This window comes from Candidatus Harpocratesius sp., assembly GCF_054039255.1.
On sequence record NZ_JBPLBG010000071.1, the window covers coordinates 1 to 115,343 of the forward strand.

The 115,343-nt window shown below is 30.3% G+C and carries 86 protein-coding genes and 1 tRNA gene (1 of these 87 running past the window's edge); 46 read left to right on the top strand and 41 right to left on the bottom strand.

Going from position 1 to position 115,343, the window contains the following annotated elements:
* On the bottom strand, positions 1-3,277 hold a 3,277-nt coding region (locus ACXLDF_RS15295), incomplete at its 3' end, for a hypothetical protein (protein ID WP_457559417.1).
* A 176-nt stretch (positions 3,278-3,453) separates the two neighbouring features.
* On the opposite strand from ACXLDF_RS15295, the gene ACXLDF_RS15300 reads away from it, so the two are divergent.
* Together ACXLDF_RS15300 and ACXLDF_RS15305 are read left to right on the top strand one after the other, a co-directional pair.
* Entirely contained in the window at positions 3,454-4,674 is a 1,221-nt protein-coding gene (locus ACXLDF_RS15300; protein WP_457559418.1) for a hypothetical protein, read from the top strand.
* Between the two features lie 173 nt (positions 4,675-4,847).
* The gene (locus ACXLDF_RS15305; RefSeq protein WP_457559419.1) at positions 4,848-6,071 is read left to right on the top strand and encodes a peptidase U32 family protein; all 1,224 of its coding nucleotides are present in this window, start codon (positions 4,848-4,850) and stop codon (positions 6,069-6,071) included.
* A gap of 26 nt (positions 6,072-6,097) precedes the next feature.
* Here the strand turns inward: ACXLDF_RS15305 and ACXLDF_RS15310 are convergent, their stop codons facing one another.
* A complete protein-coding gene (locus ACXLDF_RS15310) occupies positions 6,098-8,359 on the bottom strand; it encodes a hypothetical protein (protein ID WP_457559420.1) in 2,262 nt (753 codons plus the stop codon).
* Positions 8,360-8,429: 70 nt separating this feature from the next.
* Entirely contained in the window at positions 8,430-9,578 is a 1,149-nt protein-coding gene (locus ACXLDF_RS15315) for a hypothetical protein (RefSeq protein WP_457559421.1), read from the bottom strand.
* Between the two features lie 285 nt (positions 9,579-9,863).
* Between ACXLDF_RS15315 and ACXLDF_RS15320 the strand changes: the two genes are divergently transcribed.
* The 4 genes from ACXLDF_RS15320 (at position 9,864) to ACXLDF_RS15335 (ending at position 13,480) form a co-directional block, all read left to right on the top strand.
* Positions 9,864-11,876, top strand: coding sequence for a hypothetical protein (locus ACXLDF_RS15320; protein WP_457559422.1), 2,013 nt, complete (start codon positions 9,864-9,866; stop codon positions 11,874-11,876).
* 115 nt (positions 11,877-11,991) lie between these two features.
* Entirely contained in the window at positions 11,992-12,225 is a 234-nt protein-coding gene (locus ACXLDF_RS15325; RefSeq protein WP_457559423.1) for a hypothetical protein, read from the top strand.
* Between the two features lie 526 nt (positions 12,226-12,751).
* Positions 12,752-13,000 (top strand): AbrB/MazE/SpoVT family DNA-binding domain-containing protein, encoded by a 249-nt coding sequence (locus tag ACXLDF_RS15330; RefSeq protein WP_457559424.1) that lies wholly within the window; start codon positions 12,752-12,754, stop codon positions 12,998-13,000.
* A 48-nt stretch (positions 13,001-13,048) separates the two neighbouring features.
* Positions 13,049-13,480, top strand: coding sequence for a PIN domain-containing protein (locus ACXLDF_RS15335; RefSeq protein WP_457559425.1), 432 nt, complete (start codon positions 13,049-13,051; stop codon positions 13,478-13,480).
* 337 nt (positions 13,481-13,817) lie between these two features.
* On the opposite strand, the gene ACXLDF_RS15340 is transcribed toward ACXLDF_RS15335, so the two are convergent.
* The 3 genes from ACXLDF_RS15340 to ACXLDF_RS15350 form a co-directional block, all read right to left on the bottom strand.
* On the bottom strand, positions 13,818-15,737 hold the full coding sequence (locus tag ACXLDF_RS15340) for an ABC transporter ATP-binding protein (RefSeq protein ID WP_457559426.1): 1,920 nt from the start codon (positions 15,735-15,737) through the stop codon (positions 13,818-13,820).
* Between the two features lie 87 nt (positions 15,738-15,824).
* Positions 15,825-17,594 carry an ABC transporter ATP-binding protein gene (locus ACXLDF_RS15345; protein ID WP_457559427.1) on the bottom strand — a complete coding sequence of 590 codons (1,770 nt, stop codon included), beginning with the start codon at positions 17,592-17,594 and terminating at the stop codon, positions 15,825-15,827.
* Between the two features lie 157 nt (positions 17,595-17,751).
* The gene (locus tag ACXLDF_RS15350; RefSeq protein WP_457559428.1) at positions 17,752-18,276 is read right to left on the bottom strand and encodes a deoxycytidylate deaminase; all 525 of its coding nucleotides are present in this window, start codon (positions 18,274-18,276) and stop codon (positions 17,752-17,754) included.
* Between the two features lie 172 nt (positions 18,277-18,448).
* On the opposite strand from ACXLDF_RS15350, the gene ACXLDF_RS15355 reads away from it, so the two are divergent.
* The 3 genes from ACXLDF_RS15355 to ACXLDF_RS15365 all read left to right on the top strand — a co-directional run bounded on the left by ACXLDF_RS15355 (position 18,449) and on the right by ACXLDF_RS15365 (position 21,119).
* Positions 18,449-19,174, top strand: a complete 726-nt coding sequence (locus ACXLDF_RS15355) for a hypothetical protein (RefSeq protein ID WP_457559429.1) — start codon at positions 18,449-18,451, stop codon at positions 19,172-19,174.
* Between the two features lie 72 nt (positions 19,175-19,246).
* A complete protein-coding gene (locus ACXLDF_RS15360; protein ID WP_457559430.1) occupies positions 19,247-19,975 on the top strand; it encodes a hypothetical protein in 729 nt (242 codons plus the stop codon).
* Between the two features lie 202 nt (positions 19,976-20,177).
* Entirely contained in the window at positions 20,178-21,119 is a 942-nt protein-coding gene (locus tag ACXLDF_RS15365; RefSeq protein ID WP_457559431.1) for a hypothetical protein, read from the top strand.
* Here ACXLDF_RS15365 and ACXLDF_RS15370 read toward each other — a convergent pair.
* The 4 genes from ACXLDF_RS15370 to ACXLDF_RS15385 form a co-directional block, all read right to left on the bottom strand.
* Positions 21,106-22,047 (bottom strand): DODA-type extradiol aromatic ring-opening family dioxygenase, encoded by a 942-nt coding sequence (locus ACXLDF_RS15370; RefSeq protein WP_457559432.1) that lies wholly within the window; start codon positions 22,045-22,047, stop codon positions 21,106-21,108. The genes ACXLDF_RS15365 and ACXLDF_RS15370 overlap by 14 nt on opposite strands.
* A 70-nt stretch (positions 22,048-22,117) precedes the next feature.
* Entirely contained in the window at positions 22,118-22,804 is a 687-nt protein-coding gene (locus ACXLDF_RS15375) for a hypothetical protein (RefSeq protein ID WP_457559433.1), read from the bottom strand.
* A gap of 125 nt (positions 22,805-22,929) precedes the next feature.
* Complete coding sequence (locus tag ACXLDF_RS15380; protein ID WP_457559434.1) at positions 22,930-24,621, bottom strand: alpha/beta hydrolase; 1,692 nt, start codon at positions 24,619-24,621, stop codon at positions 22,930-22,932.
* 62 nt (positions 24,622-24,683) lie between these two features.
* On the bottom strand, positions 24,684-25,226 hold the full coding sequence (locus tag ACXLDF_RS15385; RefSeq protein WP_457559435.1) for a hypothetical protein: 543 nt from the start codon (positions 25,224-25,226) through the stop codon (positions 24,684-24,686).
* A 201-nt stretch (positions 25,227-25,427) separates the two neighbouring features.
* Here ACXLDF_RS15385 and ACXLDF_RS15390 point away from each other — a divergent pair, with 201 nt between their 5' ends.
* The 4 genes from ACXLDF_RS15390 (at position 25,428) to ACXLDF_RS15405 (ending at position 32,437) form a co-directional block, all read left to right on the top strand.
* On the top strand, positions 25,428-25,775 hold the full coding sequence (locus ACXLDF_RS15390; RefSeq protein ID WP_457559436.1) for a cupin domain-containing protein: 348 nt from the start codon (positions 25,428-25,430) through the stop codon (positions 25,773-25,775).
* A 256-nt stretch (positions 25,776-26,031) separates the two neighbouring features.
* The gene (locus tag ACXLDF_RS15395; RefSeq protein ID WP_457559437.1) at positions 26,032-26,970 is read left to right on the top strand and encodes a polysaccharide deacetylase family protein; all 939 of its coding nucleotides are present in this window, start codon (positions 26,032-26,034) and stop codon (positions 26,968-26,970) included.
* A 354-nt stretch (positions 26,971-27,324) separates the two neighbouring features.
* Positions 27,325-29,787, top strand: coding sequence for an FG-GAP repeat domain-containing protein (locus ACXLDF_RS15400; RefSeq protein ID WP_457559438.1), 2,463 nt, complete (start codon positions 27,325-27,327; stop codon positions 29,785-29,787).
* Between the two features lies 1 nt (position 29,788).
* Positions 29,789-32,437, top strand: a complete 2,649-nt coding sequence (locus tag ACXLDF_RS15405; RefSeq protein WP_457559439.1) for a hypothetical protein — start codon at positions 29,789-29,791, stop codon at positions 32,435-32,437.
* Between the two features lie 239 nt (positions 32,438-32,676).
* On the opposite strand, the gene ACXLDF_RS15410 is transcribed toward ACXLDF_RS15405, so the two are convergent.
* A complete protein-coding gene (locus tag ACXLDF_RS15410; RefSeq protein WP_457559440.1) occupies positions 32,677-32,943 on the bottom strand; it encodes a hypothetical protein in 267 nt (88 codons plus the stop codon).
* 320 nt (positions 32,944-33,263) lie between these two features.
* Between ACXLDF_RS15410 and ACXLDF_RS15415 the strand changes: the two genes are divergently transcribed.
* Together ACXLDF_RS15415 and ACXLDF_RS15420 are read left to right on the top strand one after the other, a co-directional pair.
* A complete protein-coding gene (locus ACXLDF_RS15415) occupies positions 33,264-34,496 on the top strand; it encodes an acyl-CoA dehydrogenase family protein (protein WP_457559441.1) in 1,233 nt (410 codons plus the stop codon).
* Between the two features lie 317 nt (positions 34,497-34,813).
* Entirely contained in the window at positions 34,814-35,773 is a 960-nt protein-coding gene (locus ACXLDF_RS15420) for a Uma2 family endonuclease (protein WP_457559442.1), read from the top strand.
* Here ACXLDF_RS15420 and ACXLDF_RS15425 read toward each other — a convergent pair.
* Entirely contained in the window at positions 35,755-36,555 is an 801-nt protein-coding gene (locus ACXLDF_RS15425; RefSeq protein ID WP_457559443.1) for a hypothetical protein, read from the bottom strand. The two genes, ACXLDF_RS15420 and ACXLDF_RS15425, sit on opposite strands and share 19 nt — an antisense overlap.
* Positions 36,556-36,755: 200 nt before the next feature.
* Between ACXLDF_RS15425 and ACXLDF_RS15430 the strand changes: the two genes are divergently transcribed.
* Together ACXLDF_RS15430 and ACXLDF_RS15435 are read left to right on the top strand one after the other, a co-directional pair.
* Positions 36,756-38,399 (top strand): MBL fold metallo-hydrolase, encoded by a 1,644-nt coding sequence (locus tag ACXLDF_RS15430; protein WP_457559444.1) that lies wholly within the window; start codon positions 36,756-36,758, stop codon positions 38,397-38,399.
* A 144-nt stretch (positions 38,400-38,543) separates the two neighbouring features.
* A complete protein-coding gene (locus tag ACXLDF_RS15435) occupies positions 38,544-39,410 on the top strand; it encodes a hypothetical protein (protein WP_457559445.1) in 867 nt (288 codons plus the stop codon).
* Positions 39,411-39,523: 113 nt separating this feature from the next.
* Here ACXLDF_RS15435 and ACXLDF_RS15440 read toward each other — a convergent pair whose 3' ends face one another.
* From ACXLDF_RS15440 to ACXLDF_RS15450, 3 genes are all read right to left on the bottom strand, one after another.
* Positions 39,524-40,771, bottom strand: a complete 1,248-nt coding sequence (locus tag ACXLDF_RS15440) for an MDR family MFS transporter (RefSeq protein ID WP_457559446.1) — start codon at positions 40,769-40,771, stop codon at positions 39,524-39,526.
* 160 nt (positions 40,772-40,931) lie between these two features.
* A complete protein-coding gene (locus ACXLDF_RS15445) occupies positions 40,932-42,962 on the bottom strand; it encodes an AAA family ATPase (RefSeq protein WP_457559447.1) in 2,031 nt (676 codons plus the stop codon).
* A gap of 226 nt (positions 42,963-43,188) precedes the next feature.
* Positions 43,189-43,461, bottom strand: coding sequence for a hypothetical protein (locus ACXLDF_RS15450; protein WP_457559448.1), 273 nt, complete (start codon positions 43,459-43,461; stop codon positions 43,189-43,191).
* A 272-nt stretch (positions 43,462-43,733) separates the two neighbouring features.
* Between ACXLDF_RS15450 and ACXLDF_RS15455 the strand changes: the two genes are divergently transcribed.
* Entirely contained in the window at positions 43,734-44,927 is a 1,194-nt protein-coding gene (locus ACXLDF_RS15455) for a DUF438 domain-containing protein (protein ID WP_457559449.1), read from the top strand.
* 171 nt (positions 44,928-45,098) lie between these two features.
* Here the strand turns inward: ACXLDF_RS15455 and ACXLDF_RS15460 are convergent, their stop codons facing one another.
* Positions 45,099-47,168, bottom strand: a complete 2,070-nt coding sequence (locus ACXLDF_RS15460) for a COG1470 family protein (RefSeq protein ID WP_457559450.1) — start codon at positions 47,166-47,168, stop codon at positions 45,099-45,101.
* 344 nt (positions 47,169-47,512) lie between these two features.
* On the opposite strand from ACXLDF_RS15460, the gene ACXLDF_RS15465 reads away from it, so the two are divergent.
* From ACXLDF_RS15465 to ACXLDF_RS15490, 6 genes are all read left to right on the top strand, one after another.
* A complete protein-coding gene (locus ACXLDF_RS15465; RefSeq protein WP_457559451.1) occupies positions 47,513-48,880 on the top strand; it encodes a DNA methyltransferase in 1,368 nt (455 codons plus the stop codon).
* 687 nt (positions 48,881-49,567) lie between these two features.
* A complete protein-coding gene (locus ACXLDF_RS15470; RefSeq protein WP_457559452.1) occupies positions 49,568-50,599 on the top strand; it encodes an ABC transporter permease in 1,032 nt (343 codons plus the stop codon).
* Between the two features lie 12 nt (positions 50,600-50,611).
* Complete coding sequence (locus ACXLDF_RS15475) at positions 50,612-51,631, top strand: ABC transporter permease (RefSeq protein ID WP_457559453.1); 1,020 nt, start codon at positions 50,612-50,614, stop codon at positions 51,629-51,631.
* A 17-nt stretch (positions 51,632-51,648) separates the two neighbouring features.
* Positions 51,649-52,899, top strand: a complete 1,251-nt coding sequence (locus tag ACXLDF_RS15480; protein WP_457559454.1) for an ABC transporter ATP-binding protein — start codon at positions 51,649-51,651, stop codon at positions 52,897-52,899.
* Complete coding sequence (locus ACXLDF_RS15485) at positions 52,899-53,924, top strand: ABC transporter ATP-binding protein (protein ID WP_457559455.1); 1,026 nt, start codon at positions 52,899-52,901, stop codon at positions 53,922-53,924. Before ACXLDF_RS15480 ends, ACXLDF_RS15485 begins: the two co-directional genes overlap by 1 nt.
* Positions 53,925-54,000: 76 nt before the next feature.
* Positions 54,001-55,041 carry a hypothetical protein gene (locus tag ACXLDF_RS15490; protein WP_457559456.1) on the top strand — a complete coding sequence of 347 codons (1,041 nt, stop codon included), beginning with the start codon at positions 54,001-54,003 and terminating at the stop codon, positions 55,039-55,041.
* Positions 55,042-55,168: 127 nt separating this feature from the next.
* On the opposite strand, the gene ACXLDF_RS15495 is transcribed toward ACXLDF_RS15490, so the two are convergent.
* Positions 55,169-56,944 (bottom strand): ADP-ribosylation factor-like protein, encoded by a 1,776-nt coding sequence (locus ACXLDF_RS15495; RefSeq protein WP_457559457.1) that lies wholly within the window; start codon positions 56,942-56,944, stop codon positions 55,169-55,171.
* 145 nt (positions 56,945-57,089) lie between these two features.
* Positions 57,090-57,605, bottom strand: coding sequence for a hypothetical protein (locus tag ACXLDF_RS15500; protein ID WP_457559458.1), 516 nt, complete (start codon positions 57,603-57,605; stop codon positions 57,090-57,092).
* Positions 57,606-57,766: 161 nt separating this feature from the next.
* Between ACXLDF_RS15500 and ACXLDF_RS15505 the strand changes: the two genes are divergently transcribed.
* The gene (locus ACXLDF_RS15505; protein WP_457559459.1) at positions 57,767-59,122 is read left to right on the top strand and encodes a coiled-coil domain-containing protein; all 1,356 of its coding nucleotides are present in this window, start codon (positions 57,767-57,769) and stop codon (positions 59,120-59,122) included.
* Positions 59,123-59,267: 145 nt separating this feature from the next.
* Positions 59,268-59,645, top strand: a complete 378-nt coding sequence (locus ACXLDF_RS15510; RefSeq protein ID WP_457559460.1) for a chorismate mutase family protein — start codon at positions 59,268-59,270, stop codon at positions 59,643-59,645.
* Between the two features lie 42 nt (positions 59,646-59,687).
* Here the strand turns inward: ACXLDF_RS15510 and ACXLDF_RS15515 are convergent, their stop codons facing one another.
* Both ACXLDF_RS15515 and nadA read right to left on the bottom strand, forming a co-directional pair.
* The gene (locus ACXLDF_RS15515; protein ID WP_457559461.1) at positions 59,688-60,368 is read right to left on the bottom strand and encodes a hypothetical protein; all 681 of its coding nucleotides are present in this window, start codon (positions 60,366-60,368) and stop codon (positions 59,688-59,690) included.
* Positions 60,369-60,389: 21 nt separating this feature from the next.
* Positions 60,390-61,340, bottom strand: coding sequence for a quinolinate synthase NadA (gene nadA / locus ACXLDF_RS15520; RefSeq protein WP_457559462.1), 951 nt, complete (start codon positions 61,338-61,340; stop codon positions 60,390-60,392).
* Between the two features lie 177 nt (positions 61,341-61,517).
* On the opposite strand from nadA, the gene ACXLDF_RS15525 reads away from it, so the two are divergent.
* Positions 61,518-62,447: an NAD(P)/FAD-dependent oxidoreductase gene (locus ACXLDF_RS15525; RefSeq protein ID WP_457559463.1), complete on the top strand. Its 930-nt coding sequence runs from the start codon at positions 61,518-61,520 to the stop codon at positions 62,445-62,447.
* A 37-nt stretch (positions 62,448-62,484) separates the two neighbouring features.
* Here ACXLDF_RS15525 and ACXLDF_RS15530 read toward each other — a convergent pair whose 3' ends face one another.
* The 3 genes from ACXLDF_RS15530 to ACXLDF_RS15540 all read right to left on the bottom strand — a co-directional run bounded on the left by ACXLDF_RS15530 (position 62,485) and on the right by ACXLDF_RS15540 (position 64,891).
* Positions 62,485-62,982, bottom strand: coding sequence for an SCP2 sterol-binding domain-containing protein (locus ACXLDF_RS15530; RefSeq protein ID WP_457559464.1), 498 nt, complete (start codon positions 62,980-62,982; stop codon positions 62,485-62,487).
* 75 nt (positions 62,983-63,057) lie between these two features.
* Positions 63,058-64,575, bottom strand: a complete 1,518-nt coding sequence (locus tag ACXLDF_RS15535; RefSeq protein WP_457559465.1) for a glycoside hydrolase family 20 zincin-like fold domain-containing protein — start codon at positions 64,573-64,575, stop codon at positions 63,058-63,060.
* A 97-nt stretch (positions 64,576-64,672) separates the two neighbouring features.
* On the bottom strand, positions 64,673-64,891 hold the full coding sequence (locus tag ACXLDF_RS15540; RefSeq protein ID WP_457559466.1) for a hypothetical protein: 219 nt from the start codon (positions 64,889-64,891) through the stop codon (positions 64,673-64,675).
* A 132-nt stretch (positions 64,892-65,023) separates the two neighbouring features.
* On the opposite strand from ACXLDF_RS15540, the gene ACXLDF_RS15545 reads away from it, so the two are divergent.
* The gene (locus tag ACXLDF_RS15545; protein WP_457559467.1) at positions 65,024-65,233 is read left to right on the top strand and encodes a hypothetical protein; all 210 of its coding nucleotides are present in this window, start codon (positions 65,024-65,026) and stop codon (positions 65,231-65,233) included.
* Between the two features lie 47 nt (positions 65,234-65,280).
* On the opposite strand, the gene ACXLDF_RS15550 is transcribed toward ACXLDF_RS15545, so the two are convergent.
* The gene (locus ACXLDF_RS15550) at positions 65,281-65,883 is read right to left on the bottom strand and encodes a hypothetical protein (protein ID WP_457559468.1); all 603 of its coding nucleotides are present in this window, start codon (positions 65,881-65,883) and stop codon (positions 65,281-65,283) included.
* A 159-nt stretch (positions 65,884-66,042) separates the two neighbouring features.
* On the opposite strand from ACXLDF_RS15550, the gene ACXLDF_RS15555 reads away from it, so the two are divergent.
* Positions 66,043-67,068: a hypothetical protein gene (locus ACXLDF_RS15555; RefSeq protein ID WP_457559469.1), complete on the top strand. Its 1,026-nt coding sequence runs from the start codon at positions 66,043-66,045 to the stop codon at positions 67,066-67,068.
* Between the two features lie 40 nt (positions 67,069-67,108).
* Here ACXLDF_RS15555 and ACXLDF_RS15560 read toward each other — a convergent pair whose 3' ends face one another.
* Together ACXLDF_RS15560 and ACXLDF_RS15565 are read right to left on the bottom strand one after the other, a co-directional pair.
* Positions 67,109-70,966: a DEAD/DEAH box helicase gene (locus tag ACXLDF_RS15560; protein ID WP_457559470.1), complete on the bottom strand. Its 3,858-nt coding sequence runs from the start codon at positions 70,964-70,966 to the stop codon at positions 67,109-67,111.
* Between the two features lie 112 nt (positions 70,967-71,078).
* On the bottom strand, positions 71,079-73,262 hold the full coding sequence (locus ACXLDF_RS15565; RefSeq protein ID WP_457559471.1) for an MFS transporter: 2,184 nt from the start codon (positions 73,260-73,262) through the stop codon (positions 71,079-71,081).
* A gap of 172 nt (positions 73,263-73,434) precedes the next feature.
* On the opposite strand from ACXLDF_RS15565, the gene ACXLDF_RS15570 reads away from it, so the two are divergent.
* Positions 73,435-74,319 carry a glutamate cyclase domain-containing protein gene (locus ACXLDF_RS15570; protein WP_457559472.1) on the top strand — a complete coding sequence of 295 codons (885 nt, stop codon included), beginning with the start codon at positions 73,435-73,437 and terminating at the stop codon, positions 74,317-74,319.
* 74 nt (positions 74,320-74,393) lie between these two features.
* On the opposite strand, the gene ACXLDF_RS15575 is transcribed toward ACXLDF_RS15570, so the two are convergent.
* The gene (locus ACXLDF_RS15575) at positions 74,394-75,026 is read right to left on the bottom strand and encodes a PadR family transcriptional regulator (RefSeq protein WP_457559473.1); all 633 of its coding nucleotides are present in this window, start codon (positions 75,024-75,026) and stop codon (positions 74,394-74,396) included.
* A gap of 13 nt (positions 75,027-75,039) precedes the next feature.
* On the bottom strand, positions 75,040-75,591 hold the full coding sequence (locus tag ACXLDF_RS15580) for a 2TM domain-containing protein (protein WP_457559474.1): 552 nt from the start codon (positions 75,589-75,591) through the stop codon (positions 75,040-75,042).
* 205 nt (positions 75,592-75,796) lie between these two features.
* Between ACXLDF_RS15580 and ACXLDF_RS15585 the strand changes: the two genes are divergently transcribed.
* The 3 genes from ACXLDF_RS15585 to ACXLDF_RS15595 are packed head-to-tail and all read left to right on the top strand — an operon-like array spanning position 75,797 to position 79,252.
* The gene (locus ACXLDF_RS15585; protein ID WP_457559475.1) at positions 75,797-76,609 is read left to right on the top strand and encodes an Fpg/Nei family DNA glycosylase; all 813 of its coding nucleotides are present in this window, start codon (positions 75,797-75,799) and stop codon (positions 76,607-76,609) included.
* Between the two features lie 46 nt (positions 76,610-76,655).
* Positions 76,656-77,087 carry a hypothetical protein gene (locus tag ACXLDF_RS15590; RefSeq protein WP_457559476.1) on the top strand — a complete coding sequence of 144 codons (432 nt, stop codon included), beginning with the start codon at positions 76,656-76,658 and terminating at the stop codon, positions 77,085-77,087.
* Positions 77,088-77,098: 11 nt separating this feature from the next.
* Complete coding sequence (locus tag ACXLDF_RS15595) at positions 77,099-79,252, top strand: tetratricopeptide repeat protein (RefSeq protein WP_457559477.1); 2,154 nt, start codon at positions 77,099-77,101, stop codon at positions 79,250-79,252.
* 35 nt (positions 79,253-79,287) lie between these two features.
* On the opposite strand, the gene ACXLDF_RS15600 is transcribed toward ACXLDF_RS15595, so the two are convergent.
* Positions 79,288-79,767, bottom strand: coding sequence for a helix-turn-helix transcriptional regulator (locus ACXLDF_RS15600; protein WP_457559478.1), 480 nt, complete (start codon positions 79,765-79,767; stop codon positions 79,288-79,290).
* Positions 79,768-79,893: 126 nt separating this feature from the next.
* Here ACXLDF_RS15600 and ACXLDF_RS15605 point away from each other — a divergent pair, with 126 nt between their 5' ends.
* From ACXLDF_RS15605 to ACXLDF_RS15635, 7 genes are all read left to right on the top strand, one after another.
* On the top strand, positions 79,894-82,485 hold the full coding sequence (locus ACXLDF_RS15605) for a heavy metal translocating P-type ATPase (RefSeq protein ID WP_457559479.1): 2,592 nt from the start codon (positions 79,894-79,896) through the stop codon (positions 82,483-82,485).
* Between the two features lie 138 nt (positions 82,486-82,623).
* On the top strand, positions 82,624-82,785 hold the full coding sequence (locus ACXLDF_RS15610) for a hypothetical protein (protein ID WP_457559480.1): 162 nt from the start codon (positions 82,624-82,626) through the stop codon (positions 82,783-82,785).
* Between the two features lie 198 nt (positions 82,786-82,983).
* Positions 82,984-83,391: a zinc ribbon domain-containing protein gene (locus tag ACXLDF_RS15615; RefSeq protein WP_457559481.1), complete on the top strand. Its 408-nt coding sequence runs from the start codon at positions 82,984-82,986 to the stop codon at positions 83,389-83,391.
* A gap of 77 nt (positions 83,392-83,468) precedes the next feature.
* Positions 83,469-83,849, top strand: a complete 381-nt coding sequence (locus ACXLDF_RS15620; protein WP_457559482.1) for a hypothetical protein — start codon at positions 83,469-83,471, stop codon at positions 83,847-83,849.
* 149 nt (positions 83,850-83,998) lie between these two features.
* Positions 83,999-84,100 (top strand) — tRNA-Ala (locus ACXLDF_RS15625).
* 301 nt (positions 84,101-84,401) lie between these two features.
* Positions 84,402-86,567, top strand: coding sequence for a hypothetical protein (locus ACXLDF_RS15630; RefSeq protein WP_457559483.1), 2,166 nt, complete (start codon positions 84,402-84,404; stop codon positions 86,565-86,567).
* 154 nt (positions 86,568-86,721) lie between these two features.
* A complete protein-coding gene (locus ACXLDF_RS15635; protein WP_457559484.1) occupies positions 86,722-87,843 on the top strand; it encodes a tRNA dihydrouridine synthase in 1,122 nt (373 codons plus the stop codon).
* A 220-nt stretch (positions 87,844-88,063) separates the two neighbouring features.
* Here the strand turns inward: ACXLDF_RS15635 and ACXLDF_RS15640 are convergent, their stop codons facing one another.
* Complete coding sequence (locus ACXLDF_RS15640) at positions 88,064-89,407, bottom strand: GTPase domain-containing protein (protein WP_457559485.1); 1,344 nt, start codon at positions 89,405-89,407, stop codon at positions 88,064-88,066.
* Between the two features lie 442 nt (positions 89,408-89,849).
* Complete coding sequence (locus tag ACXLDF_RS15645; protein ID WP_457559486.1) at positions 89,850-90,092, bottom strand: hypothetical protein; 243 nt, start codon at positions 90,090-90,092, stop codon at positions 89,850-89,852.
* Between the two features lie 465 nt (positions 90,093-90,557).
* Here ACXLDF_RS15645 and uvrB point away from each other — a divergent pair, with 465 nt between their 5' ends.
* Together uvrB and uvrA are read left to right on the top strand one after the other, a co-directional pair.
* Positions 90,558-92,807 carry an excinuclease ABC subunit UvrB gene (uvrB, locus tag ACXLDF_RS15650; RefSeq protein ID WP_457559487.1) on the top strand — a complete coding sequence of 750 codons (2,250 nt, stop codon included), beginning with the start codon at positions 90,558-90,560 and terminating at the stop codon, positions 92,805-92,807.
* Positions 92,808-92,864: 57 nt separating this feature from the next.
* Complete coding sequence (uvrA, locus tag ACXLDF_RS15655) at positions 92,865-95,927, top strand: excinuclease ABC subunit UvrA (protein WP_457559488.1); 3,063 nt, start codon at positions 92,865-92,867, stop codon at positions 95,925-95,927.
* A gap of 98 nt (positions 95,928-96,025) precedes the next feature.
* On the opposite strand, the gene ACXLDF_RS15660 is transcribed toward uvrA, so the two are convergent.
* From ACXLDF_RS15660 to ACXLDF_RS15670, 3 genes are all read right to left on the bottom strand, one after another.
* The gene (locus ACXLDF_RS15660; RefSeq protein ID WP_457559489.1) at positions 96,026-96,310 is read right to left on the bottom strand and encodes a MoaD/ThiS family protein; all 285 of its coding nucleotides are present in this window, start codon (positions 96,308-96,310) and stop codon (positions 96,026-96,028) included.
* A 71-nt stretch (positions 96,311-96,381) separates the two neighbouring features.
* Positions 96,382-98,847, bottom strand: coding sequence for a 3-hexulose-6-phosphate synthase (hxlA, locus tag ACXLDF_RS15665; RefSeq protein ID WP_457559490.1), 2,466 nt, complete (start codon positions 98,845-98,847; stop codon positions 96,382-96,384).
* A 34-nt stretch (positions 98,848-98,881) separates the two neighbouring features.
* Positions 98,882-99,475 (bottom strand): YkgJ family cysteine cluster protein, encoded by a 594-nt coding sequence (locus ACXLDF_RS15670; protein ID WP_457559491.1) that lies wholly within the window; start codon positions 99,473-99,475, stop codon positions 98,882-98,884.
* A 103-nt stretch (positions 99,476-99,578) separates the two neighbouring features.
* Here ACXLDF_RS15670 and ACXLDF_RS15675 point away from each other — a divergent pair, with 103 nt between their 5' ends.
* On the top strand, positions 99,579-100,478 hold the full coding sequence (locus tag ACXLDF_RS15675) for a hypothetical protein (RefSeq protein WP_457559492.1): 900 nt from the start codon (positions 99,579-99,581) through the stop codon (positions 100,476-100,478).
* Between the two features lie 6 nt (positions 100,479-100,484).
* Positions 100,485-102,032, top strand: coding sequence for a hypothetical protein (locus ACXLDF_RS15680; RefSeq protein ID WP_457559493.1), 1,548 nt, complete (start codon positions 100,485-100,487; stop codon positions 102,030-102,032).
* Between the two features lie 3 nt (positions 102,033-102,035).
* On the opposite strand, the gene ACXLDF_RS15685 is transcribed toward ACXLDF_RS15680, so the two are convergent.
* The 6 genes from ACXLDF_RS15685 to ACXLDF_RS15710 all read right to left on the bottom strand — a co-directional run bounded on the left by ACXLDF_RS15685 (position 102,036) and on the right by ACXLDF_RS15710 (position 112,831).
* Positions 102,036-105,020, bottom strand: coding sequence for a hypothetical protein (locus ACXLDF_RS15685; protein WP_457559494.1), 2,985 nt, complete (start codon positions 105,018-105,020; stop codon positions 102,036-102,038).
* Between the two features lie 653 nt (positions 105,021-105,673).
* Entirely contained in the window at positions 105,674-106,249 is a 576-nt protein-coding gene (locus ACXLDF_RS15690; protein ID WP_457559495.1) for a GNAT family N-acetyltransferase, read from the bottom strand.
* A gap of 251 nt (positions 106,250-106,500) precedes the next feature.
* A complete protein-coding gene (locus tag ACXLDF_RS15695; protein ID WP_457559496.1) occupies positions 106,501-107,202 on the bottom strand; it encodes a hypothetical protein in 702 nt (233 codons plus the stop codon).
* A gap of 9 nt (positions 107,203-107,211) precedes the next feature.
* Positions 107,212-108,486 (bottom strand): hypothetical protein, encoded by a 1,275-nt coding sequence (locus ACXLDF_RS15700; protein ID WP_457559497.1) that lies wholly within the window; start codon positions 108,484-108,486, stop codon positions 107,212-107,214.
* A 353-nt stretch (positions 108,487-108,839) separates the two neighbouring features.
* Positions 108,840-111,089, bottom strand: a complete 2,250-nt coding sequence (locus tag ACXLDF_RS15705; RefSeq protein WP_457559498.1) for a GTP-binding protein — start codon at positions 111,087-111,089, stop codon at positions 108,840-108,842.
* Between the two features lie 386 nt (positions 111,090-111,475).
* Positions 111,476-112,831 carry a hypothetical protein gene (locus tag ACXLDF_RS15710; protein WP_457559499.1) on the bottom strand — a complete coding sequence of 452 codons (1,356 nt, stop codon included), beginning with the start codon at positions 112,829-112,831 and terminating at the stop codon, positions 111,476-111,478.
* A 219-nt stretch (positions 112,832-113,050) separates the two neighbouring features.
* On the opposite strand from ACXLDF_RS15710, the gene ACXLDF_RS15715 reads away from it, so the two are divergent.
* The gene (locus ACXLDF_RS15715; RefSeq protein WP_457559500.1) at positions 113,051-113,872 is read left to right on the top strand and encodes a winged helix-turn-helix transcriptional regulator; all 822 of its coding nucleotides are present in this window, start codon (positions 113,051-113,053) and stop codon (positions 113,870-113,872) included.
* Positions 113,873-113,979: 107 nt separating this feature from the next.
* Positions 113,980-114,621 (top strand): class I SAM-dependent methyltransferase, encoded by a 642-nt coding sequence (locus ACXLDF_RS15720; RefSeq protein ID WP_457559501.1) that lies wholly within the window; start codon positions 113,980-113,982, stop codon positions 114,619-114,621.
* A gap of 20 nt (positions 114,622-114,641) precedes the next feature.
* Here ACXLDF_RS15720 and ACXLDF_RS15725 read toward each other — a convergent pair whose 3' ends face one another.
* Positions 114,642-115,343, bottom strand: the 3' portion of a protein-coding gene (locus tag ACXLDF_RS15725) for an archaeosine biosynthesis radical SAM protein RaSEA (protein WP_457559502.1). Its footprint extends 417 nt past the window's final position; the window shows 702 of its 1,119 coding nt (coding positions 418-1,119); its start codon lies off the right edge, out of view; its stop codon occupies positions 114,642-114,644.

The window sequence follows — 115,343 nt, forward strand, 5'->3', positions numbered from 1 at the left end:
GTTTATAGGATGGAATTTTATATCCTATTCCTAAAAATTTCGTTCCTTCATGACCTGCCAATTTTTCAGCCCTTAACCATTTCGCCATCTTTGTAATCGATTCTTTTATACTTAAACCCTTCATTTCTGGCTGATTTCGCAGTAAAAAGAAACTGCGGGCATCGTCTATCACAATCCGAACCAACATTTCGGGAATTGCAAGAGGTTCATTCTCATTATTTTTGTCCAATTTGAATTTTCTTAACTTTTTATCGAATTCATCTTTTTGATTTTTATCCCTAAAAATATTAATAATAGACAGCCCATTCATAAAAGCAGTCCACACTTTTCGAGGTTTATCTTTCCAATATTTTTCATTTTTAATATCAACACCGTGCACACCGATCCCGTAAATGCCTGGAAATCGCCAAGTCGATGTTTGGTCTGGAGAATTATGCAACCAAGCCAAGTTTTCCATTACCAGAAAATCCATTAGATAGCCTTCAATTTGCTCAGTTTTTTCCGTTTTGAAATATTCACTGGTGGCAGGATTCCAAAGTTTCATCAAAAACTGCGGCAAAATCAGAGAATAAGGCGAACTATAAAAACCTTCAGTCCCAATTTTATTAAAATCAAAAGTGTTATCGGCTGTTAGCACAGCTAATAAGGATTGAACCACTAATTTTTCTAATCCTGAATCCAAAACAGAAATTAGAGACATACCAAATTGTATGAAACTCACAATATTAGTTATTTTTTTAGCACCAATGATTATTTCGGGGTCTGGAAGCATATTTACAAGCTGATAATAATAAGAATCGCCGATCTTATAATTTTTATATTTATTTTTTATATTTATTTGGGTTTCTGAAATTGATTGTTTATGATCAATAAGAAAATCTATTTCTGCATGGAATTCATCAAGATTTGGATATAATGAAGCCAGTGAAAGCCAAATCATATGAGATAGTTCCCATTCATAGATATAAGGAATTGCACTGTCTTCATATAAAATAGTATCTATTCGTGTATCTTCTATAAAATGGTTTAAAATTCCAAGATTATTTTGTATATAATTGTTAAAATATTTTAGGAATTTTTTTGACTGCATTGTTATTTCACAACCTCTTGAATAACCGCCAATTTTATTTTGTATTTCGATTATATTTTCAATATAGACTTTAATTTGGGAAATAACTTCTTTATTCCATGATAATTTTTTGTTTTTATTGCTGGGGGTAGTAATGTGTTTCCAGTAATTGAATTCGGATTCAGCATCTTTTTTAAAATAATCTTCAACAAGTTTATCCAATTTTCCTATTTTATTTCCTTCATCATCGAAAATATATATTTTACTCCATGATTTTACATTTTCAAAGAAATTTTCTTTCAGAACGGTTCCAAGATTCGGCACATCGCGATTAATCGCTTCAAAATCGATATACATATTAATAATATTTTTTGCTAAACCAGGAGTCCAAAAATTAAAATTTATTAAATTATCTCTTACTGTTCTTAATCCAGAATAACCTCCTTTTATCTGTTTTATATCTTTTAAATTATTAAAAGATGTAACTTTAATTTTCCCAATAGATGAAACTATTAAAGAGCTTTCATACATCATTTTTCTAAAATTTTCCTTTGTATCTTGATTATCTTTAGTCTTTTCTGCATCATCAACAGATTCTTCTTCACTGTTAATCAATATTTTGACACCTGCTGATTTTGGAAAAGACAATAATTGATGGGATTCACCGTCGATCTCTACCGGTAAAAACAATTTGTATACATTGGGGTCGGTAATATATTTAAAGGGTATTTTTTTACCTTTAACCCCATCCGCATATTCGCTTTTTACATTTTTTAACACCTCTTGAAGGGTCATGCCTATAGAATCATCAACGTGGACTTCGATCAAAGTATCTTTATTGATACCTCTTTTTTTATAATAAAATCCTTCACTGTGCCCTATCATATTAAGAGTTCTGAAAAGAAAAGTGAAGAATGATTTTACATTACCTGATTGTTTCCAATATTCCGCAAACGGAGAATCTTTTAAGACTTGATCTGAAAATTCTTCAAATGTTCCTATTTGATTAGATATAACTTTTATTAAAGCTTGATAGCTAATTGGATCGAAAATTTCAATCTTTCTAGCGTCTTTAAGCCATTCGGTTACAGATACTGATTCGGTAGATCGGCTTTTATGCCAATTTCTATCGATGAATTCATACTCAAAACCATCCCTATTACTCTTAAATTTCTCACCAGAATCGGTTTCTTTTATTAGAAATCGTTCCTTGCTTTCTGAGACACCCCATAATTCATTTAAAATTTTATTATTTGCAAACGATTCAAGCGATAAATCCTTAAACATGTATAAAGCAGCAATTACGTCGTATTGACGACTCTTTCTCATACTTTCAGGATTGGCAAAATCTCGAATGATAAATTCAATAGATTCACCAGGATGAGTTTTCTGCAACCAATCTTCGATTTGATTCTGCATGTGGGTGGTGGTAAACAACAAGAGATCTTGCAACATAATTTTGTTATTTATGTAGTGCTCTGTGATGCTTGAGATAGTATGCTCGGCGATAACAGAACGAATGAATTTAACGCTGGTGAAAAAATGAACAATGCGTTTAGATTTGAAAATAGAGGAGACAGCACCACAGAATCTATTGACGAGAGAAGAGGAAGAAGATTGAGAAGAAACAGTGGATTTATAATCTTCTCTAAGAGTATCTGCCAGGGACTGGAAATTACCACCTTGAACAACTTTAAAGGCGGTTCGACCCTTTTCACCTGCAAAACTGATCAGTTCGCCCAACTGCTCCGCCAGCTGTGGATTCACACCTAATATCTGGGCAGTTCTAGAAATGATATTTTCAACAATCAGTTCATCCTTAAATTCGTCTAAAAAGGTGCCGATTACATGCTTGGTGATAGACCAAGTGGAAATGCCTGATTTTTCACCTGCTTCAGCCAAGAAGTTCTGCACATAGGTCTGAGGTACGGCTAAATATGATCCCAAGTTGGAAGATAATACAGAAACCACGATGGAAATGACTTGTAAATACCAGTGCTGGTTTTGAGCCGCGAGATAATTGCTCAAATCTTCGTATTTTTGATAATACATGGAGCTGAAACAGAACTCATATAAATGGATCAAATCTTGCAGCTCACTATTAGGATTTTCAACTTTAGGAACAGCTGAAAAGTGAGGTGATCCATCGGGGCCGATACAGAAATCAATATCACGCAGTGAAATCGTTCCCTTTAATTCGTTGCGCAAATGACCTATTTGTATGAAGCTGAATAATTGGAAAACAAAGTGAAAATCGAAAGAACACAGATCTCCTAAAAGTTTAAATCACTTTGTTACTTTGTTCAAATATACTAGGTCGTAAGAAAAAGCCACGTATCAAAATATATTCTAGAATTACCGTTGAATCAGAAAACAGGAGCAAAATGCAACTTCAAAATATTCCGATACAATGTCCCATATGCAAATCATATGAAATTGGATATAACGGTACTCAAAAGCGAGAAAATTCAAGAATTCAAAGCTATCGGTGCTATAATTCTAAATGTTCGTTTCGGAAATCATCAAAAGGTGGAAAACAGTTTACGATTTTTTCCTCTTTATTTCTAACTTTTATTTTACAATCTTATCTCGACCAGATTTTATCAAAACTGTTTAATGCACAAGGAAAAATGGTCGAAATTGCGCATGATCATGAGATATCTCCAAGTTTAATGAATTACCTCTATGGTAAACTCCAAATAACACTTGATCGACATCATGGATTGCATAATTTGGTTGATCACTCTCAAAAAGATCAGGCTATTGCAATAGATGAGACTTTTTTAACCATTAATGGAAAGTCATTTTACATAATTATGGCTACAGGCTATGCAAGTCATAAGATTTTGGGATTAAAAGTCTCCCGAACTCGAAAAATGGACGATCTACGTCAAGTTTTTGAAGAAGCTGATCGAAATACTATAAAACCAATCACAATTATAACCGCAGATGCTTGGAACGGGACACAGGCTTTAGCGAGATATTTAGATCGACCAATAACGATTATAATTCATAAGCATAAAAAGCCATATGAAAAGGTGGTGATAAAGAGATATGAGTATGACCTTGATTATCGATATATTTCAGTGGTTGGAATGAAATCAGATTTCTGTAAAAAACGGACAAAAAAGGAATATTTTTATATGGAATCTAAAGAAAATCGGTACATTTTACCAAAAAAGAAGCGAGGAAGGCCCAAAGGAGTTAAAAACTGTCGAAGAAAGAAGAAAACATCCAGGAGTAAGAAAAACAAACGTGGAAGAAAAGAACTTTTTGAAGTGTTTGATCATGGGAAGAAGGGGTATGCAAAGGTTGACCCGCACCGCAAAACGATGCGAATTGGGAAGAATATCTCCAAAGCGGTAGCCGCCACTATAAAAGACACATTTAAACTATTTTCAAAAAGCTTCATTCAGAATAATTTAGCAGAGCATAAAAATAGTTTGCTTTCGAATTATCTCGTGCTTTCTGGTCCAAAAACTGCTGAAAGCATCGAAAAGCGCCTGAGAATGTTTATAATTTGCAAAAATAATCCTCAATTGTTCGAAAATTTGGCTATAAACCATAACTTTCAAAAAAAAAATCTTGATTACCCAGATCATTAATTCTTCATTTCGATATCTATGGATAGAGGGAAATTTAGACTGATATTCAAAAAAAGAGAAAGGAATGAATTCTTCCTTCGTTTTTAATATTTATCGAATTTTTCTTAATTTTTGAAAACGCAAAGTTTTTGGTTTTTTGTATATTTTCATCTAGTATTGGGTGATTAAGACCTATGAAAAAAGTAGAACTTCTTGCACCAGCCCAAAACAAGAAATCTATCCAAGCAGTTGCACCATTTGCCAATGCAGTTTACTTTGGAAGTGAGGCTTTAAATATGAGGATGAATGCAGATAATTTTTCTTTAAAGGATCTTAAGCCCATTGTTGCTTTCTGCCATGATTTAAATCTCCGCGCTTATTTAACAACTAATGTAATAATTTATGAAAACGAACTTAATTATTTAGAAAATTTATTTCAAACAGCAAAAACTGCTGAAATCGATGCAGTTATTGTACATGATCTTGCTGCTGTTGAAGTAGCGCGAGAAATGGGCATACCTTTTCATATTTCTACACAAGCAAGTGTTTCAAATTCTCGTGCTGCAAAATTTTATGAAAAACTTGGTGCAAAAAGAATTATTCTGGCACGAGAATGTTCTCTTGCTCAAATAAAAGAAATTGGGCAGAAATTGACAAAAGCTGAAATCGAAACTTTTGTTCATGGTGCCCAATGCACTTCAGTTTCAGGGAGATGTTATTTTTCAGCATATGTTTATAACGATCCTGTATGTTCAGCAAATCGGGGAAGATGTCTACAACCTTGTAGACACAAATGGACTTTGAAGCATTATTCCGGAGTAGAAATCGATTATGGTGAAGGTTTTTTCTTAAATTCTAAAGATCTTTGCATGATTGCTCACATACCCAAACTTATTGATGCAAACATTGCTTCATTCAAAATCGAAGGAAGAATGCGAGATCCTCATTATATCGAAACTGTTTCCCAATGTTATCGAGAAGCCATTGATGCCACGTATTCAAAGAATTTCTCTAAAGAAATGGTTAATTCATGGATGGAAAGATTAGAGAAAGTTTATAATCGTGGATTTTCAACTGGATTTTATTTTCAACGGCCTGGTCCTGAAGATATTTCCGTAGATCAATCGGGAAATCAAGCAAAAACAAAAAAGGTCCAAATTGGAAAGGTGATTGCATATTATCGGGATGTTAAAGTTGCAAAAATTGCACTTCACACAGGTAGATTACATTTAGGTGATGAAATAGTTTTTGAAGGATCGAAATTGGGTACTTATTTAAGGCAAAACATACAATCAATGCAGTTTAAAACTAAATCTATAACCGAAACACCCCAAATCCCTCCTCAAGGAAGTGTAATTATTACAACTAAGGTGGATAAACCTGTAAAAAAAGGAGATTGGGTCTACCAATATAATTAGTAATCATAAGAACTAAAAAATAATTTCTATTTTTGATTGTTTTTTTTTCGTTTTTGCTTTACATAAAGATCAGCTACTTTTTCAATATCAGCATCAGTTATAGTGCGTTTTAGTTTAATACGGAGTTGTGAAATAAATTTCTCACATAAATCTAATGCTAAAGTCTCACCTTTTATTAAAATAGTCTGTTCTAATTTTTCAGCTGGTGTTAGAATTTTTTTTGGTGTGAGTGGTGATTTTTCGAGAGTAAATTGCTGAAGTGGATTTCGTTCTATAAATGGAGTGGTTTTTCTTGTTTTTTGAATATTTGCTTTAGGTTTCTTTTGTTCTGAAGAAACTAATGGCGATGCTTCAAAGGTAAGTGTTTTACGTCTTGTATATCCCTTTTTTTGTTTTGAAAGATTTGATAAAAATGGATTCTTTTTTTCTTCTGCTTTTTCATGATTTTCTGGTATTGGGGAACCCGAAAGATCAATTGGATTAACAGAATAATTACGAATTTTAAAATTATCTATGGGTTCTCCTGATTCGATATTTGGAATTGCTTCTTTTTTCTCTTCCTGAAGCGAAGAGTTAGTATTATTTGGTTGATATATAATTCCTTCTGGTTTATTCTGCCAATTTTGTTTTTCTTTTTCATGATCTGCTTGTAATTCTTCAAAAAAATCTAAATCATTGCTTATGTCTTTAATCTTATCATGCTCTTTCAATAATTTCTCAATTTCATTTTCAAATAATAAATCAGGATTTTCATCTGAATGATCTATTGAATCTTTCTTAGATTCATGGGAAGATTTGTTTATGGATTTTTTTGATAACATTTCACCAGGATCAACATTTGGGATTCCAGCAAAGAATGGATTTGATGTTTGATTTGATGTTTGATTTGATGTTTGATTTGCTTTTTCATCTTTTTTTTCTTGAGAAGTTTTTATTGATTTTGATGAACTTAATCCACTAAAAAATGGATTTGCTGAATCAATATCTTGTAATATACCTTCATTTCCAGACGATTTCGGTAGAGATTGACTTAAATTCTTATCAGTAGATGAATATGAAGAAGAAATATGCGATAATGAATTTGAAACAGGTTGTTTATCTTTGGATTTTGCGCTGACTTTCTTTAATTTGCTGAGATCAGGAATAATTTTCCCTTTTAAATCTGTTGGGAGTGTTTTTGCACCTTTAAATTTTCCAAAAGATATTTTCTTTGGTGCTTTTATTTTTTTCCTTTCAATTTCTTCTTGAAGTTGTTTTTCTTTCTGTTTTTCTTGTAATTCTATGATTTTATTTTGAAATACATCAATATAATTAAATTCCTGATATTTTTCACATATTTGAATTAAATCTCTTAATAAATTCAAAGCATCTTGATATTTTTGCAGACTTACATACTCATTTGCTTGTTTTAATTTAATTTTAAATTCTGGAGGTAATGGTTGCTTTAAACCGATAGAAATACTCATGGCATTGATTAATTGATCTTTCCCATCTACATCATCCAAATCAATTTCAAATATTGGATATTTTTCTAAAAAAGGAAAATTTGAAATTAGTTTTTCTTTACCAATGAAAGAAGGTTGATGCGCGTGTGTTAGGAAAATTGCTGATTTACTGTACTTTCCCTCTCTTAAGCGTAAAGAGTGAAAAAATTTCAAAACTCGTTCATTTAATTCTTGACTTGTTCCATCTAGAATAAATAAAATCATATCAGAACCACGAACGTAATTATTCCATAATGGTGAAAGAGTATCTTTTTCGATAAAGTTCCATAGATCCAAAAAGAGAGTTCCAATTTGAATTTGGTGATATACCGCAAAATTCATTATTCTTTTATCAGGTTCTGGGCTTAATTTTAAATAATCTACTATTTGTTGTCGATCATTTAAATTTGGACCCATTAAACATATTTTAGGATGTAGAAAATAATGAGTTTCGTTTATAAATTTAATAAATTCTTCTTTTTGCACTGATGGATTTTTAATTTCAAGTGGATCTGGAAAATATTTTTGAAACATGCGAGCCGCACGTTGTATTTCTTTTGCGATGACTTTTGGACGATCACTCATATCTGTAATATACAGAAAAAATACATTACCAAACATTCCAAAATGAGCCTGAAAATCAAAAAGAGGTTTATTAAAGCTCTGTCCTCGTGATGGTTTTTCAATATATCCAATTAATTTTTTAGTTAAAACCAATTCAAGCGTCTCTTTTGAATAGGCTTGTGCAAAAATATGAGTAAAAATTATTTCGTTTTGAAAATATATAATTACTTGCCTGAGCATTTGATGTTACTCCTTTTCCTTCATTATATATATGATTCACGCGCTAATTAAAATTGTCGAATGAATATTCCTATCGAGAATGTTTTCTTAATGAATTGACTTTCGCCCTCACTTCTTCGATATGAAAATCTTCTGGCGGAATATGTTCTAAAAGGTTTTGTGCCGCTTCCATTGCAGCATCTATCATTTGAAAATTCTGCATTAATTCAATTATTTCTAAACAGTTATCAGTAGATAAAATAAATTGTTCATTGCTTGTAGATTCTTGGTTTTCGTTGAAATTATCTTTATTTTTTCCTAAAATAAATTTGCTTAAATTTCTCTGAATTGTTAATTGAAAGTCTTCTGAAAGGGGTACATCAATTGATTGAAGTTTCTTCATTATTGATTTAATACCTTGCATAATTGCAAATTCTTGGTCGTAAGAATCAATTCCAGAAAATATTTGTTTGAGCAAGGACAAAGCAAGTTCAGGAAGTTGTGCTTTCAAGGTTGTACCGCATAAAGTTATTAGACTTTGTTCTCGTAAAAAGGTACTATCTATATTTGGGATTATTTTTAATGATAGATATTCAAGAATTGCTGAAAAATCTTGTTCAGGGACTTTTTCAATTACATCATCAATAAACAAAATTATTGTATGTTTTAAGCGCGAATCGTTTGTTGTTTTCCCAATTCCATAATTAATAATTATATATTTGATCCGTTCTATGACTTCTTCAATTTTTGGGGGTGTTTCAATAAGTTTATAAAAGCTTGCTTCAATAGCATTTTGAATTTTTTCTTGATTTTCTAAAGGAAATGGGAAATATTTTGTTAATTCTGGCTGCGGTCCTGTGGGCAATTTTTGTTTTGCAGTTCGTTTTTTACGTGTTTTTTTTGCTTTAGTATCAGAATCATCTACTTTATTTGATTTCTTTTTTGATTCTACTAATTTTAAATCAGGAATTTCATATTCCTTTACTGGCATTAATATATAGCTATCATCTTCTTTCCAAAACGCAAACAATTGCTTTTCTTCTAATTGTGATCGAATTAATTTTGGTAATGTAATCCCCCCACTTTTGGTTAATTTAAGAATTTCTACAGGATTTTGTGGTAGTTGCCTTTTTTCTTTGATAGTCGATGATTCGTTTTCGTTAAAAGATTGGTTTTTGGGGGCTTCATCTGATTGTTTTTCTTTTATTATTCCTGATAAAGTGGATTGTTTATCTGACATTTAAATTCCCTACAATAAATTTGATTTCATGAATTAAAAGCATTACTTGAGTTAATGAAGATCTCCAAATTCTGTTTTAGCAATAAAGATCTACTCATTTGTAAAAAAAGAAAATAATAAGTTAATCCTTATTCAGCTTAAAATAAGATCTAATTTTTTACCTATTTTTTATTTTTTCTCATTAATTTTACAAATTTTTTACATTTGATCTTTATATTTTACTAATTTTTTACCTATTTTTTACCAATATCTTTAAATAAATAAAACCGCTACTTTATATATTAAATGTCAGGTCAGATGGTCAAACTTAATTCCAACATGAATAATTTCCTTCAAAAAGCTACACAAGAATTAAAAATTCTCTTCATTCTTTACCATCACGACAAAATTCGACATTCTGAAATCCAGCATTTTAATGAGAAATATCCAGGAATAAATCGTAAAAGTAGTCGCACTTACTATAAAATTTATCAACGTCTAATCTCGTTTGGTTTAATTCAAAAGATTAAAGATTTAGTTTCTAATAGGCAATATTATGCTTATACAATAACACAGCAAGGTCGAGAATACTTAGATTTTCTTTTTAAACTACCTAAAAATCAAAAAATAATTAGTTATCAAGATTATCTGAATTCATTAAATATCCACAAGCTAAAAAATAAAAAGAATTTGAATTCAATTTTGCAAATTAACCAAATTAATTTGGATAAAGCCCAAAATAATATAGGAAACACTTCAAATAGTCAAAATGATCATATTATAAGTTATTTAATCGAGGAAATCAAATCGCTTAAATCACAACTAAAAAATATTAATCATTTTCAAACAATACCTTCCCAAATTTCCCATGAATTATCAAAATCAAATTTATATAATGAACATGGAGAGTATGGAGACTATGATGATTCTGGAGATTCTAGAGATTATGAAACATATAATAATGCTAATTCAGTAGAAAGTAGTATACTTGAGAACCCGCAGGGAAAAATATCACGTAATAATAATAATAATATTGGAAATAATCAAGAAACAACCTTAAAATCTTCATTTGTTTCACATCTTCGATCGGATATTGACTCAGATTCAGTACATATTCCTAATAAAGATATCTATGAAAATAAAAACAATGAATTAAATTCAAGTCAGCAGCGAAATTCAGTCATGCTAGAATCTCCTAAGAAGGAACTTGTTCCAGAGATTCCAAAAGAACCCCCATTTTTAACCCATCTAAAATCTATTACCCAAGAAGAAATTTTAGAAGAAATTGTATCAATTTTTGAAGATTCCACCAAATGGGGGTTATTTCTACAGTATTTTCAAGAATTAGAATATAAAAGTGAATTCAATTTGGCAATATTTAACCGTCTTTATAATCATTTTAAAGAAAAACCAGATCTTAATAGAGTAAAGACAAATCTTATACAAATAATAGATGAATTAGATTTTACTTTTAACGAGCTTAATGAAATCTTTATTAAATACCCTAGTCCAGTAATTGTGCAAATTTTCACTGAACATTTATTGACCTACTATTCTGTTGCTGAATGGGAAAATATCAATGTTAGTTATGGCAAAGGAAAAACATCAATTATTAATTTTCTTCATTATATAACTCGTTATTATTTCATTCAGAAACGATATCAAGCTTGCTGGGATTTGATACAAGAAATTCGCAGAAAATACAGCCGTATTGGTGAAATTGCTTTCCAGTATGAAATTTCAATTTTAATCCGTCAATTAGAATTTGATCAAGCTATTCAATTGATAAAAACTGAACTTTTTGATAGAGAAAGGCAGGTGGCAGAAAAAAAAACATGGTATTATATCTTTCGCGCGTTTTATGATGCTAAAAGACTTCCTGAATTCCTTAATCTTCGGTATAATAGAGATAAACGCGAAATTTATTATCAATGGGCGAAACTAGTTGAATTAATATTTCAAATTAAAAAAGGTCCTGAATTCATGCCTAATTTTTTTATAATAAAAAAAACATTAGAAACATTTCTTCCAATTTTTGAAAAAACTGATATTATGAATTTAATTCCCCAATATTTAATTGAAATGAAAAAATATCAAAAAACAAAAGAAACAAATCATAAATACTATTATTATTTCCATCTTGCTCCAATCGTCTATCTTATTTTTCAAAACCCTCTCATATTAGGTCTTTCTGAAGATTCGGATTATAAAATCGAAGAAATCCTTAATAATTGTCTCCAGAATGATATCATGGATATTTTTGATGATTTTCCATCTGTTTTACAAGAAATTAAGGAACTTTTAGGAATAATCCATTAATTATTCCAGTAGATAACAATTATTTCAAAAATATATGAATTTTAGTGATTGAAATTTTAGTATACTTTATTTTAATTTGAAATAAATTTTAATTGGATTTACTGTTATTAAAATTATGAATGATGATCAAATTGCTGAAAAATCAAATCGATTAGCATGGCTTGCTAGAGATAAATCTTATCTTTCGGTTACGATTATTTTTATTACATTATTATCCGCTGTAGTATTAGTAGTAGTTGGATTAATGCTAAAAGTCGCAGAAGTTAATATTTGGGTTTGGCGTGGCTTTTTAATTGGAGCAGGTGTATTAGCATTAGCGACTGTCGTGGAATACGAATTTCTCTCATAATACAGCTTTTAAGGAAATAACATTGCATTAAAGCGAAAAATAAAAAAAAAATCTTAAGTTTACAAGTTAACGATCCGACAAAAATATTTTCTCAAAAATAGTTGAAAATTCATCGATGAATGCCACTTACAATAAAAAAGTTAGGGGGCATGTTTTATTATACTTTTAGCAAAGTAAGACCTAAGTGCGAATAAGTTTTTTGATAATCGCACTTATGTGTTATAATCGAATCATTTAAATCTCCTCGAATCTTTGCTTTCTTATGTGGATATGGGGCATTCTTATTCTCATTTTACTCATTGGAGGAATGCTTGCATATTTTCTAAGGAGAAAAAGCGTCCTAATATTTCTGTATAAAAATCATTTACAGGAAGAATTTCTAAAATAAAAATCGATCAAAAAACTTATTCGCAGTGAAAAAATTTAAAAAACATTAAAATAAGTAATGAAATTCAGATTATTACAACATTTTTTTAATTTTGCTTACCATAATTTAAATATCATCAGTATTCTAATATATATGAAAATGAGTAATCGAGTAAAAGTTACAAATAGAGGAATGATAACTATCCCTTCTAAAATTAGAAAAAAACTAAATATAGTGGATGGAAAGGAGTATTTTATTGTTGAAGATTTCGATGGCACGCTATTGCTAATTCCATTTATAGATATTGAAAATGAAGATAATAGAATTGAAAATTCAATTGTTGATAATATTCTAAACAAAATGGAAAATGAACGACAACAGGATATCGATGTTGAATTCAGAGAGTAAATGGGAAAAGTTAAGAAAAAAGATTGGAAAACAAGGAGCAAGATTTCAATGACAATTCATGCGATTTTAGATACTGGAGTAATTATGCAAATTTTGAAGATGAAAAGACACCCTAAAATCGAAACACTTAGTAGAAATCTATTGAATAAAACAACCAGAGGTTATGTTACAAAAGCAATAGTTTTAGAAGTAGCCAGACATCTCACAGAAGGAAAAGGAAAGGAATTCGCATTCCCTCAAATTCTCTCCTTTCTTGAAAAATATAATATTGAAATTTATGAAACCACAATAACCGATAATATCAAGGCAGGAATTGTGCAGTATCAAGCTAAACCGATACTATCTGCTTGTGATTCATTAATTATTATAATCGCGGCAAAAGAAAGATGGAATGTATTTACAACAGATAAGAAATTAATTGATAACACACCATTTCATCTGAAAAATAAGATTGCATTCATGAAATTTGCTTATTCATAATGGCAATTTTAATATTCCAGAAATAATATCATTAAAAAGCCATAATGCTGATGATGATTTTCAATATTAATGGGTATCCAGGATGATTTCTTCATCCACCAGCACCACTTCATATTCTTATAGATAACGATTTTTAAACTTATTCGCATCAATTGAATTGGAATTCATCTTCAAAGATGACCAAGTTTCCCGAATCTAGGGAATTCAGCAAGATAAACCTATAAATCTGCCATTAGATTGAGTAATCATATAATCTAAGAATAAAACTTATTCGCACAAGAGTCAAAATAAAATTTGAAGAAGTTTCTCTGGAAAAATATCATATTGCAAGCGCTAATTAACTTTTCTTTATTTTTTCTAAATATTTTGCAGATTGGGTCTCAAAATACAATTGATACATCTTTTTATAAGGCCCAGATTGTTCCATTAATTCTTCATGAGTTCCTTGTTGTAATAATTTTCCTTGATCAATAACTAAAATTAGATCACTTTTTAAAATCGTTGTTAATCGATGTGCTATAACTAAACTTGTGCGGCCTTCGAGCATAATATCAATAGCATCTTGTATTTTTGACTCAGTATAAAGATCCACTGCTGAAGTGGCTTCGTCTAAAATAATTAATTTCGGATTAGCTAATAAGACGCGAGCGAATGAAAGCATTTGTCGCTGTCCCGCGGAAAGATTTTTTCCTTTTTCATTAACATAAGAATCTAATCCATTAGGAAGCATCTCTATAAATTCTCGCGCTTGTACCATATCTAAGGCATTCCATATTTCTTCATCTGTTGCTTGTTCATTTCCCAATAAAAGATTATCCCGAATTGTTCCTTTTATTAATAAAACTCGCTGACTAACCAAACCAATCGATTTTCTTAAAGCACTTAATGGATAATCTAAAATATTTTTACCATCGATATAGATTTCTCCTGATTTAATCTTATAGAAACGCATTAGAATTGAAGCAATTGTTGTTTTTCCTGCCCCTGTTGGACCAACTAAAGCAATTCTTTGGCCAGGTTTAGCTTTAAAGGAAATATCCTTTAATATTGGATTATTCTCTTGGTATTCAAAATTTACATGTCTTAATTCTAATTCCCCACAGATATCTAAAGCATCTATCTCGTAATCTGCTGGTTCTTTTAATCCTAATTGTTCACTACTTTCTAATAATCGTTCTAAGATTCCAAATAACGATTGAAAACGATTATAATGGCGCGCTAAAGCTAGAATTGGATAGAAATAATAATCAAACATAAAAATAAACAAAGAAAATGCAGCAAGTGTAATATGAGAATTATTATATTCCAAGGTTCCAATCCATAATATAATGATAAGCAGTACATGTCGGAGAAAATCGCTGATTGGTCCCATAATGAAAATTCCCAATCCTCTCTTTACAGATGATTTGTAGGTTAATTCATTTAATCTATGGAACCGTCGAATATTTTCTTCTTCTCGTTCAAATGCTTTTGAAATATTGATAGATCTCATTGATTCTGAAAAACTTTGGTTTACTTTTCCAAAATTTTTCCGCCAAATTCGTGCAACTCTTCTTTGAAATTTCCTTAGTGCCATTGAAATGAAGAAAAATATTGGAAGAAATGCCATTGAAATGGCTGTTATACGTGGTGAAAAGCTGAAAAGAATTGAAACTGTTACAATTAGCCGAATCAAACTCGTAAAAACAACAACAAACCGCTCTCCAGTTTCATATAATTCTTGAATATCATTAGTAATATTACTAGTCAAAACTCCAGTTTCTGAATGATCGAAAAAAAAAACAGAGTTTTGCAAAATTTCATTAAAAACTTGCGTTCGCATTGCATTTGTAGTAAAGCTGTTTAACTGAATTGTAAAAACACGCTGAATTACATTTGTAAACCACAATATCATAACAATAAAAAAATAAGCTAAAAGAAAAGGAATAATACGAGAAAGATTCGGATTGATGATTGCCTCTTCTATTAAAGCTAATGCTTTTTGATATAGGAGAGGGCTTAGAATTCCTAACCCAACATTAATCATCATTAAAATACTAACAATATAGAATTTTTGCTTATGAGGTACAACAAAATTCCATAAATATTTTAGTAATTCTTTATCTGAGTGTTTTCTTTTTTTATATGATTTTTGCTGTTTATTTTTTTTTTCTCTCTTTTTCGAATCTAAGATTTTATTTTTGTTAGAATCGATTGGAACTTGTTTTTTCTTTTCATTAGGTGATTGAAGAGAAGAATCAAAAAAGATACCGAACAATTTGCTAAATTCTCCTCGTTTTTTATTTAATGAATTGACTTTTTCAATTTCAGGGATTTTAATATCTTCAAGTTCTGAACTAATTTTTTATTCGCCTCCAACTTTAGTATTTACTAAAACTTCCTCAATAGGAGGAAGTTCATAGTGTCGCTCAAAAAGTCGTCTGTAAAAGGAATTCGAACGGATTAATTGTTCATGTGTTCCTAATCCAACAATTTCTCCTCGTTCCAATATAATAACCAAATCAACTTGACTTATAATCGAAAGTCTGTGAGTAGTAATAATAGTTGTATGTGTTTTCAATATATTTGAAATTGCATTTTGAATTTGAATTTCTGTTTGAGCATCAAGAGCTGATGCACCATCATCCATCAATAGAATCGAAGGTTTTACCAATAATGCTCTAGCTATCGATAAACGTTGAGCCTGTCCCCCCGATAATCTAATACCTCCTTCTCCAATAAGATTATCATATTTTTGTGGTAATTCCATAATGAAATTATGTGCTTTAGCAAGTTTTGCTGCTTGTATTACTTCTTCGTCTGTAGCAGATGGCTTTCCGAACCGAATATTTTCCTTTATAGTCGTATTGAAAAGAAAAATATCTTGTTCTACTGTGGCTATGTTTTTTCGAAGGGATTTATTAGAATAATATTGAATTGGTCGCCCTCCTAAGAGAATTTCACCTTCATTTGGAAGATATAAGCGTTGAATTAGTTTAGCAATTGTTGATTTTCCAGATCCTGGGGAACCCACAATTGCAATTGTTTGATTTTTATTTACTTTAAAGGAAACATTTCTTAAAGCCCAGGGAAGATCTGATCGGTATTTGAATGATACATTGCGGAATTCGATATCAGATTGGCTTGAATTAAACTGCTCTTTTCCATCAGAAAAAGAACCAGGATCATTTTCATGAATAATGTTATAAATTCTATTTGCTGATGTATTTCCTCTAATTAAGAATTCTGTAGACCATCCCATCTCTTCGGACATTCCAGTAAGAAGGGTTATCATGCTTGATAATCTAATTACATCACCAAAAGTGACACCAAATAAACCCTTAAATGCAAAAAAGAGCGTTAATACAATAATTGATGCAGAAAAGAAGGTAACTACCAACATTGGGTAAAACCATGCCCCACGTTTTCCTGAAGCTAATTCAATAGAGCGATATTGCATTACTTTTTTACAATATTTTCGTTTTGCCCAAGATTGGGAAACAAATGATTTAATTTCGCGTATACCTGTGAAATATGTATTAGTAATTTCTGATAATTCACCAAATTTCTCTCTAAGATTAACTGTATATGGCACAAGTTTTTTTGCATAAAAAAATGTAGTAATTGTAAATAAAATAAAAACAATAATCGCCCAGAGTAATAGAACCCAATGAACAAAAGCAGTAAGTATGAAAATTACAGACCAAAGCGTCAAAATTTCCAAAAATATTCGGACTGCAGGTGAAATTGCAATATTTACAGTTCTTGTATCTCCAGTGGCTCGCGCCATAATTTCACCAACATCTTTACCATCATGATAAGTTAAACTACGATATTGAAGTGATTCAAATAATTCTTGAGTCATATCAGTGGTAACCCTGTGTGCAATAACTTCATTTAAAAATGAAATAGAAAAGAAAATCAAAGCTTGGAAAAGAGCCAAACCAAGAAGAAAAAATAGATCTGATTGAACATCTTTCATGGTTGCACCATTCAATAAAGCTTCAATCAATTGCGCAGTGATTGATATTGGAAAGATGAACAGTAAAACCTCGATAATTGAAACAATAATTATATAGATTGTGGTTATTGGATAATGAAATGCTAATTTTGCAACCCATTTACTTCCTTTCATCCCTTTCATCAAACAGTTAAAAAATACTTACTATATATTCTTTAAGGTCGAACAATTGAAATTCTTCAGCCAAAAGTGAACTTTCCATTGAAGAAATAGTGAAGTGCAAATAAGTGTCGATTAGTTTATAATTTTGATTATTAATGAATATTTTCAATTAAAGATCAAGTGGATTTTTATTCCAATCTTTAAATACATTGAATTCAACAACAGATCCATCTTCTTTCAGATGCACGACTCGAGATATATAGGCATTTGCAATAATTCCTCGGCATACATTACAAATATAATTGTGTCCGAATAAATACAGAGTCGCTCCAGTCGTGGCATGCCCATTTTTTGCAGCTAAAGCAATTGCATTGGATTCTGCATGCGATCCTGAAGCTCGACATTTTTCAAGTTCTGTACCACTTGCTATATTATGTACATCTCGATAACATTCGCCTAATTCTAAACAATTGATTTGAGGTGCTGGAGCACCATTGTATCCTGTTGAAATTACGGCTTTGTCTTTTACTATCACCGCACCTACTTTTTTCCTCCAACAAGAACTCCTTCTACTGGCGATAAACGCTAATAATAAAAAATATTCATCCCAATTAGGACGTCGGTTATCTTGATAGGGGAAATTCTCACACCAATTAAATAATTCATTAGAAAATGCCATTGAATTTGTATTCATTCTATATTCACATTTTATTTAAGTTATTTTAAATTTAAAGCTAACACTCTTAAAATTTGCAACATTTCAAAATATATTCAAACTCATTCAAACTTTATTAAACTTATTCGCACTCACAAATTTGCATGTCCCGATATATTTAATATAATATAAATAATTTTTATTCATTTATATGAAAAGAGTAGAGAAGAAAACTATGGCACAGTTTGGAAGAAATCTCCGAATCATTATCACTATTTTAGTCATTTTAATAATTATTCTCACCGATAATTTTATGAAAATCCCAATTTTTCATCCAAAATGGTTGTATGTTTTGTTTATTCCTATTTCTTATATAGGCGCCTATATTTCTTCAAAATTAAGCGTTTATCCCCATAGTTTTAAAAAGCATCCTATATGCTATTTAGGTCAAACTTATGCATTTAATCGACCTAATACACGAGCTATGTATATTGTTCAGATTTTTTTTTTGGGATTTGCGTCTATGTTTTTTTTTCTCGCAACAATTCTTCGAAACTTTTATTCTTTTAATCCATATTTGCAATTAGTTGCATTTGTTCTCTATATTTGTGTAGTTTTGGTCATTCTTATGGGCATTATTCCAATAAATGAATCGCGTTTGCAACATTTAATGGTTACTTTTACTCTTTTTGGATTTCATTATACTATTACTATAATAATTACTGCCTTTTTTTTATACATGCAAAGATATTACGTGTTTGTTCCAATTATTGTATATATTGGGGGATTTATTCATCTTGTCGGTGCTTCACTTTACTTAATTGCATATGTCATCCAAAAAAAAGCATCTTTATTCCAGAATTTTTGGTTTTTAGGAAGTTTTATCGGATTATTTGCTCAAATTGAGGGGTTAGTTCAAATCATACCTTATCTATAAATAAATTAAGAGAGCAAGATTAAATGAATGAATAAAAAATTGAAGAATAAAATTTGAGCAGAAGATTAAACTATGAATGAGAAAAAAGAACTAACTCTAAAAAAGAATTTAATCGGAAAATATTTAACTACAATTATTATTTATGTGATTTTTTTTGTAATTTGCGATAAATATATTCGATTTTCGAAAACAACGTTTCAAATTCTCTTTTATCTTCACTTTTCCTTTAGCTTCATCAGTATTTTTATAGCCCGAAAGGTAACATCTTATAATCATAGATTTTTTCTCCATCCTGTTAGTTATATTGGACAAATGCAAGTACATGGCGTTTCCAATATGCGTGCCTATTGGTTTTATTTAATCTTTTGTGTTCTAATGGCAAATATCTCATTGATGTTCGGACTTATCCTTCATCTCTATTATAACTACTTAAAACACGTAAATCTATTAGTTTTTTTTCTGTATTTTACTGCTTTTAGCACTGTTATACAAGGTACCATTCAGATTGACCAATTTAAATTGATACATATTATTGCAACAGCTTGTGTTTTTGCTGGAATAACTGCTGTAAATATCTCATTGTTAATTTTTTATAAGAATGTAGGTGTTTTTATCGAAATATCTCTATTTTATCGAATTTTTGCCTTTGTTTTTCTTGGATTATCGATTCTTTATCTCCTTAGTTATATCGCTCAAATTCGTCCTGGATTCTTTCAAAAATTTTGGATCTTCGCGCTTTCAATCATTTTATTGACAAATGGATTATTATTCTGTCAAATTGATCATATTGATTTTGGTTGATTGTATAACCCACAATTTTTTATAAGTAGTATGATATAGATCCTTTATTATAATTAAACTAATTTACACACTAAACATGATTATATCTAAAACGATAAACAATCATAGTGATTTCGGAACTAATGTGATTGTCTAATATCACCAGAATAGATCGTATATTCTATTAATTTTAAAAGAAGAGGGAGCAGATATAGTGCATATAATGGAATCAAACAAATCACCAAATTCAGATGAACCTATTTCATATGAATTACTAACATTTGTTGCTGTATTTTTTCTGTTTTCTCTGTTTAGTATTGTGATTTTACTTGTAGAGCTCGATTCTAGCACAACATTCTTAGATCGATCTATTTTGGAGCAATTTCTTTTAGTCGCTATTGTATCAACTGTATTGTCTTTAATTCAACTTGTTAGGTTTTTTTATAAAATAAACCTATTAAGCCAACCTGATGAAAAAGATTATTCTCCAACTCGGGCTTATCAGTTGCGCGGAGGAAATGTAATTGATTTTTATCATCTCCATCAGAAGTTTGTATTAAAGGATGATCCTACTTTTCAAGCTTTACAAGAAAAGTATCATCGAAATTCTGCATATTTTTCATTTTTATGTATCATAGCAGGAGTTTTTATAATAATTTTCTTAAATCGAACAAAAAATCATGATCCCCGCCCTCATTTTCTAATCGAAATTATTATTAGTGCATCTATTTTCCTTGCTTTATTAATTTTCATTATCGCTCGATTGGTTAGACTTAGTAATCAAAAGCGATTTACTCTGCAAATTCATTCTTTAGAATTTAATAAATATTTAGATAAAATAGGAATCAATATTCATTCTAATCCTATAACTCGTAGACAATTAGAAATACGTGAGTTTTTAGAATTGGCCAATTTTTTACAAAAATTCTATCAAGATCATTTTCAAAGTTATCTAAAAATGCTCTTTTATTTACTTTTAATCTGTATAATCGGAATAATTATGCGGTTTAGCGGGCAATCCCCCCGATTGTTTCAGAGAATTGGGTTTGCTCTTATTATTTTTTCCGCTCTCGGTTTTGCTATTAACCACTCTCGATTTATGATGAAACGTGAATTATTCTTGATGACGCGTTATACTTTAAGCAGTTACTTCATGATGATTTAAGTGAATTTAAGCTGATATGAATTAAAGCCATTCCAAAATAAGTGGGATGAATATATTGAAGAATCGTAGAATTTAATAACAAATCAATATGTTCATTTTCATAGGTTTTTTCTTTTTCTTCTTTCATCACATTAATAACCCCTTCCATTATAGAAAGTGTTGATAATCCACATGCTAATGCAGTTTTTTCAAGATTAAAAATGTCTCGAGGAATAGTGATAATTCTTCCTCTAATTTTTTTTTTTGAAAAATTTTGAATCCATGAGAGTAGAGATTCATCATATTTCTTGCTTGATGAATGAAATGTAAAATTTTCTGAATCTTGATGAGTATGAGCTAAATCTCCACTAAAGAAAATACTTGTCCTTTTAGTTGTATTCAAAGCAAATTTTCCAAAGAATTCACCGCATTTTGTCAGAGTTGTATGAAATTTACTAACATTAAACCTCGCTCGAGGTAGTGAAACAACGACAATTTTTGGGCGAAAATCATGTTGATAGCAATAATAAAGCGGAACACTGGCACCCCATCCAAGAGGAATAGGATAATATCGTGATCCTAATGTAATTTTATTCAATTTAAATGCTGGATTCTTTAAGGAATTGAATTTTACCCAAATATCATCCAATAATTCGGTATCACTTGAGAATTCAATAGTAGAGTGAATTTGGGTTCCATCAATATTAGATCTATTCAATACAGGGTAATATGCGCGAAGAGAATTTGCATAGTATAGACAAAAATCTTGTTCAAGCTGATACCCATGAGGTGTAAATAAGATGATCGTATCAGGTTTTTCTTTTCGAAGAATTTTAATCAATTCTAACATTGATTGATGCATTTTGGAAAATTCTGGAGGTGCTTTAGGATCTAATCCTGGAATTATCTGCATCCCATGAGGAACAATATTTAAAGAAGTTATTACCATAATTTTTCACTTTTTCAATTTTATTTTAAAATAATTATCCTAATATCTCCAATAGTAAAATATTAATAATTCAGAAACCTTCATACATTTCTGGTGTTGGAGTATCATAAATTCTGTTTAGTTCTTCTCCTCCAAATTCTATAATCAGAGCTTTACCAAATTTCCAAAAACCAAAAACACTTATAAGAGCAGAAAAAAAGCCTATTACGATAAGAATATTTTCAAATTGAGGAATAAAATTTAGAATTGCGCCTAAAAACAAAAGATTGATACCTTTTTTCATTGCCTCAAACAATTCAGGTTCTACATCTTCTTCAAATAACTTCTTTTGCCATTTAGATAAAAAAAACACCGATATTAAGGAGAGAATAAAAATCGGTAAAGAAATGGTGTAATGAATTATCCAAGAACTATAAGTATTTAAGAAGAATTCTACAAAATTGACTAATGTGGCACCAATTAATGTGATAATTTCAATCAGAAAGAAATTCTTTAAATTAGGATCATTTGATAATCTAATAATTTGCTTCAATGCAACTAAATATCGTATATATCGAACAAATAACCAAATTGAAAAAAGAAATAACATTAAATAAGTTATATCAATTAAATCTTGAATTTTAAAAATAATTGAGAGTTGTTCTGTAGTTGTTATGATTAATACAATAAATTGAATCTTTATAAGATTTATAATGGAATCTCCCCACATTGAAATGGAATCTCGAAAATGTTTATCACTATAAATTGAGTTGCTCATGAAATTTTCATTATCCTTATAAATATGTGATTAAATATTAGCTAAAAAATAAAAAAGCGCAGATTATTTGAAAATTTTGATTTTTGTTATTGTATGATGTGAAAAGAAAAAAAGATTTTTATAAATCACGTAATTGCTTTAATAAATCTTTCTGTATAATATAAAGCTATTTGAGATCCTGAATTGTATTCATTCCAAGCAAACGCGTGCGGATAATATTTTAACCAGATTATCGCACAATCATCATTTCCCGCATTTTCATATTTTAATTTAATCTCTTGAGAAACATCTGGATTTATCAATTGATCTCGAGTACCTGTAAAAATTAGGCAAGGGGGGGAATTTGCTTTAATTAACACTTCTGGCGTCAATAAGTCGGGAGTTCCTATTACATCGCGGTTTTTTTGATATCCACTGGCAGGATAAAACAAATATAATCCCACAAAATTGATTTTCTGTGAAATCCATTCAGAAAATCGTGAATCTTTTTGACCATATACTATTGCCATTGCTAAAGTTGTACCAGCAGATGCACCAAAAACAACAGTTCGATTAAGATCTGCGCCATATTCATCAGCATGTGTTTCAAGATAATGAGTAAAATTTCCAACTTGACGAACCATATCATCATGTGTGAAATTACCTTTTATATTCGTAGGAGTATTTGATGTCGAATTATGCAATCCATATTGAATATCGAATACAATATATCCTTGAGCTGCAAAGTAACGACATTGTTGCACCATCATTTTTGTATCACCTTGTACCCAATAGCCTCCATGGATCCGGATAATGGTTGCATTGTGTCCTGGGAGATTTTTTAATGATTTTAGGGGAGAATAAACATCAAAATGAAGTAAAAGATTGTGATCTTGGGGAAAAGAACTCTGAGAGCCATTGAAAAAGAGAATATCTTCTTGAACTTTACATTCTGGAACAGTTCGACCAAAAATTTGAGAAGAGAAAGAATAAGGCTTCTCCAAAAAGGAAGGATCTTCAGTATTCCATCGATTTGGAAATGTTTCCTTAGCTAATTTAAGATTAAATGGGATAAAAAGAATTGGTGTAAACATAAGAAGAATGATTAGGATGGAAATGGGAATATAAATTTTTTTACGCTTTGAGATTAAATAATTTCTCTTTTTTTGATTAAAAATAGTTTTTTCTTGAATTAGTGAGAAAGTTAGAAGAATACCAAGCAAAATAATAATTGGTATTACAGTTGGAAAATTTAAAACCATAATTCCTAAATAACCCCAAAAATCTCCGTTGATATAAATCCACAACAAGACAGTAAAGAGTATCCCCGCGAGAAAAAGCAAAATTCCAGTGAATTGAGCGATAAAAAAAGCAGCTAATCGAATATAATTAAATAATGTTGAATGAGATTCTTTTATTTCCAAAGATTCGTTCTTTTTCCAGTAAAAAGTAATAATGATGGGTAGAATAAGAACAATAATTTGGAAAATTCTCCATTTGATAAGACTTGGTGCAATTTCGCCCCAATTATTCTCATATTTTGCAGATAATTTGTATTTCTGCAAATATACACCAAATTGAAGCATCAATGAAACAAATAGCCATCCAACTAATAATCCATGATTAAATCGTGATTGTTGAATAAGTTTTGATCGATAACTAATAATACTTATGAAAATATAACTTCCAATTTGAACAATCCAAACAATCCATGCACAAAACATAGAAATCGCTGAAAATACTGGAGTTATGACCCCTATTATCAAGCTTATTATAGCAAGCCCATTTAGTAAAAGTGTGGGTAACCATAACTTTTGAATTAATTCTGATTCGTTCATCGCAATTCATCAAGGAGCAATATTAAAAAAATCATTGCTAAAAATTAAAAAATGCAAATAGACTATTCAATTTTTGAATGAAGTAGATGAATGGCTTCTTCTCGCGCTTTTAATAATGTAATTTCTTTGATGTTTATCATTTCATGGGATCCAAGAATTTTTTCCTTTAATACTCTTTTAAATAACAGATATTCGTTTTTACGGGTAATAAATGGTTCGACTTCTTCAATATGAATGAAATTTTCAATGGATTTATTTTTCCCATTACGATTGCCTTCAGTCAAATCAAAACGATAATCTTTATATATCAAAAAACAATGAATCATTGGAATGTACGGTATACGATATTTATCCAAGATTCTTTGAGTTCCTGTGCAGATTTCTTCTGTAAATCGGTATATGCCTACATTTTTTTTAACAGGAAGATTAAGTTCTTGAGCAAGTGTTGCAATTATTCCGTGTTTTGTAGTGCATGAACCTTTATTTTCTTGAAATAAACTCCATTTATTATCCTTATCTGTATTATATCCATAGGGTAAGTCATGAACATACAAACAAGCTGCTTGAAATGTCATAATGTCGTGAGCTAAAAAATATCTGGTCATTTCGCCACAGTCTTTTATAGGTATATCTGGCAAAAGTAACAACGAATCCATATCCAATCAAGTATCAAAGGAATGCTACAATTAAAAATAAGCTTAAGCATTAAAATGGAAAATAATAATCAAAAAAATCTAAGGATATATTATTGAGAATAAGCACAATATTCATCAGTCTCAACTTCTTCTTAATAAATAGAATTTATTATGAAAAAAATAGTTGTAGCAGAACAAGATATTTCTTCCACACCACATAAAGTTGCAGTACGTAAACTCCTCGAATTTCCCCATGCAAGTTATATTCACATTACATTAAAACCAGGTGAAACTCTTAAAAAACACATAACTCCTGTAGATGCGTGTTTTTATGGTTTGGATGGAGTTGGAAAAGTGGAAATTGGGGATGAAATCGAAACATTATCCAAAGATGAAATTGTTTTTAGTCCTGCAGGAATAGTTCATCGTTTATTTAATGAAGAATCTAACACTAAAGATTTCAAATTTTTAGTGATAAAAACCCCAACACCTCAAAATCAACCAACAAAAATACTTTGATAATAATTATACAATTAAATAATTATAATGAAAAAAAAAGTATTATAAAAATAAATAATTTAAGAATTAGTTAAAAATCAATTATATCGGGTGGTTTTATATAGAAAAATATGCTTTTTTCTTAGAGAACTTCAAAATATTCCTTTTTTAAATAAAAATATCAAATTGAGAATATTTCTTCGATTTCAAAAGAAAAAAAATGACAATATGCTTATTAGCCCGAGTTTCTTATACAAACCTAAAAAAGGAGTAAATTATGCAGTCTATTATAGATAAACTGGGCTTTTCGCAAACAGATAAAGTTGTAATTTTGCATTTAGATGATTTAGGGATTTCCCACAGTGCAAACCAGGCAGTAATCGATATATTTAATCAAAATCGGATTCAATCCGGTTCAATTATTGCGAATTCGCCATGGATGCCAGAAATTGTTCAGTTAATTAAAAAAATAAACCAGAAGATTCCTCTTGATATTGGCGCTCATCTGACATTTACAAGTGAATATAAGAATTTTCGTTGGCGACCTATAACAACTAATAATCCAGAATCAGGATTAGTTGATGCTAGTGGTTTTTTATGGCAAAATCTAAAAGAAGCAATTGCAAATGTTAAACTTGAAAATGGAGAATTTGAAATGCGCGCTCAAATAGATGCAATTCAAAAATTGGGTATAAAATTGACACATATGGATACTCACATGTTCTCCGCTTGTCATCCGAAGTTTCTTCCTGTATTAATTAAATTAGCCAAAGACTATAAAATTCCAGCCATAATTCCTTATATGAGTAAACAGATGTTTGAATATATGGGATTAGATGGTGATATCGCGCAATATCATTCTCAACTTTCTATATTACAAGAACAAGGATATCCAATCATAGAGAGTTTTAAGTTTGCTTCCCTACAGTCAGTTAAAAATAAGTTACGCGCTTATAGAAGTCTATTAAAATCAATTCAACCTGGTTTGACACATATTTTCTTTCATCCTGCAATTTATAACGATGAAATGAACGGGATTACTTCCGATACTGCAGTTGGACGGTTTCAAGATTATGAAGTTTTGATGAATCACGAATTCTATAAGTTATTGGAGAAATATGGCATTCAAATTTATACATATCGGGAAATGGGTAAATATTTTAAAACAATAGTAAATAATTTGGAATGGGAAGCACTCGCAGAAATTTCTAAATAGAGAAGTAACACTGCTTATATTAAAAATTACGAAAATTTGATGATAGACAAGAATATATTAAATTTTTCAAAAATTATACATTTATCTAAGAGATTGTTCAATTTAATATTCTTTTCACTCTTTTTAACTAAATATTACTGTTCAAGAAAATAATTTTTATCAATAATTACTGTTTGCTAATTTTGAATTATAACGACAATATTTCAAAAGATTGTTTAAATAAACAATATTCATTAGTTATTCTTTCTGGAAGATATTATGATTTGATTTTAAATAATCGGGAATTTTTCCAATAAAAATTAATAAACTTTTCCAGAACTAAAATATAAAATCACATAGAAAAAAAATAACCTTATGAAAAAATCCAGAAATTCAATTCATAATCAACTTTTAGTGTTGATATTAGGAATTATTTTAATCCCAATGTTGGGAGCAATAATTCTAATTAATTCGCCAATCAATGAAAGTAAACTAACTAAAACAACTAATCTATCAAATCAACTTTCAGAAAAAGAGCAAAATGTTTTGGAAAAGCCTAAACCAATGGATTTTAGCGAAACCATTGTTTCTAATAAAAAACCATTTAAAGCGAACATTATAAATATGGTTCCTGAAGAAGAACTTTTAATCACCGGTAGGGGTAAATGGAATAGTCGAATTAGATTTATTATAGATGATCCAAAAAATTTTGATGAAATCTACAGTTCAGGTTGGAATTCAGCATATGATGAGTCTACATGTACAGCAGCTGATATTGATGGTGATGGAATTGATGAAATTATCTTAGCAACCCAAGATAATAGTGAGCAAATGCGGTTGTTGGTCTATGATGACGCCAAACATGGTTATGAGAGAATTTCACTTGTAATTTATTCAAGTTACAGTCCTTATCGGAGGATCAAAATAGACTCTGGATATATTAATGAGGATGGCTATGAAGACATAGCTATTGTTGGTGATTTTAATGGAAAAGCCACTTGTATGATCTTTTTAGGACAATCCAGTGGAGTTCCTCATAACGTATATACAACTTGGCTTAGAACCACTCAACATCCGTCAGTTGTTGTAGCAGATATTGATGGAGATTCAATTGATGAAGTTGTAATGCTTTCAGCCCTTAAAAGTTCCGATCACACCTTATATCTCAATTCTTATAATTATAACCCCAGTAGTTCTTCATTTAATCCTATATTACAAAAAGAATATTCATGTTCAGGAAGTTTTAATAATCCTTCTGCAGCAGGCGGTGATTTCGATAATGATGGCTTAGATGAAATAGTTGTTTTTGGTACAAATTATGATGGTGAAGATAGTAATGGCTGGGTCTTAGATGATGCTCTTCATAAATTTGCCAGTATGAAATCATGGGATAATAATGATGATGCAGAAAATCCATTTGTTTGTACAGGAAACTTTGATTATGATCCTGCTGATGAATTTGGATTAGTGTACAATAAGGGAAGTAAACTTTATATTAAAGTTGCGGGAGATGCAAATGAAAATTTTAAACAACAATTTTCAAAATCATTATCAAATTATCCTTATCCCGCCACTGCTGTTAGTTTAAATAGGGATGGAGATAAATGCGATGAATTGTTGATTTCAAGCATGTATAAAAGTGATTGGCGAAATCATCTGATTGAAATTGGATGGAATTCCAGGACGGATAAATATTATCTTTGTTCAAACGAAAAAATGTCGAATAATATTTTTAATCCGCCATTTTTGGCAGCAGGTGATTTTGATGGGGATGGAAGGATAATGCAATATCAAGGCTGGAAATCTGTCATTGAGCCTCCAGAAGTATTAGTTGTTGCAGCAGCTGCACCAAATATTGATGGAATGAGTCATAGTTTAGTACATTGTGGAACCACGGTTGGTTGGGAAAAAACAGATGAAAGTTCTACTACATCAGGGTTTTCTATTACAGACTCGGCTACAATTACAATGAGTACGGAGATGGATTTGTTATTTTTCGAAGTGGGTCTTGAAAGTTCTGTTTCTGCCAGCTGGACATCATCGCATAGTACAACCAATACTGTATCTATGACTTTTAGCCAAGCGATGGCACTTTCTTCAAATGAACATGGCGTATTTTACTCATATACATATATTCTTCAATATCAATATAAGGTTATTTCAGGAAAAAATGCTGGTACAATGGTTTATATTAATGTCCCAATCGAGAAGGTAATTACATGCGCGGAATTAAACGCTTTCATTTCAGCTTATCCAGAATATGCGTTTCTAAAATCATATATCCCTTATGACGCTAGAAATCCTTTTACTTATTATACTAAAGATGAATGGATAAACAGCCATGGGGTAAATACTTTTGCAAGTTCTGTAAAATCTCTTCCTGTTCAAACGCAGAATTCTGAAGGATTCACTGAAATTGGAATTGTAATTAGTGAGAGTACGGCTCAAAGTGACCAATGGGAATTTGGCTTTGAAAGTGCAACAAGTGTTAAAGTGGGAAGTATGAGTGTTGAATACTCACATGAACGAACTGATTTTACTGCAACTGAGAAGATTTCAGCCAAAGGAATGGCAATTACTGCAGCCATTGGTGGATTGACAGGCAATAGTTTTGATCAATATGCTTTTGCTGCCAAAATGTTATTATATGAAGCTACAATACGATTGGATGAAGGTGATTATACATTTAAAGTGGTAGATTATTACATTACACCATTATATACTGAAAAGTCAACATTAGTAGAATTAGTAGGAAATCAAATTGGATTACTAAGTATTGTTGTAATCCTTTGGCGAGGATCAATTGGAATCCCACTAAAATTCATCGGAGGTAATTAAGATGGAAAAAGTAAAGATATGGAAAAAAAGGACACAAAGAAATCAGCAAACCCATACAGTTATTAGATCACATACAGTCATTTTTTGGTGCTTAATCTTATTCACCATTGTGCTAAATGGTAAATTGCTATTTAACACAGCACCAAGCACATCAATCATTAAGGATGATTTCTCTCTCAATAATTTTGGAATTAATTCAGCACCTACAATTAATTTTGATAATTATGCGATTCAAACAAACCAATCATTTTTATATTATCGCACAGGGACATTTGGTCCAAGCTTTGAAAACTTGACAATCCAGAATATGGAATGCGATTCGATTCAATCCTTAATAAATTATACTATCCGAATAAATAGCACTTATGTTTACATGCCTACTATGACAACAGAACAAGTAAAGAATATAAATTTAACTGACGCATATTGGTTTGCGTGGGATTTGATAGAACCTCTCTACTTTATTATACCCAACCAACTGTTAACTGACAACATTACTGAAATTACAGACTATATTTTAAACGGGGGCTATTTTAGCCAAGATGCAAACCTTAATCTCAGCTTCACATCAGAATCAATTAATATTACAGGTACTGATGCAGGGTTAATTTATAATATATACATGGAATTCGATCTCGAGACAGGTGTAATGCTGGAATACTATTTTAATGACACCATGACCATGGATTCAATGGTTTTAATTGATTCGACTCTGAATATTCCATTTCTGGATTCTTCTTCGATATTTAACGTTGAACGGAATCAATCATTCACATTCTCTTCAAATTTGACAAATGCAGGAGATTTTGTTTCATATCGAATCCAGTATTGGGGAAAATATTATGCGGATAATAAAACAAATCATTTTGTTCTGGCAGAAGAACAATTCTTTCAAAATTTTACTCTCGTAACCACTCATTGGTATCAAATGGGTTTCTGGATTGAAAATTCATCCATTTCCTTAGATCAAACCATGTTTCTCCCAAATTATATGAATCTCACTTCTTTAGAAAATCAATTAGATGAAATTAGCGATCCAGCTAATTATGTTACGTTCAATCTTTCAGATTATGCAATAAATATTACTTATAGTCTGGGATTTGAAAGCTATTATTATTATAATTATTATCACTATATTGATTTAGCAGGAATTGTTATTCAAAATTTTATGGTTGGCACCGAAAATGCTTATGATTATTGGATATTAATTAATTCTTCTGAGTTTTTTGATGATCCTTTCTTTTCAGAAATTGGAATATACCCTGGAGATAAACTATATTATTTAGAACGTTATCAATCAGGAAATTTGAATACAACGGTTATCCAATTTAGGGCATTTGAAATCACTAATATCATAATCTTTAATAACAAGATGTTTTATTTTGGAAACGTATTAGTAGGGAGAAATTTAGAAAATTTAACTCAAATCGCAAATAATAGTGTGCTTGGAATTGTTTCGTATGATCCACTAAGAAATGAAGAACCAATTTACTTAAATCAGTTCAATTTAGAATATTTAGGAGAATTGGCAGTTGATGCTGAAATATATATATCTTCATACCCCATATTTGTTCCTCGATCTCGTAATTTCTCATTATACGAAAACTTGCTCGCTAATTCTTCTTTTAATCCAAATGTGCAAAGTTATGAATTCTTAGAAACTGAATCAAATACTATATTTACCCGCTATTTCACATCTCAATCTGAATACTGTGACCTTTTCACTAAATCCGCGGATGGCTTAGTGAACTATTGGTATATAATTAGCTATTCTTTATCAACACAAGGAAAACAAATCATTTCTTCTACATTTGAAGTATGCCTCTATGCAGTTAATGATCTGAATAATTCTTATAATTATCTCAACAACACAGAATGGGGAATATCAATAGGCGACAATTTAATCTGGTATTATTATAATTCGACTTTCCCAGAGGGAGAATTAGAATTGACGCAAATATATGACATTTTTCTAATGCCTTCAGGATATTATTTAATATTTGGCACCAAATACACATTACAAGCTGGATCAATAGAATGGATGCCCGCATTGCCGCTTTTTGATATCGGAAATAATGTCAGTATACCAGCTGATATTCTTGGAATTTATGGCAATGGATTACTACCATGCCTTCATTCACCTGAAGTCAGACCCTCTTACATGTTTCGTGACTGGTCTGAAGCATATTATGGTATGATTAAGGCATATCAAATATGGGAAGGCAGCTTTGATCTCAGTGAAGATTTTTATTATGATAATAACAAAATTGAAATTCTTTTTCGAGATTCATCCACACAAAATGTCAGTCGAGTCCTCAATATCCTATACAATGAAAATGGAATTCTTCAAGACTACATGGATATCCATTACGATTCAAATGGAAACATTTCTTCATGGGAACGAAAAGTTCTCATCAGTGGTCCTGGGTCTCTGGGAGAGTATTTTGGAAATACCACTGGGGGAATTCCTTTAAACTTAACCTATTTCCCTTTCATTAATAAATCATCTTCAGATAATTCAACAATTTCCGATAATACTACAAATACTGAAAATCCGTTCTTTGGAGATATTCCTCCTGCCGTATATGCAGGTGTAGGCTTTTTAGCTTTATTAGGAGCAGGAACAACGATAATTGTCAAGAAAAAATAATTTTTAAAATCTATTACTAACTTTTTTTCTTTTGATTTGAATTATTTACAATCTTTGGTTGTATCGCGTTATTTTTACCTAATTTTTAAAAAAATTGTAAAGAGATTGGAGAGAGAACAATTATTCTTGCTTTTTTGACTAAATTTTATAAAGTCAAAAAAATGAATTAAAAATAAAAAATATAAGATATCTTTTATTAATCTCTGCCTAACCTCTACTTAATCTCTACTTAATCTTTTCTATACATCATCTATATTGAATTCTGGAGTAACCTCAAATGTTTTTTCAATATAAATTAACAATTCCTTTTCAAACACTCTCAATTTCTTGATTTCATCATCTAATTCTTTAATTAGATACAAAAAGAATTGTTTATCGTGATCTTTTGCTTTTTGATTCTTGAAAATTAAATTTTTCTTTTGCTCTTCTAAATTTCGAATTCTATATTGAGCTCCTGCTTTAATATTAGTCATAAGATCCATATCATCTGGAATTGTGAACGGCATGATTATCCTCCGAAAATATTAATATGTTATGATAATAGAGAAAATTTACTGTATTAAAGGAGATTATTGTGTATTACAGAAATTTATAAAAGATACATATTCACATCTTTAAAAAATGAGAATAAAAGGGTTACTATTTTTTTAAATTATTAGATTAAATTTTCCGTAGATCATTTGAAATTAAAAACAAAGAAATTCTATTTTTCTTAAAATTTAGAGGAATGTAAAAAAAAGTTTTTAATAGGCAAAATCACAACATTAAGCAATTGCTATACTATACTTTTTGAGCAAAATTGATTAAAGGATTAATGTGAAGCAAAATGGTTGATTATAATTTACTTCCTTATCAACAGGAACTATTAGAGAAGGCTCAAACCTTCACCAAGAAGCATATTACCCCATATGCTGTCGAATTAGATAGAGCGGATGAAATTCCGATGGATTTACTCCAAAAAGCATACGAAGCTGGATTAATGAATCTTCATATACCAAAAGAAGCAGGTGGACCTGGATACTCATTACTAGATGAGACCCTTGTATCAGAATCAACAGGTTATGGAGATGCAGGATGTGCAACTGCAATTATGTGCAATAATTTAGCATTTGCACCTTTAGTTATTGGAGCTACAATAGAACAACTTCAAAAATACATAAAACCTTTGATTACTGGAGAAAAAGTCAAATTGGGCGCGTTTTGTCTAACTGAACGAGAAGCAGGCTCTGACGCAGCTGCCACAAAGACTATGGCAGTTAAAGAAGGTGATGAATGGGTGATTAATGGCCGTAAGTGTTGGATTACCAATTCTCCAAAAGCAGATATATTTACCGTTTTTGCTCAAACTGATCCAAGCAAAGGTTACAAAGGAATGGCAGTTTTTATGGTGCCAAAATCTGCAGGAGTAGAAATTGGACATATTGAAAATAAGATAGGCCAAAAAGCTTCAGCACAAGCAGAAGTTGTTTTTGAAAATGTGCATGTTCCAGAAGATTGTTTAGTTGGAGAAGTTGGAAAAGGATTCCATATTGCCATGAAAACATTGGATAAAACACGAGCAGGAATTGCAGCAATTGCTTCTGGAGTGGCTCAACGGTGTGTTGATGAAGCCTCAAAATTTGCAATTACACGTAAACAATTTGGAACTAAAATTGCAAAATTCCAAGGAATTGGATTTATGCTCGCTGATATGCAAGCACGTGCCTTATCTGCGCATCATTTGACCCGTTATGCTGCATGGTTAGCAGATAATAACATGAATAACTCCACAGAGTCTGCTATTGCCAAATTTGTGGCTTCTGATAATGCCATGCAAAATGCAATTGATGCAATTCAAATAATGGGTGGGTACGGATATGCAGAAGAGTATGGAATGGGTGTTGTTTTTCGTGGTGCTAAATTGCTACAAATTTATGAGGGAACAAATCAAGTTCAACGCTTAGTTGTAATGAGTAACTTAAAGAGGAGAGCAAAAACACTCGATACAGGCTTTAAATTGAAATATGATGGTGTAGATGCACCAGATCATACATGGCTTCCGGAAAAGAAAGAAAAATAATCTTTTTTAGATTCTTGAGGTTTCAATTAAAAATAATGTTAGTAGATTTGGTTGAGATTGATTGAAATTAATTGAGATTGATCAAAATTGAGTGAAATTAACTCTTTTTTATCTTTTTTTTTTGTGCTTGATCATTATTTTTAATTTTCAATATCTAAATTTTGTATTTCAACAAAAAATATGAATATAAATATCAATTATATAAAAATCGTATATTTCTATATTGCAGAGTAGAATAGTGTAGATTAGTTTTTCTTGTTTATTTTATAGTTATTATTAAATAAATACAATAGTTAAATATAGTAGGGAATGTGAATATGCAAGAAGAATCGATAAAGGATAAACAAAAATTCAAAAGTACAAGACATGCAATGGATGAACTTCCAAATTATTTATCAAATTATGTAGATGATGACAATCAAATGCTTAAACCAAGATTAGGTCGTAGAGAAAGTGAGCCACATTCAGCGAATATTTCATATATTTATGATGTATTAAATACAAATTTCCCAGAACACCGCGTTATTTGGGACTTACATCATTATTTTTATGTTGAAAATGAAAAAATTGACATTCAATTTGATATTTCCTTTTTTCTCAACCTAAAAATTGATTATCAACTTTCATCCTATAATGCTGAGAAATTTAATAAGAGAGTCCCTGATGTTGCAATTAATATTCTTTCAAAAAGTACATGGCATAACGATTTACTTGAGAATGTTGCCTTATGCGAAAGACTACATATTAAATATTATATTGTTTACTTTTCATATGAAGTTTCCACTAAATTTTATCCCCCACCCTTTTTGCGTGTTTATTATTTGGATGAAAATTCTCGATATAAATATAAAGATTTAACTAAAATAATGTTTGATAAAGGAAAATTACTAGATTCAACCGCAAAAATCCAATTAAGTCCAGATCTTCCATTTGACGTTGCATTAGAATGCATTACTAAAAAATATGATAACAAAAAGCCAATTTATAAAATAATTTTTCTGAAACCAAATACTGAAGATCAATTCTTAACAGAAAAAGAAATTGAAAAACAGAGAGCCGATGTAGAAAAGAAAAGAGCAGATGAAGAAAAACAAAGAGCTGATGAAGAAAAGAAAAGAGCCGATAAAGAAAAACAAAGAGCTGATGAAGAAAAGAAAAGAGCAGATAAAGAAAAACAAAGAGCTGATGAAGAAAAGAAAAGAGCAGAAATGGCAGAAGCACTGGTTAAAAAGTTGAAAGAAAAATTAGGAACACAAAATCAATCAAAGAACTCTTGAGCTTTTTGCTCTTCATATTTTGTTTTAATTTCCAAAAAACAAATGATTCCCCCTAAATCTGTCAATCGATTTCCTGCGTAAGATTCACTGGAAATAATTTTTAATCTTATTTTTCGATTTCGTACAATTTGTAATAATCGTTGAAGACGAGCTTTGTTGGGATGTTCTTCAAGATATTCATCTGTTAAAAGTATATATTCAGGAATAAGTGGTAATGACTTAAATTTCTTTTTCCGAGTGCCTCCTGCATAAATTAAACTTTCAATCTCTTTCAAAGAATGTAGGAAAAAACTATTTTCATGATTATTCAATCGTTTTTCTAGCAAAGCAATAATTGAATCTGCTTCTTTTTCAATAGTTTGACCGAGAGATTCTTTAAAAGATGAAGTTTGAATGAATGAAGCAACTTGCTCCATATCAGTGAGATTTCCAGTTAATACTGTTATTTGTGCCGAATTAGGATTATTTGCATTAAAAATCCATTTATGGTGTTTTTTTAAGTGATATAAAAAGTCAGATGCTTCAGTTTGCTTGATTCGAGAAATTAATAGAATGCTTTTCAATCCACTTTGGAGAACGGGTCTAATTTCTGTAAGAATCTCTTCAAAAAGATGATATTTTTGGTTTTTTTCCATATTGGTATATTTTCGTGCCAGTTTCTTAATTTTAAAAGATTTAATGCATTCGCTGTAAATTTTATAAAAAATTACTCGCATGGATACAAATGCAATCAAAAAAGCTACAGGATATCCCCGTTTAGCGCGCTGTTTTCTATTCCCCATAAAACTTATTCACATTATTCCTGTTTGATCAAATATCTATTCTTTCACAGATTTGACAAAATGATCATGATATTAATAACCCATTATATATATGTTAATCAAAAAATATTATTATCATAATAACAATTTTAAAAATAAAAATACTCCAAGATTATTAAAAGCATGAATCCTTATTTTTTTGATTAAATAATTTCTTTGGAATGAAACATATTGTGACCCCTCTTGAAGAAATACATGAGAGCAATTTCTCATCCACTACTACTACTGCTGTGTTTGTTTACGGAGGACTTGATGAAATTGGTGGAAATAAAATAGTTTTGCGAGCATCTGATGGTTCAGGGATTCTACTGGATTTTGGCTTTGAATTTCGATATTTATATGAATTTTTTGATGAATTTTTACCAATTCGACGAACACAAGTCTTAATAGATGGTTTTTTAATAGGATTTTTACCCTTTCCTTCTGATATTTTAACTGGTATTTACCGTCTTGATTTATGGAGACATAATCAAGCCCGAATTAAGGAATTATATGGAAACATCCCCACAGAACCACTAAAAATTACCCATGTGCTAATTTCACACTGTCACGGAGATCATATCGGTTCTATTCGCTATCTGAATTCTTCAATTAAAATAGTTTGTGGTCAAGTTAGTAAAGCGATTTTAGATTATTATGAAGAATTCTATAAAAGCAATTCCATGTTTAGAGAAATCTTAAAATTTGGAAAAGGATTTCAAATAAGCGAAAAAGGGACAAGAATGAATAATAGAAGCAAAAACTATCAAACAATTAATCGAAAAATTTATGAACTTCCTGATAATTATTGTGGAGATTTAGGTGGGAGTTCTGCATTTAATATTCAACTTTATCCAGTTGATCATTCCATTCCCGGCGCTTGTGCTTATTTATTAGAAGAAAAAATTTCAAAAAAGCGTATAATTTATACAGGTGATCTTAGGTTTCATGGTCCAATGGGGCAAAATACAAGAAGATTTGTAGAAGAAGCAGGCAAATTCAATGCAGATCTGCTTATAACTGAAGGAACGCGGCTGGGGCGTATTCAAGATAATCTTTCAAATTCTGATGATTTAGATTTTGTGGATTTTGATCAATTTTTATCTGAAAACGATGTTAAAAGTGAACTTAAAGAGATATTTCAAGATATAAACAGAGAACCAACACCTAAGATGATCTTTTTTACTTGTTCAATGCGCGATAGCAACCGTTTAGAATCATTTTATTTGGCGTGTCAAGATAATAATCGTAATTTAATTTTATTACCTAAATCATATCTTTTTCTTCAAAAAATGATTGAGCTTAACCAATCGCGCCTAACTCAAGATGATTTCCAAAAAATTAAGGTGTTTCTTCCCAGAAAGAATTGGGGAACTTATGAAATGAAAGATTATAAGAATTCACCAGCAATTAAAGCCATTATCGATAATCCAAATGTAATTAGAGCCGATGAAATTCATCAAAATCCTGGTAATTTCTGTTTACAAATGTCATTTTATAATATGAATGATCTTTTAGATGTCCGTCCTCCTCCAAATTCACATTGGATTAGGTCAGAAAGTGAACCTTTTACTGATGAAGCACAAATTAAAATGGAAAAACTATTGAATTGGTTAAAAATTTTTAATATCAGCACAAAAACCTTTCATAAAGTACATTGTTCAGGTCATTTATCAGCAAAAGATTTAGCTCAAATGATCACTAAAATACACCCAAAAGCAGTTCTAGTTATTCATTCAGAGCATTCAGAATTAATCTCCACTTTGGATATTCCTTCCGATATAAAAATTGTTTCTTTATCAAAAGCTCAAGAATATATAATATAATTTAGGCATTAATTCGAGAATTTCCAAATTTCCATTAATTATCTTAAAAAAATTAAAAAATCAGACTGTTCCAAAGTTATATTACTAATATTAATAAAATTCATCTTACATTATTATTTTGAATAAAAAAGTGTGAACTTCCTCATGACACAACATAGCGAAAGACCGGATTTTTTTTCTACAAGACATGCTCGTATGGATGCAGAATACGAACAAGAATTGAGAGAAGAAGCAGAAAAAGAACCACCAAGAATTGGTCGAAGAGAAAGTGAACCCCATTCTGCAGAAGTTTCATATTTATTTGATATATTAAGTTCAAATTTTCCAAACCACCGGGCGATTTGGGATTTACATCATTATTTTTCGATTGAAGGAGAGCGAATAGATATTCAATTTGATATCTCATTCTTTCTGAATTTTAAAATTCCCGAAGATCTTCCATCTTATAATGCTTCCGATTTTGGAAATCGAATACCTGATTTAGTAATTAATATTCTCTCTAAAAGCACATGGAGAAAAGATCTTTCAGAAATTCAAGAAGCTTGCAAAAAGCTTAAAATTCCAATATACATTCTCTTTCTTCCCTATCCAATAGCGACAAAAGTTCTCAATCATCCCTTTCTACGAGTATATGTCTTAAATGATCAAGGTGTTTATGTTTTGACTGAATTGAATAAATATATGATGATTGAAAACAAAATATTAGATGAAAATGCCCAAATAATACTACCAAAGGAAATTCCTTTCGATCTTGCTTTAAAAAAGCTTAGTCGAACATATTTAGGAATGAAACCACGCTCCCGTCTAGTCATGCTTAAAAAAGGAACAAAAGAATTGCTTTTATCTAAATTCGAAATAGAAAAACAGAGAGCAGATAAAGAAAAGCAAAGAGCAGATAAAGAAAAGCAAAGAGCAGACAAAGAAAAACAAAGAGCAGACAAAGAAAAGCAAAGAGCAGATAAATTAGAAATGGAATTGCAAAAATTTAAATCAATAAAAAATTCTTCTTGATTTTTTATGAAATTCTCTTTTTTTTAAATCAATCGCTATCTCAAATACTATTAATCTTTTTTCTATTTCTATTAAAAAGATGAATTTGCTAAAAAAAGTGGAGTAATAATTCTCTATTTTATTTCTTCAATATCAAGTTCTGTTTTTGATTGCGAAAAACGATGCTTTGATTTAGAATGTAAAAATAAAAACCCAAAGGTGGCAATGATTGCCAAGATACCCGCGAGAGACCAAACCCAATCAGGATTATAATGATCCATAATAATTCCAGCACCTAATGTACCAAACAGAGCAGGAATAATCCAAGAATAACTATAAATCGCCATATATCGACCCCGCTTGTCTTCAGGAGCAAAATGCGCTGCAACAGTCTGTCCAAATGGAGAAATTACCATCTCTCCGATAGTAATCACACCCATTGCAAAGAAGAACCAAAATGCAGTAGATACATAACTATACATACTAAATCCGATAGCATATAATCCAGCTCCAACAGCCATCATAATCATTGGAGGAAAGCGAGAAATTTTCCTGGTAATCCAAAATTGAAATAACACAACCATTAATGCATTCATACTTAACAACAATCCAAAATTCTTTTCCACGAAACCGTGTTCATCGAGTAAAAACACTGAAAGAGTGGAATTCATTTGCATATAAACTAATGCAATAATTGAAGAGATAAATAGAAATACCATATAAACCAAATCTCTGATCACTACTTTATAACCACGGAATGTCTCCATGAATGATTCATGTTTTATTTTTCCTTGATTTTCAGGTTTAGTTTCTGGTATTATTCTAAAAACAATAATCGCTGTAATACCACTGGTAAGGGCATCAGCAATAAATAAATAAACATAAGAATAAGCAGCTAAAAGGCCACCGATGGCTGGACCAATGGTTGCAGATAAATTAACTGCGACCCGGAGAGCTCCAAAGCCTTCTGCTTGTTTTTCAGGAGGAAGTAAATCAGCTACCATAGCTTGTTGGGCAGGACTGCCTGTATTACCCAAAATACCCATTAAAATGGCTAAAATATTAAACACAATAAAATTATTGATAAAAACCATTAAAATACTGAAACTACCGCTAATAATCAAGCCAACAAGCAACATTGTTTTTCGACCGTACTTATCAGTTAGTACTCCACCAATAGTTCCACCTAATAAGCTACCTATCGAAAACATTGTAAAAATTATTCCAACTTCAGTCATTCCTACTGAAAAATGATTCTTAATATAGATAGCAAAGTAAGGAAAGAGTAAAAACCCACCAAGTCGATCGATAAAAGTGCCTAATAATAAGACCCAAAAAGCTTTTGGGTAATCTTGATAAGTTTTACGTAGTTTTGTAAACATAAAATTTCTGTTCCTTGTTTTAAAATTATATCCCTTAAAACCATTAAAAATATAAAAACTTACAGAGAAAATCTTAGTGCGAATTAGTTTAGTTCATTAAATTGCGAAATAAAAAAATGGCATAGAAAAATTGAAAAAAGAAAAATGAAATAAGAAAAATTTAAATCTCTTTATTATAAATTGCTTTTACAATACTTTTCCACTTTGGGTGTTTTCGGATTTGTTCCAATGCTCTTTTTTTTGGTTGTCCTTCATCATCAAAAAAGGTTTTAAATGCAACGTATGGCTTAAACTTCTTTTTACCGTGACGATCATATTCATGTCCAGTAATGTTGAATTCTGCTTCAAAATCTACATCCAATTCAATATATGTGCCTGTGCCTTTTTCAGCAGTCTTCTTAATAAAGTAATTTTGGGATTTCATTGTAGGATCTTCAGATCCTTTATCATTATCAATAATTATTACATAAGGAATTTCAAAACCGTTTAGTAGCGTTTCATACAGTTGTGCATTAAATTTACCTCCCATATCAATATATGTGGTTGTAGCAAGAAGATCTGCCTCAGTTGGGAGAAAATACTCTGCCCATCGTTGAAACATAAGTTTTTCTGTTTCACCTTCCACCAATACAACTCGATCTGCAAAAAATAACTCGTTTCTATGTGGATCCATAAAATAATCGAGATTTAACGCATTAATTTCATGGAATTTTTCTTTTACTTTAGGGACTGAACCATGTGCATGAGTTAAATCCTTAAATCTAAGTTTTCCATCATGAGACTCAATTGGCTGAATAATTTCTGTGCATGATACCCCATCTCGAATAGGTTTAATAACTCGTGCTACTTTCTTATATTCCTTAAAATCAATAAAATTCGGAGAATGAGTATTTAATATTACTTGATTATCTGGTGCTTCTGCAATGTTTTTTAAGTAATATTTCATCAATCTTTGATATTGGGGATGAAGGAATAATTCTGGTTCCTCAATTGCAAAAAACAAGGAAGAAGAAGAAAGATTTTTTGATTTTTCATCTACTAATGTTTGAGTTGAATTAGAGTTATTCTTTTGAACAAGTCGTGATTGTTGAATAAGTTTATTCGCCCAAGCTTTAAATAAAATTACCATAAAATAACGTTGTAATCCATGGCCTTTATGTTCAACTTCAGTTTCAACTCCATCATTAATGAATATTTTCAATGAATCCCGTACTACTTTATTTATTGAGGGTAATTCTGTATCAAATCTTACTTGCGAACCATCAAAATCTTTTAAATAAGAATTTAATCCTTTCTGTAATTTGTTAATTTCAGAATCTTCTTTATTAATTCTGTAAATTTCTTGGATAATTTTTCGAATTTCTGCTTCATATTGCTTCTGTCGATCTTGATTTTGCATTTGAGCAAAAATATAGCGCATTAATTTGGAAATATTGGTATTTCCTTTTGCTGAAAATGTTGTTTCCTGTGTGATATCCTGTACAGCAGGAATGAAAAAATAATGTCCAAAATAGCGTTCAAAATCTGATTTTTTTATTGCTAATGGTTCCCAATGAATTTTTGAAGGAATTTTTTCTTTTTTGATTTTCTCAAAGATATATTCTCTTTTTGCGCGAATAATATGTTTTTTTGAAAATCTTTCATTCGAAGGGAGTGAATCTGAAATTTCTTTTATTTTTTCTTTAAAATCATCTGGAACAGTTGAATCCTTAATGATTTTAGTTTTTGTATTTAAATTTTCATTATCTAAAAATAGATACTTGTTTTTTTCATCTTCAGTTGCAGGGTTTAATGTTTTAAAAGCAAATGTATATTCTGAGTGAATATTATCTCCATCTCGTTTAGCATTAAACCGTATTATTGTTCTTTCAGAAGTAAAACCAGGATTATAAATAAAATCCTTGAATAATTCTTTTTCTTCAGAATTCAAATCTTTAAACGTCAAAATAATTGAAAAAGCTTTTACTCTTTTACCCTTTTCGATACGAAAATCTTCAATTGTGGCATTGTTGTGGAAAAAAACATTTATTGCCTTCATGAGATTCGATTTACCTGCATTATTTTTTCCTACAAATACCATATAAGGAAAAAGAAAGCATACACATTTTTTCATTGTTCGGAAATTTTGAATTTTTACTCGTTGAATTTGCATTTTCATCAAATCTATTTTGTTTATCTTTGTTTTTCCCATTTCGGGCTTTTTGGAATCTTTTCACAAGTTTTTCTGTGATTAGAACCGACATTTTAATATTTACTAATTAAATATAAAAAGATTTGGATAAGATTACACATTTAAATAATTCTTATCAATTTGATTTCTAAAAATTAAAGATTTCTATTTTCTATTTTGAAATATCTAAGATATTGGAATAATTAAAAAGAAGTGGAAAAAATGGTTCATTTGTCTATTAAATCTTTTATTTTTTTTTTACATGATTTGACTCTGGTTTCACCTTTTTCTCAAGAGATTTTATTTTTGCTTTAAGTTTTTTCTCTTTCTGAAGAATCCTCCGTTTTTCTAAGATAATGTGCTTTAGTTTTTTATCAATTTCTTCTGCTTCTTTTTTTCCGTGAACTGCACGACTTCTTACACGCTTATCTGTGGAAAGTTTCTTTTGTTCAATTTCGATCTGTGACATCTTCCGTTTTAATATTTCTAAATCCTGATGTAATTTTTCTAATTTTTTCATGATGAACATCTCTATTTCTTATAATTCTGTTAATCTGATCATAGTGCCCAGATCAACTGTTTTATTCTGAGAAGAGAAGATCAAGGCAATATAATACTCAACCTTCATTTAACTTTTATCCTCATTAATTCAAAAATTAAGATTTAATGATTAAGAAAGTTATTTTTTATCAGTATTCATGTCAAAAATCCCTTTATGATATAATGAAGAACTTTCAATTGTATTTTTCTTATAAAGAATATTTTTTAATTTTAAGCAGATACCTGTTACATATGAGCGAAAACTCACGAAAAAAACGATTAAAGGAAATAATTTTACAACTTCATGCAGGAAAGGATCCTAATAAATTAAAAGATTTATTTAGAAAGGACTTTGGAAGTATATCTTCTGATGAAATTGCCGCTATGGAACAAGAATTAATCAGTAATGGAGAATTAACTGCCGAACAAGTGACAAAATTGTGCGATTTGCATGTAGAGATTTTTAAAGAATCGATTGAAATTCCAGACCATCCAGAATTGAGTCCAGGCCATCCTATTCATACATATAGGATGGAAAATGTTAAAGCAAAAGATATTATTAAAGAACTACGTCAAAATTTCAATCCTTCTCTTTTCAAATCTTTAGAAAAGATCAAAATCCATTATACGCGCTTAGAAAATCAACTTTTTCCATTACTTGAAGAAGTTGGTTTTTCTGGTCCTTCCCAAGTAATGTGGGCAAAACATGATGAAGTAAGAGAAATGTTTCGCAACTCAGACACAATTGAAAAAGAAGTACTTTATCAAGCAATTGAAGAAATGGCTTTTAAAGAAGAAAACATTCTCTTTCCTGCAGCTTTGGAAAAATTATCAGAAGCACAATGGATAAAAGTAAAAAATGGAGAAGAACAAATAGGCTTTGCTTGGGTTACTCCAGGAAATCAATGGAAACCAATAACTACAGCTACTTTACACCAAACTTCAATAAAACCAACATTATTTAAGACAAAATCAGAAGATAAAGCGAAAAATCATAGTTCTTCATCAAATTTAACATCCAATTTGGGTGTTCATTTAGATCTTAATACAGGAACATTAAATTTAAACCAACTAGATCTCATGCTGCAACACTTACCACTTGATTTGACCTTCATTGATGCAAATGATAATGTATTATACTATTCTGATACCCCAGAGCGCATTTTTCCCCGCAGTCCCGGCATTATTGGAAGAAATGTTATGAACTGCCATCCTCCTAAAAGTCAACATATTGTAAAAAGGATTTTAGAATCATTTAAAAATGGCACAAAAGATGTCGCTGAATTCTGGATTCAAATGGGGGGAAAATTCATTTACATTCGATATTTCGCAGTGCGAGATGCAAATAAAAACTATGTAGGAACATTAGAAGTCTCACAAGAGATTTCACATCTTAAAACTCTAGAAGGAGAGCGTAGACTATTGAATTGGGAGCAAGAAAATTAATTTTTTTTTTTATTTCCCGAGAATTTCCAAATTCCCATACTTTTTTACTTTTCTTTCTTGCGACTCAATTACAATTATTGAAATACAAAATTAAGAAACAAATCTACACTGAATTTAAAAAGTAGATAATTAACTTAAAAGAAAAATAGAGAAAAAATAATAGAAACTTTTCTATTTCCATTCATAACCGCAATCTTTGCAGTAATATTTTTTACCATATATGGGTGAACCGCTAATATATGAAATTGGATGTTCGCGATCTTCTTTGGTTCCAATATTTTTTGAATTACAGTGAGCACAGATTAATCGACTGTCACTTTGCTCTGGTTTATTTTCCCGAATTACCGCTTTTACAGGTTCTTCTTCTGCAGGTGCTTCTTCAGATTCTTTTGGCTCACTTTCGACTTTTTGTTTTAATTCAGTTACTCCTCGATTCATATAATCTGCCTTAGCAACTCGCACAACAGGTTCAAAACGCTCAAAATTACCAGAACCTTCGGCATCATAAGAAAGTATGACTTGATCTCCTGGTTGCATAATATCTAACATCCAAATAACTTTAGAGGGATGATTTCCTTCAGATACATTATATTCTGGATTTAAATCACTTGGGCTGAAATTAGCTACTTTAAAACCTGCAGGGATTGTTTCTTCCACAGCTACATTCTTTAATTCAACTTCTCCTGCATTTTTAATTTTAATCTTGACACGAAATTCTCCTACGGAGCTTCCAGGTTGAATTGCTTTGGAAGTCTTAAGTTTTCGTTTTGCATATTGAATTTTAACTTCTGGATTCTCATCTGTGAATTCAAATGCATATCCTTCTGGTAATGTTTTAGCAAAAGTTGAAATTTTAAGATTATACTGTTCATTTGGTTGAGGATTTTGTGCCACAATCGGATAAGTAATCACAATTTTTGAACCAGGTAAATATTTCTTTGGTAATTCTGTTAATTTAAAGAAATTCATTTCTATGGTGTGTGGAGTTCCTACATTATGATCATTTGGGCTAATTGTATATTTCAAGTTCTCTTGTTCAATTTTTGCAATCGTATCTCCATTAGCATTAACTAAATGTGCATTAATTTCCATTATATCTGGAACATCAAAATCTACTGGAATTGTATCAATAACTTTCAATTCATTGATAGTTGCAGTTCCAATGTTAGTGATTGTATTGGTAATTCTAATGTCAGTCTTTGCATTAGCTTTAACTTGTGGAGGATTAATATCTTTTTCCACATTTGTTTCTAACACTTCAAATTCAGATGGGATCTTTACAATTTTACCATTAAGTATAGTTTCTACAATATAATTTACTGTAAAATCCACTTTGTGGGAGAATTTAGGCACATTTACCGATTCTAATGAAAATTCATGAACCCATGATTCATTAGGTGGTAGTACAACGTTTAAATCCAAATCAATAATTTTATCTTGAATTTCAGTATTATGAATTACTTCTGCTTTAGTAATGGTCAATTCAAAATCTGAATCATTATCGAATTCTAACTCACATTTCCACCAACCTGGTTTGGTGTCATCTTCTTCTGAAGAGATTCCAACCATGGTTTCTGTGATTGCCTTTACTTTAGCAGCAACTTTTGATTTCAAGGCATTTGGTGCTGAATAGGTAACTTGAAGTTCATTTCCATTTTTTATCTTAGAATCTGTAATAGTTGCTCGTCCTTCGATTTCAATTTCTGTGGATTCATGTGGAGCCAATGAATCGATAGTCCATTTTAATTGTTTTGTTTCACCCTCATATACAGCATTACCGCTGCTGAATCGGGAAATTTTCACTTCTTTCAAATAATCTGCCAGTGTTTTTGTAAGTTCAATATTTCTAATTGGAACATCAATAGTATTGGTTAATGTGATATAAATCGAACCAAAATTTTTGGCATTTAAAGTAAAATTTTGATTTAAATCATCAAAATCTTTAGAAGTATCAAATTTTTCTACAACTTCAAGTACAGGTTTTTTCATCTGTGGAATATCATATTCAAAAAGCCAGGTATTTTCTGGAGCGATAACATTTCGCTCATAATGGCTTTGAATATTCTTCAATAATTCAGTATCTTGAATATCCAACTCTACGTTCCATATTTTATGGGCTGAAGATGGATTAACGACTTCTAATTTTCCGTTACAAGTTATGGAATCAACCGAATTGTCGGCTTTCAAAATGGTTTCTTCCAATTCTTTAATATTTATATTAATTTTATCTTTACTTGGCATACAACAATCACTTTTAATCGTTTAATGGAATTAGAGAGAGGGGTAAAAGGTGCATATTTTACCTTCAAACCAACAACGGGAAAAATATGAGAGCATATCATGGGTTTTAGACATTTTTGTTTGTGTATTCTGCAAAGTTCTCAAGAATTCCCTATCAACATTAACATTTTCGAGTTTTTAAAGTTTTATCTAGAGAAAATTCTTAGAAGAAATTTCATAAATTAGGAGAAAAAATCCAATATTTTTTTTTATCATTATTAACGGAACAATATAGTAAATTATTGATTTTTAAATAATAATTATATTTAAAATGTTAGTGATTTCTTTTTTTGAGGAATGCAAAAATGATTAAACACGATTCAGAATTATTCAATTTTTTGGAGAATTTTATGCTAAATAAGCCGAATCATACAGAATGTAATAAATCATTAAATAATTCCTATCAATCTCAACAAATTCCTGTAAATAAGAAAATTCAAAAAAAAAAAAAAACAGAAATAAAAACTATATCAAAATCCAGTAAAGTAATAAAAACACAAATTGAATTATTTATTCATAATAATATCCAAATTCCAAAATATGTTAATGAATTTTGGACCTCAAAACAAAGACAAGCATCATCTATCCATGAAATATCTTATCGAGCATGTTTTAAACCACAATTACCGCGATTCTTCATTAAATTACTTTCAAACCCAAACGATATCGTATATGATCCATTTAGTGGTCGAGGAACAACCCTCATTGAAGCAGGACTTTTAAAAAGAAATATTATTCAAAATGATGTAAATCCTTTAAGCCAAATTTTATGTCGTCCGCGCTTTTTTTTACCTGAACTTGATGAAATTCAGAATCGTTTAAAGGAAATTCCAGTTAATTATTCAGAAAAAGCAGAAATTGATCTTTCAATGTTTTATCATAAAAAAACAGAAAGTGAGATAGTTTCTCTCAAAAAATATCTTCAAAAGCGAGAAGAAAATAAAGAAGAAGATAATATTGATAGATGGATAAGGATGGTTGCAACAAACAGGCTTACAGGACATTCAAAGGGTTTTTTTTCAATTTATACTTTACCACCAAATCAAGCAGTTTCTCCATTACAACAGAAAAAAATAAATAAAAAACGAAACCAAACTCCTGATTATAAAGAAGTTTTTCCCCGAATTATCAAAAAATCAAAATCATTAATGAGGAATATTTCCAAGATCCAGAAAGAAAATCTAGCCCAGATTGGTAAAAACGGAATATTTTTATCCAAAAACGCTAAGAACACAAATGAAATTGAAAATGACAGTGTTCAGCTTATTGTTACTTCTCCTCCTTTTTTAAAAGTTGTGGACTATTCAAGTGATAATTGGCTTCGATGTTGGTTTAATTCGATAGATACCGATTTAATATCTAGAAAAATTACGATAACGAGTTCAATTGATATATGGGTCAATGAAATGACCAAAATATTTTATGAATTTTATCGTATCTTAAAACCAAAAGGTTGGATCGCTTTTGAAGTGGGAGAATTGAATAATGGAAAAATCAATCTAGACGAATTTGTTGTTCCCATAGGCAAAAAGACAGGATTTTTACCAAAAGCTATTCTCGTTAATCAACAATCCTTTACAAAAACATCGAATATTTGGGGTATTGATAATAATAGACGTGGAACAAATACTAATAGAATTGTGTTATTTCAAAAAAACTCAAATTATTTTTGATAATTCATTCTACTTTATTATATTTCATTATATTATATAACATGAGAAATTATTTTCACTAAAAAGAAAAATTACAAATCTGATATAAATAATTTAATAAATTGAATTAAAAAGAATTATTTTATTTCTGAAAGAATTTAAAAGAAGTCAGGCTAAGATTCCATTATTATTTTTGTGAATTTTATTCAACTTTTAAAATATTCATCATTTTAACATTTAATTCCAAGTAAATTAAATTAATTGATCTTGTTTTCAATTAATTAAAATTTTATTCTATGATAGAAGAAAAAACAAATTAATGATTATTTAAATTAAAAAGAAAGAAAAATAAAGAAATTAGATTTAAATCTCTTTTAAGATGCAATCATCTTATTCATTTTATAGAAAATCAAGATATTGCACTATTTTCATTTAGTATATTATAAGCCAGTGATATTTTAAATGATCGAAATTAAAAAAAAAAATGAATTTCAAATTTTCATTTTTTTGAAAGATTTAAATAATCAAATTTCCTAATAGTTATACAATTAGTGCACTAATTATTTGTAATTGGCATTGAATCATAAGCTAATTATGTGAAAAGTAAAAAAAACAACTTCAGTGGGCTTTCTCCATCGTAGAAGCTTTTCAAAATCCAAAACGTCTCAAAAGCGATGTTATTTTTTTCTTATGAAAGGTGAAATTCAAATGAGCTTAATAAAATATACTATAAGAAGGATAATTGCACTAATCCCAATATTACTTGGAGTGATGTTTCTAACTTTTTGGTTATCGCGATTAATGCCTTCTGATCCATGGACATTAATGGTTGGAGAACATATGACTGATGCTCGACAAATATATGTTGAACAACAAAAACAAAAATGGGGATATTATGATCCAATAATAACCCAATTCTTAATATATATGAAAAATTTGTTTTCAGGTGATTGGGGAAATACTATTGCAGTTCTTCCAAAAGATACTCCTGTTTGGGATATAATCTCAGTAAAATTCCCAAAAACATTTGAAATAACAATTCTCTCAGTAAGTATTGCAGCAGTTGTCGGTATTTTTGCAGGAATTTTCTCTGCAGTTCATCGAAATGAATGGTCAGACACAATTATTCGATTTTTTGCATTAGTAGGTGTTGCAATTCCTGTATTCTGGTTAGGAATGATTCTACAATATATATTTGCAGTGAAATTAGGTTGGTTAGATGCAACTGGTTATCAAGGTATTCAATATATAACATATAAACCAGATATTACTGGATTACGACTGTTAGATTCGTTAATCAAAGGTGATATTGATGTATTTAAAGATACAGTTTTACACTTGATAATGCCGGTTTTTGCATTAAGTTTCATTTCAGTTGCAGGTATTACTCGGCAAACCCGCTCAAGTATGCTTGAAGTGTTAGAATTAGACTATATAAGAACTGCACGAGCAAAAGGATGTTCAGAACGGCAAGTAATCTACAAACATGCTTGGAGAAACGCACAAATTACCACAATTACAATCGTTACCTTAAGTTTCGCAGGATTACTTGGTGGAGCAGTATTAACAGAAACAACCTTCGCTTTAAATGGTATGGGAATGATGACAATTGATGCAATCAACAAACAAGATTATTTCTTAATCAACGCAAGCGTATTCCTAATGACCATCATTTTCGTGCTCGCAAACTTAATAACAGATATATTATATGGAGTCGTGGATCCACGAATCCGGTATTAAGGAGGATTTAGAATGAAAGATTTAAAAGTAACCAATATTGAAGCAAAATTATATAAACCAGAACCTTTTAGAAAACAAATATCCGAAATAACTCAAAAATATTTAGGATTTTTGCTCGTCCCTGGTATGAAAAGTAGAGAATTAGAAAAACGAAATGAAATGTTGACACGTTTTAAAAGCAAACGAAAATTTATTACTAAATTAAATAATCCTTTAACTATCTTTGGGTTATTTATTATATTTATTGTGATTACTTGGGCGATTTTTGCACCTTTGATCACAGTATTTGACTATGAAAAAGAGATTCAAGGGGTTGTTGAAGAAATAACACAATGGTCTGCGCCAAATTATTTACATCCTTTAGGAGCAGCAAAATTTGGTCATGATGTATTAGCCAGATTGATTTGGGGTGCAAGATCATCGCTTACTATGGGTTTATTCTCAATTATCATTAGTGTTACATTAGGAACTCTACTTGGCATATTTTCATCTTATCAAGGAGGTATAATCGATAATTTAATCATGCGAATGGTTGATATTATAATGGCTTTTCCAGGATTAATTATTGTTATCATTTTAATATCAATATTAAACCCGAGTATGCAAACGATCCTTCTGACTTATGGTATTTTAGGAATTCCTGGATATACTAGATTAATTCGAGGAACTGCATTGCAAGAAAAGAATAAAACCTATGTCGAAGCTGCTAAAGTTGCAGGAGCAAATAAGTTAAAAATTATGTTTAAGCATATTCTTCCAAATTGTTTAGCGCCAATAATCGTTGCATTCACATTTGATATTGGAGGAATTATATTAAGCTTGGCAGGTCTATCATTTCTTGGATTCTCTGATACAAAAAATCCCATGGTTGAGTGGGGAACAGATATTAACTATGCTCGAAATCATATTTATGATGCACCTTGGGCAGCATTTACTCCAGGATTTGGAATTCTGTTGACTGTATTAGCCTTTATGTTAGTAGGTGATGGATTAAGGGATGCTTTAGATCCTCGATTACAAGGGAGAAAATAAACAAATAGTGATGATATATGATAGAAATTCAAAAAAATACAACAAATTCAGATAACTCAAACAGCGAAGAAAAAGAACTTCTTTTAAAAGTAAAAGATTTAAAAACTTATTTTTTCACTGAAGAAGGAGTTGTAAAAGCTGTCGATGGTGTTTCATTTACTATTAATAAAAATGAAATTTTGGGTTTAGTAGGTGAAACAGGATGTGGAAAATCTGTAACTGCACTTTCATTATTGCGATTAGTTCGATCTCCTGGAAAAATAATATCCGGACAAATCGAATTTGAAGGTATCAATCTCATTGATTTACCAGAAAATCAAATGTTACACTATAGAGGGAATACAATAACTATGATTTTCCAGGATCCTATGAATTCATTGAATCCTGTAATGAAAGTAGGAGATCAACTAGCAGAAGTTTACTTACTTCACCAGAAAGAATATCTGAAAGAAGAATTAGCAAAAGCTCGCCAAGAAAACAGCATTTTAAAGGAAAAACTTAAACAAATGAAGTGGGATTTAAAAAATGCATCAGAAGAAGGTGCTGAAACCCTTAAAGTTCAGATAAATGCACTGAAACGAAAAGTTAAGGGCAGAATAACATTGAAAGATATTGCTTATCGAGAATCTTCACAGTTATTAGATCGAATTGGTCTTCCCAATGCAGATTCGTTGATTAATCGATACCCACATGAATTATCTGGAGGAATGAGACAACGAATAATGATTGCTATGGGTTTAGCATGCAATTCAAAATTGTTAATTTGTGATGAACCTACTACAGCATTAGATGTTACTATTCAGGCACAAATCTTAGACATGATTCGAGAATTAAAAAATCGACTTCATAATTCAGTTTTGTTTATCACTCATTCATTAGGGGTGATTTTTGAATTGTGTGATCGAGTTGCAGTTATGTACTCTGGAAATATTGTTGAATACGGAACTGTTGAAGATATATTTGAAAATCCACAACACCCATATACTAAAGGACTTCTTGCAGCAATTCCAAAAGTAACACCTGAATCACGGAAACATAAATTAGCTATCATAAAGGGAATGGTTCCAAACCTTATTTACCCCCCCAGTGGATGCCGATTTCATCCAAGATGTCCTCATGCAATGAAAATATGTCAAGAAATCAGACCAGATTTAATTCCATTGAATAATGCAGTTCAAGTTGCTTGTCATTTATATGATAAAGACAAATCTGATTCTGATCTCTATAGATCACTCACAGATGAAGAAAGATTGGAGGCAACAATATAATGACAGAATCAATATCAAATGTACAAATTGATGAAATAGAATCAAATGAACCTGTATTAACAGTTGAAAATTTAGAAGTTGAGTATCCTATAATTGGGGGCTTATTCATGCGAAAAATTGGAACAGTACGAGCTGTTCGTGGAGTAAGCTTTAAATTATATCCTAATGAAACATTAGGAATTGTAGGAGAAAGTGGATGTGGAAAAACCACTATTGCTAAAGCAATTCTAAATTTAGTTAAAACTAGTGGTGGAACAATCAGATATAAAAACGAAGAAATCCAAAATCAACTAAATAAAAAAAGGAAAATTCGACAAAAAATCCAAATGGTATTTCAAGATCCTGATGCATCATTAAATCCACGGATGAAAATTGTTGATATTATCGGAGAACCATTAAAAAATCTTTTAGGAATTACAGATAAGGTCGATTTACGTCAGAGAGTTCTTGAATTAATGACTCAAGTTTCCCTTAAGGCAGAACACTTGGATCGTTATCCACACGAATTCTCAGGTGGTCAAAAACAAAGAATTGTTATTGCAAAAGCACTGGCATGTAATCCAGATGTAATTGTATTGGATGAACCCACTTCTGCATTAGATGTCTCAGTTCAAGCCCAAATTTTAAATTTGTTGCAAGAATTGCAAAAGAATCTTAACTTGGCATATATATTTATAACACATGATCTTTCAGTAATTCACCATATTGGTCACAGAATTGGTGTAATGTATCTTGGTAAATTTGTAGAAACTGGTAATATTGAAGATATTTTCTACAATAATCAACATCCATATACCCAAGCACTTTTATCTGCCAGACCAGCAGTTAGCAAAAGTGAATTACAAGAAAAAATCATTTTAGAAGGTGAAATTCCTTCACCATCAAATCCTCCAAGTGGATGTTCATTCCATCCAAGATGTCAAGCTAAAATGTTACCAGAGTGCAATAAAAAAGAACCAGAAGAAACTGCTCTTTCAGAGACCCATCACATCTGGTGCTGGCAATTTGGTCGAGATGAAATTTAATATTAATAAATTTCTTCTTTTTTTTTATAATTCTTTTTCTTATTTTCAATTTTTTTAAGTATTGGAATGATTTTATATGTTGAATCGAAGTACAGCAAAACCAAAACTAATTCATAGAAAAAATGAAGCAGCTCCAATGATTTTTTTTATCGATCAAATTGAAAGTCCGAATTTTTCATCTCCAATTCTACCAATGCCTATTAGAATTGATCGAATTTTATCAAAACTACCTACTTTATTCATTTTTCCTCATAAAAAAAGCATAATTTCTTTTCAAAATAAATACTTTTCATATGATTATTCAAAGTTATATTCATTGTTAATTACAAACTTGCTTAAATATACAGAACAAAAATATAGAACACTATTTTTTAAGCAATTATCCTTCGATCTTATTGAAATTTGGTGGAAAGAATCTAAAAAGTTAGTATCCAAGATTCATTCTTATAGTGAAGATTTGTCTTTTATTCTTGATTCTTATTTAAATGCTTATATTCGATCTTTAGAAGAAAATGATTTTAAGCATGCATTAGTTGGTCATATTGATGAAATTATTGAATATTGTAATACAAAATTCACTGAAAATAAAATTTCATTTGATTACAAAAAAAAAACGAGATTAAAAAATCTCTATAAAAAAAAAGGAGATTATATATTTCCTGATATAATTCAAACAGATATTTTTGATTCAAAACGAATGAAAACAATACAAAAAGCATTTGTTCCAATGTTTTTATATGATGATCTCCTGGAATGTTATCTATATAACAAAAAATTAATAGATCCTGATGGATTTGAAAAATTAGAAGATGTTTCTAATCCAGATCAAAATGAAAAAAAAAATAAGAGAAAAAAGAGACTCTTATCAAACATTTTTAAGAAAAGATCCAATTTATTAAATTCAGACAATTCTCTAAATGGAGATAAAGAAATTTCAAATCAAGAACAGAAAGATGCTGATTCATCAAATAAATCTGATTTTAACATTATTAAATTTCAAAAATTAGTCGATTTAGGAGTAATCATACAAACACCAGATATTGATGAAAAAGAAATCAATCCAGAAAATATCTTTAAAAATATTAATATTAAAGAGATTTTTGAAGAAATAATTTAACATTTTGCTTAAAAGAAACTTATTCGTAATTTAAATAAAAGAAAGATTCTTTTCTTAATTTTTTTTAATTATAGAAAATAACAAAAGAAAACTACAAAAAAATATCAAAATATGGAAAAATAAATTCTTAAATTTCTTCTAATTCTTGAATTTGCTTTTCAAGTCGAGCTTTTACTGATTCAAGTCGTTTTGACTTGTTTGCAAATTCATCATCTGAAAGCTCTCCAGTAATATTCTGCATTTCCATATCAAGCAAAGTTTTATTTACATTTGCCACCTTAATCTTTAAATCTGTAATTAATGCTCGCATATCACTCTTTGTAGATGATTGATCATTTGAAGGAGGAGGTTGAGATACAATTTTGGGTGATGGGACACTGAGATTCGAAGACCTAGAAGTTGAATTAGGGGCAGATAATGGCGGAATTGGGCTTTTAATTGATTGATCCAATGCTTCTTTTTGAATTTCTTGGATGTGGTTTTGTGCTACTTGTTTTTTCAATTTTTTTGCTTTGGCTTGTTCTAATAATTGTTCTAACTTATCTTCTTTATTAGTTGAAGTCGATTTAGATTTTGGAATATTTACTCCTTTTGATATTTGAAGATCTGTCTGATCTACAGGAATTGCTTTTGGTTTTGGCGGAGGAGTAACTGATGTTTTAGGTGCCGGCGGAGGAGTAACTGATGTTTTAGGTGCCGGTGGAGGAGTAACTAATGTTTTAGGTGCCGGCGGAGGAGTAACTGATGTTTTAGGTGCCGGTGGAGGAGTAACTGATTCTTTTGGAATCGTTTTTTCTTCTTTTTGCTTTTGAGAAGTAACTGATTTAACTTCTAAACTCTCTTTTTTATCGCTTTTTGGTTCAAATTGCTGAAGAATTGCCTTAATTTTCATTGCTTTTTCATGAAAATCTTGACTTACCCTGTCATCACCTAATTCTAAACTAAGATCTGCTAATTCTTCAAATAAATGCAAAGCCTGCTGAAAATTCCCCTCTTCAAGTGCTTCTTCTGCTTGTTTCATTATTTTATCTCGCTGAATTAAAGGTTTTAATAATGGAGAAACTTCACCAGACATCTCTAAAACATCAGCAATGATTGTAATCATCTTATCCCGATTATCAGGATCAACTGCAATCATTGAATAAGCTTTCATTCCTAAAATTCGCTCGATATCTGCAATTGGCATCGCCTCGGGTAGATCTTGTTTGTTACCAATACAAGCAGTGTGTGCATAAGGTGCTTCTTTCTTAATAAGCTCGGTGAAATATCGGCTTTTTTCGCAGTTCTCCAAGGTAGAATCAGTAATTAACAAGACAGCATCAGATCCTTTGATAAAATTATTCCATAAAAATGAAAATTGCTCTTGGCCCGCAAAATCCCATAGATGAAAATGGAGTTTGCCAATTTTTATTGTTCCGATATCCCCAGTTATGGTAGGCACATGTTCCATCGGAATATCTTGAGCAGTGATTAAACGAGTGATTGTAGTTTTACCAACACCAGAAAAACCAACTAAAGAAATTTTTGGGCGTAAATTTTTATGAATTAGTTCAATAGTAGGATCAAAAATCTCAAATGTATCTTCATCGATTTGATCATCCAGGATAGGCCCAAACATATCGAGAAATTCTTTTCGACATCGTTCAAGTTCTTTTTGAATATTTGCAAATTTGTCAGAGAGATCTGAAACGAAAAAGAAGATGATATTTTTCTCTGGTTCTGTGAGATATCCAATACGATATTGAAAATAATCATGGTATTTAGTTTTATCTGCCCCAATTTTAGATGCTTCTTTTATAATTTGTTTATAAGCTTGATTAAAACCTTCTAAATCAAGTGCTTTTCCAAAATCACGCCTGAAGATAATTTCTCCATTTTTTGTGATGAAAACTTGTCGTAGCATTTATAATCCTCGTGTTAAATTTTATTTAAATAATTTTTATGTAATTTTTTTTAAACGAGTAAAACAGATATAATTCGATATAAGTTAATGAGAGTTCTCCTAAATTTATATGTATTCGATTGATAAAAAATACCAAAAGGATACATTATTTTTTTGCCAAATATTTAATAAGATGTTTAAAAATGGGAAATCGCTCTTTCCCAACTTGCTCTTCTGTGCTATTTTTCATTTCTTCAAATTCATCTTCTAATGAAAGTAATTTAAATGAAGTCTGATGAACATTGCTGGGTGCAGTTTTGTGAAGAGTGCGTAAAAAACTGGTAATACTTGGCATATATTTTGCCAAATCTACATTCTTTGGAATATTGCTCATCAAATTATAATTTTCACCAAATGTAAAGACAATATTCTCTTTGTCTCCTTCTAATACAATACACTCGATATTTTGAACTTGTAATTCTCGAATCAAATTCTGTTTTCGATCTATAAAATCTAAAATGGTTGGAGATATAAGACTTCCTTTCTCAAATTGAGAGATTTTTGAAGCTAAAATTATCCCATATTTGTTAAAAATAGCAGTATTAGAACCAATGATATCATGTATTTGGGTTACCACTCCATCCCAATCAAATTCGTTCCTTGTTTCAGTTTTACCTGGCATTTTTTTCAATCCATTTTCTAATGAATTAAGTTAAAGGAATAGATGAATATTATTATTTAGTAATCGACAGTTATATAATAGATATTCACACATTTATAAGCTATTAAATATTGTGATTCTTAAGACTTTAATTGAAGAAAAATACTAGTTGAGGAAAGAAAATGGGCGATAAGGATTTAGAGAACATAATTGATAGTATTGGGCAGGAAGAATTAGAAATTGCACAAAAACAAGCACAAATTGATCGGTTAAAGCAATTAATTGTAAAACAAAAAAATGAGATGGCAGAACAGCAAAAATTAATTGACGAATTACAAAGCCGAATCAGCAATATGTATGATTTACCTGCAGATGTTGAAGCTTTAAAACGTATGGTTGGCGAAATGCGGGCTGAGTTAAATGAAAAAGACAATCAACTAGAAATGGCCTATGCTACTATTGCACAACAAGAAGCTCAATTAAAAAATACTCAAATGCAAATTGATGGATTTAATCAACATTTAAACACATATATTACGCAAGTAGGTGAATTAAAGTCCAAATTGATTGAGCAACAAGGAATAATTAGTGCAAAAGATCGCGAAATTCAAGAATTAAAAATGGCTAATGATCGAACTCAAGAAAATTTACAAAAAATGGAAGAAGAATTTGCCCAAAGAGTACAAGCACGTTTACGACAATTTATGGAAACTGAAGATGAATACAAGGCGCGTATTGAAAAAATGGAGCGAGATTTTGAAGAAAGAACTAAAGAACTAAGGAGTCAAACACTTTCTACAAAAGATGAATATCAAGCGCGTATTGGAAAGATGGAATTAGAATTCAGAAAAGAAACAAAACAATTACAGGATGAAATTCATTCTCTAACAGAGAAAAACCATGAACTTGAAATGAAATTAACTAAGTATCAATCTGAATTTGCTGAAATCGACAATATGAAATCTAATTATGAAACTAAAATAAATAATTTACAAGAAGAAATTCAAGAAATTAAAAAACGCAATGAAGAACGTATTATGCAATTGAAAGAAGAACATTTTAAAGAAAAATCAGAACTTTTAGAAAAAACGGATAAATTAGAATCAGATATTATCGATTATAAACTTCAATTTCAAGATTTTGAAAAGAAAACTTCATTAGCTGAAAAACGTTTTTCAGACTTAAAAATAAAACAAGAAGAATTATTAAAAAAATATGAACAAGTAGTCTCTGAAAAAGAAAAATTAGAAGAAAAACTTTCTAAATACGAATCAGAGAATAAGGATATGATTGAATTCCGAGAAAAAAATTTGGGAAAAATTCAAAATATAGATGGATTATTAACACTTTTTGAACAAGAGCCTCTCTTTAAATGCTTTTTGTTAGTAAAAGATGTTGGAGAGATGAATGTAGAGTTATTAAAAGGTGCTTTAGGACTCCCTACTGTTACAGTGAAGAAATATATTGATCAATTTGTGAAAGTAGGTCTTTTTGAAGATTTAGGTAACGGAAAAGTTCGATTGGTTCATCCATTCTAAATACTTTTTTATTTTTCTATCTTATATTCAGAAATTGGTAAATGAAATTACATAAGGCTTTTATGTTTCAATAACTGATTTAGATCAATAGATATGATTTTTTGATTCATATCAAATACCACTATTAAAAAGGAGATAATTAAATTTGCCGTTAGGAATTCTTATCTTACGCTGGGATAATGAAGTTGGTCCAGTTTTACTTGCTAGTTATCCCGAAAACTTGAAAGTCACAAACAATTTACTCACTCAAATTTATTCTGCCCATCGATATTCTTCGCTAACACCAGGATTTTCGTCCTTAACCTTTAAAAATCATAAAGTTGTCTCATTTTTTTCTGGTTTAGGAGAAAAATATATTGAAGTTGAGAATTATGTTGTTGCACTTTTATTGCGCAGAGATGAGCAAGTATCTAAATACAGAAAAATACTAAATAAAATTGCAGCAAATATTTTGGGAAATATAGAAAATAACAAATATAAAGAAATTATCCCTAAACTCTATAAAGATCTTGCTCGTGTTTAATAAAAAATCTTAGTTTTTCTTTCTAATTTAAACAAATTTATTTTAATTTACAAATATATCATTTTTTATTCTCGTTTTTTCTAAAATACCCATATTAATTAAATTATAGATTGATTCTTGAATTTGTAATTTCAATAACGGAAAATTTTGCTCAAAAAATGAAATAATCTGGTGAAGATAAACAAATTTCTGCTCTTGAACTTTCTTTGCTGCAAATTTTAATACTTCATTCTCAATATTTGAAATTGGTTTTGTATTTTCATTTAAATTTACAGTATATGGATAAGTGAAATCAATATGAAAGATTTCATCTGTAATTTTTTTTAAATTAGGTCGTGTAGGTAAATCCTGTAAAAATATATCAATATTTCCTAAAAATGTGGAATAAAGACCTTGTAACTCTGATGAAAACCGGGATTCCAACCTAATACCATATGTATGTAGCATTTCTTTTTCCATAGGGCTAGAATTTTGATTTAATATCAACGCGATTAATGTAAACTTTCCTATCCAAAAAATCCCTTTTTTATCTTCAAGATCAAAAGGTTTTATTGCATTCAAAGGGGAATCTTTAAGTATTTGATTATCTTGAACCATTATCTGAACTTTTTCGAGCAATTTAGTATTTAAAGGGATTGATTCATTTTTTCGATAAAAAATTATTTGTTTACTTTGCATATGAATAACAAATACCATTTCAAAATTAATACTAAAAGATATCATCGAAATATACTCCTAATAATATTAAGAATATTGAAGCATACGTTCTAATGGAACTATGGCCATATCTGCACATTTTTCTAGAACTTTTATCTCATATTTTGATTGAGAAGGGGTTCCAATTGCATCCAAAGTCTCAAAGAGGTTTTTTAAGTTAATTTTTTTCATATTTTTACAAATAGCATATTTATTAAGAGGAAAATAAGATTGTTCTGGATTTTTCCATCGTAAGTGTTCAATCAATCCAATTTCGGTACCTATGATAAAACCATTTGAATTTGGATTATCTTTAGTATATTGAAGCATTTGTGAAGTTGAACCGATAAAGTCTGCTTCATTTTGGACTTCCAAAGGTGATTCTGGATGAACTAAGATGGAAGCTCCAGGATGATTTTTCCTTTCTCTTTCAATATCTTTTATTGATAAGAAATTATGGATCGGACAATTTCCCTTTTCAGGAACAGTAATTATATTTAAAGAAGTTCGATTTCGAACAAAATTTGCGAGATTTTTATCAGGCCCAAACAAAATGGTATCAGTTTTCCAATTTTTTGCTACATTTTCTATTACTTTAAGAGAATTAGATGAAGTACAACACACATCAGAATTTGCTTTAGTTTCTGCTGTGGTGTTTACATAGACAATTAGTGGAGATTTAGGATATTTCATCTTAAATTCATTTATTATTTTAGGATCAATAAAACTTGCTAAAGGGCAACCTGCTTCAAAATTAGGAGATAAGATAACTTTATTTCGATTCAAAATTGAAGCGGTTTCTGCCATAAAATGAACACCAGCTAAAATAATATACTTACTATCTTTTTGTTGCCGAGCAATTTTAGCCAATCCAAGGGAGTCACCAATAAAATCTGCCAATTTTTGAATTTCAATGGGTTGATAATAGTGAGCAAAGATTGAGACTTGTTTTTGACATTTTAAAGTTTTAATTTTATCAATCAGTGATTCCATTTCCATAGATTTAATAAATCATAAGAGCCGATAAAATTTTTGTTCTATCATCAACTAAAAAAATTTAAGTCTACAAGTAAGATCTCTTATTCAACAAGGGAAGAAGAAGAAGATAGTTGTGCATTATTTTTGCACAAATTTTATATTCCTTGAATTCTTCAATATCTTGAGTTGAAATCAATCATGTCAAAATCTTGTGATGTTTCTAAACCGAATAGTTATCACGTTATAATAATTGGTGGGGGTCCGGCAGCAGTTTCCGCTGCAATATACACCCACCGATTCGATTTTAAAACTTTAATCATTGGTCAAGAATATGGTGGTGCCATATCCAGGACTTACTTAATTGAGAATTATCCAGGCTTTTTCGATGTTTCTGGTTTTGATTTAATGGATGCCTTTCAAAAACATTATGAACATTTTAATATTCCATATATTTTCGAAACTGTAACTAAAATCGAAAAAGAAGCCGAAGGAAAATTTGTGGTTACAGCATCTGGAGGAGAAAAATACGAATCATGTGCCGTTATTGTGGCAACAGGTGGTAAATATCGCAAGCTTAATATTCCAGGTGAAGAAGAATTTCATGGAAGAGGAGTAAGCTATTGCGCAACTTGTGATGGCCCTTTCTTTAGAGATAAAACGATAATCGTTGTTGGAGGATCTGATAGCGCTGCTGTTGAAGCACTTTTTCTTTCAAAATTTGGAAAGAAAGTCTATATTGTTTATCGTAGAGATAAAATTCGCTCTGAACCCATTAACACACAGCGTGTTAATGAAAATGAAAAGATTGAGATTATTACTAATACAACCTTAAAGAGAATAATTGGAAAGGATAAAGTCGAAGCAGTTGAATTTCATGATGGTACTATTTTTCCAACGGACGCTGTCTTTATTGAAATCGGAGAAATTCCACAAAGCGATTTAGTAAAAGATTTAGGTGTTAACCTAAACGAAAAAGGAGAAATTCTTGTAGATAAATTTGCTCAAACGAATGTTCCTGGAATATTTGCAGCTGGGGATGTAACCGATATACGGGAAAAACAGGTAATTACCGCAGCAGCTCAAGCAGTAAGTGCAGCTTATTCAGTTCGTGATTATATCGAGAATTAATAAAATAAAATTTTTATAATCCTTTTTTATTTTTTAGTTATAAACCTACAAATTCATAAAATACAGAAAATAACTTTTCAAAGATGATTAAAGCTTCAATATCTCCAGAGAGTTTTACATCCCCGCTCATTATAGCTCTCCAAGGATCAATATTTCCATTAAAAGTTTCGATTAAATCTTCTTCTGAACTCTGGATTTCAATTTTTGGAGTGGAATACTTACTCTCGATCAAAAACAATTCAAATTGCTGAGATATTTCTCGAAATTTTAATTTTCCATAATTAATTTCGAAAACTAGCGTTCTACAGACATTATCTGATTTTTGAGAATTATTAGAATTATCAGATTCTAATTTATTGTATTTAATAATTACCGTTAATTCAACATCCTCGAATTCTTCAAAAAATTCTTCAGAAGAATTTGCCCATTGTTCGCAATGGGAAAAAAATTCCAATAACTCAACCATATTCATAGATTGGGTCTCAATTTTCCTCTGAAAATATAAAATCTTTTTTGAAGAATTTAATACTGTCATAATTAAATAATATAACATAATATTTCTAAAAGATATTATGCCTATAATAAAAAAAATGAAAAAAAACTTCACTCTTTATTTTAACAAATTACGAAATTCTTTTAAACTTTGGAATAATTTGGATTGATATTGAAGAAATCCTTGAATAGAAACGCTTAATTCTTTAATTTGTTCTTGAAATTGTTTCAATCCAAAGAGATTTTTATATATTTTACTTGAATTTGGAATGAGAAACCACTGGCTTTTATTTGATAATTGAGTTGTAAGATTCTTCAAGATTCGTAAAATATCGTCCGCAACAAAAGAAAAATCTGCAAATATTGATGATTGAAGATTATCATAATTATCAGATTGAAAAATCAAATGTAAAGTGGATTGATATTGCTGCTGAATATCCATCAATTCGATAATTTTCTCAATCACATCCAACATTAGAATATAAAATTCAAAATATTCAAAGTGATGGATTTTAGATTGTTTAAAGCTTATTAAGGATTCTCGTAATTGTTTAAAATCATCTTGATTTTTTTTCAAAACTGCTTTGAGAGAATCATATTGATTTACTAGAAAACTTGCAAAAGGAAGGGTATTTTCAGTAATTGGTATCTTTTCTAATATTGTGACTACATTTGAGAAACAAATGGGTAATTTGGAATCATTTAGGAATTTATATTGATCTTCATTTAGTTTATCAAAGAAAAGATTTCTCCAAAATCGGGGAATAAATGAAACCTCAGGAATTTTTCTCCCTTCCCATAAACATGCGGCTTTAAATAAGATATCATATGAAATAATCGGGAAAAAACCAATTTTTATCCAATTAAATATTCCTTTAAGATTTAAACTTTGAATATCAAAGGAACTGCGTTCAAATTCTTGAGCTGAAGCAATTTCACTCCCAAATGAAAGGTAATTATTTGTAAACTCTAGTTCAAATTGCTTACTAGGTATATTCTTTTCACTTGATATAATAATACTGTTAATTTTATGGAATCCTATAAGTTTGAGTATATATTTAATAAACGTTGGTTGAAGTTCTGGACCCATCCAATTTATTTCTATGGCTCTAACACCTATTTTGGGAACATCATGAATTGTTTGAAATGGAATTGCATTATTTGTAAACTTAATTAATTGATAGAGAGAGTTTAATCCATAAAATAAACCTCGTTCAGTACGACTACTAATTTGAATAAACTTTCCAATGATTAAATGATATTCATCTGTTGCTCGAAAATCATGAATGTTCCAAAAATGAAGCCATTTTATTTTTCCTATTATTAATTGAGGATTTATCGTAAGTGTCTCTGGATGAATTAATATATAAAGCGGATTTCTCGGTTGGAAATAACCAAGATCATTACGAAAATTTAATGTGGATTTTTCAGGAGTTGATTCTAAATTCCATTGATAGGTGAATTGTGAGCTTACTTGTAATAATACTGATTTTATATGTTCAACTAAATTTGGAGAACCTGAATTTGATTGTATCTTCCAAGTTCCCTCAAAACTACAATATTGATCTGAAGCTCCTTTCGTTCTTTTTAATACATTTGGAAGGAGTGGATTGGAAATTTCAAAGGTATTATTCATACATAACATCAAGCTCAGAAATATATTTATTATTTCCTTGGTTCAAGTATTAACAAAAATAAATATGATTAATAATTAGTTAGATATTCTAAATTGATTATTCAATAATTAGATGGTAATTAGGATCATATAACAATGGATAATCATGTTTTTCTTGCATTTTCTCCTTTTCTGACAATTGATCGTCATATATGTCCCAACTGATATAAATTAAAAGTAAAATCAGCAAAATAAAAAAAATAGGAGATACAAATAAGCTAAAAATAAATGAGAATATGAAAAGAGCAAAGATAATTAATATTTGATTTTTAGCCAATTAAATCCCCTCACACAACTTTATCGAGTACATACTAAAAAAAATATACATTTTCTTAAATCTTAAAAAATAATGATTTTGAAATTTCATTGAGATCGGATAATTTTAATGCTATTTTTTACTCTTTTAAGTATGAAGTGTAAGAATTGCAATAAAGAAACAACAGTAATTTGCCATATTTGTGGAGAACCGATATGTTCTAAGCATGCTTATCATATGCGTAAATATTTTTATTGTTTAGATTGCTTTTTAAAAGAACGTAAAAAAGGTCTTGTTAGAGCATGGAGTATAATAATAATCTTAGGTCTATTAGCAGTAATAATAATATCTATTTATCATTAGTATTATAAATAGCAAAAATTTAAGAAAAAAAATTGTCACTATCAATTTTATAGAAAATTTTGGTTGATAAAATGCTTTAATTTTTTCTCAATAATTTCTTCAATATTTCGGAATATTTTTTTCTTTTGGTATATTTCTGCTAAGAATTTAATAAAAATTAGATTGTATAATATGGACAAATCCGCATCACCTTCATCATCTAATTGAGATATTTTCTGAAGCCTTTTTGTAGACAATTTCTTTCCAACTTCTTTTTCATAAAAAGATTTTATTTTTTCTTTTCCGTACTGATTAAATACAATCTGGCGAATATGCTCTAAAGTTTTAGTGATAACCAAGTAATAGATCATTATTTCTTCGCTATCAGTTTCTTTCATCTCATTGATATTCTGAACAAGATTTGAGGCTAAAAATGAAAGATCTAACTGAAATTTTTTCTCAATTTGATGTAAATAGGCAGAAATATCATTTTTATAGATATATTCAAAAAATTTATCTAAATCAATGATGAAATTTCGTAAAAGTGTTTCCAATCCGGGAATTTCGATATAATCATGTACGTTTTTGCTCATAAGTAGATCTTGTCCTTCTCCACGAACTACTAGAGCATATACACCCAATTGAATCATCTCATTTTGAATTTCTTCCATAGATTAAGGTCAACACTCTTTTTTTATCCTATTTTTACATTGACGCTTGAGTATAATAAATTTTTTTAGATCTAACTTTACAAGATGATCATTAAAATTCCAAATACTTTTTGGTTTTTTGATCATTTGTATCCTATAGAATAAAAGAGGTATTTTTCTGTGCGAAAATTAATTTTAGTTCAATGGGATATTCGATTAGGGCCAAATGCTTTAGTACAATTTCCTCCTGAACCAAATTTCCCTCCAAATGAGCTTTTACTTAAAATTTGGGCAAAACATGAAACAACACCAAATTCAAATTTTATTTCCTTTATTAATACATCGAATAATAAAAAATATTGTTCTCTTCTAAAAAAAACACTATCAAAAAATGAAACCTTCTTCATTCTTTTAGAACTTGAAATTGAGAGTGATGAGCATATATATAGAGAAATTCTTGAAAATGTAGGGAATGAACTAATAATCAATTATAATAAGCCTCATTTTACTCATATTTTGTCAGATACATATCGAGCGATAAAAAATTATGCAGAAATGGATGAAAAACAATTGTACTTTCGATTATTCGAAGACAACATAAAAATTCATATTCTACAAACATTGAGAAATGGATGTATTAGTAAGCAAGCCTTACGTGAAAAATTAAGATCTCAATTTGGCTATATTCAATTAAATTTAGATCTGCTTTTAGCTCCATTTATTCGTCTTCGATTAATAAAAGTGATGCAAATTCCTGGTGAACAAGAATCTATTTTTCTTTTATCAGATTTTTTTGTTTATCGAAGACCACTTTCTTTCAAACCAGCGAATAAAGTAATTGAAAAGAAAATTCAAAGATTTTTTTTAAAGGATCAAATCCTTTCTGATAGAGAAGTTCATCAACTTGTTCCATTATTTGAGCATATAGAAACATTGCAATTAATTAACTTAATTACGTTACATAAGGATAAGGGAATTTCTTATTCAGCAGGATTAGAATTATTAAAAGATAAAAAAAACCTACTGATAGCGATAGAAGAAGCAGATATTATTGATTCAACACAAGATAACAAAATTTTTCTTATCAGCGATATTCAATTTCATTCATTCAAGCCTAAATATTTAATTCCTATTCTTCACAAACGATATCTTAACAAGGAAATCTCATTAGAACAACTTATAAAACAATTGGAGTTAATTACATAAGCATTTCTGAAGAAAAATAATTTTTTTGAAAAAAGTATCATTAAAGTAATAAACATCCAGCATAACCTTTTAATTCTGCGTTAATTCTTAATTTTTTATTATATTCGAGCTTTTTTAGTTTTGCTGGAATATCAAATTCTAATTCTTCAAGTTCCTTTTCCCAATGCTTTATTTCTTGCTCTAAATATTGAACTTCATTTTTTAACTGTTCAAATTGCTTCATTCGTCGATTTTTTTTTTCTAATTCCGAAATTTTTGCAACATTTTGTAGTTGTCGTTCTGTAGGTAATTTTACCTTTTTCACTCGGAGCATAGTTTGTAATTTATCTAGATGAAATTCAAGATACTTTCTTTTTAGCTTCGCAGTGGTAATAATTTTTACCTTTTCTCGAAGATATTTTGTTTTATTTACTTGTGTTAAATATTTTGTTCTCTCTTGTGCGATTTTTTTCAAACCTTGAAGTGCTATTTCATAAAGTTGGAGTATTTTTCTTTGCTCGAATAAATTCTTATCAAATGTTCTATTTTTAATTTCTCTTGAAAAATCAAGAACTTTAACAATAGTAGAAGGATGATATAATACTTTTGTAAAAGAAGAAAAAATTAATCCAGAATTGCTAACTAAAACTGGAAAAATGATTTTTTCAATGATAATTCCTACTGATTTAAGTTCTATAAAAAAAAGATGAAGTATTTCACTGTTTTTCAAAATTTTTTGAAGTTCTAAATTCTCTTCAGATGTAAGCTTTATCTTGTTTTTTAAACACAAATTGATCAACTTAGATGAATCAAAATGCAATTGTGTAGCATATCCTGAAAAATCATCACGAGCACAAAAATCTGCAAGATTCATTACAAGTTCATGACCTAAAGCGAAAAAATCAAATTCCTCAAATCTCTGAGCAATTTTCATCGAAAATGTTCCTTCATATTTGCGGGAGGTACATTTTACTTGTGAACGAAGACGATCTGATAAGCATATTTGCCAAAATTCTGTTGAATCATATTTTTTTGTTTTTATTAAATTAAACGCATTAGAAAATAGGGAAATGCTATAGTTAGTAGATTTTTTTGAATACATAGTAATAGAGAAATCATTTCCTGCAAGATCATTGATAGTTTGAAAGAATTGAAGGATATCTTCGTGAGAAACAATATTATCATCTTGGAGATTTTGAGATAACATTGATGTTTGAAATGATTTTTTATCTAAAATAAAATCATCCAACTTTGCGTATACTTCTTCAATTTTATCCGTAGTTTTTGAGATAACTTCTTCTAATCTGAATTTATATGGTATCTCATCTTCTCTTAAAACTAAGTCGGTTATTTGTTTTTCAATACTACCTAATATAGGCTCTAAAGATCCGATAGATTCTTCAAAAAGATGGATACGATCAATAATTGCAGTTACAATTGATGATTCAACTGTATCTGCAATATAAAAATTATAAATCAGAATATCTTTAGTTTGACCAATACGATCCAATCTTCCAATTCGTTGTTCTAGACGCATGGGATTCCATGGAAGATCATAATTAATGATAATATGGCAAAACTGAAAATTTCTACCTTCACCACCTATTTCGGTTGACAAAAGAATAGAATGAGTTGTTTTGAATTTTTGAACTTCTCGATTTTTTTGATTTTCATTGAGATCTCCATGGAAATGGGCGACATTTATTTTTTTGTCTTGAAATATCTTAGAAAGATAAAATAAGGTCGCTTTAAATTGAGTAAATATAATTATTTTTTCTTTTGGATTATTTGATAATATTTCTTTAATTATTTCTTGTAATTTTTCTGCTTTTGAGTCTATGGTCAAAGATTTCAAATCAACTACAAATTCCTTAAGAATTTTGATATGATCTTTAATATTAAGTTCATTTCCTTTTTTAGGTTTCATCTTTTGTTTACGTCGATAATAAATTAAACGATCTTCTAATTCAAATTCTTCAATTCCCAAATCTAAATCTAATTCTACTTCTTCTTCTTGAAATTCTTGATTAATTACAATTTCAGTTTGGAATTTTGTAAGCATTTCTTTATTTTCTTCTAAATAATTAATTCGCCTTTGTAAACTTTTAAGAATTGCAGGAACTGAGCTTGTTAAAAGCTTTTGAAGAATGACCATAATAAAACCCATTCCAGTATTTCTACCTTCAAAATTCTGGGAATAGATTTTAGCTAAATACAAATGAATTTTGTTGTATATCTCTAGTTCTTTTGGTGTTAATGTAACATCTATAATTTTTGGGATTCGTTTGATTTTATGATGAGGAAACACCCTTTTTCTTCTATTACGAATGACAAAATCACTTAAGAAATGTTTTTTTTCTAAAGTCTGAACTAAAGTTGTGCGAAATGATTTCTTTTTCAAATTTTCATCTAATGCTTTGACTTGAAAATTAGGAAGGAAATTTAAAATATTATATATCAAAGATCTGCGTTCAAATGCACTGATTCTGGAAAAATTAAGTAATTGAGAAATTACGAGATTTAACATAACCAAATTTTTTCGTTCTGATTCAAAGCTATCAAAAGTTGGAAATCGATATGGATTCAGTAAGCAGATTAGTGAATATAAATCAAATGAGTGAAGCTGGATAGGAGTAGCTGTTAAGAGTAAGAGATTGTGACTTTTTTGGGCAAGTTTTTCAGCTAAATCGTAGGCTAAGGTAGTCCGATAGAGTTCTGTCTTCACATTCGTTAAATATCTACGGAGATGGTGTGCTTCATCAAAGATAACGATATCCCATTCAACCTTAAGTAATTTTGAAGAACATTGGGACAATCGTGCAAATTGAAGTGTAACAGAGCATAAAGTGTATTCTTCTCCAGTTTTCTTATTTATAAAGTTCCCAGTTTGAAAATTTATTTCTGTCTGCTTTAATCTTTGAGAATCCAGCCGAATAAATGATAAATTGAATTTATTCTCCATTTCAAATTCCCATTGAGAAGAAAGGCTGGCTGGTGTTATGATTAAAATTCTTCTAGCTAGTCGGCGCGCTATCATTTCTTTAATATAAATTCCAGCTTCAATTGTTTTTCCCAATCCGACTTCATCTGCTAAGATCATACGCGCCTCGTTTTGTTGTAAAAGATGGTGGGCAACTGAAACTTGATGTGGAAGAAGAGACAATCTTGAGTTGGTTACTATTTTAATATAATTACTGCTGTATAAATCAAGAAATTGAAGACTCCAAATCCGGAGAAGGAATGTAAGCGAAAACGAAAGTTGTTTATCATAAAATTCTTCGATCGGATTTTTGACTGATTCTTTAATTGTTTGTTCCTTTATCCAAATATTTTCACCATTAGTTAATTGAACTTGATAACGAATGATTCCATCTGCATGGTGAAGATTTCTATTTTGAATTATACCAATTTTAATGTTTGAAGAATTTATTGGCCCATCAAAGGAGGTTTGTTCGTAAAATCGAATTTTTTGACCAATTGGCCATAAAAAATGAACAATCTCTTGGGGATATACAGATTGAGAAGAATAGGCCTTAAATTGGATGATAATTTTTTCGAAAAATTGGTCTTTTGAGAAGGATTTTGGTGAATTTGACTCGTGAATGTCCATTTCTGGTACTAAAATATAATCAGAAGTAGAAGATAGAGAAGGAATAAAATTCTTGTTAATTTTTTTTTTATATCTTAAGCTGAATTGATTATTTGAATCTTGATATATTTCATTCTTTTTTTTTTTTAAATAATAGAGAATTTCTGAAATAATTCCAATTCCCAAGTCTTGATTAAATCTGTGTTGAACACGATTACCAGGAATAAAAGTATAACTTCTACATTTCTTGTTACTACACTGTTTTGGTATATTTTGTAATGATTCTTCAAGTAAAGCATTACAAAACGGACATCTCTCAATTTTTAACATTCTAAATGAACTCAAAATACTTCTTCTAAAAATTTTATTTTATTCAAACAATTTCTTTAATTTAAGATAAAATTTGGATTTTTAGATGTGATTTAGTGATCATTTTTTTTAATTATTCACGTGTTTGCCATTCATCATAAGCACGGAAAAGATTATTTATTTGATTCATTGCTCTTTGGAATCTTCTTAAAATGCGTTTATCAAAACTTTCTTCAATTATATCTTGCAATTTTAGACCATATTCCGAAGTTAAAGCAATAACACTTTGTAATTGCTTCATAGTCAAATCTTCTCTTAGAAGCGAGTGAATAATAGAGTTTAATTTATCTTTTAATACTTCTGTGTTTGATTTTGATTTTTGAGCCAAAATAATCAAATTATGAATTCGTTGTTGCAATTCTTCTTCATCTTTTGTTAAGCGTTTAATACCTTCTTCTACGACTCTATCAGAAGCCAATCTAATTACTTTATCAAAAATATTAATTGCATCTTGTAAAATTTCGATGCATTCAATAGGATTGTAATATCTATTCAAACGCGCCTCAACGACTTTTAAATAACCACTCTCATATAATACTTCAATTTTTCCAAAATCACTTTTTTCCCAAGTTTCATCAATTAACTGATAAAGATATGGTAAATCTCCAAATTTTTGAAGCTCCAATAGTTCTTTGAGATTATCTCGAAAAAGTTTCGCACGATCAAGTAAATTTTGTGAATGGCTTTCTAAATCTGCAATTTTTTGTCTGGAGGCATTTTCAGCAATTTGTGTTAAATGCAATATTGCTTTATCTATCATCTTTAAGGCATTTTGAGGTTCTTTTACAATTTTATTTTTAGCATCATGAACTGTTTGTATGGCTCTATCAATTTCAATATTAATTTCAAAAATGTAATCAATTAGAGTCATCTGCTGTCTTTCTCTAAGTACTCTATTTTTTTCATCAATATCTTTTGTTATTGCTTTTACTGTCAATAACCATAATAGAGCAGAAGGAATCCAAAATATTAAACTTACATACAAAAGTCTCTGATAAGTAATTACAATACTTAGTAAAAAGCTTGTAAGCATTAATGTAACACTTTTTCCGACTTGTTCAGTTAATTGAAAGAAAGAAGAAGCCGTTCCTCTATGCTCAGGTAAATTCACATCCACCATTACAGCATTTTTATTTATCACCATTCCTGCACTGAAAAATGTTCCAAAGAATGAAAAAATCATATAAAAAATATAATTTGGATAATTTTGGAAGATAGCAGAAACTGTAAGTAAAACATATTTAATAATTTCTTCTGTAGGAATAGGATCAGGATAAAGAGGCAAATGATTAAGAGAAATAGGTTTTAATTCGAAAATCATTAATATACATAAAGGAATTGCAATAATGTTAGAAATAAAAGCTAATCTCGCACGATTTTTCTTATTTTTTTTATAAAGCACATCTCCATACCACGAGAGAACAATACTTCCAATAATATAACCAAAACTTGCAACCCCTGCCATTAGTGTAGAAACTTGCGTTCTTATATTTTCAGGAAGTACATACAGCATCTCTCGGGAAAATGTTGTAATAAGAGAAAAAATAATAATCGTTCCTGGAATTATAGAAAAAAAACCATTTAAAATTAAGAATTTATTACTTGGCTTTTGAATAAGTTTCACTAGTTGGCGCTGATTGATCTTATATTCATACCCTACTTCTTCGAATTCATGAATATTTGCTAAGCTTTCTTCTTTAGCACCTACATCAGGAAGATTGACAAATAAAAGTTGAAATACTGCAATAAGAGCAAGAAAAGACAAAATAAGTGGAGTAATTTGCCATCCAAAACCAAAAATATTTAATGGTCCTAAAAACGCGGATATGCCTTGACCAATACCATTGCTAATAGAAGAAAAAATTGCAAGAAATCCAAATAAACCAGAGCGTTCTTCAGGGAGAACAATATCACTTAAAACAGATATAGCGACAGGTATAGCAAATCCCATTCCTGCTCCTGTGATGATGCGGGCGATAAGTAATTGAAGAAAATTGGTACAAAGAGAGGTAAAAACAAACCCAAACACAGATAAAATTACCCCCCAATTAATTACTTTGTTTCTATCAATTTTATCTGTATAGTAACCCCATAATACCATTACAAATGCAGTTACTAACACAGACAAAGAATCTGGGAGATATATTAAAGATTCTGGAATGGTAAACTCGTCAATAATAGTTGAATATGAAGGAATTAGCATATTCAAGGAAGCAGTGCTGATTAAAAATAAGAGCAAGACAATATTCATGACCATGAGCTCTGATCTCGTGTATTTTTTCCATATTGGATTAACCAGTATCAATTTGCGCGGGATGCATCCTCACCTGTCAGATCAAAAATATTATTAAAATAAAATAAAGTTATATTAATGAGAAGGTTATTATTCTTTAATATTTTGCCCTCACTTAATGGAATTCTGAATTATCATGAACCATTTGATTGAATCGTTGCTCATCGGAAAACCATATCTTGAATTATTACCTGATGGAGCTAAAAGAGCATATACACTTGTCAAAACACCACCTATAATTATCCAATCAGTAAATGAAATTGCTGTGCACCTACAAAAACAAATAATAAAATCATCTTGGGTTGCAATTACAACAGGATTTCCAGTAAACAATACTTTTGAGACAGATGGACCAATTGGTACATTTATTCTTGGGAATTTATTGGCAGAACTAGGAATTAATGTAATAATTAGTACAGAATCCCCTTTACTTACAGTGTTAAAACAATTTCCTTGGTCATCACGAGCTAGAATAAAGATACACTTAATACCTATTTCTGAATTGAGACATTTACCACCAATCTTGATTAGTATTGAAAGACCAGGAAAGAATTACCATGGAATTTGTCATAATATGCGGGGAGAATCAATATCAGATCAAATTGATGATTTTGAATTTTTAATAGAAAGCGAACCACCAAAATATTGGCTGGGAATTGGTGATGGGGGAAATGAATTAGGATTAGGTATGCTAAATTCCAAGGTTGAGCATTTAATTCCATTTGGAAAAAAATGTGTATGCAGTTGTGGAGGTGGAATAGCTGTTGAAAAGATCGCAAATGATTTTTTAGTTGGAATCACCTCAAATTTAGCTGCTTTAACTTGTGCATGTGAATTGGCTAAATTAAATCATAAAAAAATATCCTATTCTTGGATTAATGAAGTGCAATTACTTGAAATCTTAAATGATAATGATACTATCGATGGAGTGTCATTTGGAAAAGGAACGGTGGATGGTATTCCGAAAAATCTATCAAAAAAAATAATTGAATCCATTCTCTCTTATTACCAAGAGAGTTAAGTAATTTTACAAAGATTAAAAGGAACGAGGAAAGAGATTTTTGTCAGAATAAATTGAATAATTGTTGAAATCATTTATTGATCATTTGATTTCTTGATTTCTTCTTCAATATTTTGCAAGCTTAACTTAAAGCTTTCCTGTAAAGCTTCCAATTTTTTTCGCCTTAAAGTTTGGTCTACCAATGTTTTCGGTTTCTCTAATCCAATATTTGCAACTCTTGCGGGGATTGTTGTCAATTTTGAAAACATCTCATCATTTTGGTCCTTTTTATCAATTTTTATCAAAAAAGGTGAAATCAAATTTAGATATTGCAAAATAAAATCCAAATCACCTTCAAAATTATGCAAAATTATCTCATCAATGGCTTTTCTTCCCCGTTCAAGTAGTATATATACTTTTTTAACAGGTCCTAAAGGTGATTTTTTTCGAGATCCCGCAATCATCTGTTTTTTTCCTTCTAATTTTGAAAGAATGGGATAAATAGTACCAGATTTGGCTTCCCAAGAACCAGCAAAAAGTTTATTTAGATCTTGAATCATTTCATATCCATATTGTCCCACTGGTTCTCCATTATTGCGTAATTCCCGAGATCGAAGCTGTGCTAAAATCAGCACTTCTAAAGGGCTTAAATTAATTTTTTCCCTTTTTTTATCACCTTTTCCACCTTCTGTAGGCACAACTTCCACAGATTTTCCTAGCCAAAACATTTTTTTTGAGATCCTATTTGTTCAAATTTTTTGATGATTCGATAATTTTGAGTTTTTTCAATTCTTGTTCTACTTTTCGTTCTATCCAAGTTTTTTCGGTAGATTCATCACGAGCAGGAGTAATATAGAAGTAAAGAACGGTATGAATAATTAAAATTGAGCCCCAACTTCCAAATGGAAACCAAAACCAAGGTTGAAAATTCCATCGAGATTGATTTGTAAAGAAGTTAATAAATAATAAAAATGAATTGAGAACTATAAATGCCCAAACATGGTAAAGAAGAGCGAGTGTAGCAATATGAACAATCCCCTTTTTGTAAAGAATATAATAAAAGATATGAGTAAAGAGTATGACTGCCCAACCAATAAGTGCCCAGAGAAACCAAGGATATTCCCAATTTGTTAAATAATTAATAATAAACAGCAAAAGGTTTACAAAGATATAAAGTAGTACATGTAAAATTAGAAAGAATCGATGAAGAACAATTTCTTTAGCAATTTTTCTTAACCCTTCTTCATTAAATTCATTCAGATGCATTTCATTGTTAATTGATAATTCACTCATTAAAACTTCATCTCCAAAATTGTAGAAAAAATCGTAATTGTTCATATTTATTAATTATAAGGAAAAAAATACACTCAGTAGAAATTAACTTGATTTATTTCATTAACTACTACTATCGTTCTATGTAACTTAAGTATTTTGTAACTTAATAAATATTGTTAAGAATACATAGTAAGATAATATCATAATTTAGGACCCTTCAAATATGCCAGAATTACCTGAAGTTGAAATTTACAGGCGTTATCTTGAAAAAACATCACTAAATCAACCAATTCACCACATAGAAATTAGGGATGCAAAAATTCTTAGAGTTCCAAATCCAGAAGTATTCGCCAAATCCTTAGTAAGAATTCAATTTAAAAAAGTATCTCGGCGGGGTAAATATCTCTTCATTCATTTAAGTTCAGGAGAAATTCTTCTATTTCATTTTGGTATGACAGGAAATCTTCGATACGATTCGATTACAAAGTTGCAAGAATTAGATGCAAAAATCACTCGATTTGATCGAATTCGCTTTCATTTCCAATCTAACAGGGTTCTTTCATTTATCTCTCAGCGTAAATTTGCGCGTATTGAATTGTGGGATTCGATTAATGATTTTATAAATAAAAGGAAAATTGGTCCAGATGCGCTAAATATTACATTTCCTCAATTTTCACGAGCAATTCAAAGTAGCAAGCGCCCAATAAAAGCAATTTTATTAGATCAACACCGTATTGCAGGAATTGGAAATCTTTATGCCGATGAAGCATTATTTCAAAGTAAAATTAATCCATTAATTTTAGGTTCTCAAATAAGTGAAGCTCAAATTAAAAAGCTACATGAAGTAATTCAGAATATTCTTCAAATTGCAATAGATCATAACGCACAATATGGCGAATTTCCATCAAATTTTTTTTTACATGCTCGTGTTATTAATGGAAAGTGTCCAATATGTGGTAAAGAACTAGAAAAACGAATCGTAGGGCAAAGAACAACAATTTTTTGTGCATGTTGCCAACCATTTTTATCATCTTAAAATCGAGAAGCAAATGCTTAAATGGAAATCGATGCTATTTTAAAATATGTTAACACAAATACCCGAAATTCTCATTACAATCGGATGGATCTTGTTATTAATTTTTATAATGATTGCCCTTGCAGTAATTTCCCTAAGCATTGGTATTAATGCTGTAAAAGGTGAACACACTGAATTTGGTGCTGTTTTTATAACTGGATTAATTGCTGTATTTTTAGCAGGAGTAATTTCTTATGTATTTCAACTTTTACTTCCAGGATGGGCTTTAATTGGTACTTTAATCTCCCTTTTAGTATCAATGTTTGTGATAATGAATCGTCATAATACTACCTTTTTTGGTGCATTAGGCGCAATTTTGATTTATGCAATAGTATTAACAATAATTTTAATTGTGTTGTTTTTATTCACCCCAAGTATAGTAACTTGGATTTCAATGATTCTAAATTACGATATTACTCAATTAATTCCAAGCATTTAAGGTGCTAAATCATGACCGATTATCCAAAAATATCCCAAAAGAATGAGAAAAAACAAAACGAAACGTCCCCTTCTTCAAATACGATAGAATCAAATAAAAAAAAATGGGATATTATGTATAATCGTCTTTCCCAACAAAGTGTAACTACACCAGCAGAAACTGAAAAAGAGATTGTAATAACTCTTCAATCTGAAAAGGATTCTGAAAAAAAATCAAAACTTAGATTATTATTAGCAAATATCCAATGGACATTGGGAAAAATCGATGAAGCAGAACATAATTATAAAATAGTATTTCTTGAAGCAACTCGTTTGGATAAAGATGAATTATTAGCTGATACATTGGTAGGATTAGGAATGGTTGAGAATTCGAGTGGACGATTTCAATCTGCATCAGACCGTTTTTTTGAAGCACTTCCAATTTATCAAAAGTTGGGAAAAAAAGCAAAAGAAGCACACGTTTATAACAGACTAGGAATTAATCGATCTTATATTGGTCTTCTTCAAGAAGGGGAAGAATATCTTCATAAAGCAATTTCTTTAGCTCAGAAAAATAACAATTCAAGAATAGAAATATCAGCAAGAAATAATTTAGCTCTTTTTCAGATGTTTACAGGTGATATTCAATATGCATCAGAACAATTTAAACAATGTGCTGAACTTGCTGAAAAATTACATCTCACTCGTGATCTTACAATAATGATGAGTAACTATGCTGAAACTCTTCAGTACTTAGGAGATTATTCTCTTGCTGAAAAAAAATATTTTAAAGCATTGCAAATAGCAGAACAAGCGCAGAATCATTCAAATGTTGCAGTTATAAAATCTGAAATAGGAGGATTTTACACTGAATTAGGCCAATTAACTAAGGCACGACAATTTTTAGATGAATCAATGGATTTATTCAAAGAAGTAAAGATGAAATTTAATTTCTTACAATTATTAAATAATTATGCAAAATATTGGTTAGTTGAAGGGAATTATCTAAAATCGATAGAGCTTCTGCAGAAAGCTCTACATATAGTTGAAAATACTCAGTTGAACTTTCAAAAAATCCAAATTCTTATTACATTAGTACAAACTCATTTTGCCCTACATAATGTAGATTCAGCATATACACTTTTAAAAGATATCGTTCAACTAGCATGGAAACAACAGAATAAAGTTGGAATTGGATTAGCTTTGATAGAACGTGCACGATTAAGTTTGACTTTTTCAAATTTCCATGAAGCAGAAATTCTTCTTCTTGAAGCAAATAGAATTGGTCAAACAACAAAATTTTTTGAAATTAAAATAAATTCACTTCTTCTTCTTGCTTTAACTTACTTAATAAAAACTCAGCAACACCGATATTCTAAAGAATTAAAAGAAATCTCTGATTTAATTCATAAAGTGCTTGGATTAACCAAGAATAAATCATTATGGCCTCGATATATAGATACTTTAGTTTTACAAGCAACACTATATGCTTTTAAAGGATATCTTCTTAAAGCGCGTAAAGTGTTATCTTTGGCTGAAGATTTAGTAGTCGCGCATGAAATAAAAAATAAACAGACTCAAATAGAACGAATTGAGAATTTAATTGATAGGCTCGATTCAAATCCTTTAGATCGAGAATTTATTTTATCTCAAATCTACAATCTACTTATGCAAGAAATTCAACAATTTACAACGCAAGGAATACAATGCACACTTTCTCAAGAGGATATTAATTCAATTTTCATGGTATGTTATAAAATTGATGAAAAGAAAGGAACTGTTCTTCATATTGTTGAGAACGTTGATGAAAATGATCGAGAATTGCAACAACCATTACAAATTGCAGGAAATATTTTTATGGTAAGTCTTGGGCAAGGTCATGGTTATCATCAAGGATTATATGGCCCTTTCCCATTTGGAAGGAGCAATTTTCGAGCTTTAGTATATTCTACTATGATTCATGATTCAAGTCAAAATGAAGGCAGAGGAAAGGGTTCTATCTTCTTTATTACATGTTTTATATATTCACAAAAGCTTAGTGCTCTTTTAAATCAAAGAGAGAAAATAGAGCAGATATTTACATTACAATTCCGTCCAATATTAGATATTAGTGATATAACTACAGATACCTTGCATGAAATACGGGAAAATATAATTGATTTCTTTTTAGAACCTTTCCTTATATGATCGATTCACCAAATTCCAATTGATTTTTGTCCTAATTAATGGTTGTGTTTATGTATCTCATTATTTTTAAAGGCAGCAGCACAATGTCGACAGCAAAATGAATATTTTTTTCCATTAATTATTTCTTGATAAGAGTTTTGATATAGTTTTATTCCACATCCAGCACAAATTTGGATATTAGGCTCAATTGCAGTGTCAATTATTCCTGAAAATCGTTGAAACATGTTCTCAGCGAATTTTTTTCCTGTATCGGTCAAATGATATATTTTTTTTTCCTTATGACCAATTAATTTACTCTCAATCGAAACAAATCCTTTGGCTTCAAGCTTACTTAAAAAAGGATAAATTAAAGAAAAACTAATGTTTTTGCCCAGTCTTTCTTCAAATTTTACCCGCAATCCATATCCATGATTTGGATTTTCATACAATAAAACAAGTAAATAAAAACGAGTAAAATCAGACAAAAGGGATTTTTCATTTATTGACATTAAATAATATATATCTGATTTCTCCAATAAGCTTAATGCAAATATATTTTTAAAAAATATACATATTTACTTTTTCTAAATTCAAATAGATGACTAATTTTTTATATTTAATAATAAGAATATATTTTAAAAAGATATATCTTATTTTATTTAATGTCATCTAATACTAATCCTAATCCGCAAAATCAAACTAAAAAAGCGGTTACTTTAGATATCGTAGGCATGCATTGTGCTTCATGTGCTCAAACAATTGATAAAGCCCTAAATAAAGAAGAAGGTATTTTGAAAGTCAATGTAAACATTGCTACAGATAAAGCTTATATTAAATTCGATCCAACAAAAATAGGATTGAATGACATAATAAAAACAATAGATAGTACTGGTTATAGCACTAAAATTGAAACAAAAAAAGAGATAATTCCAATTGAAGGAATGACATGTGCATCATGTGCACAAACCATTGAGCGTAGTTTATTAAAAACTACAGGGATTATCGAAAGCTCTGTAAACTTGGCTACAGAAAAAGCTACAGTAACTTTCAATCCTGAATTAATTACATATGATAAGATTATTCAAACGATAAATAATACAGGATACAAAGCAATTATTCAAAAATCTGAAAAGACAACATCCGAATCTTCAAAATATGATATGGAAATGAAGAAAGATTTAGAAAAATATGCAAAAGCACAAAAAAGACTCGCCATCTCTTGGGGGTTCACAATTCCAATAACAGTTTATATGCTTTTAGAAATGATCTGGGGTATTATATGGCCAAGTAGTTTAGTGTATAATATTACTATTATAGTTTTAGCAGCTTTTGTTATATTTTGGGCAGGATATGATACATATAAGACTGCTTGGAAAGCAATTTTACATAAAAGTGCTAATATGGACGTTCTGATATTTTTAGGAACATTCTTTGCATTTCTTTCAGGACCTTTAAGCTTTATTATTCCTGTTTTTAACTATTCTGGCGTTTCAGCCATGATTATGGCATTTCACCTAACAGGAAGATACATTGAAACTAAAGCCAAAGGAAGAGCATCACAAGCCATTAAAAAATTGCTACAATTGGGTGCAAAAACAGCAAAAATTATTGAAAATGGGATAGAAAGAGAAATTCCAATTGAAGAGATTTCCAAAGGAGATATCATGATAGTCCGACCAGGAGAAAAAATACCAACAGATGGAATTGTTGTTGAAGGAAGCAGTTCTGTCGATGAATCAATTGCAACAGGAGAATCTTTACCCGTAAAGAAGTCAAAAGACGACCAAGTAATTGGAGCAACTATAAACCAAACAGGGGTTCTTAAGATTCGCGCTGAAAAGGTAGGAAAAGAGACATTTTTAGCACAAGTAATAAAAATGGTGGAAGAAGTTCAAGGTTCAAAAGTACCAATTCAGAAATTTGCAGATAATGTAACAGCTGTATTCGTACCTATTGTTTTAGTTCTTGCCACTTTGGGTGCAATTATTTGGTTGGTTTTCCCAAATTTCATGGTAAGCATTCTTGCTATCGGAGAACCTATATTACCTTGGGTAAATATAGATTTGGGAATTCTTACATTAGCATTAGCCTCATTAATTTCGACTCTTGTTATTGCTTGTCCTTGTGCCCTAGGATTAGCCACACCAACAGCCTTAATGGTTGGTAGTGGTTTGGGGGCAGAAAATGGAGTTTTAATTCGTAACGGCGAAGCAATTCAAACATTAAAGAATATTGATACAATTATATTTGATAAAACTGGGACTATTACAAAAGGAAAGCCTGAAGTTATTGACATAATCACCGGACCTGGCTTTTCTGAGAAGGAAGTTATCCAATATGCTGCATCTATTGAATATAATTCAGAACATCCATTAGCTTTTGCAATTGTTTCTTTAGCAAAAGATAAAAAAATTCCTTTACTGACAGTAGAAAATTTCAAAGCAATCTCAGGAAAAGGTGTAATAGCCGATATTATATCCCATGATGCTAATAATGAGGAAACGGGTAATTCTTCTATATCACCTTCAATATCAATTAAACTGGGGAATATTGGATTAATGAAAGATTATCAAATTGATGTCACTAAATTTCAAGAAAGTGGTCAAATAATGCAACTTGAAAGTGAAGCAAAAACTGTCGTTTTACTAGCAATTGGAGACAAATTAGGGGGCATATTGGGAATTGCTGATAATCTTAAAGAAGATTCACCTCGCGCAATTCAAGAATTGAATAGTTTAGGGATTAAGACAGTAATGCTTACTGGAGATAATCAAAGAACAGCAGACGCTATTGCAAAAAAAGTAGGAATTTTAAAAGTTTATGCAGAATTGATGCCTCAGCAAAAATTGGAGATTATTCAACAACTTCAGAAAGAAGGAAACCTAGTTGCAATGGTCGGAGATGGAATCAATGATGCTCCTGCATTATCAGCTGCAAATGTTGGAATAGCCATTGGGACAGGAACTGATATTGCGATTGAAGCCGCAGATATTACCCTAGTTTCTGGAAATCTTGGAAAAGTAATCACTGCTGTTAAGTTGTCTCGAGCAACCTTTAAAAAAATTAAACAAAACCTATTCTGGGCATTCTTTTACAATCTATTTGCATTACCTTTTGCAATCTTAGGATTTGCTCATCCAATCATTGCAGAAATTGCCATGGCAACCAGCTCTATTACAGTGGTTTCTAATGCTAACTTATTACGAAGAGTAAATATTCAACCAAATTACAACAAATACAACAAATTGCAATAAAATCATAATCTCGCTGAATCTTCCTATATTCATTTCAATCAATCAACTTTTTTTTATTTTACATAATATTGCTTTTTTAACCTAAGCAAAATAAATAATACTAAAAAATATAGAATAAAATCTCTTGGAGGTGATAAGATGGAATTAAAATGTCAAACCTGCGGAACAACTCAACCAGTCCCAATGCATTGTGGAAAACCAATGCACATCGAAGGTGACCAATTAGTCTGCCATATGGGAACTCATTGTGGTGCACAAGCAATCCCAACCCACTGTGGAAAACCAATGCAAATGAATTAAGAAGATGATTTTATGAAAGAAATGAAAGTTAGCACTCTTAATGAAGAAATTCAAAGAGTAAATAACTCATTAGACTTATAGATTTGTGATTATAAAATTCCTTTTTTTTTTATTAAATATTTTTTTATATTCAATCAACCAAAAACAAACAAAAAAACACAAACAAAAAAATACAAACTCATGGAGTAAAAATAAAAAATGCTACTTAATATTAATAATCATGAAATGTGGGAAGAAGAAGGAAATATGATGAGTTGGAATGCTGATCTGGGGAACTTTTCTTGGATCATAGCTATTCTAATTGGCATATTCTGTATTCTATTCCTACTTTGGCTTGTTAGAAGTGTAGCGAATCCTAAAAGAACATCTCGCTCATCATGCTGCCATTCTTCGTCAAATTCTTATAATGAAGATGTTGGAGAAACAAAATCGACTCAAAAAATCATCATTCAGGATGATGAAAAGAACAATAATAGAGAAAATAGATTTTCTACAATGAATAATGCCAAAAAAACACCATCAATTTTATTTTGTACAAATTGTGGAAATAGGATAGAAAGCCAAAATATCCGATTTTGCCCAAATTGTGGAACAGAATTGAACTAATTTTTTTATTTTTTTTTAATAAAGTTCAAATAATTAAACAGTATTAAGATTATTGTCAATTAGAGGTGAGAAATTGAATGCTTAATAAATTGAATAAAAAAGCAAAAGAAATTGAAAACAAAGCAAAAGAAAGTCTGCAATCAATAAAACCCAAAATTGAAAATGTAAAAGAAAATACTATTGATTTGGGAGAAAAAGTCAAAGAATCAGCCCAAATAAAAACACAGAAAATAACGAATACTGTGAAAGAAAGAATTGAAACTGCAAAACCACAGTTTCAAAAAAATAAAGAGATTGCTTTAAAAAAAGCCAGAGAAATGGCTGAAAGTGAAGTTACAAAAATGGTTCTAAATACAGCTAAAGAAATCGCACTAGAAGAAGCAAAGAAAATGATTATTAGGAAAGCTAAAGAAAAAATAAGTAAAATTGGAGATGAAAGTAAAAAGGAAAAACAATAATCGAAAAAAGAATTATTTCCTGTTTATACAAATCTAATTACTATAGTGATTATTTCATCTTTTAATTATTCAAAAATGTAAAGCGAATTGTTTCATAAAATTTTTAATTATTCTAATACATTCTTCCTCATACGAATACTATATTTCATGGGCTCGTGGATTAGCGGTATATCGCTTGCTTGGCATGCTTCGTATCAGATTTCTTGATGTGAATGCAAAAGAAATCGAGGGTTCGATTCCCTCCGAGTCCACTATTTTACTTCTTTATTTTATTAATTTTGAATCTATTAGAAATAAAATTATTTAGAATAATTATTTTGAGAAAAAATAAGCGTTTTTTTGAATATCTGATAATTTTTTTGATTTGAACAATAAAAAAACAGATTAGATCTTTTAAAAAATGTATTTCAAGGCAATATTAAATATTTAGTTTGAAAAAACAGCAATACACAATAATGTCAATTAATTAGATAAAATCGCAGTTTATGTCGGAGAAATGTAAAGGACGAAGTTTTTTAAGGTTCTCAACCAATGGAATAAACGTGCATAACTATGCCAAATTACAATCTAGATAAATACGGAACTGTCGAAATAAATAAAAAGAAGATCAAATGCAGCATAAGCGTTTCTGCAGATGAATTTTTCGACCGTTTTAAGATGTTAGGAAATATGTTGTCCGAACGAGCAAAATCAACGATTAGGGACGCAATTAAATCGGGTCGCGATGAGAAAACTAAAGATCAAGATGAATTAGAATCTTATTTTGCAAGAGTGCAAGAAGAAGCAAAAAAAGTTGAACCTGCAAAAACATATGAATCAAAAGAATCAGCTATGAAAGGATCACAAGGAACAGGAGTCGGAAGCTCTGCAGAAGAAGTCGAAGGCGAACGGATAGCAATAAATGTTCAAGAAAAAATAATTGCAAAATATGAATATAATTTTCTATCAGATGAAAAGGAGAATAAGGGTGAAACAGGGGATGAAGATGTTGATGAAGAAGAACCAAAATCTAAAGAGCCCGGTGAAGGATATGGTATTTTAACCAGGGATGGGCAAATTATTTTCAAGAATATCGCAAGCGATCAACGAATTTGGGATATTACGGGTCAATTCAAGCATAATGGAGCCATCGAAAATCTGGATGAAGAATTTTTAATTCAAGAATTGAATGGTGCAGAGGAGTATCCAATTGAGTATAAAATCAAAGCGGATAAAGAACCTTCTCTCAAATTGAAAGAAAAGATCTCAACTATTAATGATCCCAATACTATTACATATTCTTTGAATATGGATCAGGATAACATAGTTTACTTCAACCTAGAACTTACTAATACAGAAGAATATCCTATTGAGAATATTGTTGTAAAGAAAGAATTGTTTGATGGATCCAGTAATGTGGATGTTAAAAGTGTATCAATCGGAGACCATCGAAGCGAAGATAATCATTTAATATGGGAAATCGAGAAACTTGAACCGAATGCTCATGCATCTCTAGAATTTACTTTGACAGTGCATATTGCTGATAAAGAGGAAAAAGTACGTTCTGGAATGGTAGAGGTTGTATATAATGCAGCAACTTCCTTATCAGAATTGACTGTGGAAAATTTTGAAGCGACAGGAGAAAACATGGTATCAACCACAGAAGAACAGATAGAAGATCGGCCAGATATATTCCAAGGCTTTTTAGAATATGAGAATCTCAGCCCATATATTGCAAAACTAAAGAAAGTAAGCGTCAAAGAAATGGAAAAAGACGATGCACCTGAATTAATTGAATTATCTGAAGATAGCGAAATTTTCCTATCTGCTGGTGGAATCTGGCAGTCAAATTTATGGGAGATTGATACAAAAGGTGAAATTCCAAAATATCAAAAAACAGCCCAATTCATTCTTCTTCATGAATTGAAAGCAATTACTTCAACAACTGTCCAAATAGAGGATATCGACTTAGCAGTAGCAATATTCAATGCTGAAGTTGCATATGATATCGAAACGATTGAATCATATAGAGAAGTTCCATTTACAGCTACACACACCTTAACCAACGGTGGTGCAACACCATTTGATTATCTTTCCATTGAACAAAATGTTCCTGAACATTTCAAGCTGCCAGAAAAAGAAGAAATTAAATTAACTGTAGATGGTAAAGAATATGAATTAGATCCTGATTGGATTAAAATAGAAGATCGAAGATTGTTTATTGAAATGGATGGATTGAAAGATACAGATATTGGAAAGTTTGAACCAAATCAAGAATTACAAGTTATTTTTCCAATAATTGCAAATGATTTAGATCCTGACGATGCTTTTGTATCACCTATTACTTGGAAAGCAAATACTCTACCAAGAGGTGAACCAATTGTAATTACAGAAGAAGGTGAAGAAGTTAAAATCGAGGTTATTCACCGACGACTTAAAATCTTTCGTGGAAAATCAGTTTTGGCGACAGGATCAGAAAATGTCTATGAGATTATCTTGAAGGTCCGAAATAGAGGGGAATTCGCTGTTGAAAATTATGAATTACGCGATCGTGTTCCAGCCAAATTTGAGGCTAAAGATCCAAGTATTGAACCAACTGAAACTGAACAGCTAGATGGTAGAGAAGTATTAATTTGGATGATTGAAGAAATTCCTGCTGATGGTGAAGTAGAAGTTCGTTATACAATTGAACCTACAGATGAAGAAGCTACAGCATCTGAAGCTCAATTTTCAATGTAAGATTTCATTTTTTTTCTTAATTTTTTATTCACACTTTTTTATTCACACTTTTTTATTCATACTTTCTTATAAATATTCTTCACGCATTTCATTATGATTATTTTTTAATGCAAATAATTTTTTGTACAATGCAAAACTATTTAGCTTGCTTAGAATGCGACTTGGATCGTTAGATATAACCACAGACTTGGCATTAGCACCTCTGATGGATGTTACTACTCCTTCTTTTCGTCAATTAATCTGTGATTTAGGTGGAGTTGGTTTTGTTGTAGCTCCAATGCTTTTTGTCCAACAGTTCGTAGCTGCACCAAAAACGATTGTTCCTCACTTAGAATTAATTGAACGACAACGTCCAGCAGCAGTACAATTAGTATGCAATGGTAAAAATCCAGAACATCTTCACTACACTTTAGATTATTTAAGTTCTTATAATTTTGATTTAATAGATATTAATGCAGGTTGTCCTGCACCCCATACTATGCGTTCAGGTGGTGGAGGAGGGTTTCTTAAGGAATATCACCTAACTCATGATTTTTCCCGTTTAGAGAATGTAATTCAAACTACATTAAAATATTCTCCATTCCCTGTTTCATTAAAAACTCGATTGGGATTTCATAGTGAAACTGATATTTTCGATTTATTACCTATTATCAACAATGTAGGTTTAGAATTCTTAATTTTACATGGTCGCACAATCGAACAAAAATATAGAGGAAGAGCCAATTACACTATGATAAAGAAGGTAAAAGAACAACTTGAAATTCCTTTGATTGCAAATGGGGATGTAATTGATTATTCTTCCTATCTTGCAATAAAACATGAAACTGAATGCGATGCAGTAATGATAGGTAGAGCAGCTATGTTTGATCCCGCAATATTTTCAAAAATTGTAACTAGATCAAAAACAGATAACAAGACAGATAATATTTCAACTTCTTCATTAAAAGATATGAATAAAACTAGAATTGAAGATAATAATGGAGATAAAGATATGAATCAACTTGCAATTGAATCTCAAAATACTTTTCATTCGTTAAAGCAGATTAGAGAATATTTAACAAAAATTGAAAGTTATATAGAGGATTTATCAAAATTCTGGAATAATGATCGATTTAAACTTGCAGAAATTAGAAGACTTTCCATCTGGTGGATTAAAGGAATTCCAGGTTACAAAAAAGTGAGAGAAGTTATCTCAAAGATAAATAATTTTCAGAGATTGAAAGCATATGTTTTTGGTGATCAAATAGAAAAGGATTTTGAGTTATTCAAAAAATGAAATAATCTACACGTTCATTATAGGAAATCACTCAATTATAAAAAAAGTGTTCATAAAAATTGGAATATTTTTTCATGAGATGTAGGTTAGTGCGAATAAATTTCACAGTAATCTTTCACCCTATTGAATATCGAGAAATTTACATATATTATAATAAAGATATTCTACGACAGATAAGGGAGATTAGTATGAAGGGTTATGTGACGATTTTTTAAAAAAATTATAAATATTTTTCTTTTTGAATTTCAAATGATAATCGCTGTTCTAATTTGATTAGAATCTGGGAAAGAGATTTTCTATTGATGTTTCGACTTAAAAAGGCAAGAGTTGAAATACCATACTTAATTAATTGGATAGATTTTATGATTAAAGCGAAGCCTGAAAGAGTATATATAATTGAATAATCCAAATCCCCCAATTCAGGAGAATTTGTTAATAATTTTATTTGATTTCTGACCAAAGCACTAATATTAGTAAAATTATACACATCTAAATCAGGAGTGCTTTTTTGACTAATCACAGCATTTGATTCGTTAAAAAGCAATACAGCACTAGTTTTTTGATCTTTTATAATATCTTCGCAAAAAGCTTCTAATGTTCCTCCAATAATAGAAAGTTCATTTAAAATAATCTGCATGGAACGGAATAATGTGTGAATTAAATTGGGTTGAATTGATGTAAAAATGGTTTTTATATGATATTTTTGCTCGATTTGCTGTTTGATTTGAAGAAAGTATTTAGATTTATCTTCATTAGAACCTTTTAAAAGATCAATTTTATGACAAAATGCATAAATTTTTCCTTTTCCAGCAAATATTTTTTTTGTTGAAATTACTTTTTCCAGGTTTTTTAATACTATATTATGATCTTCTTGCCAATGAGTGATATCAAAAATGTAAAGAATTACATCTGCTTCTTCAAATGCAATTTTTCGTTCGAAATCATTTGCAGGAGAAACATATCTATCAAATTCTTGTCCAGATGAATCAATAATTCCAACTTCTGCATCTAACCAAGAATAAACAAAGTGAGCTAATCCAACAGTCGGTTCAGGGGAATATTCTCCTAATAGTTTTGAAGGATCAACTCCATCAAAAAAACTCTTTTTAATGCATGTTTTTCCAGCTGACCGAAGACCAATGAACAATATTTTCCGACGGTGAGATTTGGGGAAGAAATGTTCTGCATATTCAGTAAATTGATTAGGATACTTAGAAATGGGTTGAGAATCACAATGAGGAAAAATAGAAACGAGAATATTATAATATTTTTGAACGTTTAAGGCTTCTTTTGGTTGTAAAATTACCACAAATAATTCTTCTTTTTTGTTAGGATGCACAATAATTCTTTGAACGAGTATTATTTTATCTCTGTATTTTAATTCTAAAGTTTCTTCTGTCTCACAGTTAATTTTATCAGTAGAATTATGGATAATTTCGATAATTTTACGAACCAATGCACGAGATGGCATAAAATCTACAGGATATGAATTTATTATTTCACCTTTCCATTTTTTTAAGTTTTGGTTGTAATTAATAGTAATAAGAACGATCCCCAGAGGCATATATTATAATATAGAAATCTCTCCAAAATAGTATCGCTTTAGAAAAATTTTAAAGATCTTTGCAAATTTGAGAATTCTCAATTTTGAACTTATTCGCGGCTAATTTGTGAATTATTGGATGATCTGGATAATATCTGGATATTATTCGATTTAATAGTGAATTTATTGTTTTTTTTGATTATACATTATTTTTTTGAAATTATTCTGCAATTGTTAAGTAAAAAATTCTAAGTCTAAATTGACGCCATTTTTATCCTCCGGAGGATATTTTATAAAAATAGATTAATCTTAATTATCTTTAGAAAAATGTATATAGATTATAGAAAAAGCAAAATAATTAAGAAAAATTTCAATTTATAGAACATCAAGTTATCCCTCAAATTATTTATTCAATTTCTAAATCTTACTATAAAAACAAATGAAAAGAAAAAAAAACACGACATTATTCACATATTTCGAAATTTGGAACTAATTCTCTTAGTTCATTACAGGGACATTTAATGATATGAGATTTCAAATATTCTTCAGAAATATCAAAAACAACTTCTTTTGTTAGCCAACAATCAACAATAACTTTCTTATAATTGGTTATCTGTATTAATTTTGCATAACTGCAGTTCCCACATGGAATAACCATTCCTATTAACGATCTCAAATTTTGGTTTTTATTTTTTACATTTAACATTGTAATTTTCAAGCCTTAAAATTGATAATAAATGATTTTTTTGGTCCCTCAAGAAAAAATACAGATTTCTTTGTTTAAGATACAAAATGTAGAATTCCCTAAAATCTTTTCCAGATAAAGTGGCTTAAAAACTTTTTTCTTCTTGGAATATCGCTTAAACGAGAAAAATTAAGATTTTGAGAAATGCTAGAAAAAAAATTATTAATAATTAGTTAATAAATCACTAATCAGTCGAACTCTTAATTCTTTTAATCGTATTGAAATTATATTTCTTTAAATTTTATTGAAACAGGATGTTCTTAGGTACAAATTAAAGGTATAAAGATTTAATAATAAATTTTAACCCAAATTTTCAAATCATAAAAAAAATTATTAAATTTGAAGTAAATTAGAATATTCTCTTTGATTCATGAAGTAATTAATCAATTTCTTACAATTACAAGATTTATGGAAGAATAATATACCATGGTTAAATTTAAATTAGTGTCGGATTATACCCCTAAAGGAGATCAACCACAAGCAATAAAAGAACTACTTGAAGGAATCCGAAAAGGAAAGCGATTTCAGACATTATTGGGTGCAACAGGAACTGGCAAAACCTATACAATGGCACAGGTTATATCGCAGCTTAATTTACCCACATTAGTAACTGCACCAAATAAATTACTCGCTGCACAACTTTACCAAGAATTTAAAGATTTCTTTCCTGAAAACTCAGTAAATTATTACATTTCTTATTTTGATTATTATCAACCTGAAGCATATTTACCTCAATCAGGAAAATATATTGAAAAGGATAGTAGTGTAAATGAAGAAATTATGAAATATAGGTTGGCATCCACTCATGCACTTTTAACACGCCAGGACGTAATTGTAATCGCTTCAGTTTCGAGCATATACGGAATTGGTAATCCTAATGAATGGGCAAGAAAATCTTTTGTTATTGAAAAGGGAATGCAAATAACCCGCAATAATTTGATGCTTAAATTAATATCAATTCATTTTGAACGAAATGATATTGACTTTACGCAAGGAAAAATTCGCGTACGAGGCGATACTGTAGATATTTTCCCCGGTTACTTGGATAATTTTTACAGAGTTAGCTTTTTTGGGGATGAAATTGAATCAATTACAGAAATGGAACCAATTACAAATAAGAAATTGCATGAAGTCCCAAATTTAAAGATTTTTCCCACACGTGAATATGTAACTGCTGAAGAAATAATGGACCAAATGACAAAAGAAATTGAAGAAGAATTAGAAGAACGTATTGCTTATTTTAAAAAGCAAAATAAATGGGCAGAAGCTCAAAGAATTGAAGAGCGTACCCGGTATGATATTGAAATGCTAAGAGAAGTCGGATATTGCAAAGGAATTGAAAATTATTCCAGATTTTTAGATAGAAGAAAACCAGGAGAACAGCCGGCGTGTTTATATGATTATTTTCCAGAAGATTTTCTTCTCATAATAGATGAATCCCATATTGCAATCCCACAAATTAGAGGAATGATCAAAGGTGATCAAGCAAGAAAGCAAGCATTAGTTGATTATGGATTTCGTCTTCCAAGTGCATTGGATAATCGCCCATTAAAATTTGAAGAATGGGAAAAAAAACTAAGTTATGTAATATGTACTAGTGCAACACCTGGACCATATGAATTAGAAAAGAGTGGAAATGTTTGGGTTGATCAAGTTATTCGTCCAACAGGATTAGTTGACCCATTAGTTGAAATTAGACCTGTTGATAATCAAATAGATGATCTTCTAGCAGAAATTCGCTTAGAAATAAAAAAAGACCACCGAGTTTTGATAACAACCTTGACAAAAAGAATGGCAGAGAATATTTCAGATTATTATCAAGATGTTGGAATTAAAATCGAATATCTTCATTCTGATATTGACACTGTAGAACGAATGGAATTAATTCGTAACCTTCGATCAGGAGTATTTGATGTAGTAGTGGGAATAAATCTTCTACGTGAGGGATTAGATTTACCAGAAGTAGGGTTAGTTGCAATTTTAGATGGGGATAAGGAAGGTTTTTTGCGAGATACACGCTCTTTAATCCAAACGATTGGTCGAGCATCTAGAAATGCGGAGGGAAGAGCAATAATTTATGCGAATAAACATACTAAATCTATTGAAAAGGCAATTCAAGAAACAAATCGACGTCGTAAAAAGCAAATTGCTTATAATAAAAAGCATGGAATAACACCACTTACAATTCAAAAGCGCGTTCAAGAAGCTCTTGCAGATACTCATAAAGAGGGAAAACAAAAACAGTCAAGGAAATTATTTTCAGAAATTCTAAATAAGACTTTAGAAGAAAATGCCTCTGAAGAGAAAATTTTACAGGAACTTGAACGATCGATGCTTGAAGCTGCAAAAGATCTAGAATTTGAATTAGCTGCAATTTTGCGTGATATTATTCGAGATTTAAAAACCAATAAAATTCAAACTTCAGATATTAACAAAAAAATAGCCCAAAAACTGGAACAAATTTCGCCTGAGTTAATTCAAAATAATTCATATAATGAAAATTATATCGAAAAAAATGAAAACATAGAAATTTTTCCTGGATTTCAACTCCTTGGGACTGTAGAACATGTCGCTAAGCGAGAACTTCGAAAACGGGTATTAAATCAAATGAAACGCCCAAAAAACTCGAAAAAAAATCAAAATAAGCAAAAAACTAAAAAAAAAAAAAAAAATTAAGACGATTAAAAAAATAATCTTTTAAAACAAATCATCAAAAATTGGATAGAACCAAAAATGAAACAAGAATATATCATTGTAAAGGGTGCTCGACAGAATAATCTTAAGAACATAGATGTAACTATCCCAAGGAACAAATTAATTGTGTTCACTGGATTAAGTGGATCAGGAAAATCTTCGCTGGCAATTGACACTATTTATGCAGAAGGTCAACGTCGCTATTTAGAATCTTTAAATACTTATGCTCGACAATTTTTGGGAGTAATGGATAAACCTGATCTTGATTATATTGAAGGTTTAAGTCCGTCAATTGCAATTGAGCAAAGGGCAGTTAGTAAAAATCCTCGTAGTACTGTAGGAACTGTTACTGAAATCTACGATTACTTACGATTATTATATGCCAATATAGGAATTCCTCATTGTCCTAAATGTGGTAATGAAATAACACCGCTTACCACTCAAGAAATTACAGAGAATATTATGAAAAATCTGGAACCAAAAACCAAATTTAGAGTATTAGCTCCGATTATTCAACGAAGAAAAGGAGAGTATTCAGCAGTTTTTAAACAATTGAAAAAAGAAGGATTTGTAAGAGTAATTGTGGACGATTTAGAATATGAATTAGATGAAGAAATAATCTTAGATAAAAATAAATTTCATGATATTGATGTGGTTATTGATCGACTTATTTTGAAAAATACAGACGATTTTCATAAAAGATTGGCAGATGCAGTTGAACAAGCTTCCCGACTAACAGAGGGTTTAGTTAAAATCTCTATTGTTAATGGTGAAGAAAAAATTTATTCAGAACACTTGTTTTGTCCTAACGATCAATTATCTATTCCTGAACTACGTCCCCAACTCTTCTCTTTTAACACACCTCTTGGACTTTGTCCGGCTTGTAATGGTTTAGGAATATCTAAAGTATTCACTGAAGAAAGATTATTTCCAGATAAATCGAAATCAATTTATGAAAGTAATTTACGAAGAATTGGAGGTTTTGGAAAACGAGATTCTTATACATGGCGAATGATTGAAAACGTTGCCGAATTTTTCGATTCTGATCTGAATCTTCCCATTGATCAACTTCCTGAACATATATGGAATGTTTTGCTTTATGGTTCAGGAACTCAGTTTATTGATTTTCGAATCGAAACAAGTAAGATTGATGAAAATGGAAACGATCGTGAATTTTCGTACGCAGTTAGTCGTCCTTTTGAGGGAATTTTGAATACATTAGAACGGAGATATCATCAAACTAATTCTGAATCCAGCCGTGAATTTTATGAAAAATGGATGGACGAAAGGATCTGTCGGGTATGTCATGGACAACGTTTAAGACCAGAAGCTTTAGCTGTAACCATCATGGGAAAGAATATTGCAGAAGTTTCCGCCTTAACGGTAGATAGTGCACTTCAATTTCTTCAGAAAGTTAAAAAAAACACATCTAAGCGTGAAATGAAAATTGTCCGCGATGTATTTAAAGAATTAATTAGTCGGTTTACTTTTTTACTTAATGTAGGATTGCATTATATCACAATGAATAGGAGTAGCAGTACATTATCAGGAGGAGAATCAGAGAGGGTTCGTTTAGCCACTCAAATTGGATCAAATTTAGTAGGTGTACTGTATGTATTGGATGAGCCTTCAATTGGTCTTCATCCCAGAGACAAATTTAAACTAATCAATATGTTAAAAGCTCTACGTGATAAAGGTAATTCTATTCTGGTTGTTGAGCATGATGAAGATATAATTCGCTCATCTGATTTTGTTGTAGATTTAGGACCAGGAGCTGGAATCCATGGTGGTGAAATTGTAGTTGCAGGAACTTTGGAACAGATATTAAATCATCCCACTTCATTAACGGCTCAATATTTGCAAGGAACAAAATTTATTCCAACTCCAGGCTATAGGAGAAACAATATCAGTCAATGGATAACAATTCATAAAGCACGTTCAAATAATTTAAAAAATATTACTGTAAAAATCCCTTTAGGAGTTCTTACAGTCGTGACTGGAGTGAGTGGTGCTGGAAAATCATCACTCGTTATGGAAACCTTATATAAAGGCTTAAAGAAAATTAAAAATCCTGAATCTCATCTAATTGCAGGTGAATTCGAAAAAATTGAAGGTGCAGAACTTATTGATAAAATTATTCATATAGACCAAACACCTATAGGAAGAACTCCACGATCTGTTCCTGCAACCTATACTAAAGCTTTTGATTATATTCGTGATATTTTTGGTGCAACAAAAGAAGCAAAACTTAGAGGTTATGATCGAGGACGTTTTAGTTTTAATGTTAAACAAGGTCGTTGCGAAAAATGCAAAGGATCGGGATTCAATCTTATTGAAATGCAATTCTTACCGCCAGTATATATTCGATGTGATGTCTGTAAAGGTACGCGCTACAATGCAGAAACTTTAGAAGTTAAATTTAAAGGAAAAAATATTGCAGATATTTTAGATATGTCTCATGAAGAAGCGTTTGATTTCTTTGAAAACTTTCCAAAAATTCGAAAGATTTTACAAACAGTTATAGATGTTGGTTTAGGTTATATCAAGCTCGGTCAATCATCCACCACATTATCTGGTGGTGAAGCACAACGGGTTAAACTCTCCCGCGAATTAAGCAAACGTAGTACAGGAAACACACTTTATATTTTAGATGAACCTACTACAGGATTACATTTCCATGACACACTTCAATTATTGAAAGTAATTCAAAAACTGGTGGATCATAGAAATACAGTAATTATAATTGAACATAATATGGATATTATCAAATCTGCAGATTATATAATTGACATGGGCCCTGAAGGTGGAGATGATGGTGGGCAAGTTGTTGTAGCAGGAACACCAGAAGAAATTATAAATAATTCAAAATCCTATACGGGAAAATATCTTAAACCAGTGTTAGCAAATGATCATAAGCGAAATTTCATAAGTTATCACAAAAATCGAACAGCATTACCAAATACAACTGATGAAGAAAATCAAACAAACAAAAAAGCATTGAATAACAAACGAAAATCATCAAAAAGAAATAAAAAATCAATTAAAAAAAGTAAATCAAGCAATTTAACAAAAAAATCGAAGAAATCAAAGGTTAAAACTTAATATGATTTAAACTCTTGATTTTTTATTCTTTTTCTCATTTATTTGACTTATTTTTTTAACTCATTCTTTCTTACAGGTGAAAATTTTGTTATTTTTCTTTATCCACCACCTATTTTTGGGAAAAAGGATAATTCGCAATTTTCATTTATAATTGTTTTAAGCCCATTAAAAGCAAGAATATGTCTTCCATTTAGAAGAATGTTGAAATCTTCTTTTAATGAAATATTTCCATCTAAAAACACATTATTTGCCCTAATTCCTTCCTTAGTCTTGAATAATAGAAAGATCTCGATAATTCTAATTGGATATTCTATATAGATTACCTGTTCTTCACCAAAAAGTGGCTGTAAATTAGCAAAAAAAGTTAGAATGATTTTAATCAATTTTCTCACATTTTAATAAATTCAGATATTTAAACCTTTAAGCTTTTAAGACTTTAGCCGCGAATAAGTTTTCATGTATTTTTTGCATTATAAAGCGATGCTTCTCGGATTTTTTCTTTTAATCGGCGGGTAGCTTGTTCAGGGTTGGCAGACCGAGTAATTGCACCACCTACAATAAGAATATCAGCTCCAGTTGCTACAGCTTTTGGAATGGTTTCTGCATTTAATCCTCCAGCTACTGCCACAGGAATTTTGATCGATTCTTTCAACTTCTTTAAGGTAGGATAGGGTACTTTATCAAAACCTGATCTTAATTGAGTATCGATTCCGATATGTAAACCAATGTAATCTACGCCGAGTTTTTCAAGTTCGATTGCTCGTTCGATTGGATTAGATACACCAATTAAATCAGCATGTATCTTAATTCCAAATTTCTTTCCAGCACCAACAGCATCAACAATTGTGGTATCAGGTGCAATTCCTAAAATACAAACAATATCAGCCCCTGCTAAATGTGCCATTTCTGATTCTAAAAAGCCAGTATCCATGGTTTTTAAATCGCATACAATGGTCTTATGTGGAAATAATTCCCGTAATTTCCGAACGATGTCCATTCCCACTGATTTAACTAAGGGTGTACCACATTCTAACCAATCAACACCACCAGCGACTGCACTCTTAGCAATTTTAATTGCTTCATCCATATCTCGTAAATCTAACGCAACTTGAAGCTTTGCAGAGGTGTGCAATGGTTTAATACCCAATTCTTCTAATTTACGATCAGATGGACTTCCATCATCTTCCCAGCCTCGAAGACGGTAAAATTGAGTTAATAATGCAGAATTATCCACAATTTGTCCCTTAGCAGGTCCTGCAGGTAATTTTTCTGTTAAAAAGCGTTTAGGTAATTCATCATCCAACCTAGATAGACCTTCTCGATAATTGAATAATCGCTCTAAATTGTATATTCGTTCACCAATTTTCTTAAATTCCGCAGAATCAATGAAAAAGCCTGTGGCAGTTGTAAGTAATTGGGCATAAATATCAACTTCACATTTTAATGTCGAGAAAACAGCCATTGAAGTAAATTTACACCATTCTGCAGAGTCTAACGTAGCAAAAACATCTTGCATTTCTTTAACTAATTCTGCTTTCCCTTCTTCTGCCAAAGGATCGACATAATGTGGAGTACTAAGTATTTCTTGAATAACGGTATAAGCTTTTAAATGAGTTGCCCCAGTGTTAGAAGTTGCATAACTTAATGCCATCCCTTTGATTCCCCGAGGATCATATGCAGGCATTTCTAATCCTTTTACATGGCATGCGAAATCAGAAGAACCTTGACCAATTTTTTCTGAAGCATTCTTTACGCCTTGAGCTAATAATTGTCCTGAATTAGTCTGAGTGGCAATATCATCAATAAGTTTTAAAAGTCCATCTCCATCCCCAAATTTAGGAGCATCTGAAACCAAACCTCGTTCAGCACATTCCATATACCAAGCAATTGCATTGCCTGTAGAAATAGTATCTAATCCATAACGATTACATTTTTCACTGGCTTTAAAAATAATCTTCAAATCGCTAATATTGCAATTTGGACCCAAAGCCCATAAAGATTCATATTCTAAATGAGTGGTATTATCTTCAAACTTCAATGAACGTCCACAGCCAATAGGGCATCCTTGACAAGGTACTTGCTTAACTAGAAGTTCTCGTAAAGTTTCTCCTGCAATAGCGCGAACATTATCAAAAATACCTTCTTGAAAATTCTTTACAGGAAGAACACCCGACTTGTTAACCGCAGTGGTTAAAATAGGAGTTCCATATAATCCCAATCCTGTTCCTGTAACAGGATGTCCTTTAAGAATATTGAGAAATTTACGAGTTACCTTCTTAAAAGCATATTCATTCGCAGGAACAATTCGATTTGATCCTTTTACTACGATGGCTTTAAGGTTCTTTGATCCCCATACAGCACCTATCCCGCCTCTACCTGCATATCGAGCATCGTTCAAAACACATGCAAATTTCACTAGATTTTCTCCAGCAGGCCCAATTGAAGCGACAGAATGACGTTCATGCTTTTCTTTTAATTTTTGCTGCGTTTCATATGTATCTTTACCCCATAAATCAGAGGCACCTAAAATTTCTACTTTAGAATCTTGAATATGAATATAGCATGGATTTGGAGACTTACCTTCAATAATAATTCCATCAAATCCTGCTTTTTTTAATTGAATTCCAAGAGAACCGCCACAGTGAGTATCATTTAATGTATTTTTGGTTAAAGGGCTTTTAAACACCATGCACCATCGAGATGAAGTTGGAGAAATAGTTCCAGTCATCGGGCCGGTCATTACTGCAATTTTATTTGCAGGAGATAATGGATCAATTTTCGGTTGGAGTTCATCATACAAAATTTTTACTCCGAGCCCACGACCACCTAAATATTTCTGCACAATTTCAAAATTCAAAGGTTCTTCGCGTATTTCTTGAGTTTTCAAGTTAATGCGAAGAATCTTATTTGCATAAATCATAGTACGTAAAGTTAGCTTGTCAAATTTTTTAAAATTATTTATTAATTCTAAATTTGCTAACATTTTTCAAAAACGGATACATCTGAAAGATATCAAAATTGACTTCTTTCATTTTTAAATAATAATCACGTTCAATTTTTCGCTCAGTTTTTACAAGTTTTTCAATTTGATTTGGATTATAATAATCCCTCTCTTCACCTTTAATGCGAAATCCTGGACATATTCTTTGATGATTAATAAAATTTCGTTCAGAAATCATTATCATTGACCAAAAAGGATATAATTCACATTGTTTAGGCCTAGCTTGATAAATTTGACAACCAAATTGTTCATCAATGGGTGTTAAAAAAATACAATTTTGATCTAAATTAAAATTTAATACAAGAGTATCCATGGATTTCTGAATATGTGTAGTTTCTAAATTTGCATCCCATAAAGTGAATTCAAATTCTACTATATTCAAATATTTTTGTGCAAATTCTTCATAACTTAACTTTAAAAAAGTTGAAATTTGCTTTATATCATTCCAGAAAATGAAAATATATCCTTCAGAATCGCTAGAGCAACATTTTCCGCATTGATTACAATCAAAATAAATTCCATGCGAAGCTGAAGCACATAATTTCATTAACACTTAAAAAATTCTTCAACTTAAAAATATTTATTTTCTGATACATAACAGATATTTATAAGTAAAAAAAGAAATTCTTGCTTAAGAGGAGAATATTCAATTGCAATTATTTGAAGTACTTAGTTCTGTCGAAACACGTGAAATTCATGGGGATACAATAGGAAGTAGTGTTAGTTCTAAAAAGGCATATCTTATCACAGATGATTCTAAACATATTATATATACATATTTAGGCTCAGAGGCCAGTCTTGTCTATCGTTTTTTGGTTAATCATCTTGCTAAAGAAATCAAAAGTCAAATGGCTTCATTATATCAAATTGAAGAGATAACTCAAGAAATATGGTCTACTTTAAAAGAGGCGACTCTTGATTCAATTGGAAACGTGCCTCAAATTTTTAATCCAGATTTATATTCTAAAGATGAACTAATAAAATTACTTCAAAACACTTCAGGAGTTCAATTACGAATTGATAGTGCTTGGCGTGAACACATGCAATCAGAAGATCTTATCGTTTTCCACAAAGTAAAACCTTCAGAAGTTTTAGATCTCCTCGATCATCAACCTCAACCTCCTGGTTTGGATATATCAGATCGCGAAATGATCATAATTAATACCTCTGTATACATTACTCAATCTTCACTTGTCTCTTTTTTGCCAAAACGAAAAATTGTGAAAGAAAGAATTAAATTGGGAAATATTCCAGAAGGACGATTCTTTTTCGCTAATTATACTCCAAGAATTTTCATTCAACGAGGAAGAGTAAAAGCCATTGAATTATACAATACTTCATCTCTTACACCTATAGAAAAAAGAAATGAAGCAAAAAAAAACAGACCAAAATCAGATGGTACGATAAATATTTCAGTTCTTCCTTTTGAAAGAATCCAAATCGAAAATGATTTTCAAATTTTATTGAATGCTTTCCATCGACCACTAAAAGAAACTTTGGATGAATTTTTGGCAGCTCAAAAAAGCCCAAGACCAGACTCAACTTCGTGAATGACAATGATATCACTTGAAATACGAAATCAAATTCAATTGATGATCAATCTTAAAAAAGAGGAACTAAATCCTACTTCGCAGGAAAGAAAAAAACTTGCATCAATTGTGGATTATGTAAGCACTGTCATTTTCAACTCAGTTCCTAAAAAAAATCTAAAAATAAATTTCATAACACCTCAAGGATCAACAGGATTAAAAGATACTGCATTAAGAAACTCTTCTGATATCGATTTATTCATAGGATTAGATCCATCTATTTTACCAGATCTTAAGCAGAAATCAAAATCTAATCTTAGAAACAAAATTCGAGATTTATTTAAAGATTTAATATTATCTTGGTTAATTCCTGTTTTTAATAATGCAGGTCTACAAAATCCAGTTATGAAATATGCTGAACATCCTTATATTTCAGCGATATATCAAGATGTAAAGTTAGATATTGTTTTTTGTTTTGATATTTCTGAGCAATTTTTATTTCAGCGTGGACCTCTAACAGCAGTAGATAGATCTCCCCATCATACTCGTTATATTTTAGAACATCTTATAGATGAACAGAAGGACGAAGTACGTGTTCTAAAATATTTATTTCAAATATTGCACTGTTATGGAGATAAAAGTGCTGTTGGGCGAAGTGGCTTTATTGGATATTTAGCAGAACTATTTATCATAAAATATAAAACAGTCCTTAATTTCATGGAACATTTTGAAGATCTAGAGAATATGATCTTATTTTTACCTCCTAAAAACCCAAATGTAGTAAATCCCTACGCAAATCTAAATATTAAACAGATTCGAAAACAATATTTTCCTAATGATTTCTTAATTATAATTGATCCTACTGATGTTCATAGAAATGTAGGTTCCTCTGTTTCAATACGCGCCTATCGTTTGGTAAAACATGCATTTAAATCATTCTTAGAACAACCATCCATGGAATTTTTCAAGTTCAAACCTTTACCAGATATTCGTAATTGCGATCAATCCTTTCCAATATCAAATTTTTTTTATTTGGAATGGCAGACAACAGATTATGCACATTACACCAAATTTAGAGATAAAATATATTCATTACTTGAAAAATTGATAAAGCAAGCAGAAAATGAACTTACATTAGAAGCTCGATTTGAAGATGTAATTGGAGAATTGATTTTTGATGCAAATCAAGGTAATTATGTGCTAGCATTATTTACTTCAACACCTAAAATTTCTAAAGAATATCTCCGAATAGGACCCGAAATAGAGGCTGAAGAACATGTCTCTAGATTTAAAGAAAAACATCCGAAATCGTATATTGAAAATGGATATTGGGTAACGAAAAAAATTAGAATGTTCACTCATTTTGAAGATTTTCTTAACTGGTTTCAATCTAAAAACAAAATAAAGTTTTTAAGCTTAACTAAAATGGGAAAAGCCACTGATAATGAAATCTCACCCCTCGCTGCTCAAAGTATGGGAAATTTAGCAGTCAATGTTCTTCCATTTGAATTGAATGAAAAAAGAAAGGAAAAAAAGAAAATAAGGCAGAATGATAGATATAATTATAAAAAATAACATTTATCGATTTCGCATTTGCATATAACCACATGTACATTCTTGAGCGACCTTTCCACACATTGGGCATAATTCGATTTTCTTTTGCCTTACAGAATATCGTTTTTTAATTTTTTTAACATCTAAACCAGAATTCTGAACACTTTGAATATTCTTATTTTTCTGAGTTTTTTGTTTTATTGTTAATTTTTCAGATTTCAATTCATTTCGGTTTTTTAATAAATCTAATGCATCTTGGTGTAATGAATTATCCAAAGGCAGAATTTGAGGTTTAGAATTAACTTGAGGTTTGTAATCAGATCCAGATTTAGAAATATCTTTTGTTTTAATAATTTCTTTAAAATCAGTAATTTTTCTAGGTCCAGCTATTTTTTTATCAAAATTGGAGATTTCTGATAAATCTTGATCAACTTGAGATTTTGATTTTTCTGAAAAATCCTTTATATCTTGATCATCTTTTCTTTCTTCTCGGTTTCTGCGATCTTTTATCTCTTTCATCCTTTCTATTTTTTTCTTTGGTTTTTTGGACTTTTTATCCTTCTTTATTAAACTTGGTTTGAAAATTTCTTCTCGATCAGATTTTTGGATATTTTCATCTTTTGTAGTCAATTTTCTGGACAGATTGAAAAATTGAAACAATTCTTTTCCACTTTCTTCTTGTTGCAAAGGTTTTTCTTTTTTAGGAACGCCGAAAAATAGCACATTTTCAAATTTCTTGGATTTCTTAAGATTTTCTGAATTTTTATCTATGAAATTACCAAAAGTCTCTTCTCTCTTTTCCTTAATAATTCCTTCAATATTCTCTTCTAAATTCGTTTCGATTCTTTTTTCAGATTCAAATTCTGATAATTTATCTATACTTTTATCTTTTAACTCAAATTTTGATAGGATAGTCTCTGAATTAATAGATAATTCGACTTCAGGTTGATTTTCTGTACATTCAGAAGAGTTAAGATTAGAATCTGCTACACTTTCTGCAGAATTTAAAGTAGCTGGAGATGGTGGTTTGTCTGATGAAAATGTGGTTTCAATGTTTAAATCTGGAATTTGTATTGGATTTCGCTTTGGAATATTTGGAATAGCAAATTCATCATCATCTTCTCCGTCATCTTGAAAATATGAAACAGTTTCTTGGTTTTTCTCACTGATGCTTATAATTTTTGAATTATGGTTTTCATTATCCATCAAAGTTTTCTCATTTTTAAATGCAGAAATAGTTGGAGGTGATGATGAAACTTCTTCTGATTTTGATAAAATTTCTGTAGCTTTAGAAATACCTTTAAAAGATAAATCTTGTCCAATTTCATTTACATTTTCATCTTCAGCAATTTTGGGAATACTGGGATCTTTGGGAACATTGGGAACATTAGAAACTTTAGGAACATTGGGAACATTAGAAACTTTAGGAACATTGGGAACATTAGAAACTTTAGGAACATTGGAAACATTAGAAACTTTAGGAACATTGGAAACATTAGAAACTTTAGGAACATTGGGAACATTAGAAACTTTAGGAACAATAGAAACTTTAGGAACATTGGGAACTTTGGGACCCTTGTGAATTTCAGGAACACTAGAGACATTAGGAAATTTAAAATTATTGGAATCTTTGGGAATCTGTTGTTGTTCAGTTTTAATAAATGGAACGTTTTCTGTCAGATCTGATTCATTAGGAACGTAATTTAAAGCTTCACCCAAAGCCATTGCATCTTCATCCAGTTCTATATCATCAGGCATTACAAACTCTAAATCATTAGAATTTTGAGTAGATACTTTATTTATTGATTCCTTAGCTAATTCATTCTGCACTAAACTGGGTATTTTTGAATTTATTTTATTAGTTATTTTTGCCTCTGAGTCATCTGTAATTTTCTTTCTTGATTCAACGGTAATTTTTGTTTCTATACTTTCTATTTTTTCAATTTTAGAATCACTTAACTTTGACTTCTTCTTAATTATGTTTTTTCTCAGCTGTATTGCATTTCGACCCAATTTAGAGTATTCATTTGCTTCAGCAAAATCAGAGACAATTTCAACCAAATCTTGAGCTTCTTCAAGAATATCTGGATCATCACTTTTAACCAAAACAAAAGCGCGAAACATAAAAAATTCGTGCATAAGACGTTCATCTTGAAGATTTCGTGCCAATGTAATTCCCCCATCAATAATATCTAACAATGTTTCAATATTGTTTTTAATTTTCCCTTTCTGCTCTTGTTCGATGATCTGATCTTCCAATTCTTCATAATACTTCGATGCAGCCATTAAACAATCCGTACATATGAAATTTCGATTTGAAATTGGATCTTTGGGATCTTTTTTTTGAGAAAGTGGTCGTAATAACAAAATTCCTTCACAACTGGAACAGCGAGCACGTGGTTTCAAATTATTAATGTCTATAGTAGAATTATTATTTTGATCTTTGCTTAAAGATTGTTCTTTACTTGAAGATTGATCTATGCTTATGCTCTCATGATGATTTACACTTTCAGATTCTTGCAAATATAATATCTTTTTCAATAATTGAATCAATTCTTTACCAACTGTTGTTCCAGTAATCCCTACCAAAATAAATTGTCCCCATGCAACTGGAAACTTAACTGGAAATCCTGTGATTTTCCTAATTCCATGAGGCATAAAACTAATCAAAATATTATCATCATCTATGGATATATTCAACAATCGATGACCAGGTATTGATACATTTATTATTTGATCACCATCAGAATTACTACATTTCCATCTCAATTGGGGTAAAAAGTGATATATTTCAGTGATTCCGCAAAATTCAGAATCAATTCGTTCAACTGAACTGCTTCTATCAAAAATAAGATCACAAATAGAATCAATTACAATCTTTTGAGGATCTTCTCCAAAACTAGAATAGAGAATCCAGCGTACAGTAAGATTTGAAAATTGTCTCTGTTCTTTTCTAAATAAATGCATTAACTGTTCATAAGTCAAAGAATAAGTGATTTTAGTGTTCATAATAATCCAAGGCTTTCAATATTCATGATTATTAAGATCACACATATGATTCCAGAAGAAATTTAAATATCAAGATTTTGTACTGTATAGGAATAATAATTCATCTAGATTCTTTTGTGTGTCGTTCTATGTTTCTAATAGGGCCTGGTTTTAAATAATTTGCTGATTCATGAAGCTACAAAAATTTTAATTATTAAGTGAAGTTGAAATTATTTGTGAAATTTCTTTAAAAAAATTGTCACGGTTGATAATTTGAATTAAATCACAAATGATTGTGAATACATTGATAAATCAACAAAGTTTACTCAGGAACTCCATGTTTCAATATATATCTGTAGAATCAAAGAGAATTCGATGTCGTTTTTAATGATGCTAAAGAAAATAAACGCAAATATTTCAAAAAATCCAAGATACTCTCTCTTTATGTTATTTAGCATTATTGTATTGGTTACTCTGGTTATATTTTGTAAACATTAAAAACTTGAATTAACTCACTTTTTATTTTTTTTAGTTTTACTTGACTTAATTTCATTTTGCTTAACTTCATTTTGCTTAACTTCATTTTGCTTAACTTCATTTTGCTTAACTTCATTTTGCTTAACTTCATATTACTTAATTTTTTTTAACTTAATTTCACTTAAATTAACTCTACTCTAATTAACTTTATTTACTATAACTCTACTAAACCACTCATCCTTTAAAATTGAATATCGATAATTATCAATGTATTTGCCATCAATATATACATCATCCCGGAAAATGCCTTCTTGTTTAAATCCATTCTTCTCAAGACACTTAATTGATCCAGTATTCTCAGCAATTACAGTCGCATAAATCCGATGCAAATTTAACTCCTTAAAGCTGTAATCACATAAAAGAAATACAATTTCTGTTCCAAATCCTTTACGAAGAAATTCATCTTCGCCAATTCCAAATCCAATTTCTGCATTTCTATAAATTTTATTAATATTATATACACTTGCATCACCGATTAATTGCTCAGTTTTTGTATGCCACACTGTAAACATAATATCTTCATTAGTTTTTATCAAGCTTTCATACCATGAATTATGTTTTTCACTAAGTAATGGAAATTCATTTCTCGAATAACGGCGATAATCAATAGAATTAATCCACTTTCGTATAGTTTGTAAATTATCCTTTTCTAAGGGTCGAAATTCCACATTTTTTCCATAGATAAATGCTTTTCCTTTTTGAATCATGCTCATAATTATGAAAGAATAATAAATGAAAAAATAAAACGCTTTTTCTTGAACCTTTCTCTATTATACTTTTTTCTTAATTTCACAATAAAGTATTATTCTTATAGATTTAGAAAATTGCTTAATGATATTGTTTAAAGCTATTGTTTAGTAATATTGTTTAAAGCTATCGTTTAGTAATATTGTTTAGATCTATTGTTTAAAGCTATCGTTTAATGATATTGTTTAGTATTATTCTTTTCCACTATTGCTTAATGCTATTGTTCCGCCTTGTTGGATATTCCTCGATACAACAAAAATACGGCCATAATTAAAAGTAAATACCCCAGTATTAAAGCAAAGAGGGAACTTAAATTCATACCATAAATAACAAAATAAAGCCCAATTAAAAGCAGAAAAATTCCAAATCCAAAAATAGAAAATTGATGTTTTGTTTCACCACTAAGTTGTTGATAAACATTAACATATCGAAATAAAATGAGTAAAGAATAAAAACCTACAAAGATTACCAAAGTGATTGTAAATTCTCGCGTCCAAATCGAATAATCAGGAGGCATAGGAAAGTTAATTGGAAGAAAAAGTAAAATAAATGACAATCCAGCTTCGATTAAAAGAAAAATTCGATTTCGCGGAAGAAAAACAAAGTTTGGACCCTTGAAAAACACCGCTAAAGTCGTACTGAGCAAAAATAAGGTCAAGATAATAAAAACAAACAATAATTTATATAAAAATGCACTAAAAAAGCTACTTATCATATATCCCAAAAGAGTGAGAAGGTATATCATAGTTGAACATGACAAGCTGAAAAATGAAGCAGAACATAAAATATTGGCTAAATATTTTGAATCTTTCTTATAAGTCCTAAACCCTAAAACTCCCATAACGATTGTGATCAATCCACAAAAAACTAAAAAAATTCCTCGCAGAAACCAAAGCATAGTTTCAGAATTTACTTGCATGATAATACCTCACTTGAAAATTTGTGCCACAGAATTGTTTACTGAATGTTCATCAAACAAACTGTGGACTTTAACTTGATAAAATCTATCGAAAAATTTAATTGAAGTTCGGCGCAACAACCCCATTTTTCTTCTACGAAATAGTTGATTAAAGGGCTTATTATATAGTAAATCCATTCCTTGATGGTTACAAAAATGTTCTCTTGCAAAATCATAGTGGATGGCACTTAGTGCAAAATTTTTAGGAAAGTTATGGATTGCGTGAGATACTTTAACCAAAAGAAGAATACTGACATAAGATGATGTATTATTAGTCATATTATCTCTTATATTATCGCTTGCATTATCGATCGTATTGTTGCTTGAATTACTCGTTGTATTATTAGTTGATTTACTCGTTGTATTATTAGTTGATTTACTCGCTAAATTATTCGTTAAATTAATTTTATACCAAGATGGATAAAATGCACTTAGAACGTATCCTTCTTTTAACAAAGAATGTACTTTTTCTTTTATTTTAAGGCTATTTATACATGGTACGTAAAACATTTTTCCCCCTTTCATTTTCATTTCATCATTAGAGATTTCTGGGAGAAATTCCATTTCAATTATATCTTGTTCTATTGCAGTTTCTGGAAGCCCCCAATTAAAAGAACTAAATAAATCATCCCAATGAATAAACAGATTTCTAACCCATTTTGGAATTTGGTGTGTATTTGCAATTCGATGTCTCAAAGGAAGATTATAAACACCGAAATATGGATAACATGTTGTATTATCCCACGTACTACTTATATGAAGAGGAAGAATCATACTTCCACACATTTTAAATTGCAATAATTCCAAATAGGCAGATGTAATCCATAAACGAGTAGTTCCAAAAAGAATTTTATCTCCGTCTCGATGCAACTCTTCGATAATGTGGTTTAAATATTGATCCATCACCATAATGTTGAAATTATAATCGGGATGCTTAACTAAGCGACCAAATTCGACCCTATTATGTACCTTATCATGAACAAATCCAGAATACCCGATTAAAACATTACCAAACCAAATTCCAATAATACGTGAATCAGGGCCGAATTTTACAATTTCGTTTTTCATCTTATATGGATATTCATTCCCATACAATTTTGTGAATATTAAGTCTATAGAATCGGCATATTTTGATAAATTATCCATCTTATCGATATATTCAACGCGAAGTTCTGATTTAGGAATAAATATTTTTTCAGACGATCCCAATCTTGATTTTTGTTTGTAAAATCGAACCTTTTTCATGATGCACACATTCTAATGCATTATGTAAGATTATCTTTAACGTTTCGATTATTTATATATTTGTATCAGTGCTTTCAACAACAATTTTTTCAATTAAAAATGGTTTTGGTTATCAAATAGACTATTTGATAGGTAATAGGCATTTATTAATTTGTGTGGATACTTGTTGAACCGCTTTGAAAAATTAGGAAAAACTCATTGCAACAAGGAAAAAACTTATTCGCACTTTAAATCAAATATTCTCACTTCAAAATGTAAAAATATGAGAAAATTTTATTTAATTAAAGGATAAAAGGATAAATTTATCCTCAAAAAAAAAGAAAAAAATATTAAAAATATTAAAGAAAAAGCGATTAAGTTCGCACGTAAATAAATCGGTGATAATTAGAACCATCTGGCAAATGTTCTGCCATTCCTTTACGTTTACGAATCTCTAATATATATTGATTCATCAACGCTCGTGGAATTGGCTCAAAACCGGCAAATTCATATCCAAAGAAAGCCCGACCTTGTGTAGCACCACGAAAATCATCTGCAATTCCTTTTGATAATTCCTCTGCAGGCAATTTTCCTTTTACACGCATATATGCACCATCGGGTAAAATTTCTTCGATAATTCCTCGATGTTGAGTCAAAACTTTGATAATTCCACCTTCAGTTCCATTAGGTGTCTTAACATCGCATTTTTGAATAGGTTCAAATAATTTTGGATCTGCATCTAGGAAACTTAGAGAGAGTGCAGCGGTAGTCATGGTTGCGATTTCAGAGTATCCAGTGTGGGCGGGGTCAACGTGGACATCTGCATCAGTAAAGACTGCTTTAACACCCATTACTGGTTCTTTAGCTAATGGTCCGTTTGAACACCATTCACGCCAAGCGCTGATTAAATATGATTTGATACGATCTAAACGCTGTAAACCTCGGGAACCATCAATAAGAATGTTACCTTCATAAACATCCCAAATCTTTCGACCTTCTTTTGCATCCCAACCTGCTTTTTCTCGTAAAATTTTAGACATTGCTTTAGCATCCATTAATTCATTTAATTCACCGTCTAAAACGAGTTGTGTGGCAATAGGATCTAAAGGCTCAACATACAAGATTAACTTGTTGTGACCGTTTGGTGATTTGGTATGATAAGGCTTGGATTTCTTTGTAACCATTTCCCGGTATACAATAATTGGTTCACCAACTTTGATCTTTACCTGTCGATCGATTCGTTTTGTAAGAATTTCAATCTGCAATGGGTCAATTCCACTAAGAATATACTCGCCTGATTCCTTGTTTAACGAAAATTTAGCAGTATTATCAGCCATGAGCCATTTAGAGGTAACTTCTCCGAGTTTGCCTAAATCTTGAGGATCGACTGGTGTGATTGATCGCGAAACAACCGGTTCGCAAGAATATTTAATACTTTCAAATCGAGGTAGTTCTCCCTTATCTTCAAAGGTATCAGCATATTCTTTTGCAACGAAAGTTTCACCAGATGGACAAATGAATCCAAAGAGGGCGAATAAGTTACCTGCAGGAACTTGATCCATATCAAGTAAATCAGTGATTTCCATTACACCTAAACGCTTAACTTTATAACTTTCGCGACGGTTGACTAAATAAATGCTGTCACCTTGTCGAAGAGTTCCAGAAAATACACGACCGATTAATGTTGGGCGGAATGATTTAGGATCAATAAACACTTTAGCAATCATACCCATTAAAGGACCTTTAGGATCGCTTGAAGTCAAAGCTTTACCTAATTCAGAATTAAAGTCAACATTTTCTACCAATTTGGGTAAACGATAAGCACTGGCTTGGATTGGATCAGGCAAATGATCAATAACCATCCGCAATAATGAATCATCTAATGGCAAATTCTTGCGCAAGAATTCAATATCGCCTTCTTTATATTTTTCAAACACAAAAGTAGGCTTGATCTTACGCTCTTGCAAAATTTCCATGGTAAATCCCCAACCATGCTTGGCAGATCCGAGAGCAACTTGGCTTTTTGCAAAAGAAACGGTCCAATCAACACCTTCAGGTTGTAATTCACGAATCAAATTATTTACATCGTTTATAATTGCATCTACTCGTTCATAAACTTCTTTTGGTTCCAAACGTAATTCAGATATCAAACGATCAACCTTGTTAATATAAACTACGGGTTTACAAATTTCATTTCCAACAGAGAGCCGAATATTGGTCTCAGTTTGGGTCATCATCCCTTCTAAAGCATCGACGAGTAAAATAGCACCGTCAGAACTTCGGAGGGCTCGTGAGACTTCTCCTGTAAATGAAAGGTGCCCTGGAGTATCGTTAATTTGGAAAATATAAGGATCTTCATTTTTTTTGCGAGGATCATCGAAAGCGAGTAGTACAACCGAAGTAAATATTGTAATACCTCGTGCTTGTTCTTCATCATCAGAATCCATTGCTTGCATGGCTCCTGCATCCTCTGGTCGCATAAGCCCTGCTCTTTTAAGCAAAAAGTCTGAGGTAGTAGTCTTTCCATGGTCAATATGAGCTACGATAGAAAAGATACGTTTTTGCTTGTAGTCCCCACGAATAACCATGTCTTCAATTTCTTTAGGATTTCTCACCTTTACCATAATGCATCAACTAAACTAACTTTGAGTTAAGTATGGAAGTAGCGCATAAAATATGAATTTTGCTGATATTTAATTCAAATGCGTTAATTATTTAGTGAGAGAATACCCTTGTTAAGTAGGGAAGGAGACACCCTCTAAATTCAATTGAATTAATTTCTATCGAAATCGGTGAATAGACAATAAGTCATTTGTTATAAAGCATTTTTTCTCATAATCTATATCCATACTTATACGCGAAATTGTCACTTCTCAAACTAATTTTCACTTATCCACACTATTCACTCTGATCTTGTTAAGTGTGAGAAAAATTCAATTTATAATAATTAAAATTATTACAAGGTTATGATACAGGATATATGCCAAAAAGAATAAGAAAAAAGTAAATATTATTTATTGAAGATAATGGGTGATTCTCGTTCGTGAATTCCCTTAAAATCTCCAGTTACTTCAAGATTTTTATAATAATATATTTTTGACGCAATATCAAGCGAAGAACGACTACGAAATCGGAAAATAATAAGAATCAGAGAAATCCAGAATTCCATGCTACCATAATAGCCCAATTTTTCCCATAGGCGCAAAACAATTTCCCATGATATAATAACTGTAAACAAGAATAAACAAATTAGCGCTGTATTCCAATTAAGACGAGGTCCTAAATCAGAATATCCGATAGAAGGACCAAACAAACGTAAAAATAGCCAATAAACACCATCACCAACTAATCGACCAATAGTAAATACAGTAAATGAGACAACACCATATCGACGGAGCCATAAAGTTCGTTTTACAGCCCGAATTCTTGAATATTCTGATCCATAATCTAGTCGACTTATGAAAATTGACAATAAAAGTGCTTGTCCTCCTAAATTAAAGAATTGAACAGGAAGTGGAATATCTGTATCTGCAAAATGAAGGAGAAAATGCCAATCGATCAATACAGCAATTCCTAAAAGAATCATCATGGTAGCAAAGAATAATGCAGCAGAATTTAGTAATTGCTTAGCTGAAATGCGTTTATAAATCATATATCCAAAGATTACCCCCATACAACCAAAACTAAAAGTATGGGCGATTTTAAACCTGCCATATATAAATTTCGAAAGAATCCATTCTGAAATGAACCAACCTTTTGAATTTAATAATTCAATCAGAATGTGACCCCAACGAATAAAATAAGGACTAAAAACTAATCCACCTAAACCAAGACTTGTAAAAAAAAGAATAAAGGGAATAGGTTGGCATAATTTGGGGATTAAAAGTATGAACCATAGCAAAATTGGAATAAGGACCCCTACAAACACAATTGAATCGATTGTATCACTAGAAAATACAAGTTCAATTGAACCTATGGTGCGATATCGCGACTCTGTATTGCGAATACCAAACAATTTCCGAACTTGAGAGTATAGAATTAATATTAAAGCACCAGTTAAAATTCTCCTTAAAATAAATTTCCAATAGTCTCGTTTTGAAGAATTTAACTTGCTGAACATTTGAATTGTGATTATCAAGCATGTCATTACAGTAAAAATACTACCCCAGACACTCATTATAATTAATGGAAAAAGCATAATCCAAAGAAATATCGACATTTGAGATACTATTGGAACAAATACAGCAGGATCGCCACGAGCGATAGCCTGGGTAAAAAGATGAACTTGAATCATAATAAAAATACCAAAGCCTTTTGCAGTATCAATGCTAATCAACCGATGTGAAAAGGGTGAAAAAGCTTTCATAACAAGATTGAGGGGTATAACAATAAAAATGATTCCCAAGAAAAATCAAAAAATTATCACTTTTCACACTTCATTTGATATCCGTAATAAGGAATTTATGAAAAAATAGTTCAAAAAGTATCCCCCAGCATTTATTTGATACGCAACGATATATATTTACAGTAGAAAGAACTATTTTTTTTTTCAAATTTATCGATTTATATGGAATAAGATTATAGGATGGAAAAATCTGTGATTTACTACCAAAAAAGAATATTAAAATCAAGATCAGCTTCAAAAATTCACATTACAAGTTTTCGATCTCATTTTATCACCCTTATTTTTATTTCTATTATCATTTTAGCATTTTATTTTCTTTTTCCTTCTATATTTTTCAATGAAATCAAAAACACCTTACCATTAGATGAAGGAAGAGATTCGTTAGTTTTTAATTCTTCTTCAGAATGGAGTATTGTTTTTATTTTTATTTTTATTTTTGCTGTATCTATAACAGTAATAATTGCAATTTTTACTACAGATGAAGCAAATTCTTGGTTAGAAAATCGAATTAACGAGAATAGAGGGATCCACAGGCTATCTTGTAAAGATATTTTAAGTAACGAAAATCGACAAAACCTGATTAGAACTATTTCCCGAGAACCTGGTATTCATTTTAATGCGCTAAAAAGACGGCTAAATTTAAGTGCAGGACAAATGTCGTGGCATTTGGAAATTCTTGAACAGTATGGATTGATAAAAAGAACATATGAAGGTCAATTTTGCTTATTTTTTCTGCGAGATCATATACCTAAAAATCTTAAAATGATGATAAAAATCGAAAAATCAGTAATGACACGCACAATTCTAAATATGATTGATGAAAAACCTGGAATTACAGCAAGTGAGATTGCTCAAAAAACAGGACTCAAACGTAATTCTGTAAAATATCATGTGGATAAATTACTACAACTTCAGAAAATCAAGATTTTAAAGGATGGAAGACAGAAAAGATTATTTCTATTCAAGAAACTGATAAATGAAGAAACAATTAAAATTACCTAATTCTTGTTGCGATTTGTTTAATTTCAATTTTTATCGAATAATTTTTATGGATTCATAAAAATATGTGCATAGGAAGTGTATTTTGCAGCTGAGAGCAGATTGCAATTATGATAAAAAATCAAAGAAAATATTGGAATGGAGTTGCAGATGAGAAAGAATTCACCACTCCTTTTCAAATAGAAGTATTTTCCAAATATCTACCTAAAGATGCACGAATCCTCGATTTTGGCTGTGGATACGGCAGAACACTATTTTCCTTATATAATGAAGGATATCAAAATACTGTGGGGATAGATATTTCTGAAAAAATGATTGCTAGAGGAAAATCAATTCATCCTTATTTGAATTTAAATCACTTGATTACAGAAGAAATTCCATTTAAAGACGAATCTTTCGATGCCGTTCTCGCATTAGCTTTATTTACCTGCATTCCTTTCAAAAAGCAACAGCAGATAACCATGAGCGAAATTTGGCGTGTTTTAAAACCAGGGGGTTATTTGTACATGAATGATTTTTTAATTACGCCAAATATATATAATCGAGAGAGATATTTGAAATTTGAAAAAAAATATCAGCATTATGGAATATTTGAATTACCAGATGGAGGAGTTTTTAGACATCACTCAGAAGAAGAAATTTTCAAACTTGTGAGAAATTTTCAATTAATCATTGCAGATACATCAACATTTAAAACAATGAATGGACATTTGACAAATGGAATATTCTATTTTGGAAAAAAAAAATATTAAAATCATGGTTCCTAATTTAATTAACTCCATTTATATAATATTTCAGTGCGGTATCTGTTATAATTAACCAATGATTCCTTATCATTAATTAATTCAGGAATTATAGAGAGATCTTGATGTTTAACAAATTTTTGTAGAATATCAATTGCTTCTGAATTAGATGGATGATGACTGTAAAAATTGTGAATTCCACGTTCTTTACCCGCAGCACTTGGATCACAGAGCAATCTTATATGTTTTAATTCTTCTTGAGAAATGGCATGCTTTATTATCCAAAATAGTGAATAAAACCATGGAGATCGGAATTGATTTTGAGAAGCGAGAACGCTACAGACTGTATTTTGCTGAATGTTTGTTGGATTGATGGAGATTGTATCCACTCCTAACTGCACACAATCTCGTATTGATTGAAATAAATCCATTAAAGCAGTATATTCTGAGAGAAATGGAGGTTTAAAGAGTAAATAGGCTTTTACACCAAAATTGTGAGCATGAACCCGCTCAACTGCCTGAACTATTTGTCTCCAATTAAATCCTTTATTGATTATGTTGGCACGAATATAATCAGAACTACTTTCAATACCAATACCGATTTCCAAGTACTTTTCTTGAATAATTTGTCTATATTTAGTTAATAGATCAGAGGTCAAGTACTCAGGACGCGATTCGAGGACAATTTCTTTTATTGACTCGAAATCTGCGAGTTTCTGCAAGATTTTCAG

Bases quoted from the DNA above. Each gene is read 5' to 3' on its own strand.
- ACXLDF_RS15300 (WP_457559418.1), top strand. From the start codon at position 3,454: ATGCAACTTCAAAATATTCCGATACAATGTCCCATATGCAAATCATAT.
- ACXLDF_RS15305 (WP_457559419.1), top strand. From the start codon at position 4,848: ATGAAAAAAGTAGAACTTCTTGCACCAGCCCAAAACAAGAAATCTATC.
- ACXLDF_RS15310 (WP_457559420.1), bottom strand. From the start codon at position 8,359: ATGCTCAGGCAAGTAATTATATATTTTCAAAACGAAATAATTTTTACT.
- ACXLDF_RS15315 (WP_457559421.1), bottom strand. From the start codon at position 9,578: ATGTCAGATAAACAATCCACTTTATCAGGAATAATAAAAGAAAAACAA.
- ACXLDF_RS15320 (WP_457559422.1), top strand. From the start codon at position 9,864: ATGTCAGGTCAGATGGTCAAACTTAATTCCAACATGAATAATTTCCTT.
- ACXLDF_RS15325 (WP_457559423.1), top strand. From the start codon at position 11,992: ATGAATGATGATCAAATTGCTGAAAAATCAAATCGATTAGCATGGCTT.
- ACXLDF_RS15330 (WP_457559424.1), top strand. From the start codon at position 12,752: ATGAGTAATCGAGTAAAAGTTACAAATAGAGGAATGATAACTATCCCT.
- ACXLDF_RS15335 (WP_457559425.1), top strand. From the start codon at position 13,049: ATGACAATTCATGCGATTTTAGATACTGGAGTAATTATGCAAATTTTG.
- ACXLDF_RS15345 (WP_457559427.1), bottom strand. From the start codon at position 17,594: ATGAAAGGAAGTAAATGGGTTGCAAAATTAGCATTTCATTATCCAATA.
- ACXLDF_RS15350 (WP_457559428.1), bottom strand. From the start codon at position 18,276: ATGAATACAAATTCAATGGCATTTTCTAATGAATTATTTAATTGGTGT.
- ACXLDF_RS15355 (WP_457559429.1), top strand. From the start codon at position 18,449: ATGAAAAGAGTAGAGAAGAAAACTATGGCACAGTTTGGAAGAAATCTC.
- ACXLDF_RS15360 (WP_457559430.1), top strand. From the start codon at position 19,247: ATGAATGAGAAAAAAGAACTAACTCTAAAAAAGAATTTAATCGGAAAA.
- ACXLDF_RS15365 (WP_457559431.1), top strand. From the start codon at position 20,178: ATGGAATCAAACAAATCACCAAATTCAGATGAACCTATTTCATATGAA.
- ACXLDF_RS15370 (WP_457559432.1), bottom strand. From the start codon at position 22,047: ATGGTAATAACTTCTTTAAATATTGTTCCTCATGGGATGCAGATAATT.
- ACXLDF_RS15375 (WP_457559433.1), bottom strand. From the start codon at position 22,804: ATGAGCAACTCAATTTATAGTGATAAACATTTTCGAGATTCCATTTCA.
- ACXLDF_RS15380 (WP_457559434.1), bottom strand. From the start codon at position 24,621: ATGAACGAATCAGAATTAATTCAAAAGTTATGGTTACCCACACTTTTA.
- ACXLDF_RS15385 (WP_457559435.1), bottom strand. From the start codon at position 25,226: ATGACCAGATATTTTTTAGCTCACGACATTATGACATTTCAAGCAGCT.
- ACXLDF_RS15390 (WP_457559436.1), top strand. From the start codon at position 25,428: ATGAAAAAAATAGTTGTAGCAGAACAAGATATTTCTTCCACACCACAT.
- ACXLDF_RS15395 (WP_457559437.1), top strand. From the start codon at position 26,032: ATGCAGTCTATTATAGATAAACTGGGCTTTTCGCAAACAGATAAAGTT.
- ACXLDF_RS15400 (WP_457559438.1), top strand. From the start codon at position 27,325: ATGAAAAAATCCAGAAATTCAATTCATAATCAACTTTTAGTGTTGATA.
- ACXLDF_RS15405 (WP_457559439.1), top strand. From the start codon at position 29,789: ATGGAAAAAGTAAAGATATGGAAAAAAAGGACACAAAGAAATCAGCAA.
- ACXLDF_RS15410 (WP_457559440.1), bottom strand. From the start codon at position 32,943: ATGCCGTTCACAATTCCAGATGATATGGATCTTATGACTAATATTAAA.
- ACXLDF_RS15415 (WP_457559441.1), top strand. From the start codon at position 33,264: ATGGTTGATTATAATTTACTTCCTTATCAACAGGAACTATTAGAGAAG.
- ACXLDF_RS15420 (WP_457559442.1), top strand. From the start codon at position 34,814: ATGCAAGAAGAATCGATAAAGGATAAACAAAAATTCAAAAGTACAAGA.
- ACXLDF_RS15425 (WP_457559443.1), bottom strand. From the start codon at position 36,555: ATGGGGAATAGAAAACAGCGCGCTAAACGGGGATATCCTGTAGCTTTT.
- ACXLDF_RS15430 (WP_457559444.1), top strand. From the start codon at position 36,756: ATGAAACATATTGTGACCCCTCTTGAAGAAATACATGAGAGCAATTTC.
- ACXLDF_RS15435 (WP_457559445.1), top strand. From the start codon at position 38,544: ATGACACAACATAGCGAAAGACCGGATTTTTTTTCTACAAGACATGCT.
- ACXLDF_RS15440 (WP_457559446.1), bottom strand. From the start codon at position 40,771: ATGTTTACAAAACTACGTAAAACTTATCAAGATTACCCAAAAGCTTTT.
- ACXLDF_RS15445 (WP_457559447.1), bottom strand. From the start codon at position 42,962: ATGGGAAAAACAAAGATAAACAAAATAGATTTGATGAAAATGCAAATT.
- ACXLDF_RS15450 (WP_457559448.1), bottom strand. From the start codon at position 43,461: ATGAAAAAATTAGAAAAATTACATCAGGATTTAGAAATATTAAAACGG.
- ACXLDF_RS15455 (WP_457559449.1), top strand. From the start codon at position 43,734: ATGAGCGAAAACTCACGAAAAAAACGATTAAAGGAAATAATTTTACAA.
- ACXLDF_RS15460 (WP_457559450.1), bottom strand. From the start codon at position 47,168: ATGCCAAGTAAAGATAAAATTAATATAAATATTAAAGAATTGGAAGAA.
- ACXLDF_RS15465 (WP_457559451.1), top strand. From the start codon at position 47,513: ATGATTAAACACGATTCAGAATTATTCAATTTTTTGGAGAATTTTATG.
- ACXLDF_RS15470 (WP_457559452.1), top strand. From the start codon at position 49,568: ATGAGCTTAATAAAATATACTATAAGAAGGATAATTGCACTAATCCCA.
- ACXLDF_RS15475 (WP_457559453.1), top strand. From the start codon at position 50,612: ATGAAAGATTTAAAAGTAACCAATATTGAAGCAAAATTATATAAACCA.
- ACXLDF_RS15480 (WP_457559454.1), top strand. From the start codon at position 51,649: ATGATAGAAATTCAAAAAAATACAACAAATTCAGATAACTCAAACAGC.
- ACXLDF_RS15485 (WP_457559455.1), top strand. From the start codon at position 52,899: ATGACAGAATCAATATCAAATGTACAAATTGATGAAATAGAATCAAAT.
- ACXLDF_RS15490 (WP_457559456.1), top strand. From the start codon at position 54,001: ATGTTGAATCGAAGTACAGCAAAACCAAAACTAATTCATAGAAAAAAT.
- ACXLDF_RS15495 (WP_457559457.1), bottom strand. From the start codon at position 56,944: ATGCTACGACAAGTTTTCATCACAAAAAATGGAGAAATTATCTTCAGG.
- ACXLDF_RS15500 (WP_457559458.1), bottom strand. From the start codon at position 57,605: ATGCCAGGTAAAACTGAAACAAGGAACGAATTTGATTGGGATGGAGTG.
- ACXLDF_RS15505 (WP_457559459.1), top strand. From the start codon at position 57,767: ATGGGCGATAAGGATTTAGAGAACATAATTGATAGTATTGGGCAGGAA.
- ACXLDF_RS15515 (WP_457559461.1), bottom strand. From the start codon at position 60,368: ATGATATCTTTTAGTATTAATTTTGAAATGGTATTTGTTATTCATATG.
- nadA (WP_457559462.1), bottom strand. From the start codon at position 61,340: ATGGAAATGGAATCACTGATTGATAAAATTAAAACTTTAAAATGTCAA.
- ACXLDF_RS15525 (WP_457559463.1), top strand. From the start codon at position 61,518: ATGTCAAAATCTTGTGATGTTTCTAAACCGAATAGTTATCACGTTATA.
- ACXLDF_RS15530 (WP_457559464.1), bottom strand. From the start codon at position 62,982: ATGACAGTATTAAATTCTTCAAAAAAGATTTTATATTTTCAGAGGAAA.
- ACXLDF_RS15535 (WP_457559465.1), bottom strand. From the start codon at position 64,575: ATGAATAATACCTTTGAAATTTCCAATCCACTCCTTCCAAATGTATTA.
- ACXLDF_RS15545 (WP_457559467.1), top strand. From the start codon at position 65,024: ATGAAGTGTAAGAATTGCAATAAAGAAACAACAGTAATTTGCCATATT.
- ACXLDF_RS15550 (WP_457559468.1), bottom strand. From the start codon at position 65,883: ATGGAAGAAATTCAAAATGAGATGATTCAATTGGGTGTATATGCTCTA.
- ACXLDF_RS15560 (WP_457559470.1), bottom strand. From the start codon at position 70,966: ATGTTAAAAATTGAGAGATGTCCGTTTTGTAATGCTTTACTTGAAGAA.
- ACXLDF_RS15565 (WP_457559471.1), bottom strand. From the start codon at position 73,262: ATGGTCATGAATATTGTCTTGCTCTTATTTTTAATCAGCACTGCTTCC.
- ACXLDF_RS15570 (WP_457559472.1), top strand. From the start codon at position 73,435: ATGAACCATTTGATTGAATCGTTGCTCATCGGAAAACCATATCTTGAA.
- ACXLDF_RS15575 (WP_457559473.1), bottom strand. From the start codon at position 75,026: ATGTTTTGGCTAGGAAAATCTGTGGAAGTTGTGCCTACAGAAGGTGGA.
- ACXLDF_RS15580 (WP_457559474.1), bottom strand. From the start codon at position 75,591: ATGAGTGAATTATCAATTAACAATGAAATGCATCTGAATGAATTTAAT.
- ACXLDF_RS15585 (WP_457559475.1), top strand. From the start codon at position 75,797: ATGCCAGAATTACCTGAAGTTGAAATTTACAGGCGTTATCTTGAAAAA.
- ACXLDF_RS15590 (WP_457559476.1), top strand. From the start codon at position 76,656: ATGTTAACACAAATACCCGAAATTCTCATTACAATCGGATGGATCTTG.
- ACXLDF_RS15595 (WP_457559477.1), top strand. From the start codon at position 77,099: ATGACCGATTATCCAAAAATATCCCAAAAGAATGAGAAAAAACAAAAC.
- ACXLDF_RS15605 (WP_457559479.1), top strand. From the start codon at position 79,894: ATGTCATCTAATACTAATCCTAATCCGCAAAATCAAACTAAAAAAGCG.
- ACXLDF_RS15610 (WP_457559480.1), top strand. From the start codon at position 82,624: ATGGAATTAAAATGTCAAACCTGCGGAACAACTCAACCAGTCCCAATG.
- ACXLDF_RS15615 (WP_457559481.1), top strand. From the start codon at position 82,984: ATGCTACTTAATATTAATAATCATGAAATGTGGGAAGAAGAAGGAAAT.
- ACXLDF_RS15620 (WP_457559482.1), top strand. From the start codon at position 83,469: ATGCTTAATAAATTGAATAAAAAAGCAAAAGAAATTGAAAACAAAGCA.
- ACXLDF_RS15630 (WP_457559483.1), top strand. From the start codon at position 84,402: ATGCCAAATTACAATCTAGATAAATACGGAACTGTCGAAATAAATAAA.
- ACXLDF_RS15635 (WP_457559484.1), top strand. From the start codon at position 86,722: ATGCGACTTGGATCGTTAGATATAACCACAGACTTGGCATTAGCACCT.
- ACXLDF_RS15640 (WP_457559485.1), bottom strand. From the start codon at position 89,407: ATGCCTCTGGGGATCGTTCTTATTACTATTAATTACAACCAAAACTTA.
- ACXLDF_RS15645 (WP_457559486.1), bottom strand. From the start codon at position 90,092: ATGTTAAATGTAAAAAATAAAAACCAAAATTTGAGATCGTTAATAGGA.
- uvrB (WP_457559487.1), top strand. From the start codon at position 90,558: ATGGTTAAATTTAAATTAGTGTCGGATTATACCCCTAAAGGAGATCAA.
- uvrA (WP_457559488.1), top strand. From the start codon at position 92,865: ATGAAACAAGAATATATCATTGTAAAGGGTGCTCGACAGAATAATCTT.
- hxlA (WP_457559490.1), bottom strand. From the start codon at position 98,847: ATGATTTATGCAAATAAGATTCTTCGCATTAACTTGAAAACTCAAGAA.
- ACXLDF_RS15670 (WP_457559491.1), bottom strand. From the start codon at position 99,475: ATGAAATTATGTGCTTCAGCTTCGCATGGAATTTATTTTGATTGTAAT.
- ACXLDF_RS15680 (WP_457559493.1), top strand. From the start codon at position 100,485: ATGATATCACTTGAAATACGAAATCAAATTCAATTGATGATCAATCTT.
- ACXLDF_RS15685 (WP_457559494.1), bottom strand. From the start codon at position 105,020: ATGAACACTAAAATCACTTATTCTTTGACTTATGAACAGTTAATGCAT.
- ACXLDF_RS15690 (WP_457559495.1), bottom strand. From the start codon at position 106,249: ATGAGCATGATTCAAAAAGGAAAAGCATTTATCTATGGAAAAAATGTG.
- ACXLDF_RS15695 (WP_457559496.1), bottom strand. From the start codon at position 107,202: ATGCAAGTAAATTCTGAAACTATGCTTTGGTTTCTGCGAGGAATTTTT.
- ACXLDF_RS15700 (WP_457559497.1), bottom strand. From the start codon at position 108,486: ATGAAAAAGGTTCGATTTTACAAACAAAAATCAAGATTGGGATCGTCT.
- ACXLDF_RS15705 (WP_457559498.1), bottom strand. From the start codon at position 111,089: ATGGTAAAGGTGAGAAATCCTAAAGAAATTGAAGACATGGTTATTCGT.
- ACXLDF_RS15710 (WP_457559499.1), bottom strand. From the start codon at position 112,831: ATGAAAGCTTTTTCACCCTTTTCACATCGGTTGATTAGCATTGATACT.
- ACXLDF_RS15715 (WP_457559500.1), top strand. From the start codon at position 113,051: ATGGAAAAATCTGTGATTTACTACCAAAAAAGAATATTAAAATCAAGA.
- ACXLDF_RS15720 (WP_457559501.1), top strand. From the start codon at position 113,980: ATGATAAAAAATCAAAGAAAATATTGGAATGGAGTTGCAGATGAGAAA.